Origin of the sequence: Gordonia sp. PvP123 (assembly GCF_040547295.1) — a bacterium.
GTDB classification, from domain to species: Bacteria; Actinomycetota; Actinomycetes; order Mycobacteriales; family Mycobacteriaceae; genus Gordonia; species Gordonia terrae.
On record NZ_JBEPPN010000001.1, the window covers coordinates 1 to 115,343 of the forward strand.

General features: G+C 67.9%; 102 protein-coding genes, 1 tRNA gene and 1 riboswitch (1 of these 104 running past the window's edge). Of the genes, 36 read left to right on the forward strand and 67 right to left on the reverse strand.

Going from position 1 to position 115,343, the window contains the following annotated elements:
* On the forward strand, window positions 1-181 hold a 181-nt coding region (locus ABIC25_RS00005), incomplete at its 5' end, for an integrase core domain-containing protein (protein WP_354559416.1).
* Between the two features lie 97 nt (window positions 182-278).
* Here the strand turns inward: ABIC25_RS00005 and ABIC25_RS00010 are convergent.
* The 5 genes from ABIC25_RS00010 to ABIC25_RS00030 all read right to left on the reverse strand — a co-directional run bounded on the left by ABIC25_RS00010 (window position 279) and on the right by ABIC25_RS00030 (window position 6,099).
* Window positions 279-677, reverse strand: a complete 399-nt coding sequence (locus tag ABIC25_RS00010; RefSeq protein WP_354559417.1) for a cytidine deaminase — start codon at window positions 675-677, stop codon at window positions 279-281.
* A complete protein-coding gene (locus ABIC25_RS00015; protein ID WP_354559418.1) occupies window positions 677-2,563 on the reverse strand; it encodes an NACHT domain-containing protein in 1,887 nt (628 codons plus the stop codon). Before ABIC25_RS00015 ends, ABIC25_RS00010 begins: the two co-directional genes overlap by 1 nt.
* On the reverse strand, window positions 2,560-3,444 hold the full coding sequence (locus ABIC25_RS00020) for a 5'-methylthioadenosine/S-adenosylhomocysteine nucleosidase family protein (RefSeq protein WP_354559419.1): 885 nt from the start codon (window positions 3,442-3,444) through the stop codon (window positions 2,560-2,562). The genes ABIC25_RS00015 and ABIC25_RS00020 overlap by 4 nt, the downstream gene beginning before the upstream one ends.
* Window positions 3,445-3,800: 356 nt before the next feature.
* A complete protein-coding gene (locus ABIC25_RS00025; protein WP_354559421.1) occupies window positions 3,801-4,829 on the reverse strand; it encodes a NaeI family type II restriction endonuclease in 1,029 nt (342 codons plus the stop codon).
* 178 nt (window positions 4,830-5,007) lie between these two features.
* Window positions 5,008-6,099, reverse strand: coding sequence for a DNA cytosine methyltransferase (locus ABIC25_RS00030; RefSeq protein ID WP_354559423.1), 1,092 nt, complete (start codon window positions 6,097-6,099; stop codon window positions 5,008-5,010).
* Window positions 6,100-6,210: 111 nt separating this feature from the next.
* On the opposite strand from ABIC25_RS00030, the gene ABIC25_RS00035 reads away from it, so the two are divergent.
* Complete coding sequence (locus ABIC25_RS00035) at window positions 6,211-6,639, forward strand: very short patch repair endonuclease (protein WP_354559827.1); 429 nt, start codon at window positions 6,211-6,213, stop codon at window positions 6,637-6,639.
* 539 nt (window positions 6,640-7,178) lie between these two features.
* On the opposite strand, the gene ABIC25_RS00040 is transcribed toward ABIC25_RS00035, so the two are convergent.
* The 4 genes from ABIC25_RS00040 to ABIC25_RS00055 all read right to left on the reverse strand — a co-directional run bounded on the left by ABIC25_RS00040 (window position 7,179) and on the right by ABIC25_RS00055 (window position 13,957).
* Window positions 7,179-8,078 carry an NgoMIV family type II restriction endonuclease gene (locus tag ABIC25_RS00040; RefSeq protein WP_354559424.1) on the reverse strand — a complete coding sequence of 300 codons (900 nt, stop codon included), beginning with the start codon at window positions 8,076-8,078 and terminating at the stop codon, window positions 7,179-7,181.
* Between the two features lie 76 nt (window positions 8,079-8,154).
* Window positions 8,155-11,499, reverse strand: a complete 3,345-nt coding sequence (locus ABIC25_RS00045; RefSeq protein WP_354559425.1) for an ATP-binding protein — start codon at window positions 11,497-11,499, stop codon at window positions 8,155-8,157.
* Window positions 11,496-12,446: a DUF4194 domain-containing protein gene (locus ABIC25_RS00050; protein WP_354559427.1), complete on the reverse strand. Its 951-nt coding sequence runs from the start codon at window positions 12,444-12,446 to the stop codon at window positions 11,496-11,498. The genes ABIC25_RS00045 and ABIC25_RS00050 overlap by 4 nt, the downstream gene beginning before the upstream one ends.
* A complete protein-coding gene (locus tag ABIC25_RS00055) occupies window positions 12,443-13,957 on the reverse strand; it encodes a DUF3375 domain-containing protein (protein ID WP_354559428.1) in 1,515 nt (504 codons plus the stop codon). Before ABIC25_RS00055 ends, ABIC25_RS00050 begins: the two co-directional genes overlap by 4 nt.
* A 124-nt stretch (window positions 13,958-14,081) precedes the next feature.
* Here ABIC25_RS00055 and ABIC25_RS00060 point away from each other — a divergent pair, with 124 nt between their 5' ends.
* Entirely contained in the window at window positions 14,082-15,197 is a 1,116-nt protein-coding gene (locus tag ABIC25_RS00060) for an alpha/beta hydrolase (protein ID WP_354559430.1), read from the forward strand.
* Window positions 15,198-15,267: 70 nt separating this feature from the next.
* Here ABIC25_RS00060 and ABIC25_RS00065 read toward each other — a convergent pair whose 3' ends face one another.
* Window positions 15,268-15,954, reverse strand: a complete 687-nt coding sequence (locus ABIC25_RS00065; protein WP_064570247.1) for a ZIP family metal transporter — start codon at window positions 15,952-15,954, stop codon at window positions 15,268-15,270.
* A gap of 551 nt (window positions 15,955-16,505) precedes the next feature.
* On the opposite strand from ABIC25_RS00065, the gene ABIC25_RS00070 reads away from it, so the two are divergent.
* The 13 genes from ABIC25_RS00070 to ABIC25_RS00130 all read left to right on the forward strand — a co-directional run bounded on the left by ABIC25_RS00070 (window position 16,506) and on the right by ABIC25_RS00130 (window position 28,391).
* A complete protein-coding gene (locus tag ABIC25_RS00070; protein WP_004019804.1) occupies window positions 16,506-17,030 on the forward strand; it encodes an MSMEG_0572/Sll0783 family nitrogen starvation response protein in 525 nt (174 codons plus the stop codon).
* A gap of 250 nt (window positions 17,031-17,280) precedes the next feature.
* A complete protein-coding gene (locus ABIC25_RS00075) occupies window positions 17,281-18,186 on the forward strand; it encodes a carbon-nitrogen hydrolase family protein (RefSeq protein WP_354559432.1) in 906 nt (301 codons plus the stop codon).
* Entirely contained in the window at window positions 18,179-18,700 is a 522-nt protein-coding gene (locus ABIC25_RS00080) for an MSMEG_0570 family nitrogen starvation response protein (protein WP_354559433.1), read from the forward strand. The genes ABIC25_RS00075 and ABIC25_RS00080 overlap by 8 nt, the downstream gene beginning before the upstream one ends.
* Complete coding sequence (locus tag ABIC25_RS00085; RefSeq protein WP_354559434.1) at window positions 18,697-19,968, forward strand: MSMEG_0569 family flavin-dependent oxidoreductase; 1,272 nt, start codon at window positions 18,697-18,699, stop codon at window positions 19,966-19,968. The genes ABIC25_RS00080 and ABIC25_RS00085 overlap by 4 nt, the downstream gene beginning before the upstream one ends.
* A 343-nt stretch (window positions 19,969-20,311) precedes the next feature.
* Window positions 20,312-21,367, forward strand: coding sequence for an MSMEG_0568 family radical SAM protein (locus tag ABIC25_RS00090; protein ID WP_354559436.1), 1,056 nt, complete (start codon window positions 20,312-20,314; stop codon window positions 21,365-21,367).
* Between the two features lies 1 nt (window position 21,368).
* Window positions 21,369-22,799, forward strand: coding sequence for an MSMEG_0567/sll0787 family protein (locus ABIC25_RS00095; RefSeq protein WP_354559438.1), 1,431 nt, complete (start codon window positions 21,369-21,371; stop codon window positions 22,797-22,799).
* 64 nt (window positions 22,800-22,863) lie between these two features.
* Window positions 22,864-23,712 (forward strand): carbon-nitrogen hydrolase family protein, encoded by an 849-nt coding sequence (locus tag ABIC25_RS00100; protein ID WP_354559440.1) that lies wholly within the window; start codon window positions 22,864-22,866, stop codon window positions 23,710-23,712.
* A 20-nt stretch (window positions 23,713-23,732) separates the two neighbouring features.
* A complete protein-coding gene (locus tag ABIC25_RS00105; RefSeq protein ID WP_354559828.1) occupies window positions 23,733-24,845 on the forward strand; it encodes an MSMEG_0565 family glycosyltransferase in 1,113 nt (370 codons plus the stop codon).
* Entirely contained in the window at window positions 24,842-25,882 is a 1,041-nt protein-coding gene (locus ABIC25_RS00110; protein WP_354559441.1) for a DMT family transporter, read from the forward strand. The genes ABIC25_RS00105 and ABIC25_RS00110 overlap by 4 nt, the downstream gene beginning before the upstream one ends.
* The gene (locus tag ABIC25_RS00115; RefSeq protein ID WP_248645449.1) at window positions 25,848-26,258 is read left to right on the forward strand and encodes a nuclear transport factor 2 family protein; all 411 of its coding nucleotides are present in this window, start codon (window positions 25,848-25,850) and stop codon (window positions 26,256-26,258) included. Before ABIC25_RS00110 ends, ABIC25_RS00115 begins: the two co-directional genes overlap by 35 nt.
* The gene (locus ABIC25_RS00120; protein WP_354559444.1) at window positions 26,255-27,289 is read left to right on the forward strand and encodes an LLM class F420-dependent oxidoreductase; all 1,035 of its coding nucleotides are present in this window, start codon (window positions 26,255-26,257) and stop codon (window positions 27,287-27,289) included. Before ABIC25_RS00115 ends, ABIC25_RS00120 begins: the two co-directional genes overlap by 4 nt.
* A complete protein-coding gene (locus tag ABIC25_RS00125; RefSeq protein WP_354559446.1) occupies window positions 27,289-27,753 on the forward strand; it encodes an SRPBCC family protein in 465 nt (154 codons plus the stop codon). The genes ABIC25_RS00120 and ABIC25_RS00125 overlap by 1 nt, the downstream gene beginning before the upstream one ends.
* A gap of 29 nt (window positions 27,754-27,782) precedes the next feature.
* On the forward strand, window positions 27,783-28,391 hold the full coding sequence (locus ABIC25_RS00130) for an FKBP-type peptidyl-prolyl cis-trans isomerase (RefSeq protein ID WP_354559448.1): 609 nt from the start codon (window positions 27,783-27,785) through the stop codon (window positions 28,389-28,391).
* Between the two features lie 227 nt (window positions 28,392-28,618).
* Here ABIC25_RS00130 and ABIC25_RS00135 read toward each other — a convergent pair whose 3' ends face one another.
* The 4 genes from ABIC25_RS00135 to ABIC25_RS00150 all read right to left on the reverse strand — a co-directional run bounded on the left by ABIC25_RS00135 (window position 28,619) and on the right by ABIC25_RS00150 (window position 33,291).
* Entirely contained in the window at window positions 28,619-30,034 is a 1,416-nt protein-coding gene (locus ABIC25_RS00135; RefSeq protein WP_239398789.1) for a cytochrome P450, read from the reverse strand.
* A gap of 100 nt (window positions 30,035-30,134) precedes the next feature.
* Window positions 30,135-31,409 (reverse strand): glycosyltransferase 87 family protein, encoded by a 1,275-nt coding sequence (locus ABIC25_RS00140; RefSeq protein WP_354559450.1) that lies wholly within the window; start codon window positions 31,407-31,409, stop codon window positions 30,135-30,137.
* A 50-nt stretch (window positions 31,410-31,459) separates the two neighbouring features.
* Complete coding sequence (locus ABIC25_RS00145; protein ID WP_354559451.1) at window positions 31,460-31,906, reverse strand: globin domain-containing protein; 447 nt, start codon at window positions 31,904-31,906, stop codon at window positions 31,460-31,462.
* 113 nt (window positions 31,907-32,019) lie between these two features.
* Window positions 32,020-33,291 (reverse strand): reverse transcriptase family protein, encoded by a 1,272-nt coding sequence (locus ABIC25_RS00150; RefSeq protein ID WP_354559453.1) that lies wholly within the window; start codon window positions 33,289-33,291, stop codon window positions 32,020-32,022.
* Window positions 33,292-33,750: 459 nt separating this feature from the next.
* Here ABIC25_RS00150 and ABIC25_RS00155 point away from each other — a divergent pair, with 459 nt between their 5' ends.
* Together ABIC25_RS00155 and ABIC25_RS00160 are read left to right on the forward strand one after the other, a co-directional pair.
* Window positions 33,751-34,284: a glyoxalase superfamily protein gene (locus ABIC25_RS00155; RefSeq protein WP_354559455.1), complete on the forward strand. Its 534-nt coding sequence runs from the start codon at window positions 33,751-33,753 to the stop codon at window positions 34,282-34,284.
* 424 nt (window positions 34,285-34,708) lie between these two features.
* The gene (locus ABIC25_RS00160) at window positions 34,709-35,971 is read left to right on the forward strand and encodes an HNH endonuclease (RefSeq protein WP_354559830.1); all 1,263 of its coding nucleotides are present in this window, start codon (window positions 34,709-34,711) and stop codon (window positions 35,969-35,971) included.
* Window positions 35,972-36,488: 517 nt separating this feature from the next.
* Here the strand turns inward: ABIC25_RS00160 and ABIC25_RS00165 are convergent.
* The 5 genes from ABIC25_RS00165 to ABIC25_RS00185 all read right to left on the reverse strand — a co-directional run bounded on the left by ABIC25_RS00165 (window position 36,489) and on the right by ABIC25_RS00185 (window position 42,887).
* Window positions 36,489-38,897 carry an ATP-binding cassette domain-containing protein gene (locus ABIC25_RS00165; protein ID WP_354559457.1) on the reverse strand — a complete coding sequence of 803 codons (2,409 nt, stop codon included), beginning with the start codon at window positions 38,895-38,897 and terminating at the stop codon, window positions 36,489-36,491.
* A gap of 206 nt (window positions 38,898-39,103) precedes the next feature.
* Window positions 39,104-39,514: a VOC family protein gene (locus ABIC25_RS00170; RefSeq protein WP_064572129.1), complete on the reverse strand. Its 411-nt coding sequence runs from the start codon at window positions 39,512-39,514 to the stop codon at window positions 39,104-39,106.
* A gap of 19 nt (window positions 39,515-39,533) precedes the next feature.
* Complete coding sequence (locus ABIC25_RS00175) at window positions 39,534-39,965, reverse strand: helix-turn-helix transcriptional regulator (protein WP_354559459.1); 432 nt, start codon at window positions 39,963-39,965, stop codon at window positions 39,534-39,536.
* A 25-nt stretch (window positions 39,966-39,990) separates the two neighbouring features.
* Window positions 39,991-41,661: a phospho-sugar mutase gene (locus ABIC25_RS00180; RefSeq protein WP_354559461.1), complete on the reverse strand. Its 1,671-nt coding sequence runs from the start codon at window positions 41,659-41,661 to the stop codon at window positions 39,991-39,993.
* A complete protein-coding gene (locus ABIC25_RS00185; RefSeq protein WP_354559463.1) occupies window positions 41,658-42,887 on the reverse strand; it encodes a glucose-1-phosphate adenylyltransferase family protein in 1,230 nt (409 codons plus the stop codon). Before ABIC25_RS00185 ends, ABIC25_RS00180 begins: the two co-directional genes overlap by 4 nt.
* Window positions 42,888-42,999: 112 nt before the next feature.
* On the opposite strand from ABIC25_RS00185, the gene ABIC25_RS00190 reads away from it, so the two are divergent.
* A complete protein-coding gene (locus ABIC25_RS00190; protein WP_354559465.1) occupies window positions 43,000-44,175 on the forward strand; it encodes an NAD(P)/FAD-dependent oxidoreductase in 1,176 nt (391 codons plus the stop codon).
* A 20-nt stretch (window positions 44,176-44,195) separates the two neighbouring features.
* On the opposite strand, the gene ABIC25_RS00195 is transcribed toward ABIC25_RS00190, so the two are convergent.
* The 6 genes from ABIC25_RS00195 to ABIC25_RS00220 all read right to left on the reverse strand — a co-directional run bounded on the left by ABIC25_RS00195 (window position 44,196) and on the right by ABIC25_RS00220 (window position 48,449).
* Window positions 44,196-45,203 carry an oxygenase MpaB family protein gene (locus ABIC25_RS00195; protein ID WP_354559467.1) on the reverse strand — a complete coding sequence of 336 codons (1,008 nt, stop codon included), beginning with the start codon at window positions 45,201-45,203 and terminating at the stop codon, window positions 44,196-44,198.
* 120 nt (window positions 45,204-45,323) lie between these two features.
* Entirely contained in the window at window positions 45,324-46,049 is a 726-nt protein-coding gene (locus ABIC25_RS00200) for a VOC family protein (RefSeq protein ID WP_354559469.1), read from the reverse strand.
* Window positions 46,046-46,369: a hypothetical protein gene (locus ABIC25_RS00205; RefSeq protein WP_064572134.1), complete on the reverse strand. Its 324-nt coding sequence runs from the start codon at window positions 46,367-46,369 to the stop codon at window positions 46,046-46,048. The genes ABIC25_RS00200 and ABIC25_RS00205 overlap by 4 nt, the downstream gene beginning before the upstream one ends.
* 96 nt (window positions 46,370-46,465) lie before the next feature.
* Window positions 46,466-46,687, reverse strand: a complete 222-nt coding sequence (locus ABIC25_RS00210; protein WP_004019024.1) for a DUF3263 domain-containing protein — start codon at window positions 46,685-46,687, stop codon at window positions 46,466-46,468.
* A gap of 218 nt (window positions 46,688-46,905) precedes the next feature.
* Window positions 46,906-48,087, reverse strand: a complete 1,182-nt coding sequence (locus tag ABIC25_RS00215) for a DUF475 domain-containing protein (protein ID WP_354559471.1) — start codon at window positions 48,085-48,087, stop codon at window positions 46,906-46,908.
* A complete protein-coding gene (locus tag ABIC25_RS00220; RefSeq protein ID WP_374206298.1) occupies window positions 48,084-48,449 on the reverse strand; it encodes a hypothetical protein in 366 nt (121 codons plus the stop codon). The genes ABIC25_RS00215 and ABIC25_RS00220 overlap by 4 nt, the downstream gene beginning before the upstream one ends.
* Window positions 48,450-48,781: 332 nt before the next feature.
* On the opposite strand from ABIC25_RS00220, the gene ABIC25_RS00225 reads away from it, so the two are divergent.
* On the forward strand, window positions 48,782-49,126 hold the full coding sequence (locus tag ABIC25_RS00225) for an RNA polymerase-binding protein RbpA (RefSeq protein ID WP_004019027.1): 345 nt from the start codon (window positions 48,782-48,784) through the stop codon (window positions 49,124-49,126).
* Window positions 49,127-49,203: 77 nt separating this feature from the next.
* Here ABIC25_RS00225 and ABIC25_RS00230 read toward each other — a convergent pair whose 3' ends face one another.
* The 5 genes from ABIC25_RS00230 to cobN form a co-directional block, all read right to left on the reverse strand.
* Window positions 49,204-50,022 (reverse strand): polyprenol monophosphomannose synthase, encoded by an 819-nt coding sequence (locus ABIC25_RS00230; RefSeq protein ID WP_004019028.1) that lies wholly within the window; start codon window positions 50,020-50,022, stop codon window positions 49,204-49,206.
* Window positions 50,006-51,700 (reverse strand): apolipoprotein N-acyltransferase, encoded by a 1,695-nt coding sequence (lnt, locus tag ABIC25_RS00235; protein ID WP_354559472.1) that lies wholly within the window; start codon window positions 51,698-51,700, stop codon window positions 50,006-50,008. Before lnt ends, ABIC25_RS00230 begins: the two co-directional genes overlap by 17 nt.
* Window positions 51,697-53,331, reverse strand: coding sequence for an amidohydrolase (locus ABIC25_RS00240; protein WP_354559474.1), 1,635 nt, complete (start codon window positions 53,329-53,331; stop codon window positions 51,697-51,699). The genes lnt and ABIC25_RS00240 overlap by 4 nt, the downstream gene beginning before the upstream one ends.
* Window positions 53,332-53,436: 105 nt before the next feature.
* Window positions 53,437-53,946, reverse strand: a complete 510-nt coding sequence (locus tag ABIC25_RS00245; RefSeq protein ID WP_101818895.1) for an FxsA family protein — start codon at window positions 53,944-53,946, stop codon at window positions 53,437-53,439.
* 125 nt (window positions 53,947-54,071) lie between these two features.
* Window positions 54,072-57,821 (reverse strand): cobaltochelatase subunit CobN, encoded by a 3,750-nt coding sequence (gene cobN / locus ABIC25_RS00250; protein ID WP_435529054.1) that lies wholly within the window; start codon window positions 57,819-57,821, stop codon window positions 54,072-54,074.
* Window positions 57,822-57,893: 72 nt separating this feature from the next.
* A riboswitch (cobalamin riboswitch) is annotated at window positions 57,894-58,029 on the reverse strand.
* A gap of 3 nt (window positions 58,030-58,032) precedes the next feature.
* Between cobN and cobG the strand changes: the two genes are divergently transcribed.
* From cobG to cobJ, 3 genes are read left to right on the forward strand one after another with little or no spacing between them, the layout of a single operon-like run.
* Window positions 58,033-59,193, forward strand: a complete 1,161-nt coding sequence (cobG, locus tag ABIC25_RS00255) for a precorrin-3B synthase (RefSeq protein WP_354559476.1) — start codon at window positions 58,033-58,035, stop codon at window positions 59,191-59,193.
* Between the two features lie 13 nt (window positions 59,194-59,206).
* A complete protein-coding gene (locus tag ABIC25_RS00260; protein ID WP_239398743.1) occupies window positions 59,207-59,830 on the forward strand; it encodes a precorrin-8X methylmutase in 624 nt (207 codons plus the stop codon).
* 2 nt (window positions 59,831-59,832) lie between these two features.
* Window positions 59,833-61,440, forward strand: coding sequence for a precorrin-3B C(17)-methyltransferase (gene cobJ / locus ABIC25_RS00265; RefSeq protein ID WP_354559477.1), 1,608 nt, complete (start codon window positions 59,833-59,835; stop codon window positions 61,438-61,440).
* On the opposite strand, the gene ABIC25_RS00270 is transcribed toward cobJ, so the two are convergent.
* From ABIC25_RS00270 to dprE2, 4 genes are read right to left on the reverse strand one after another with little or no spacing between them, the layout of a single operon-like run.
* Window positions 61,393-62,172 (reverse strand): cobalt-precorrin-6A reductase, encoded by a 780-nt coding sequence (locus ABIC25_RS00270; RefSeq protein WP_354559479.1) that lies wholly within the window; start codon window positions 62,170-62,172, stop codon window positions 61,393-61,395. The two genes, cobJ and ABIC25_RS00270, sit on opposite strands and share 48 nt — an antisense overlap.
* Window positions 62,169-62,945 carry a cobalt-precorrin-4/precorrin-4 C(11)-methyltransferase gene (locus ABIC25_RS00275; protein ID WP_248645429.1) on the reverse strand — a complete coding sequence of 259 codons (777 nt, stop codon included), beginning with the start codon at window positions 62,943-62,945 and terminating at the stop codon, window positions 62,169-62,171. The genes ABIC25_RS00270 and ABIC25_RS00275 overlap by 4 nt, the downstream gene beginning before the upstream one ends.
* Window positions 62,942-64,303, reverse strand: a complete 1,362-nt coding sequence (gene cbiE / locus ABIC25_RS00280; RefSeq protein ID WP_354559480.1) for a precorrin-6y C5,15-methyltransferase (decarboxylating) subunit CbiE — start codon at window positions 64,301-64,303, stop codon at window positions 62,942-62,944. The genes ABIC25_RS00275 and cbiE overlap by 4 nt, the downstream gene beginning before the upstream one ends.
* Window positions 64,300-65,097, reverse strand: coding sequence for a decaprenylphospho-beta-D-erythro-pentofuranosid-2-ulose 2-reductase (gene dprE2, locus ABIC25_RS00285; RefSeq protein ID WP_248645427.1), 798 nt, complete (start codon window positions 65,095-65,097; stop codon window positions 64,300-64,302). The genes cbiE and dprE2 overlap by 4 nt, the downstream gene beginning before the upstream one ends.
* Window positions 65,098-65,145: 48 nt before the next feature.
* Between dprE2 and ABIC25_RS00290 the strand changes: the two genes are divergently transcribed.
* Together ABIC25_RS00290 and ABIC25_RS00295 are read left to right on the forward strand one after the other, a co-directional pair.
* Window positions 65,146-65,547: a PPOX class F420-dependent oxidoreductase gene (locus ABIC25_RS00290; protein ID WP_004019041.1), complete on the forward strand. Its 402-nt coding sequence runs from the start codon at window positions 65,146-65,148 to the stop codon at window positions 65,545-65,547.
* A 213-nt stretch (window positions 65,548-65,760) separates the two neighbouring features.
* Window positions 65,761-67,401 (forward strand): HNH endonuclease signature motif containing protein, encoded by a 1,641-nt coding sequence (locus ABIC25_RS00295; protein ID WP_354559482.1) that lies wholly within the window; start codon window positions 65,761-65,763, stop codon window positions 67,399-67,401.
* A gap of 359 nt (window positions 67,402-67,760) precedes the next feature.
* On the opposite strand, the gene ABIC25_RS00300 is transcribed toward ABIC25_RS00295, so the two are convergent.
* Window positions 67,761-68,921 (reverse strand): M24 family metallopeptidase, encoded by a 1,161-nt coding sequence (locus tag ABIC25_RS00300; protein WP_354559484.1) that lies wholly within the window; start codon window positions 68,919-68,921, stop codon window positions 67,761-67,763.
* A gap of 54 nt (window positions 68,922-68,975) precedes the next feature.
* On the opposite strand from ABIC25_RS00300, the gene ABIC25_RS00305 reads away from it, so the two are divergent.
* Window positions 68,976-69,947: a 5'-3' exonuclease gene (locus tag ABIC25_RS00305; protein WP_101818974.1), complete on the forward strand. Its 972-nt coding sequence runs from the start codon at window positions 68,976-68,978 to the stop codon at window positions 69,945-69,947.
* A 55-nt stretch (window positions 69,948-70,002) separates the two neighbouring features.
* Here the strand turns inward: ABIC25_RS00305 and ABIC25_RS00310 are convergent, their stop codons facing one another.
* From ABIC25_RS00310 to dop, 11 genes are all read right to left on the reverse strand, one after another.
* Complete coding sequence (locus ABIC25_RS00310) at window positions 70,003-70,878, reverse strand: DUF4333 domain-containing protein (protein ID WP_354559486.1); 876 nt, start codon at window positions 70,876-70,878, stop codon at window positions 70,003-70,005.
* A gap of 238 nt (window positions 70,879-71,116) precedes the next feature.
* Complete coding sequence (locus ABIC25_RS00315) at window positions 71,117-73,927, reverse strand: DEAD/DEAH box helicase (protein WP_354559488.1); 2,811 nt, start codon at window positions 73,925-73,927, stop codon at window positions 71,117-71,119.
* On the reverse strand, window positions 73,924-74,844 hold the full coding sequence (gene tatC / locus ABIC25_RS00320; RefSeq protein ID WP_101818884.1) for a twin-arginine translocase subunit TatC: 921 nt from the start codon (window positions 74,842-74,844) through the stop codon (window positions 73,924-73,926). The genes ABIC25_RS00315 and tatC overlap by 4 nt, the downstream gene beginning before the upstream one ends.
* Window positions 74,845-74,937: 93 nt before the next feature.
* Window positions 74,938-75,210: a Sec-independent protein translocase subunit TatA gene (gene tatA / locus ABIC25_RS00325; RefSeq protein ID WP_004019049.1), complete on the reverse strand. Its 273-nt coding sequence runs from the start codon at window positions 75,208-75,210 to the stop codon at window positions 74,938-74,940.
* 107 nt (window positions 75,211-75,317) lie between these two features.
* Window positions 75,318-76,289, reverse strand: coding sequence for a helix-turn-helix transcriptional regulator (locus tag ABIC25_RS00330; protein WP_004019050.1), 972 nt, complete (start codon window positions 76,287-76,289; stop codon window positions 75,318-75,320).
* Window positions 76,289-77,281, reverse strand: a complete 993-nt coding sequence (locus ABIC25_RS00335; RefSeq protein ID WP_004019051.1) for a helix-turn-helix transcriptional regulator — start codon at window positions 77,279-77,281, stop codon at window positions 76,289-76,291. Before ABIC25_RS00335 ends, ABIC25_RS00330 begins: the two co-directional genes overlap by 1 nt.
* 68 nt (window positions 77,282-77,349) lie before the next feature.
* Window positions 77,350-78,708: a Pup--protein ligase gene (pafA, locus tag ABIC25_RS00340; protein WP_354559490.1), complete on the reverse strand. Its 1,359-nt coding sequence runs from the start codon at window positions 78,706-78,708 to the stop codon at window positions 77,350-77,352.
* Window positions 78,709-78,783: 75 nt separating this feature from the next.
* Window positions 78,784-79,620, reverse strand: a complete 837-nt coding sequence (gene prcA / locus ABIC25_RS00345) for a proteasome subunit alpha (protein WP_354559491.1) — start codon at window positions 79,618-79,620, stop codon at window positions 78,784-78,786.
* Window positions 79,617-80,498, reverse strand: a complete 882-nt coding sequence (gene prcB / locus ABIC25_RS00350; RefSeq protein WP_239398691.1) for a proteasome subunit beta — start codon at window positions 80,496-80,498, stop codon at window positions 79,617-79,619. The genes prcA and prcB overlap by 4 nt, the downstream gene beginning before the upstream one ends.
* The gene (locus ABIC25_RS00355; RefSeq protein ID WP_004019064.1) at window positions 80,495-80,686 is read right to left on the reverse strand and encodes a ubiquitin-like protein Pup; all 192 of its coding nucleotides are present in this window, start codon (window positions 80,684-80,686) and stop codon (window positions 80,495-80,497) included. The genes prcB and ABIC25_RS00355 overlap by 4 nt, the downstream gene beginning before the upstream one ends.
* Before the next feature lie 294 nt (window positions 80,687-80,980).
* Window positions 80,981-82,480 carry a depupylase/deamidase Dop gene (dop, locus tag ABIC25_RS00360; protein WP_004019065.1) on the reverse strand — a complete coding sequence of 500 codons (1,500 nt, stop codon included), beginning with the start codon at window positions 82,478-82,480 and terminating at the stop codon, window positions 80,981-80,983.
* 67 nt (window positions 82,481-82,547) lie between these two features.
* Here dop and glgP point away from each other — a divergent pair, with 67 nt between their 5' ends.
* On the forward strand, window positions 82,548-85,145 hold the full coding sequence (gene glgP / locus ABIC25_RS00365) for an alpha-glucan family phosphorylase (RefSeq protein WP_354559492.1): 2,598 nt from the start codon (window positions 82,548-82,550) through the stop codon (window positions 85,143-85,145).
* Window positions 85,146-85,232: 87 nt separating this feature from the next.
* Here the strand turns inward: glgP and ABIC25_RS00370 are convergent, their stop codons facing one another.
* The 3 genes from ABIC25_RS00370 to ABIC25_RS00380 all read right to left on the reverse strand — a co-directional run bounded on the left by ABIC25_RS00370 (window position 85,233) and on the right by ABIC25_RS00380 (window position 90,736).
* Window positions 85,233-87,791, reverse strand: a complete 2,559-nt coding sequence (locus tag ABIC25_RS00370; protein ID WP_354559834.1) for an FHA domain-containing protein — start codon at window positions 87,789-87,791, stop codon at window positions 85,233-85,235.
* Between the two features lie 117 nt (window positions 87,792-87,908).
* Window positions 87,909-89,726 (reverse strand): proteasome ATPase, encoded by a 1,818-nt coding sequence (gene arc / locus ABIC25_RS00375; protein WP_354559493.1) that lies wholly within the window; start codon window positions 89,724-89,726, stop codon window positions 87,909-87,911.
* A 179-nt stretch (window positions 89,727-89,905) separates the two neighbouring features.
* Window positions 89,906-90,736, reverse strand: coding sequence for a tRNA (adenine-N1)-methyltransferase (locus ABIC25_RS00380; RefSeq protein WP_354559495.1), 831 nt, complete (start codon window positions 90,734-90,736; stop codon window positions 89,906-89,908).
* A gap of 199 nt (window positions 90,737-90,935) precedes the next feature.
* On the opposite strand from ABIC25_RS00380, the gene ABIC25_RS00385 reads away from it, so the two are divergent.
* Entirely contained in the window at window positions 90,936-91,826 is an 891-nt protein-coding gene (locus tag ABIC25_RS00385) for a RecB family exonuclease (protein ID WP_004019072.1), read from the forward strand.
* Window positions 91,827-91,895: 69 nt separating this feature from the next.
* A complete protein-coding gene (locus ABIC25_RS00390; protein WP_354559496.1) occupies window positions 91,896-92,747 on the forward strand; it encodes a thioesterase family protein in 852 nt (283 codons plus the stop codon).
* A 1-nt stretch (window position 92,748) separates the two neighbouring features.
* On the opposite strand, the gene hisG is transcribed toward ABIC25_RS00390, so the two are convergent.
* The 5 genes from hisG to ABIC25_RS00415 form a co-directional block, all read right to left on the reverse strand.
* Window positions 92,749-93,594, reverse strand: coding sequence for an ATP phosphoribosyltransferase (hisG, locus tag ABIC25_RS00395; RefSeq protein WP_004019075.1), 846 nt, complete (start codon window positions 93,592-93,594; stop codon window positions 92,749-92,751).
* Window positions 93,595-93,681: 87 nt separating this feature from the next.
* Window positions 93,682-93,945, reverse strand: a complete 264-nt coding sequence (locus tag ABIC25_RS00400; RefSeq protein ID WP_004019076.1) for a phosphoribosyl-ATP diphosphatase — start codon at window positions 93,943-93,945, stop codon at window positions 93,682-93,684.
* Window positions 93,942-94,613 carry an HAD family hydrolase gene (locus ABIC25_RS00405; RefSeq protein ID WP_354559836.1) on the reverse strand — a complete coding sequence of 224 codons (672 nt, stop codon included), beginning with the start codon at window positions 94,611-94,613 and terminating at the stop codon, window positions 93,942-93,944. The genes ABIC25_RS00400 and ABIC25_RS00405 overlap by 4 nt, the downstream gene beginning before the upstream one ends.
* An 80-nt stretch (window positions 94,614-94,693) precedes the next feature.
* Window positions 94,694-95,494, reverse strand: a complete 801-nt coding sequence (locus ABIC25_RS00410) for a helix-turn-helix transcriptional regulator (protein ID WP_033203530.1) — start codon at window positions 95,492-95,494, stop codon at window positions 94,694-94,696.
* Window positions 95,495-95,565: 71 nt separating this feature from the next.
* Entirely contained in the window at window positions 95,566-96,036 is a 471-nt protein-coding gene (locus ABIC25_RS00415) for a CinA family protein (protein WP_239398683.1), read from the reverse strand.
* 119 nt (window positions 96,037-96,155) lie between these two features.
* On the opposite strand from ABIC25_RS00415, the gene ABIC25_RS00420 reads away from it, so the two are divergent.
* Window positions 96,156-96,974: an alpha/beta fold hydrolase gene (locus ABIC25_RS00420; RefSeq protein ID WP_354559498.1), complete on the forward strand. Its 819-nt coding sequence runs from the start codon at window positions 96,156-96,158 to the stop codon at window positions 96,972-96,974.
* A gap of 3 nt (window positions 96,975-96,977) precedes the next feature.
* Here the strand turns inward: ABIC25_RS00420 and ABIC25_RS00425 are convergent, their stop codons facing one another.
* Together ABIC25_RS00425 and ABIC25_RS00430 are read right to left on the reverse strand one after the other, a co-directional pair.
* Window positions 96,978-98,453, reverse strand: coding sequence for an MFS transporter (locus ABIC25_RS00425; RefSeq protein ID WP_354559500.1), 1,476 nt, complete (start codon window positions 98,451-98,453; stop codon window positions 96,978-96,980).
* Window positions 98,450-98,902, reverse strand: coding sequence for a MarR family winged helix-turn-helix transcriptional regulator (locus ABIC25_RS00430; RefSeq protein ID WP_354559502.1), 453 nt, complete (start codon window positions 98,900-98,902; stop codon window positions 98,450-98,452). Before ABIC25_RS00430 ends, ABIC25_RS00425 begins: the two co-directional genes overlap by 4 nt.
* Window positions 98,903-99,028: 126 nt before the next feature.
* Here ABIC25_RS00430 and ABIC25_RS00435 point away from each other — a divergent pair, with 126 nt between their 5' ends.
* Window positions 99,029-99,952, forward strand: a complete 924-nt coding sequence (locus ABIC25_RS00435; protein ID WP_064571358.1) for a manganese-dependent inorganic pyrophosphatase — start codon at window positions 99,029-99,031, stop codon at window positions 99,950-99,952.
* Here the strand turns inward: ABIC25_RS00435 and ABIC25_RS00440 are convergent.
* Both ABIC25_RS00440 and metH read right to left on the reverse strand, forming a co-directional pair.
* Window positions 99,949-100,716 (reverse strand): crotonase/enoyl-CoA hydratase family protein, encoded by a 768-nt coding sequence (locus tag ABIC25_RS00440; protein ID WP_354559503.1) that lies wholly within the window; start codon window positions 100,714-100,716, stop codon window positions 99,949-99,951. The genes ABIC25_RS00435 and ABIC25_RS00440 overlap by 4 nt on opposite strands.
* A 38-nt stretch (window positions 100,717-100,754) precedes the next feature.
* The gene (gene metH / locus ABIC25_RS00445) at window positions 100,755-104,345 is read right to left on the reverse strand and encodes a methionine synthase (protein ID WP_354559505.1); all 3,591 of its coding nucleotides are present in this window, start codon (window positions 104,343-104,345) and stop codon (window positions 100,755-100,757) included.
* A gap of 51 nt (window positions 104,346-104,396) precedes the next feature.
* On the opposite strand from metH, the gene ABIC25_RS00450 reads away from it, so the two are divergent.
* Window positions 104,397-105,275: a PAC2 family protein gene (locus ABIC25_RS00450; RefSeq protein ID WP_004019089.1), complete on the forward strand. Its 879-nt coding sequence runs from the start codon at window positions 104,397-104,399 to the stop codon at window positions 105,273-105,275.
* Window positions 105,276-105,291: 16 nt separating this feature from the next.
* On the opposite strand, the gene ABIC25_RS00455 is transcribed toward ABIC25_RS00450, so the two are convergent.
* The 6 genes from ABIC25_RS00455 to ABIC25_RS00480 form a co-directional block, all read right to left on the reverse strand.
* The gene (locus tag ABIC25_RS00455) at window positions 105,292-105,600 is read right to left on the reverse strand and encodes a hypothetical protein (RefSeq protein WP_004019090.1); all 309 of its coding nucleotides are present in this window, start codon (window positions 105,598-105,600) and stop codon (window positions 105,292-105,294) included.
* Between the two features lie 56 nt (window positions 105,601-105,656).
* Complete coding sequence (gene mshC / locus ABIC25_RS00460; protein ID WP_354559506.1) at window positions 105,657-106,907, reverse strand: cysteine--1-D-myo-inosityl 2-amino-2-deoxy-alpha-D-glucopyranoside ligase; 1,251 nt, start codon at window positions 106,905-106,907, stop codon at window positions 105,657-105,659.
* A gap of 84 nt (window positions 106,908-106,991) precedes the next feature.
* Window positions 106,992-107,855 carry an SCO1664 family protein gene (locus tag ABIC25_RS00465; RefSeq protein ID WP_354559507.1) on the reverse strand — a complete coding sequence of 288 codons (864 nt, stop codon included), beginning with the start codon at window positions 107,853-107,855 and terminating at the stop codon, window positions 106,992-106,994.
* Window positions 107,818-108,552, reverse strand: a complete 735-nt coding sequence (locus tag ABIC25_RS00470; protein ID WP_004019095.1) for a DUF3090 domain-containing protein — start codon at window positions 108,550-108,552, stop codon at window positions 107,818-107,820. The genes ABIC25_RS00465 and ABIC25_RS00470 overlap by 38 nt, the downstream gene beginning before the upstream one ends.
* A 25-nt stretch (window positions 108,553-108,577) precedes the next feature.
* On the reverse strand, window positions 108,578-109,339 hold the full coding sequence (locus tag ABIC25_RS00475; protein WP_004019097.1) for an MSMEG_4193 family putative phosphomutase: 762 nt from the start codon (window positions 109,337-109,339) through the stop codon (window positions 108,578-108,580).
* A 68-nt stretch (window positions 109,340-109,407) separates the two neighbouring features.
* A complete protein-coding gene (locus tag ABIC25_RS00480; protein ID WP_004019098.1) occupies window positions 109,408-110,250 on the reverse strand; it encodes an undecaprenyl-diphosphate phosphatase in 843 nt (280 codons plus the stop codon).
* Between the two features lie 100 nt (window positions 110,251-110,350).
* Between ABIC25_RS00480 and ABIC25_RS00485 the strand changes: the two genes are divergently transcribed.
* The 3 genes from ABIC25_RS00485 to ABIC25_RS00495 all read left to right on the forward strand — a co-directional run bounded on the left by ABIC25_RS00485 (window position 110,351) and on the right by ABIC25_RS00495 (window position 112,988).
* On the forward strand, window positions 110,351-111,427 hold the full coding sequence (locus ABIC25_RS00485) for a YncE family protein (protein ID WP_354559508.1): 1,077 nt from the start codon (window positions 110,351-110,353) through the stop codon (window positions 111,425-111,427).
* A gap of 95 nt (window positions 111,428-111,522) precedes the next feature.
* Complete coding sequence (locus ABIC25_RS00490) at window positions 111,523-111,858, forward strand: DUF5703 family protein (protein ID WP_239398667.1); 336 nt, start codon at window positions 111,523-111,525, stop codon at window positions 111,856-111,858.
* Window positions 111,852-112,988, forward strand: a complete 1,137-nt coding sequence (locus tag ABIC25_RS00495; RefSeq protein ID WP_354559510.1) for a quinone-dependent dihydroorotate dehydrogenase — start codon at window positions 111,852-111,854, stop codon at window positions 112,986-112,988. The genes ABIC25_RS00490 and ABIC25_RS00495 overlap by 7 nt, the downstream gene beginning before the upstream one ends.
* A gap of 66 nt (window positions 112,989-113,054) precedes the next feature.
* Here ABIC25_RS00495 and ABIC25_RS00500 read toward each other — a convergent pair whose 3' ends face one another.
* Together ABIC25_RS00500 and ABIC25_RS00505 are read right to left on the reverse strand one after the other, a co-directional pair.
* Window positions 113,055-113,600 (reverse strand): YbhB/YbcL family Raf kinase inhibitor-like protein, encoded by a 546-nt coding sequence (locus tag ABIC25_RS00500; protein ID WP_354559511.1) that lies wholly within the window; start codon window positions 113,598-113,600, stop codon window positions 113,055-113,057.
* A gap of 130 nt (window positions 113,601-113,730) precedes the next feature.
* Complete coding sequence (locus ABIC25_RS00505; protein WP_354559512.1) at window positions 113,731-115,065, reverse strand: M20/M25/M40 family metallo-hydrolase; 1,335 nt, start codon at window positions 115,063-115,065, stop codon at window positions 113,731-113,733.
* Window positions 115,066-115,173: 108 nt separating this feature from the next.
* Here ABIC25_RS00505 and ABIC25_RS00510 point away from each other — a divergent pair.
* Window positions 115,174-115,262 (forward strand) — tRNA-Leu (locus tag ABIC25_RS00510).
* Window positions 115,263-115,333: 71 nt separating this feature from the next.
* Here the strand turns inward: ABIC25_RS00510 and ABIC25_RS00515 are convergent.
* Window positions 115,334-115,343, reverse strand: partial view of a mechanosensitive ion channel family protein gene (locus tag ABIC25_RS00515; RefSeq protein ID WP_064570804.1) — the 3' portion only. Its footprint extends 920 nt past the window's final position; only the last 10 of its 930 coding nucleotides appear in the window; its start codon lies beyond the right edge, outside the window; it ends in the stop codon at window positions 115,334-115,336.

Sequence of the window (115,343 nt, forward strand, 5' to 3'; positions counted from 1 at the left end):
ACGCTTCAACCGCACCCTGCAGGAGGAATGGGCCTACGCCCGCCCCTACCTCAGCGAAACCGAACGCGTCGCAGCCTTCCCCGAGTTCCTTCGCATCTACAATCACGAACGCGGCCACACCGCACTGCGAGGCAACTCACCCGTCAGCCGCGTACCCAACCTGGCGGGTCAGTACAACTAGGGCGCGCCTATCGACTAAGTGTGGGTACCCGATGCCGTCCAGGCCGTTCCGGAGTACTCCCCGGTACCGGCGCGCCGACGTACGGGCGCCACAAAAGTCAAATTGGATAGTGGGGCATCAGTTCCTGCGCGAGTAACCATTCCACATGCTCATCAGGCGCGGCTTGAAATCCTACCCAACAAAACTCTCCTCCTATTTCGAAGATCCAATCCATGCAGCTGCCGCACGGTGTAAATCTCTTCCGCCTCGCGGCAATAAGAACCGCGACAGCTCGGTCGTCGCCACCCGATACAAGGTTACCAAGCGCATTTACCTCGGCATGGATATCGTGTGATCGGTATCGGTGCTCGACGTTGCAGCCCACAAAAAATCCTCCAGTCGAGGATAGGACCGCGCATCCGACCTTCGTGGTGCCTATTACTCGAGCGCTTCTCCGAACGCGCCATGCGTGCACCGACAGATCTGCAGCTCGACATTCAACCTCCGGGCGATCCATCAGCTTATAGCAGCCGACAAACGGAGTCGGTTAGCAAGCAGAACGACCTCGTCTCGATCGAGCCCATCTTTGGCGCTTGCCCATAAGAATTCCATAAAGTCTCCCGCGATAGCATGCCAGCCCGCAGGCATCGGAGAAACTTCTAGCGATCGAATTGCTTCCTTACGTAGTTGCGAGTCAGTCGCAATCTTGTAAGCCAGCCCGGGATCGGCCAGCGCCGACAATACTTCCCGGCGGAGAGGCTCACGCCCTGTCGCAGCGACCTCTAAAGCACTTCTCAGTGCTCCATACCGAACCCAAAGTTGTTCGTCGTCGTCATTAACCTGGGAGATCAGTTGAGCTGCAACAGACCGACTGGGCCACGCGCCGAGCGTGTGAACGCTGCGCCATCGCACTGTTGGACTGTCGTCGCGGGCCGCAAGCTTACGCACCTTCTTACGAAGTTTCTTAGGCACGTCCAGACGTTTGAGCATGTTGCTAGCGCTCCAGCCAACCATTCCAACGTTCGACCGAAGCGCGGCGATATCCGCACGGGTCGCCCGATCGTCAGACGAACGATTGAAGGCCGCGTGCCACTCACGGAACCACTCGGGTGACGACTGCGGCCAGTCCGCAGGCAGCGATGCATTGACAATCGCAACGACAGCATCCCGAGTAGTCGCGTTGAGCAACGCTTCCGCAACTGAATCTTCCTGCAGGCGCAGCGCGTCCTCCACTCGCTTCACGGTTACGACCATGGTGTCGAATCGTTTTTCGCCCAGTGTCGCTAGGACAGCGGTGCGCATAGCAAATCGAACCCTCTTAGAACTAGTTTGGTCTTCTTCGATCAGATAAGCAGCGCCATAATAATTCCAGTCGAATACCCGGTGTACAAAATCCTCGACAGATTCTGTTGGAACTAACGCCGATGCGAGGGCAAGTGCATCAAACGACGATGCCCTGAGAGTCGTTACATCGAAGCCCTCGGGCGTCCACAGGTCCCGGTTCGCACTCAGATATAGCGCCGCAAGGTAGTCCTGAGTAAGATGGTGATCGAACTGAACCGCAGTGTGCTGGATTCGAATGAGTCCTGAATCAACCATTCTACGAAGCGCGTCCTCGCCCACAGCTTCGACTAACAGACTCTCCGGGACACGACGATCCCTACGCAACCTATAACTGTCGAAAGTCACCCTTGCCAGATTGGACAGATCTGAATCGGCAACTCCTCCATGGCGAACTATCCCTTTATGCAAAACCTCCACTTGAGTAGAGGCATCATTGTGATTCAACCTCTGCTCAAGGTAGAAAGGAATCTTTAGGTACTCCGGAAAACTCCCCTCGTCAGCATCCGAGAGATCCGACACTCTACTCGCAGGGATGTCTCCTAGGGTTGCCAAGACCCAGTCGCGCTGGTCGATCTCGCGACGCGTCAAGCGGTCGGTCACTACGAACCGTATGAATGGATAGCGCGCAGCTAGGACAGGCAATGAACGGAGGATCGCGTCCGACTGGCGCTTAGGAATTTCATTAACGCCATCGATCACGACCAAGCCCTCACCACGGTCGCGCAGCAGTCTGGACCGCTCGACATCGGCGCCTGCCGTGATCAAGTCATCTAGGCCCACGGCGGGTGTGCCATCTGTTTCGACGATGGCGAGGTCGATCGCAGTTACGAACGCGACGCCATGCTTGCCCGGCTCGAGCTCAGCGAGGCGCCTAGCCGTGAATGTCTTCCCCGCTCCACCGCGAGCCTGAAGCAACATAAGCCCCAAGGGCCGCATCCGCTCCACAACATCGGTGAGCGCGCAGGGATCTCCCTTCCTGGTGAGCACGGTGTCAAAGTCCTTTGCGATGAGGAGGGGGTAGTCGAAGAGAACGTGCTGCTCATCCACGGTTGACTTCATGCTGGGAGACTACCTTCGAGGTCCGACAGACTCGATCCGGACCACAAGTCATAGCCGCTGATCGATCCATGGCCCGAGTGCGCTGGTTGGTCCTCCTTAACTAGTCGTGCAGTAAGCGCGACGGCCAACGCGGTCGCTGACGCAGCTGCGGCTGGCGACCAATCGTCTCGTTCTTCGGTTTTATCTGCATGCGCTCTAGGTAAGTCTTTACGCTTAAGATCGCGCTTCGGACCTCTCGCGTACACTAGGTCGCTGATTCCCCTCACCGCGAGGAAGCCGGGCGCATAGTGCACGGTATTGCGTGTCGCATGCAGACGCTGTCCCACTCCGGCAGATTCCATCTCAACTGCTCCTGCGCGATCAAAGTACCGCATCAGAAACTGCTGCATCGGGTCGGTTGGATTATCCTGGACGACTTCTCCAGAGAGCACCTCCTCGATGCTAGCGTTAGGGCAAGAGCTACCCTTTTGTTGCCAAAAGTCGCGAGAGAGTTCGGACCACTTGCCATCCTGAATTACTGCGCGGGCGTTCTCGAGAAGAAAAACAGAAGGCTGTTCGATCGGCATGTATCGCATCAGGTTTCCGCCGCTTGAGACCTTCTTGAACTCGGCGTAGTGGACGTACTCTGAGACAACTACGTCGCCGAGCGAGGGGCCTTTCCACTTGGTGTAGGGACGATCATTACTTGTCGGCCGATGAATTCCGCCAGCAGTTCCGACGACGAGAATATGCTGCGGCCTAAACAGGCGAATCCACTTCTCTACGGAACTCGCGGCATGAAGGTTCGCTCGAGCCGCAGATTGGACGAGGACGAAAGGAAGTTCAACCCTGTCGGTACAGTCCGCGAACGTGTAGGCGCCGGTTTGATCGACTTCTTTCATCGACCTCATTTTGTCCAACACCGCATACGCCACTGGGAATTCTTTGTCGGTAATTGTGAACAGTAGGACACGAGCGTGACGCCGCGTGGAGCCGATGAGCGTTGGGTGCTGTTCAGGTGAGGTCCCCATCACACGAGCGTATACGCTCGGCGAGATGGCAGGGCGCGGCGACTCTCCGACTACCGTTCACCGATGTCACGTAAGAGTCTGGGCACGGACGATACCCAAATCTGGACCGCCTGCGAGCCGTGCCCCCTGTGACACATCTGGCCCCGGTTCGCGAGACAAGAGTGCGATGTCTGATGTCGATCCAGCAGCTCGCGTCCACAACCTCCCGGTTTCCATCGCCCAGCCATTTACTTCGTGCCGAGGTATCGATAGTCCATCGATATGGGGGTCGCCGGGTCGTCGAGCCGCGCGATCGCCCAACGCTCGCCATACATATCGACGAAGGGCCGCGTGTCGGTCTCGGACACCGGAGTGAGACGGACTGAGATCCACTCCCCTTTTACTGGGACCGGCAGACCTAGCCCCGCCGCAATTGTTGGGTGCGCATCTTGATGCCCGAGGATTAGAATCCCATTCTTCCCCAGCGCTTTTCGCGCATCCCGGACACGCTTGGGAGCGTCGTCTTGTTGACCGACAGTCAGCACAACTTGGCGACTTACAATCTGCCGCTGAGCTTCGAGGAACAGTTGAGTGACCCGCTGCTGACCAGACAGCCCCTTGGTCAAGATTCGGCCGCGCGCCGCAGAATCCATCTGCAACAGAAGGTTTCGCGGCAGGTCCTTTTGCATACCGCCCCAAAGCCAATGGACGTCGGGGAGCGCCTCGGCCCTCAGTTTGCGCTTGTTGTCGCGGTTGTATCCGCGGACCATGCGGTCCGTCTGCGTGTCCATTCGCCACCAGAGACGCTGGTCAGTGACGGTGATCAGCCCAGCAAGCCACCGGTTGGTGGTGTCGTCGAACCACGTCAGCAAAGCCGGGTGGTTGGCCTTACCCTGACGCTCACCGTGATCTAGACAGAGATACATCTCCATCGGGATCTCCCACCCGCCTACGTCCTTGGAGAACTTGCAGTCGATGTCCCGCCCCGCAATCTTCCAATCGAGGTCGTCACCGTCGATGAAGCTAAACTCCTTCGTAAGATTCACCTCGACAGCAGTTCCGAGATATGTCTTCTCCGTCTTGGATAGATGCTGGTAGGCCCAGCGCCCCGTTCGTTGACCATCCAGCAACTCGTCAAGCGAGTCACGCAACGCCCAGCGAAAGCGTTCCCGTGCGTCGGGCTCAGTTTCGAACCAGTGAGCTATCTCGCGCAACTCGGGTGCGGGATCTGAATTCTGCGCATCACTGATCTGCCACGTCCCCGGCACCCTGCCCATGACAGCATCCTCAGGAGCAGGGTGAACGCGAAAGACGTTACGCCTACGCCTCAGCGCTGCGGCCCGAGAGTCCTGTAGGGGCGCTATACCCGGATGACTGAAGTCAAAGTCAGTGCGATTGAACACACGAACAGTCTCGCATCTCAGAAGTTGGGTTACTCCCCGGCTCCCTCGTCCATCACAGTCGCGGGCGAATATGTTCTGCGATGGCCGACGCGAGCCCGACCGGCACTGCGTTGCCAATCTGCCGTGCGATCTCGATCTTGCTGCCGCACCACTCGAAATCATCTGGAAAGCCCTGCAGTCTGGCTGCTTCAAGGTGGGTGATCGGCCTGTTCACCCGATTCCGGCCCCGTGCGTCCCATTGAGGATGTAGGTACGCACCCTTCTCAGGCTTGTAGAACTCGGTGCGGATCGTATGCGACGGGAAATCCCATCGCATCCGGCCCATTACGTCGGTGGTTCCAGATGGCTTTTCTCGCCAGCACCGCGGAAGCAGATGATCCGGTATGTCGAATCGGCCGCCGCCGGGAGGCACGTGATCATAACGTTCGAGAGATAGCTTCGTCGGGTTCCGACCTATATGCAGGTCCGCTGCCTTATAAACGCCGGGGACGATTTCCCCGAAGAACTCTGTCTTGCTCGACGGTAGACTGGTGGTTGCCGGGGTCGGCGGAAGCCCTTCGATCTGTGTTCTAGTGCCAGTCCAGGGCTGGAGCCCTGAACCAGGCTGGGGGTTCCGCGCGTGTGTCGCAGCCGGAAGCTCGATCTTTCCGACTCGAGAGCCGATCACGATCGTTCGGATACGTCGCTGTGAGACGCCGTAGTCTGCAGCGTTGAGATGGCCATAGGACAGCTGGAAATCCGCGAGAGTGCCGTCCTCTGCCTCTCTAAGGAGTAACTGGAACTCGCTCGACTTCATGAAGCGATCGACGTTCTCAATAACGAAGATCTTTGGCTTCGCGACGCCTACCACCCGGAGGTATTCCCTCCAAAGCTGGTTGCGCGGATCGTTGATGTCACGCGATCCCAGGTTCGAGAATCCTTGACAGGGCGGACCGCCAATAACAACGTCGGCGTGGGGGATCTGCTCCTCGTTGACGTCAGCGATGTCGCCGTAGAACGTGTGGTCCTCGCCGAAGTTCGCTGCGTACGTCGCTGCGGCGTGGAGGTTGAACTCGACCGACATCACGGGCCGGTAGTCACCCGCAGCTGAGAAGCCAGCAGTCATGCCACCACACCCCGCGAAGAGGTCGATTACGTCTACCATGCGCCAACCATACGAGAGAGGTCTGACAGACTCGAGCACCACGCCGGACGTAGCATGCCGGATGTGGCACGCAGCACCTCCTGGGCCTCTTCTTCCGCGGTTCGGGCCTCCATGCAGAGCAACCGCAGACGTGACACCAGCCCTGAGCTAGCGGTGCGCCAGCTCGTACACGCGGCTGGCCTGCGGTACCGCGTCGACTTCGCGCCGCTAGATGACCATCGCCGGCTCCGCGCTGATCTAGTCTTCACGCGGGCCCGCGTCGCCGTCTTCATCGACGGCTGTTTCTGGCATGGTTGTCAACAGCACCACACTGTGGCGAAGACCAACGCGGAGTATTGGGCGCGCAAGGTCCAAAGCAACATGGACCGCGACCAACGGTTCAACGCGCTCCTCGAGTCGGCTGGGTGGACGGTGCTTCGGTTCTGGGAGCATGATGACTCACGGGCTGTAGCCGATTCGATCGTTCAAGCAGTCCGTGCGGTTGCTGCCGGCCCAGACTCGCATGTGCGGCGTGGTTCTTCGCGAGGTTCTCGGCCCTAGCTGTCGCGTTCTCACGACCGCCCGGTCCAAATCGGGACATACCGTCGGAAGTCGGCGGGACATCCTTCCATTTGCGTGATGGCGGTAAGCAGGTGTACGACGCCGTCGCTTCGAGCACGGCTTCCTCGGGTGGCGCGTCTCATGAACTCGAGGGCGGGCATTGACAGAGCGCCAAGAGCGCGCCGCATAGTGCTAGCCGCTGCGCCCAGGAAGCTGGCTCGCGTTCTATCTCGGTTGGTCTGCGGCACGATGCACCGACGACGACTGCAAATCAGGCACAACGCCATTTGGCGCCCTTCTTGCGAAGTGAAGCCAACTCGACGTCACACCCGCTTTGGGTTGACTTTCCGAGCCTTAACGAACAGCTGATCTTTCTCTATCCTGTTGCTCGACGGTGCTCGCCTGCTAGGAGACCAGCACCCACTTGCTCGAAGGCGGCAAGGTGCCGCCGCTGTGCTGGTCGGTAGAGATCTAACAGACCCACAGCGGTTCATCCAGTGGCCTCAGATCGAAACGGGGCAACGATCAATTGCGGCGTTTCAGACAGTCGGAACACGCATAACCTCGTCGACTAGCTGATCGAAGTCTCTCATCCTATGTTGTCGACTTAGGCGCCTGAAGGTTGAACCCGGTGACCAAGTGCGCCCCTTAGCCTCCGTCAGGCCTTCAATCGTTTGCCCCAATGCGGCTAGATCAAGGTGGTAGACGTAGTCGACCGCACCGGATCCATCGGCGAGGATTTTCAGCATCGCAGGTCTGGTTTCCATCGTCAAAACCCCGAAGTGTGGCATCTTACCTCGCCGTTGGTTCACCAGTTTGTTTCCCTGCGCCACACAGTCTTGTGCACGATCGGTCCGCAGTGACCACTTCGCTGATATCGCAATAGCGAGCTCGTCCAGATCATCCCCCCGGGGAATCGCGACCGAAATGTCAATTTTCAAAAGCGACTCCTCGGGCATCTGTTCAGCGAGATCAGTTACCAATTTCGCCTGCAGATCTGCTTTTGAACTTAACTTTCGGAGTTCACGATTGATCGATGATCTCTGACTTCCCAGGTCAAGCGAACCAATCCGATTTGCGAGCTTGTCCAAAATTGGTCGTTGATCCCCAAAGTTCGCTTTGAAATCACGGAAAACACCGAGATGCGCGTACTGGATAAAATCTCTTGCGGGTCGTGACCTTTCAATCCGGAGGTCAGGGCGAAGAACACGGAGGTACTCAACGACCCGCCGTTCCATGTCCGTACCAGGATCCGGAGGAGCTACCTCGTCGCGCTGGACACCAAGTTGATCGAACAGGGTGGTACCCAGTACCACTGACAGATCATCATTTGCGTCCGACGTGTTCGGCTTCGTGGTTAGATTTCCGTCGCGATCTAGCCGGTAACCGCATAGATCACGGGCGAAGAGGGCAGGCACCCGCGATAGCTTGCCAGTCATCCCAGCTCCGTTCAACAAACGACACGGACACGGTCCAGACAACGGCAAGGATCGCGGTTGACGAACAAAGTAGTCCCTACACCACCAACTGACTCCCCGACCGCCGTAGCTCCGAGAACGCCTTGATCCCCGTGGACGTAGCTGTGGCAACCGGCCGCAGCTCCGGCCCAGCCTCGGTCTTCGACACCATCACAACGTTGTCCACGTACGGCTGGATCGTGCTGGTGTTCTGCACCGTGGCGACGATGATCAGCTGGAACCCGAACTTGCGGAACGCACTCAACGCCTGCTGAGCGAACTGCGGGTCGGACTTGGAGAACGCCTCGTCGAGCATCAGCTGGGCGAAGATCGGCCGGTTGTCGTTGCCGTGCGGGCTGGCGAGGTTGAAGCTCAACGCGCCCGCGAGGCAGAACGCCATCAGCTTTTCCTGCTCGCCGCCGGAGTTGTCGCCGGCGTTGGAGTAGGTGCGGATGGTCTCCCCCGACTCGGCGTCGTGCTCCTCGCAGTAGAAGTCGAACCGGTTGCGTACGTCCAGGGCGTCACGCGTCCACTGGCGGTCCTCCGGGGTGTTGCCGGCGAGGCGTTCGCGCAGCAGCAGGATGTCGGAGTACTGCTCGAGGATCGCCTGTTCGTCGCCGAAGCTGACCGCGGTAGCACGATTCGAGATCTGGCGGGCCTTCTCGGTCAGCTCCTCGACCGCGGCGAGCTTCTTGCGGCCCGGACGCAGCCGCAGACGGGTGCCGCGGTTGAACGCCACTGCACCGAGGCCGGTGTTGACACGCTCGATCTGCTCAACGATGCGTCGTTCCTCGGCGTCGGCGGCCATGTGCAGGCCCAGGATCGCGCCCGGCGCCTGCTCAGTGATGAGACGGCGCATCCGCTCGTAGGCAGCCGGCAGCTCACGCTCGTCGATGCGGCGGCAGACGGCGACGTAGTCGTGCAGACGTTCGTCGAAGTCGTCGCTGTCATTCGGGATGGCGTCCGGAAACTCCTCGTCGTAGGTGTCGAGGATGCGGGCCAGCTCGTCGCGGGACCGTCGAGCATCTGAACGCATCCGGTCGCGCTCACGGCTCGCGGCCTTGACGATCTCCTGGCGGTACGGCTCCGGGTTCAGCACGTCGAGCGTCGCGCTGAGGTCCTCGCGGAACCCGTCGAGCGTCTTCTCTGCCTGCGCGGGAACGTCTTCGGGCTTCAGCCGGTCGATGAGGTCGAGGAGCTGGGTGCGCCGGGAGTCCTGGCGGGCGATCTTGTCCTTGACCAGCGCGGCCTGCGAAATCGCGTTACGTACCTGCTCCCACAGGTCCTCGGCCTTGCGCTGCAGGGCTTCGACGTCGGGGTTCTCCTCGATCAGGAGGTCGTACTGATCGGTGAGCTGATCTACCCGATCATCGACGGAGTCGACGTCGATCTCGTTCCACTGCGTAAATTGCTCGCACACCCGGCGATACGCGTCGCGTCGCTTCTCCTTCGCGCTGCGCTCCCGATCGAGTTCGGCACAATCCTGGCGGGCGTCTTCGAACGCCCGCTCCTCGTGGTCGAGTTCGTCGCGCAGCGCGGCGATCTTCGACGCGACGTCGCCGACGAAGATGTACTGCGACCGGCGCAACTGCTGCCGGTCGTCCTTCACCGCGAGCTTCGCCGAATCCTTGCGCAGACCCTGGTCCGTGACGGCCTTCGCGTACTGGGAGAACTCGCCGGGGCTGTCGACGCACATGTGGTTGCCCAGCTTCGCCAGGACCGTCATCGCCTCGGCGGCGCACGGGTGCGAGGCGTCGACGGGACGCAGCTTCGAGGCCAGGGTCCCCGGCTCCAGAACGGGCATCGGGCGAGAATCGGCCTGGTGCAACTGGATTCGACCGCGCATGTCGTGCGAGTTCACGAAGCGCAAGGCGGCGCGGAAGTACTTGTCGGGCACCAGCAGACGCAGGCCGACGTTGCGCAGGACCTTTTCGACGGCCAGACGCCAGCGCTCCTCGTCGGGGTCGAGTTCGACGAGTTCGGCGACGTACTTCAGCTCGGACTCGTCGATCTGCAGTCCGTGTGCGATGGCGCGCCGCATCTCGTGTTCGGTACGCGGCAGTGCGGAGCCCGCATTCTCGACGCGGCCAAGCTCCTCCATCGCGGCGTCGCGGCGGGTACGCGCAGCGACCTCGCTCGCCAGGGCTTCGGCATAGTGCGCGCGACCGGCGTCGAGCTGGCCGTCGATCTTGGCGGCTTCCTCGGTGAGTTCCTCGCGGAGCAGCCAGAAGCCCTCGGCCCGAGTGGGCGGTGTAAAGCCGAGCGCGGAGACCTTGTCCTCGTACGCGTTGCGTCGGGCGGTGACCTCGGTGCTGAGTTTCTGTGCGCCGCCGAGCTGTTCGCGCAGCGGGGCGAGGTCGCCGGTGGAGGTGGCGATCCGGGACAGCAACAGGCTGTGGTCCTGGCGGAGCTGGTCGTGCTGGGTGGTCAGCGCGGCGAGATCACCGTCGAGGCGGGTGATCTGGTCGTCGAGGTCGGCGACCTCGGGCTGCGCGTTGCGGATCCGCAGGTTGTTGACGTAGCTGCGGATGGTGGTGTTGTCGATGGTGTCGAGGACGGAGAAGGTGGCTGCCTCCCCCGCGTACCGCTCGTGCACCTCCTCGATGTTGCCGAGGATGGTGCGCTTGCGGCGCGCGACGTCGAGCAGTTCACGCGCTTCGACGAGCGGGTCGATCTGGTCGAGGGCGTCGGCGATGCCGACGATGCTGGTCGGGGCGTCGAGCATGAACTCCCGCACGAACTGCGCGAGTCCGCCGACGCTCTTGAGCGACTTGGCCTTTCCGAGGAGCTGCTGGGCGGCGTCGGAGCCGCGAATGCCGATGAGCGAGTACAGCGTCGAGAGGTACTTGCCCTCACCGGGGCCGCCGCGCCAGCCGCGGTCGCGGAACTTGGCTGAGTTGTAGTTGTTGGCGGCCCACTCGTTGCAGGCCTCGACGATGTCGGCGTCGCCGTCGTAGATGAAGTACGAACTGTGCGCGTCGGTCATCTTGCCTGCGGCAAGCCATTTCAGGACGAGGCCAGTGATGGCCTCGCCGGAGCTGGAGGTGTAGGTGACCGAGATGGCCGCCCACGCCGGGCCGGTGCCGCGCATGTACATGATCTCGCGGTGGGCGTTGGTGCCGTCGCGCCGCTCACCCCAGGCGCCGCGCACGTACTTGCCGACCGTGCGCTTGCCGCTGGACGATCCGGCCGCCGTCGCATCGCCGGAGGCGTTGAAGTTGCGTCGATGATCCGGCAGGAACGCCAGCGAAATGGCGTCGAGCAACGACGACTTACCGCTACCCGACGAGCCGGTGATCAGAGAACCGTTGGGACTGAACGGGATCGAGTGATACCCGTCGAACACGCCCCAGTTGATCAGCTGCAACCGGGACAGGTGGTACTGGTCGACCTGCCCGCTCACCAGTCGTCTCCTTCGTCGTCTCCGTAGGCGTTGTCGAGGTCGGCCGCGTCGTCGTCGCGCTCGTCCGCGAGGTCCTCGGGCGGTATCTCGCCGGTGTCGCCGGAACCGATGAACTGCTCGAATTGCCGCTGTAGGTCGGTGATCACCGACGCCGTCATCACCGCGGAGATCACCGGGCTGACGACGAAGGTGTCGGCGTCGTCGCGCTGCTTGCGCAGGAACTCGAGCTCCTCCATCTTGTCGAGCGCGCGTTCGATGCGCTTGTCGAAGAGCGCAAGGTCGCGGTCGATGGTGTTGGTGACGCCGGCGAACAGCTCGTGGATCTCCTCGCGGGTGATCAGGACCGGTTCGTCACGAGCGGCGCGCGCATACTTGGCCAGGTGCAGCGCCAGGATGGCGTCGTAGGTGTGAATCGTCTCGCGCTTGAGTATCTTTCGGCCCCAGCGGGAGTCGTAACCGGCCTGCTCGACGAAGGCGACCTGCAGTTCGTCGACGATGCGCAGCCGGAGGTCGAGTTCGGACAGTCGGCCCCGCAATACGTCCTGGTACTCGGCCACCCACGACCACAGCTGCGGCTGCCGGTCACCGCTGATGTAGCGGCGGGTCAACAGGTTCTGCAGCGCCCAGCACGCGCGGTCCGGCAGCTCGCTGACGTCGCCGTCGAAGCGGGGGGCGCTCGGCGTGTGGGTCGCCGCGCGGTTCGCGACGGTGGGCAGGTCGTCGAATCCGGCGAATTCGTCGGGGGTTGGGGCGCCCTTCGTGGCTCGCTGCGCTCGCACCTCAGGGGGCAGAGAGTCGTCCGCTCGCTCCTCAGGGAGCGAAGAGTCGTCCGCTCGCACCTCAGGGTCGCCCTTCGTGGCTCGCTGCGCTCGCACCTCAGGGAGCGAAGGATCGGTGTCGCCCTTCGTGGCTCGCTTCGCTCGCACCTCAGGGGGCAAAGATGTCATTCGGCGTCGACCTCCGCAGTCGGAATCGGTTCGGTGAAGGTCAGGTCGGGTACTTCGATGGCGTGGTCGTCGCCGATGAGGGACCGGAAGCGGACGGTGGTCATCGGTACCTTCTCCCCTGCCGCTTGCTGTTTCGAGGCCCAGGACCAGAGGACGATGACGTGCGCGAGGTACGGCTCCTCGAGTCCTTCGATGACGTCGGCCAGGGCAACCGGCCCCGCGGCGACGGCGGCGTTCACGGTGTCGGTGAGTTCGGTCGTGTCGACCTGGCCGGACAGCGAGGCGAACGAGGTGAGGTCGGCGTCGACGGCGGCCGGGAGCGCGGGCGCGGGCGGTACGTGTTCGCGGATCTCGAAGGCGAGTCGACCGATCGAGTTCACCGTCGGCGCGGCCAGGGGTAGCTCGTAGCCGATGCGGCGGTCCGCGAGCGACGTCTTGAGCAGCTCGTTGGCGGTGGCCAGGGCGTCGTTGAGCTGACGGGCGAGGCCGCGGCTCTGCTCGAGGGTGCCCGACGCGACAAACCGTCGGATACGGCGCGCGCAGCGTTGCCTGGTACGCCCGACCTCGGCCATCTGCTGGGTGACGAGGCCGAAGAAGTTGTCCATCACCGACCGCAGGCCCGCGTCCATGCCCGGGAAGCTGTCGATGATCGTCTCGATGTCGGACTTCAGGCGCGCGCGACGCTCCGGATCCTGGATCAGGTGCGAGAACGCCTGGTACGACGCGGACTGCGGCGAGTCGAGGAGTGCCTCGTAGTCGTCGAAGAGCCGGCGCTGACGGTCGCGGTAGGCGAGGTCGGAGTCACCGGGGTCGTCGAGCAGCGCGGTGGTGATGCGGTCGAGCATCGTGCCGTACTGACCGATGTCGGAGACGATCTGCTCCATCTGGTACCCGATGGTGCGGGCGGCGTCCTCAGCGACGCGCAGGTCGACCGGGGGGCGTCGGCCGGCGTCGAGGTCGGCGAGCTCAGCGTCGAGATCGGACATCTGTGCCTCGATCTCCGAGCGGATCTGGTCGGGATCGTTGCTGACCTGACCGGCGACGCGTCGGAGTTCCGACGCGATACCGGTGATGGAGCCGCCGGTGGCGATCGAATCCTCACGCCGCTGACGCCGCACGAAGTCCAGAACCGACCGTGCCTCGCTGGTCAGATGGCACAGGTTGGGGGCGTGCGGGTCGGAAGTGTCGGTGACTCGGTGCAGCCAGCCCTGCCGGGCCCAGAGTTTGACCAGCTCGAGGCCGGTGGCCTGGTCGGTGAGGTCGAGGTCGGCGAGGTCGCGGTCCAGGCGCACCGTCAGCTCGGTCTCCGACAGTTTGGTGCCGTAGTCGAGGTGACGTTCCATCAAGGTGACGTAGAGAGCCGAGTTGGTGGCCGCGAACAGTCGTCCCACGGCGGACTTCTGGATCGAACGGTTCGATTCCCACGCGTCGACCAGCGTGACCTGCGCGGACTCGGAACCGCTCGACGTGCCGGGGGCCTCGACCGGAGCCGGGAAGGCTGAGAACTCCATCGCCGCCTCACGGGGATCTCGGGGACTAGAGGACCCGGGTAGTCTGCCACGCCTGGCGGCCGCCGCCCCACCCGGTGGGTCGCGTGTCCAGCCGGGCATCGACGCTCTCGTTACTCTGAGCGGCATGGTGATGGCTGATCGTCCGGAGGTCCAGACCGCGTCGGCGCCGGTGACCGCGCTGACTGTCGTCGGGCTCGCGCAGAGCATGGTCAACGGCCTCGCGCGGGTGCCGTTCCGCAAGCCGTGGTCGGGCCCGTCCGGACTGCTCGACAATCTCGGCCAGTCGGTCACCCGCCAGACCATCCGCGCGTTCATGGGCTACTCGATGGGACTGCCGATTGAGGAGTTCCGGTCGATGGAGAAGATCCTCGACGACGTGTGCCGCGTTGTGATGCCACCCTTCGTCGAGTTGACCGACGGCGTCGAACTCACCGACGACATCGTCGGCGGCGTGCCCGGGCTGTGGTGTCGCGCCAAGGCCAGCACCGACGCCTACGTCGACGACGATTGCGAGAAAGAAGAGATCGGCGCGACGATCCTCTACCTGCACGGCGGTGGATACATCGGAACTTCGCCGATGATGTACTCGGCGTTCGCGTCGTCGTTGGTACGGATCGCCGGGCACGAGGTGTTCATCGCCGACTACCGGATGGCTCCCGAATTTCCCTTTCCTGCAGGCGTTCACGACGCCGCGGATGTGTACCGCGGGCTGCTGGGACGCGGCGTCGACCCCGACCACATCATCGTTGCCGGCGATTCCGGTGGCGGTGGGCTCGCGGCGTCGCTCGTCGCCTACCTTCGCGATCACGACCTGCCGCGTCCGGGCGCGCTCGCGCTGTTCTCCCCCGAGATCGATCTCGAACTCGACCATCCGTCGATCACCGAGAACGCCCCCTACGACATCCTGCCGTGGAGCATCCCGGTCACGCCGTACCTGCACGGAGTGCAGCCGAACGATGCGCGGGTGTCGCCCATCAACGGCGAACCCGACCCGTCCTGGTTCCCGCCGACGTTCGTGTGCTGGGGCGGCAGCGAGATGTTCCGCGACGGCATACGCGACTTCGCGGCACGGCTCGAGGCGTCGGAGGTGCCGACGCACGCCATCGAAGAACCCGGCATGTTCCACGTCTTCCCCATCCTCATGCCGTGGGCCGAAGCGTCGAAGCGGGTGTTCCGGGCGTTGTCGGAGCTGGCTGACGGGCATGTCGAGAGTGACCCGGAGGCGGTTCAGACGCACTGAGGGTTCGCCCACTGTGGGCGGCGCCCACGCACCTCAGGGGGCAGTGGGGAGCGGAAGGCGGTGGGAGCGGTCAGCCGAGGACGAAGGCGAGCAGGAATCCTGCTGCGGTTGCCAGGCCGACCCACCACCCGCCTTCGCGGTAGGCCTCCGGCATCAGTGAATTGGCGAGAACACCGAGCGTCGCGCCGCCGGCGAACGCCTGGACGACGCTGATCGCGGTCGACGGGATGGCGTCGGCCATCGCGTAACCGCCCACCGTGACGGCAACCAGAACGACGGCGGTGAAGATCCACATCGCGAGCGCCGAGCGGCCCGAGGCGTCGTGCTCGCGGCGCATCAACGACGCGCCGCTCACCGCCTCCGGGACGTTGCCGACCGCGATCGCCACCACCAGCACGAGCGAGCCTCCCGCGGTCAGCGAGACGCCGAGCGCGGTGTTCTCCGGCACGCCGTCGAGGAAGACACCGATCATCAGTGCGGGACCGATCGCCGACGACCCGAGCTTGGTCTCGACGAGACGGTCGGCGACGACGTAGACCGCGGTCCCGGAAAAGAGCGCGACCGCCGCAACACCCGTACCGGCTTGGGTGAAGGCGGGTTCGAAGAGTTCGGTCGACACCGCCGCGATCATCGTGCCTGCGCCGAACGCCATCAGCGTCGCCAGGATCGGATTCGGCAGGTTCCAGCGCAGACCGATCGCAGCGCCGACCGCGATGGGTATGGCGGTCGCGAGCCCGTAGAGAACTGCAGTGAGCATGACGTCCAGGTTGCTCCGTGTCGCGGGCGATGGCGAGTGCGGCGCGCAGGAGCGATTTTGGGCGCCCTTCGAGGCTCGTCGACCTCGACGCGCTCCTTCGTCGTCGCTTGCTCGGCCCGGCGGCTTGCGCTCCTCACACCTCAGGGAACAAGACGCGATGAAGGATCTGCAATCCAAGAGGTCACAGAATTGCGGATACCTCGATGGACCGTGCTGCGGGGCGAGGGATACACTGGGTCTCGTCCGACGAACCGGTCAGACCCCCGACCCGACCGGTTCGTCGGATATTTTTATGACCGAGTTGCTCTACGCGTGTCGGTCGACCGACCAGGGTCGTGTTACGCGAATCCGCGGTTTCTTTATTCCGCCGGAAACCATTCGGTAATCGATGGCGAGTGAACTGAGTGTCGTAGCAAGCAATCGCTACTCGATGAGACCGGATCTCCGGTCGAACCACTCAGGGCAATGATGCCCGATCCACTCTCGCACGTCGAGCCGCCATGCGGCCCGACCATCAGACACTGTCTCGTCTCGCCATCCCAGGAGTTCTTGTGCCTTCTTTCGACGAAACCATCACCGAGAACATCGCCGCGTCGCTGGCGGAGATCCCGCACCCCTCACTTCCCAAGGGCTCCAACATCTACGGCGGCACCAAGATCTTCCCGGACTACCAGGCCGAGAACGGGGAGTCGTACTTCACGCTCGTGCACGGCATCGCGCACGAATCGTCGGTGTCGTTCGTCGCCGTCCTCCAGGCCACCCGTGCGCTGCGCAAGGGCTTTGAATCGGCCATGTACTTCTACGGCCCCGGGGCCATCAATTGCCTTGCCACACGCGGATTCCCGACGACCGGTGACTCCGGATTCCCGGGCGAGCAGAACATCAACAACTCGCTCGAGACCTTCATCTCCGAGGGCGGCACCGTGTTCTGCTGCCGCTTCGGCCTCGCCCTGCACGGCGGACGCGAGGAGGACCTGATCGAGGGCGTCATCCCAGCGCACCCGCTCGACGTCCAGGACGCACTCATCCACTACGCACGCAAGGGCGCCATCATCAACTCGACCTACATGGTCTGATACCGGTCCAGATCTGTTGGGCGAGAATGGTTTCGACACGGCTCGTCGCTGCGCTCCTCGCCTGCTCAACCAGCGGAAGGACCGGCCGTCGCTATCGCTCCTCGCCTGCTCAACCAGCGGAGGGCCAGGCCGTGGCCGCCGCTCCTCGCCTGCTCAACCAGCGGAGGGCCAGGCCGTGGCCACCGCTCCTCGCCTGCTCAACCAACAGGGTTGATCAACCAGTACAACCATCACCGACTTTGGGAAGCACATGACCACCATCGGAACCGTCGCGGCGAACTTCACCCGCGATCTCGAGCAGAATTACGCGACCATCGAACAGTACGTCGCCGAGGCACGAACGCGGGGCGTCGACTTCCTGGTGTTCCCGGAGGCGGCGATCGGCGGATACCTGTCGTCGCTGGGCAACCACGGCGACACCCAGAAGAACAGCACACGGTCGTTGCCGCCGGCGATCTCCCTCGACGGGCCCGAGATCGCTCGAGTGCAGTCCATCGTCGGAGACCTGGTGGTGACGATCGGATTCTGCGAGCTCGGCGAGGACGGCGAGACCCGGTACAACGCGGCCGCCGTCCTCGACGGGACCCGCATCTACGGCAGCTACCGCAAGGTCCACCAGCCCCTGGGCGAGAACATGTCCTACTCGTCGGGCACCGGGTACGACGTCTTCGACACTCCCGTCGGCCGGATCGGTCTCCAGATCTGTTACGACAAAGCATTTCCCGAGGCGGCCCGCATCATGGCGCTCAAGGGCGCCGAGATCATCGCGAGCCTGTCCGCCTGGCCGGCAGCGCGCACCGCGACCGCAGAGAACCTGCAAGACGACCGCTGGACCTACCGATTCAACCTGTTCGACACCGCGCGTGCACTGGAGAATCAGGTGTTCTGGGTCGCCGCCAACCAGAGCGGCACCTTCGGGTCGCTGCGCTACGTGGGCAACGCCAAGATCGTCGACCCCGGCGGGAACATCCTCGACACAACGCTTCTCGGTAGTGGCCTCGCCGTCGCCGACGTGGACATCGCGGAGAGCTTCACCGCCATGCGAGCCGGCATGTTCCATCTGAGGGACAGGCGTCCCGAGGTGTACGGGTTGCTCGTCGAGGCTGAGTCCGACGCAGACACTGACTTCGCATGGCGGGACCTCGCCCATGCCTGAGATGACCGTCCAGGTGCGCTGGCCCGACGGCCTGTTCCGCCAGTACTACTCCCCCAGCCTCGTCCTGCACGACCACCTCGCGCCCGGCACGTATCGCGTCGACGACTTCCGGTCGCGGGCGACCACCGCACTCGACGAGGCCAGCGCTCGGGTCCGCGCCAAGTATGGATTCGCTTGCACCTCGGCCGCGGCGTCGGCGGAGGAGATCGCTGTCGACGCCGGAAGGCATGCGGATTCCGCTGAGGTCGAAGTGGTGTCGATGTACCCGCCGTTGCCGGGTGCGGAGGTGGCTTCGACTCGGGGCGTCGCTCCGCTCCGGCCCGGCTCAATCAGCGGTGAGAGCTCAAGCAGCGGTGGTGGCTCGGGCGTCGATGGTGCGGAGGTGGCTTCGACTCGGGGCGTCGCTTCGCTCCGACCCGGCTCAACCAGCGGTTATAGGTCAGGCTCAACTAGCAGTAAAGGCTCAATCAGCGGTGAAGGGTCAACCAGCGGCAAACTCGAGGAGCAGTCATGAACGCACATGTGCCGGTCGTCGTCATCGGCGGCGGACAAGCCGGCCTCTCGGTCAGCTGGTATCTCGGGCAGGCGGGCGTCGACCATCTCGTCGTCGAAGCCGACACCGCGGTTCATGCGTGGGCCGACAAGCGCTGGGACAACTTCACCCTCGTAACACCCAACTGGCACTGCAAGCTCCCCGGATACACCTACGACGGTCCGGACCCTGATGGGTTCATGACGCGCGACGAGGTCGTGGAGTGGCTGCGCGGATGGCTGGAGACCTTTGAACCGCCGCTCGTCGAGCACACGAAGGTCACTCGCCTGCAGCGACTGTCCGGTGATCGGTTCGAGCTGACTCTCGACGGCCCCGACGGAATACGGTCGCTCACGTGCGACCAGGCCGTCATCGCGACCGGTGGATATCCACTGCCGGTGGTGCCGCCGTTCGCGTCGTCGCTGGATCCGGCTGTGCACCAGGTGCACTCCGAGGAATACTTCAACCCCGAGCAACTGCCCGACGGTGCCGTGCTGGTCGTCGGATCCGGACAGTCGGGCACGCAGATCGCCGAGGACCTCCACCTCGCGGGTCGGCAGGTGCACCTCGCGATCGGAAACGCGCCGAGAGTCGCCCGGTTCTATCGCGGGCGCGACTGCATGACGTGGCTGTCGGACATGGGTCTCTATGACACTCCGACCCAGGAGTACCCCGGCGGCCGGGCCGCGCAGGAGAAGACCAATCACTACGTCACCGGCCGCGACGGAGGCCGCGATATCGACCTCCGACGATTCGCGGTCGAGGGAATGAAGCTGTACGGCGTGCTCAGTGACGGCAAGGACTCGACGCTACGGTTCGCGCCGACGCTCACGGCCGCGCTCGACCGGGCCGACGCCGTGTACAACTCCATCTGCGGTGACATCGACCGGCATATCGAGAAGCTAGGAATCGACGCGCCGGAAGCGACGCGGTATGAACCGGTGTGGGCGCCTGAGGTCGATCCTGCGGAACTCGACCTCGCGGAAGAAGGCGTCACCTCCATCATCTGGGCGATCGGCTACCGACCCGACTACCGATGGATCGAGGCCAGCGCGTTCGACGGCGGTGGCCGGCCCATGCAAACCCGCGGCATCACCGAAGTGCCCGGGCTCAGCTTCGTCGGGTTGCCGTGGATGCATACGTGGGGGTCGGGGCGGTTCCTCGGTATCGATCGTGATGCTCGGTTTGTGGCGGAGCGTGTTGTTGGATCGGTACGCGGTGGGTGCGCGCGATTGGTTGTGGCGCAGTAGGTTTCGGGATTGTGGTCCGTAGTGGGTTGCGTTGGCGGGGTCGGGTCACCGGGTGGCTTCGACACGACGCCTCGCTGCGCTCGGAGTCGGCTCAACCAGCAGAGGGCCAGCAAGCGCCGGGGTTGCGCTGTCGAGGCCGGGTCACCGGGTGGCTTCGACACGACGCCTCGCTGCGCTCGGTGTCGGCTCAACCAGCAGGGGGGGGGCGGCGCCCTTCGAGGCTCGTCGCTAGCGCTCCTCGCACCTCAGGGAGCAGGGGCCCGTCGCAACGTAACTCACGAGCCCTTCGAGGCTCGTCGCTAACGCTCCTCACACCTCAGGGAGCAAAGGATAAGGAGTACCCATGACGGTATCGACACGAGTTGACCTGGCGTTGCTCGGGATTCGCGGGGACCCGCCGTTGCAGCGCAGCGGCGGAGCGGGGCCCAGCGACGATGGACACCTGATGGTCGACGGGCTGCATGCCGCGATACCGCGGAACCCGCGGAGTCCGTTCGTCTTCGACGGCGATCGTGTGCTGTACGACGGGGTCGACATCGGTGTCGAGGTCAGCGCGATCGGGCGGCCCCGGTTCTACGACCTGCAGACCGCGGACGGGGTGAGCTACGAGAAGATCGCCCGCTTGCACGGCCGGAATGTGCTGGCGACGACCGTTCTACAGACCTGCATCCGCTACGCCGAAGACCAGCGGTGCCGATTCTGTTCGATCGAGGAGTCGTTGAAGTCCGGCTCGACGATTGCGGTGAAGAAGCCCGAGCAGCTCGCCGAAGTCGCCCGTGCGGCCGTCGATCTCGACGGCGTCACGAACATGGTCATGACCACCGGCACCAGCGGTGGACGCGACCGCGGGGCCCGCCACCTCGCCCGGTGCGTCCGGGCCATCAAGGCGGCGGTGCCCGAACTGCCCATCCAAGTCCAGTGCGAGCCACCTGCTGACCTCGCCGTCCTGACCGAACTGCGCGAGGCCGGTGCGGACGCCATCGGCATCCACGTCGAATCACTCGACGACGACGTGCGGCGCCGCTGGATGCCCGGCAAGTCGACGGTACCGATGTCGGAGTATCGCGCGGCCTGGGCCGAGGCGGTCCGGGTCTTCGGTCGCAACCAGGTGTCGACCTATCTGCTGGTCGGACTCGGCGAGGACACCGACGAGATGATCGCCGGCGCCAAGGAACTGGCTGACATGGGTGTGTACCCATTCATCGTGCCGTTCCGGCGTCACGCGGGGACCCTCGCCGTCGACGTCGACAACGCTCCCGCACCCGACCCGACGATCGTCGAGAAGATCAGCCGCGAGGTCGCCGGTCATCTGAGCTTCATCGGGATGTCCGGGTCGGACCAACGTGCGGGCTGCGCGGCCTGTGGTGCCTGCAGCGTGTTGCCGACGGTCGGAGGCTGACGTGTTGTCACGGGGCGAACTGTCGATCCTGTCCGGGCTTCCGCGAACGACGCCACGGTCGGAGTTCCTGATCACCGTCGCCGACAGCCCGCGGGAACATGCGGCGTATCGCGCGCTGCGGCACCGCGAATTCGTCGAGCGGCAAGCACTTTTCGAGCGCACCGATCTTGACGACACCGACGAGGACCCGCACACCACCGTCCTCGTCGCGACCCTGGCCGACGGAACGATCGCGGGTGGAGTGCGGATCGCCCCCACCCCCTGGGCGGGATCGGTGCACGCCGACATCGGATGGTGGTTCGGCTCGCGGCTCGTTGTCGCCGATCCGGGACTGGCGGCCGGGATCGGCGCCGCACTCGTACGAGCGGCCTGCGCACACGTCGAACAACTCGGTGCCCTGCGGTTCGACGCGACAGTGCAGGATCGGTACGCACCGATGTTCGCCCGGCTCGGCTGGCTGGATCACGGTCCCGGCCCGCGGATCGAAGGCCGGTCGCACCGCGAGATGCGCTACCCACTCGACAGAATTCAACGCACGGTCGACGGGACGAAAGCGGTTCTCGCCGATGCGCTCGCGCCGTTCGCGAACATGCCCGGCGGCCTCGGAGCCGCCGGGTTCCGCGGCGACGACGGCGTTCCGCTGCCCGGCACCGACGTGATCGCCGCCTGCGATGCCATCATCCCGTCGATGATCGAACGCGATCCCGAATGGGCCGGTTGGTGTTCGGTGCTCGTCAACATCAACGACCTCAGCGCGATGGGTGCCCGCCCACTCGGCTTACTCGACGCCGTGGGGGCGCCGACGACGTCGCACCTGACACGGATCATCCGCGGGATCTCCTCCGCGGCCGCCGCGTGGCGCACGCCAGTTCTTGGTGGCCACACCCAGGTCGGCGTGCCGTCGGCGTTGTCGGTCACCGCGCTGGGCACGACCAGTACCCCTCTCCGCGCCGGCGGCGGAGCGGTCGGCGACACCGTGACCCTCCACGCCGACCTCGGCGGCTCATGGCGGCCCGGCTATCACGATCGTCAGTGGGACTCGACGAGTTCGCGCAGCAGCGACGAACTCTGCGCCATGGCGTCGCATCTCGCGACGGTGCGTCCGGCGTCGGCGAAGGACGTCAGCATGGCCGGGATCGTCGGAACGCTCGGCATGCTCGCCGAAGCGTCGGGAACGGGCGCCGAACTCGATGTGACGGCAGTACCGCGCCCCGGCGACGCATCGATGGGTGGGTGGCTCACGTGCTTCCCCGGCTACGCGATGCTCAGCACCAATCGCGCCGGCGCCCGACGCGCAGTCCCCACACCTGCTCCGGTGACGACCGCCGACTGCGGCCGGCTGACCGCGGAACCCGGCGTGCGATTACGGTGGCCCGACGGCGAGACAACCGTTGCAGTGGCATCGACGGTCACCGGGCTGGGGGCCGCATGAACCCCGTGGGCATGACTCTCCAGCGACCGACGTCGACGACGGTCTCGACCGGTACAGTTCGCCCATGAGGACGGTCACCCTCGGGGCCCTCGCCGCGCACTTCGGACGCGACGTGGAACGCGGTGTTGCGAAGGCGGTCGGCATCGTCGAATCCGCCGCGACCGACGGCGTCGACCTTCTCGTCTTCCCCGATGCCTCGCTCGGCGGCTATCTCGGCGATCTCCGTGAACCCGATCCGACCGAGCTGCCACCCGCTCTCCAACCCGACGGTCCAGAACTCGCCGCGATCGCCGCCGCCGCCGGCGACATGACCGTCTGCATCGGCTACACCGAAGCGGTCGGCGAGCAGCGATTCAACACCGCCGTCTGTCTCTCGGGGGACGGCATCCTCGGCACGCACCGCAAGGTCCATCAGCCCGCCGGCGAGGCACTCGCCTACGCGGCCGGTGACTCCTTCGGTGCCTTCGACACCCCGGTCGGCCGCGTCGGCATGCTGATCGACTACGACAAGACCTTCCCGGAGTCGGCACGCACGCTGGCGCTCGACGGCGCACGGATCATCGCGGCGCTGTCCGCGTGGCCGGCCAGCGTCACCGACCGCGCCGCACGCCTACCAGCGGACCGCCAGTCCCGGTTGTTCGATCTCTACGACAGCGCCCGAGCTGCCGAGAATCAGGTGTTCGTCGTGTCGTCGAACCAGACCGGGGTGATGGGGTCACTGCGCTTCCTCGGACAGGCGAAGGTCGTCGGACCAGGTGGCGACATCCTGGCAACCACTCGTTCGAAAGGCGGGATGGCCACGGTGACCGTCGATGTCGACGCCGAGGTCGACCGGGCGCGGCGCGTCCTGAGTCACCTCGCCGAACTCCGGCCGGACACGTACCGGTCGACGATGCCGGCGGAGCAGCGGTGACCGGTACGCAGAATCTCCGCATCGCTCTCCTGACCTATTCGACGAAACCCCGCGGCGGCGTGGTGCATACGCTTAACCTCGCCGAGGCGATGGCGCGGCTCGGCGCCGACGTCACGGTGTGGTCACTCGCCCGCGGCGGCGACGAGGGTTTCTTCCGCGCTGTGGATCCGGCTGTGCGGGTGCGGCTCGTCCCGTTCCCCGACCGGGAGAACGAGACGATCACCGAACGTATCGTGCGGTCCATCGACACCCTGCGTGCCGCCTTCGACCCGGCCGACTTCGACATCGTTCATGCGCAGGACTGCATCAGCGCCAACGCCGTCGGGACGTGCATCCGCACGATCCACCATCTCGATCAGTTCACGACGCCGATCCTCGTCGCCTGCCACGAGAAGGCGGTGGTCAACCCGTATGCGCGGATTTGTGTGTCGCGTGCCGTTGCCGACGAAGTCGAACACGGCTGGGGTTTCACTCCGACGGTGATCCCGAATGGCGTTGCGTATGAACGTTTCGCCGGAGCGGCGTCGGACTCCCCCACGTCCGTCGAAGCTCGACGACGCTGGTCGGATCGGTTGGGCGACTATGTGCTCGCCGTCGGCGGCATCGAACCGCGCAAGGGCAGTATCGACCTCCTGGAGGCGTATGCCGTGCTGCGCGAGAGGCACCCAGTACTGAAGCTCGTCTTCGCGGGTGGCGAGACCCTCTTCGACTACCGCGACTACCGTGCCGACTTCGACCGTCGGCGAGCCGAACTCGACGTCGAACCGGTCGTGCTCGGGAACGTGCCCGATGACGACCTGCCGTCACTGGTCGCGGCCTGCCGCGTGTTCGCGTTCCCGTCGGTGAAAGAGGGCTTCGGTCTGGCGGCGATGGAGGCACTCGCCGCGGGGCGGCCGGTCGTCGCACGAGACCTCCCCATCCTGCGCGAGGTGTTCGGTGACACCGTCGCCTACGCTTCGACCGTCGCGGAACTCGCCGAGGCCCTCGACGCGTCGCTCACGGCCGACTCCGAACGCATCACGACCGGCCGTGCCCTGGCCGCGTCGCTGACGTGGGACGACGCGGCCCGTCGGCACTTGGAGTTCTATGCGCGGAATCCGCATCCGGTGTCACCGGTCGGCACCCGCGGATGACCGAGTCCCGCCGGACCGAACGCGCCGGGATGCTCGCGGTGGCGCTCACCGCGATCCTGTGGGGCACATCGGGCACCGCGGCGGCGATGGCGCCCGAACTCAGCGCGGTGACCATCGGTGCGATCGCCATGTGCGGCGGTGGCCTTCTGCAGGCTGCGGTCAACGCCCGCGGGATTCGAACCGCATGGACTGCGCCGGGAGCGGAGCGAGCGGGCCGAATGACACCGTCCCAGGTGACCGCACAGTGGCCGGTCGCGCTGCTCGGCGGCATCTGCGTGATGATCTACCCGCTCTGTTTCTTCGGGTCGATGCGCGTCGGCGGCGTCGCGCTCGGGACCGTCGTGTCGTTGGCGTCGGCGCCGCTGTTCTCGGCGGTGATCGAGCGGGTCGCCGACGGCCGCAGGCTGACGACGCGCTGGTCGGTCGCCTGCCTGCTCGGCATCGTCGGCAGTGTGGCCCTGGCGGTGTCGCGGAGCGAGTCGTCGCACGGAGATGCACTGTCCGGCAGCCACTCCGCTGCGCTGGGTGTGGGGCTCGGCGTACTCGCGGGCGTCACCTATGCCGGGTTGTCGTGGGCGATGCGTCGACTGATGAGCCGGTCGGTGCCGCGCGGCGCGGCGGCCGGAACCGTCATGGGTCTGGGCGGAGTGCTCCTGCTGCCGATCGTCGCGGTCGGCATACCCGCGGTGATCGAGCACCCCGACACCCTGGGCGTTCTCGCCTACCTCGTCCTGGTGCCGCAGTTCCTCGGCTACGTCCTGTTCAGCCGCGGACTCGGCCGGATCGACAGCAGCACCGCCACCACGATCACCCTGATCGAGCCCGCCGTGGCGACCGCGCTGGCCGTCGGGGTGCTCGCGGAACCGATCACGGCGATCGGGTGGGTGGGCATGACCCTGCTCGCGACGGCGTTGCTCGTACTCCTGGCCCCTCGCCTGCCTTCATCAACCGGCCCGGCATCCATTAGCGTCGAAGCAGAATCACCGACAGGGAGGTCGACGCATGAAGCAGTTCCGAGAGGCCGTCGAGGCGCGTGACGAGCAGGCGATGAGGGCGCTGCTCGCCGACGATGTGGTCTTCACCAGTCCGGTCGCGTTCAAGCCGTACCCGGGCAAGGCGATCACATCGGCCATCCTGCGTGGCGTGCTGCGGGTCTTCGAGGACTTCCGCTACATCCGCGAGATCAACGACGCCGGCGGACACGACTCGGCGCTCGTCTTCGAAGCGGTGGTCGGCGGCAAGAAGATCACCGGCTGCGACTTCATCCACGTCGACGACGACGGCAAGATCGACGACCTCATGGTCATGGTCCGCCCGCTGTCGGGCGCACAGGCCGTCGCCGCGGCGATGGGCGCACAGTTCGACCAGATCGCCGCGGAAGCCGCCGCCGAGTCAGAAGGAGTCAACCAGTGAAACTCGGTCTGCAACTGGGCTACTGGGGTGCGCAACCGCCCACCCATCACGCCGAGATCGTCGCCGCGGCCGAGGCCTCCGGCTTCGACAGCATCTTCACCGCCGAGGCCTGGGGATCCGACGCCTACACCCCGCTCGCCTGGCTCGGGTCGTCGACCGAACGTGTCCGGCTCGGGACGTCGGTGCTGCAACTCTCGGCCCGTACACCGACCGCCTGCGCGATGGCCGCGCTGACCCTCGATCACCTGTCCGGCGGTCGCCACATCGTCGGGCTCGGCGTCTCGGGGCCGCAGGTCGTCGAAGGCTGGTACGGGCAGAAGTTCGCCAAACCCCTCGCCCGGACCCGCGAGTACATCGACATCATGCGCCAGGTGTGGGCCCGCGAGGCCCCGGTCAGCAGCGCCGGACCCCACTACCCGCTGCCGTTCGACGGTGACGGTGCGTCCGGATTGGGCAAGACACTCAAGCCGATCACGCATCCGCTGCGCAGCGACATCCCGGTCATGCTCGGTGCCGAGGGACCGAAGAACGTCGCCCTGGCCGCCGAGATCGCCGACGGGTGGCTGCCGCTCTTCTACACGCCGCGGATGGCCGACACGTACAACGAATGGCTCGACGAGGGATTCGCGCGCCCGGGTGCACGACGCAGCCGCGAGGACTTCGAGGTGTGCGCGACCGCCCAGATCGTCGTCACCGACGATCGCGAGGGCACCTACGCGGCGATCAAACCGTTCCTGGCGCTGTACATGGGCGGAATGGGCAGCGAGGACACCAACTTCCACGCCGAGGTCTACCGGCGGATGGGCTACTCCGACGTCGTCGACGAGGTGACCGCACTCTTCCGCAACAACCGCAAAGACGAAGCAGCACAGATCATCCCCGATGCCGTCGTCGACGACTCGGCGATCGTCGGCGACCTCGACCACGTGCGTGAACAGATCAAGGTCTGGGAAGCGTGCGGCGTGACGATGATGCTCGTGTCGCCGGGCAGCGTCGCCGAGGTCGAGCAGCTCGCCGAGCTCATCCGCTGATGCTCTCCCCCGCCCGCGTCACCGTCATCGACACCGTGGTGCCGTTCGACGCGCCGCTCGACGTCACCTTCGACTACCTCGCCGACCCGGCGAACCGTCCGGAATGGCAGTCGAGTCTGCGTCGGGTCGACGACCTGCGGCCCATCGGTGACCGGGCGGGTGACGTCGGCACCAGCTGGACCGACGTCACCGTCGTCCCCGGGGTGTCCCCGCTGATGGAGGTGACCGCCTGTGAGCCTCGCCGGACATGGCAGGAGATCGGACGGTGGCGGTCGGTCGACGCGGTGCTGACATTGACGTTCGCCGAACGCGAGGCCGGCACCGACGTACATGCCGAGGCGGTGCTGACGGTGCCCGCGGTCGGTGGGTTGGTACTGGCCGCGACGCGATGGCCGGCCGCGCGAGCCGTGCGGGCCGATCTCGAGCGGGCCGCACGTGTGCTGGGTGGTCGCGACGCTCGGTGAGCGGTCCCTCCTCGGGTAGCGTTCCCTGGGTGAACATCAAGAACGCGACACTCGTCCTCGGCACCGCTCTCGTCCTGGCCGTCGCCGGTTGCAGCTCCGACTCCGATTCCGGTTCGGGCACAACCGAACCCACTGCGACCGCGGCGACCGGCGGCGCCGAGACCCCGGCAGCGGGAGCAGAGAGCTGCCCGAGCGCACCCGCGAACGCCGACGCCACCCCGCAGTGGACCGAGAAGGGCACCACCGGCGGTCTGCAGATGGTCGCGTCCACCGCGACCGAGGCCCCGGACATCACCGTCGAGAACCCGTTCAGCGTCGATGCCACCCAGGTCAAGGTGCTCGTCGAAGGTGACGGCGCGGTGGTGCCGGAGACCGCATCGGTGTCGGTCTGCTACGTCGGCGTCAACGGCCGCACCGGCGAGACCTTCGACAGCGCCTACGCAAGCGGCTCCCCCGCGAACTTCCCGCTCGATGGCGTCATCCCGGGCTTCAGCAAGGCCATCGCGAATCAGAAGGTCGGGTCGAAGGTGGGCGTCGCCATGACGTCGGCCGACGGCTACGCTTCCGGAAATCCCCAGGCGGGCATCGAGGTCGGCGACACCCTCGTCTTCGAGATCAGCATTCTCGCGGCGTCGTAGGGGTTGGTGGCACGCGGAATCACTTGGTGACTTCGGGTCGCCGGGTGATTTCGACTCGGCTCCTCGCTCCGCTCGGTGCCGGCTCAATCAGCAGAGGGACTCGGCTCCTCGCTGCGCTCGGTGCCGGCTCAATCAGCGGAGGGACGAGGCTCAATCAGCAGAGGGTCACAGAGTTGAAACAGAAGCGCCACTTCCGTTTGTCGGAAGTGGCGCTTCTGGTCACCAGGTCAGATCTTGCGGTGCCGCAGGTTGATCGGCAGGCCGTCGGCGGGGGTCGGGCCGGTTCCGTAGGTCAGTTCCGGGCGGTAGTCGGCCGGGACGTCCCACTCGAAGCGCAGCAGCATCTGGTGCAGGATCGACTTCACTTCCATCCCACCGAAATACAGGCCGATGCACTTGTGTGCGCCACCGCCGAAGGGCGCCCACGCGAAGCGGTGGACCTTGTCCTCGCGGCGCTCGGCGGAGAAGCGTTCGGGGTCGAAGTGGGTGGGGTTGGGCCACCACTCCTTACGGAGCATCGTCGCCCACGGGTGGATGCCGAGCAGTGTGCCCTTCGGGATGTAGTGCCCACAGACCTCGGTGTCCTCGATCGCCATCCGGAAGAGCATGCCGACCGGGGCGTTGAGCCGCAGCGTCTCCTTGAAGGCGAGCTCCATGCTGGGGAGTTTGTCGACGTCGTCGTAGTCGATCGTCGGCTTGTCGAGGGCCAGGGACTCCTCGCGCAGGCGCTGCTGCCATTCGGGATGGCGGCCGAGGAAGTAAGTCATCATCGACAGCGCGATGGTGCTGGTGTCGTGCGCGGCCATCATCACGAAGATCATGTGATTGACGATGTCCTCGTCGGAGAACGTCTCGCCCTCGTCGCTCTCGGCGTTGCAGAGCACGCTGAACAGGTCGTCGGCGTCGTTGCCGCGACGCAACGGGATCTCGGAGCGGAAGTACTCCTGCAGCACCTCGCGGCCTCGGAGTCCCTTGGCCCAGGTCCAGTTGCCGACATCCTTACGCACGATCGCCTGACCGCCACGCACGGCCGCCTCGAAGGCGTGCTCGAGGCGGTGGGCCTCGGACTCGCTGACGTGGGCGCCCATGAAGACCTCGGTCGCGAGCGACAGCGTGAGGTCCTTGGTGCGGGAGTACATCTTGAAGCCGTTGCCCACCTCCCAGTTGGCAAGGGTCTTCTCGATGTGCGGGGTCATGATGTCGAGGTAGCCGGTGAGCCGGGGCTTGCTGAAGGCCTGCTGCATGATGCGGCGGTGCTGCATGTGCTCGTCGAAGTCCATCAGCATGACACCCCGGCGGAAGAACGGGCCGATCATCGGCTCCCAGCCAAGTTCGCTGGAGAACGCCTTCTTGCGGTTCATCCAGACCGCCTCGATCGCTTCCGGGCCGACGAGCGTGACCATGTTCATGCCCAGCGCACCCGACCACGAGACCTGCCCGTAGCGATCGAACCGCTCCATCGCCGACTTGAGGGGGTCGACGAGCGCTTCGAGCGTGTTGCCGAGCCACGGGATCCCCGGGTCACCCATGACCGGCTTGAGGTCGGACCCGGCGGGCGGCTCGGCCAGCGGGCGTTCCGAGCTCGGGTACATGCTGCTCGCCTTCGCCAGCACGCTCTGGATCTGCTTCTTCCGACTCGTCATGAACCTGCCACTCCCCGTTGATCCGATGTGCGTTACATCACTATGCACCATTGGAACGGATTTTAGCGCTTGTTTCAAGGGGCTGATGCGGACGGGGTGCTCAAGCAGGTTGGGCGAGCGTGTCGGCCGCTCTCCGCGAAGCGAGCACGCGCGGCGCCGAGACGCCCAGAGCGATCAGCACGGCGAGGGCCCAGAGCAGGTACGACGACCCGACGAGGTGCTGCCACCAGGCCCAGGACAGCTCGGCGTCGTACCGCTGCGGGATGCGCTGGTGTGGTGCGACGGCGAAGATGACCACTCCCAGGCCGAGGAGCCACCACCAGATCGCACCCGCGGCGGGGCGGGTCGCGAGGTAGGTCAGCAGGAGCAGCAGCGGGACCACCCAGACCCAGCTGTGGTCCCAGGCGACCGGCGAGCAGTACAGCGCGGCGGAGGCGACCGCGATGAGGGCGGCAACGTCGTGCGGTGTCGTCGTCGGCGGGTCCGCCGGTGCCGGCGACAGCAGGCGCCATGCCACCCACGCGATGAACAACCCGACGACGAGCGAGACCAGGAACCACGCCGCGTCGGACTCGGTGCCCAGGCGCCCGAGTTCACCCTTGATCGACTGGTTGTTCGCGAAGTGCGGGCTCCCGATGCGGTCGGTGTCGAAGAGGGTCGAGGTCCAGTAGGTGGTCGAGTCGCTCGGTGTCAGCAGGTGGCCGAGAGCGGCGTAGCCGATCGCTGACACCGCGGCGACGGCAAGTGCGCGCCAGTCCCGGCGGACGAAGAAATACAGCAGGAAGACCGCGGGGGTGAGCTTGATCGAGATGGCGAGGCCGACGAGCAGACCGTTCCACCATTTGCCCCGGCCCAGTAGGGCGTCGACGACGACGAGCGTCATCAGCACGATGTTGATCTGACCGAAGTTCAGGGTGTCGCGGACGGGTTCGAGCCAGAGGGCGACTGTCGTGGCCGCCGTTGCGAGCCACCAGAGGTCTTTCACCGGCCGGTCGAGGAGGCCGGACAGGACGATCCGGCACACCACGAGCAGGCAGCCGATGGAGATCGCGGTGAACAGTGCCTGGCCCAGGCCGAGCGGTACGACGGTGAACGCAGAGAACAGTGCGGCGGCGAGCGGTGGGTAGGTGAACGGCAGATAGGAGCCCTCGGCGAGCTGCGGCAGCATGCCGTACAGGTCGCCGCCGTCGAGCAGAACCCGGCCACCCATGCGGTAGACGTCGAAGTCGATGCGATACGGGGTGGGCGGTTCATTCGGCAGGACGACGATCGCGACCGCCGAACTGAGGACGAAGGCGGCGAGTGTCGCCCATCGGGCCCACGGCGTTCCCAGGTAGCGATCCAGCGCATGTCGGATGGTTCCAGCAGCAGTCACGAGCCCTCACTTCCGAGCGGGATCGTATCGCGGGCGACTCTCGGGACCGGTCAGGCCGCCCCTGCGCTTCGACGTCGGGCGCGCGGTGCAGTTGCCGACTGGTCGGGGTAGCCGTCGAGCATGATCGTCGCGATCGCGCCGAGGGCACGGTCCCACGCCTGCGTCATCGCCGGAGTCCACGCGTCGCCGCCGATCTCGCTCATTGCGGCGATCATGCATTCCGCCAACGCGCAGTACATCGGCCGGGTGACGCCGAACCCGGCGTGCCGCCGCCCCAGCGCGTGGAGTGTCGTCCTCAGCCACTCGGCGTCGTCGACATGCTCCACGACCGACACGATCGCGCTCCGCAGCCTGCGTGCCTGCACGCGGGTGTCACCGTCGAACATCGCGCGGACCGTGGGATAGCGCTCGAAGAGGACCTCGTAAAAACGGACGGTGAGACCCGAGTCGGGCAGGTCGACGAGAGCCAGACTGTCGACGAGCAGTTGCTTGTCCATGGAGGGACTCTGATGGTCGTGCGTTGCCGCTGGACTGGCGGTCCGGAAGCCAGAGGTAACAGTGACCGCACACCGAAGTGCACTCCGTGTGAGGTTCGGGATGGTTCGGACTCTCATGTGTCCCAGTCGACTGTTGCCGCCAGGTCCAGCAACCGGCGTCGACGGGTCTCCCCCGTCGCCCCCATCCATGCGATGAGTCCGTAGACGTGTGCGCGGAAGTCCGGGTGATCGTCGCGATTCTGCGACGACGCACCGTGACGGCGGGCGTTGTGGAGCAGCGCTCTCAAGTTGTCGTAGTCGGATCTGGCGACCTGGGGTCGGTCGTTGACGACGAGTCCGGCGAGGCGTTGGCGCTGATGGCGGTGCATGATGCGGACCTTGTCCGGGTGGACGGTGAAGCGCTCGGCTTCCACAATGCGAAGCATCGTCCACAGCGCCCGGTCGGCGTCGATCGCGTCGCCCGAGATCGCGAGGTCGTCGCCGTACCGGGTGTACCGGAGACCGTTGCGGCGGGCATAGCCGTCGAGCCGCCGATCCAGCGACCGCATCACGAGGTTGGCGAGATGGGGCGACGTCGGTGCGCCCTGCGGGAGATGACGTTCGCGAAGTAGAGCTGCGTGCGTGCGGTCGATTCCCCGGAGCTCGTCGACGGGGGTTGCTGTGGTACACAATTCGGCCAGCAGGCGGGCGATGTGCGATGGGTACCCGACGTCGCGGAACACCGCACGAACACGTTCAACTGTGATGGTCTCGAAGCAGTGCCGGAGGTCGACGCGCACCACCGCCGGCCGGTCGGTGTGCGGCCAGGCGAACGCGGCCGGCGACGACCCGGGCACGAACCCGCGAGCCGCCGAATGTGCCGGGATGCGTTCGACCAGACGTCTGAGCAGGCGCCGTTGGGTTTCACGCATCCGCGGCTTCGGGGCTTCGATGACGCGCACACCGTCGCGTTTGTCGCGCCGCCAGATTCGGTAGTGCCGCAACGGAGGACGTGCCGTTCGCAGCCACTGTCCACGGTCGGCGAACCACTCGAGTTCCGGGACGGTGAAGTCGAGCCAGTGCGCGAACTGCTCCACGTCGTAGAGATCGGGCAGATCGTCGGGCACCGTTCCCGTCGATTTCGGTTCGTGCAGAAGGAGGGGCCGGCGCGGTTCGGGCGTCGGGTGGGTCCACGGAAGCAATGCCTCGAGGAGCACGGATGCGGGGTGTCTCGGTTCGTGCGGTGAGAGGTCGAAGAGGCGGTCGGCCACGTCGGTGATGGCTTCGGCAGGCAGAACGGTACGCAGCGCGTCGACGACCTCCGGCCACGTCCATGCCGAGTACGTCCGCGAAAACGCCGCAGCGACTTCGGCGGCCTCGTGTGCGTGGAGGAACGGGTCGGTCACGGCGTCGTCGCCTGTGTGCGGGTCGACGGTCGGTGATGAACGACGGGTGTGGTGACCAGAGCTGTGGTGCAGCGGCGCCGGGTGGCACGTGGAGCGTGCGCGCCGGCGTCGGACGCAGGAACCAACTGTGAAATGCACCCAGGGGTTACCCCTGAGACGGATCGCAACGATCCCCTCTCACCTCGCCCGTCGTTCATCAACCGACATGGTGCCACGGTGGTGTGACAACCGAGCGGATGCCCAACGGTCGGCGAGCGGCCGCGCCGACGCCATTGTGCGCAGTCCTGCCTGCAGAGAACCCTGCCAGACTCATGTAGACAGACTCCATGGTCGGCCGATCCCTCGCCAAGGCGTGAACGAATCGGGTGTGCGGTTGCGCTTCGAAGCGTCTGGGTTGAGGCACAGTGTCGACAGAGATGCGAGCGCCGGCCGTGGCCGGCAGCCCCCGAAGGAGACCGAATGATGACGCCGTCGAATGTCGCGGACGCCAGACGAGCCGCACAAGCGTTGCGCAACTCGCTTGCACTGAATGGCTTTCCCGAGCCGACTGATCCGCAAGCACTGGAGATCCTGTCCCACACCGCCGGGTACCCCGACTGGACCTCGTACAGCGCAGCACTGACCGCGGCCCGCCCTCTGTTCGCGGTCCCGGTCCTACGGATCTTCGACGTCGCGGCGGCACGGCGCTTCTATTGTGAGTACCTGGGTTGTGAAGTGCTGTTCGAGCATCGATTCGCCGACGATCTACCTCTGTATCTGAGGGTCGGCCGAGGCGAGATCGAACTGGACCTCTCCGAACACCATGGCGATGGTACTCCAGGCAGCGTTGTGTGGATCGACGCGACAGGGCTCGATGCGCTGCACGCCGAGCTACGCTCGCGCGACCACCTGACGTCGATACGACCGGGGATCGATCGATCCGCCCCGGGTGGGCCCACCATGGAGCTCATCGACCCGTTCCACAACGTCTTGCGAATCTGCGAATCGCGGTAGGTTTCGGCCTGGTTCCGCACCGCACCGCCCACGTCGTCCGATCGCGCGAGGGGTCGTCGGGTGGTGGCGACCCAGCGCTCTGGCCGAGATCTGTTGGCACGCCGGGGGTGACACATGTGGTGTTGTCGATCGGCAGGTCCCGGTGAGGCAGATTCTCGCGAGTTGCCTTCATCCGGTCCCCCTCATGAATTCTCAGGCGGTGGCCGCCGCTACAGATTCGCCGATTGTCGGCAGAGGCGCTGTTCTTGGTCGCGAATCCTAATACTGGTGTGACTGGAGTTTCCTAATACTGGTGTGACTGGAGTTCACCACTGTTGACGATCAACGCACAGTCAACGCAGGGAGACGCACAGTCGACGAAATACCCTGCACAGTCGCCAAATTCGTCGATTTGAGCCTGTGGATAGTCCTCGAGAACGAACGATTGTTCCCGTACAGTGGGGTCATGCCAGAGCTCGCCACACTCCTCGATCAGCTCATCGAGACCAGCCCGCCCGTCGATGACCCCACGGGTGCAGCAACATTCGACGCGTTGAACACACTGCGGTTGATCCGCAATACCGTCGATACTCAGATCGTCACCCACACAGCACAACTCGACGAACTCGGCGTCGCACAGAAGGCCGGTGGCACCACCAAGCAGATGCTGATCGAATCAGGACATGCGCCCGCAGCAGCCCTACGCATCATGCGAAGCGTCGACGGCCTACCTGCGCTGCCCTCCGTGGCTCGCCACGCCGCCGACGGACGACTCTCTGCGGAAATCGTCGACGCGATCATCCGCGGCATGAATTGCATCGAGAAACGCTGCCGCGAGACACTTTCCGAGGACGACAACAACGGGCATGAGATCGAGCTTCTCGCCCAGGCGTTGTCGGGTGCGTCGCCAACTCAAGTCCTCGCACGCGCACGCGCGCTTGCGAACACTCTGTCAGACGCCACCGACAGCGGAATCCCCGCCGCGGATGATCCGTCTCTGAACACCGTCAATGCGCACACCACCGACGACGGCCGCGTCGACATCCGCGCCGACCTCACCCAGACCGTCGGCGAGAAGTTTCTGTCGATGATCGACGAACGGTCCTGCCCAAGGCCCGAACCCGACGGAGCCAACGACCGACGCACCGCTGAGCAACGCCGCGCGGACGCATTCGAGTTGATCCTCGACCAGGCCACACTGGGTGCCAGTATCGACAGCGTCGGCAGTCCACGGACCCAACTCGTGCTGACCATCCCCGCCACCGGCGTCGATCCGGCAACACTGCCATGGACCGGATCCGTCAGCCAGGCAACTACCCGACAGATCTCGTGCGACGGGAGCCTGACCGAGATCGTCCTCGACGACGGAGGTGTACCCCTGCAGATGGGACACACCCACCGGCTGTTCCCGCCGCATCTGCGCAAAGCAGTGATCGTCCGAGATGGCTGTTGTATCAAATGTGGTGCACCACCGTCACATACCCAGGTGCACCATGTGCGCCACTGGGCCGACGGCGGCCCCACCGACCTCGAGAACGGATGCCTGCTCTGCCAACGATGCCACACCCAGGTCCACCACCACGGCTGGGACGTCGTCATGGGCTTCGACCGACGCCCCTGGCTCGTCCCGCCCGCCACCATCGATCCGCAACGCAGGCCGCTGCCGGCCTACAACCGACGCACCATGCGACTCGACGACGCCGCGTGACCTGAGCACAGTCTCACGCGTAGCACTTCTGCACCCGGGCTTCCCGGGACCGCATCTGTACCTTGACAACTCCATAGTGGGATCTGACTGAGCCCGCGGGTGTATGGGCGGAAAACTGTTGCCGCCCTTCGTGGCTCGTCGACCTCGACGCGCTCCTTCGTCGCTTGCTCGGCCCGGCGGCTATCGCTCCTCGCACCTCAGGGGGCAGTGGGCCGGCTTGCGCTCCTCGCACCTCAGGGGGCAGTGGGGCCGGCTTGCGCGTCCAACTCTGGTCCCTGAGGAGCGAGCTTGCGAGCGTCACGAAGGGTTTCGCAACCTCGGTCGCCAGACCCTTCGTGACGCGCCCTCCGCAAGCTCCGGACGCTCCTCAGGGATCAGAGGGGTGACGCGCCCTCCGCAAGCTCCGGACGCTCCTCAGGGAGCAGAGGGGCCGGCCAGCGCTCCTCGCACCCCAGGGAGCAGTGGACCCTGGCCTGAGGTTCACCACCCCGGAGTGCGATTCCGCGGCTACCTCCGGTCAGGCGCCCACGTACTCGGCCAGGTGCTCGCCGGTGAGTGTGGATCGGTCGGCGACGATGTCGGCCGGTGTGCCCTCGAAGACGATCTGACCGCCGTCGTGGCCGGCGCCCGGGCCCAGGTCGATGATCCAGTCGGCGTGCGCCATGACGGCCTGATGATGCTCGATGACGATCACCGACTTCCCGGAGTCGACGAGACGGTCGAGCAGCCCGAGGAGTTGTTCGACGTCGGCGAGGTGGAGGCCGGTGGTCGGCTCGTCGAGGATGTAGACGTCGCCCTTCTCCCCCATGTGGCTCGCCAGCTTCAGTCGCTGGCGTTCGCCACCGGACAGCGTGGTCAGCGGCTGGCCGACCTTGATGTAGCCGAGGCCGACGTCGACCATCCGATGCAGGATCTTGTGCGCTGCCGGGAGTTTGGCGTCGCCGTCGGCGAAGAAGCCCTCGGCCTGGGCCACCGACATCTCGAGCACTTCGCTGATGTTGCGGCCGCCGAAGGTGTAGTCGAGCACCTCGGCCTGGAATCGCTTGCCCTCGCACACCTCGCAGGGCGCGGCGACGCCGGCCATCATCGCGAGGTCCGAGTAGACGACACCAGCACCGTTGCAGTTGGGGCAGGCACCCTCGGAGTTGGCGCTGAACAGCGCCGGTTTGACGCCGTTGGCCTTGGCGAACGCCTTGCGTATCGGTTCGAGCAGCCCGGTGTAGGTCGCCGGGTTGGAGCGCCTCGACCCCTTGATCGCGCTCTGGTCGATGGAGACGACCCCGTCTTCCTTCGCCACCGTCGAGTTGATCAGCGAGCTCTTGCCGGAGCCGGCGACCCCGGTCAGCACGACGAGCACGCCGAGGGGGATGTCGACATCGACGTCGCGCAGGTTGTTCGCGTCGGCCCCGCGGACCTCGAGATGTCCACTGGGCGTGCGGACCTCGTCCTTGACGGCGGCCCGATCCTCGAGGTGGCGTCCGGTGAGTGTGTCGGCGACACGCAGTTCGTCGACGGTGCCCTCGAAGACGATATCGCCGCCGTCGGTGCCCGCGCCCGGGCCGATGTCGACCACGCGGTCGGCGATCGCGATCACCTCCGGCTTGTGCTCGACGACGAGCACGGTGTTGCCCTTGTCCCGCAACGCACGGAGCAGATCGTTCATCCGGGTGATGTCGTGCGGGTGCAGGCCGATCGACGGCTCGTCGAACACATAGGTCACGTCGGTCAGCGACGAACCCAGATGACGGATCAGCTTGGTGCGCTGGGCCTCGCCACCGGAGAGTGTGCCGGCCGGACGTTCCAGCGACAGGTAGCCCAGACCGATGTCGACGAACGCGTCGAGATGATCGCGCAGCGCGGCGATCAGCGGCGCCACCGATGGGTCGTCGAGTTCGGCGACCCACTGGGCGAGATCACTGATCTGCATCGCGCAGGCGTCGGCAATGCTGATGCCCTTGATCTTCGACGACCGGGTCTCGGCCGTGAGGCGGGTGCCCTCACAGTCCGGGCATTTTGCGAAGGTGATCGCGCGGTCGACGAAGGCGCGGATGTGCGGCTGCATCGCCTCCCGGTCCTTGCTCAGCATCGACTTCTGGATCTTCGGGATCAGACCCTCGAAGGTGACGTTGATGCCCTCGACCTTGATCTTCGTGGGCTCCTTGTAGAGCAGGTCGTTGAGTTGCTTCTTGGTGTACTTCGCGATCGGCTTGTCCGGGTCGAAGAAGCCGCAACCGCGGTAGATCCGGCCGTACCAGCCGTCCATCGAGTAGCCGGGAATGGTCAGCGCGCCCTCGTTGATCGACTTCGACGAGTCGTAGAGCGCGGTGAGGTCGAAGTCCGAGACGTCCCCGCGCCCCTCGCATCGCGGGCACATGCCGCCGGTGATGGAGAAACTCCGCCGCTCCTTGACCTTCTGGCCGCCCTTCTCGATCGTCACCGCACCCGCCCCACTGATCGAGGCGACATTGAACGAGAAGGCCTGCGGTGAACCGATGTGCGGAGTTCCCAAGCGACTGAACAGGATACGCAGCATCGCGTTGGCGTCGGTGGCCGTACCCACCGTCGACCGGACGTTGGCTCCCATGCGTTCCTGGTCGACGATGATCGCGGTCGTCAGACCTTCCAGGATGTCGACGTCCGGCCGCGCCATCGACGGCATGAAGCCCTGGACGAACGCGCTGTACGTCTCGTTGATGAGGCGTTGCGACTCCGCGGCGATGGTGCTGAAGACCAGCGAGCTCTTCCCGGAACCCGACACACCGGTGAACACGGTCAGCCGACGCTTGGGCAGATCGACGTTGACGTCCTTGAGGTTGTTCTCCCGTGCGCCGTGGACGCGGATGAGGTCGTGTGTGTCGGCGGGGTGGACGCCGTCGGCCCGCACGGCGTCGACCTTTGTCTCGGAACGGGTCGCGGTTCGGCTCATCGTCTCTCCATCAATGCGGCGACCGCACGTGGGCGGTCGCCGGGATTTGGGGTGCTCGTGTCATCTCGGAGGGTCGGTTCCGCCAGATCGGTGCGCGGACTCCCGGTCGATCTAACCAGTCCGGAGGGCACGGTCGCGGCAGGTTCTCCATCGACGCCCGCGACGAGTGCTTCCGGGGGCGGGAATCGACCGGGTCCGCACATCTCTCAGCCGGCCTGGTCGATGCGGATGAGGTTGCCTGCGGGATCTCGGACGGCGGCGTCGCGCACCCCGTACGGCTGATCCATCGGCTCTTGCACGATGTCGACACCGCTGCCCTGCAGCTTCTCGAACAGGCCGTCGAGGTCGTCGGTCGCCAGCGTGAGAGCGCCGTAGCTTCCCTTCGCGATCAGTTCGAGAATCGTCTGGCGTTCCTCATCGGAGATGCCGGGGTCCGCGGCCGGCGGATGCAGGACGATCGACGTGCCCGGCTGACCGGGCGGGCCGACGGTCAGCCACCGCATGCCCTCGTAGCCGACGTCCTTGCGGAGCTCGAAGCCGAGGAGGTCGCGGTAGAAGCCGAGGGCGGCGTCGCCGTCGGTGTGCGGGAGGAAGGTGTACTGGATCGTGATGTTCATGCGATCAGGCTAGGCAGTCTCACCCACGCTGTGCTTCTCGATTCCTGATCGGTCTGGTGATGTTCTTCGCCAGGCACGCCGGTATCCCGTCCGTCGCGTCGGCCGACTGTTCGCGGTAGACCGTCGGCGGCACCCCGACGAGTTCGGTGAACCGGGTGCTGAACGTGCCCAACGAGGAGCATCCGACCTCGAAGCACACCTCCGTCACGCTCAGATCGCCGCGCCGGAGGAGGGTCATCGCGCGTTCGATACGACGAGTCATCAAGTACGAGTAGGGCGATTCACCGTAGGTCTGGCGGAACTTGCGACTCAGGTGACCGGCCGACATGTTCACCCCGCGAGCGAGTGCCTCGACGTCGAGCGGTTGCGCGTGCTCGCGGTCGATGCGGTCGCGGACCTGACGCAGCAGGGTCAGGTCGCGCACGCGCTGATCGGAATCGGTTCGCGGCACGAATCGATGGTAGTGCACCGACGGTTCACAGCTGGAGCAATGCGGCGATGTCGGCGCCGAGTGCGTCGAGACGACGCGAGGCCTCGGCGTGGGGTACGACGCCGTCGGGACAGTCCAACACGACCTCGAGGTAGCACTTCAGCTTCGGTTCGGTGCCCGAGGGGCGGACGACGACCCGGTCGTCGGCGGCGGTCCGCAGCAAGATGCCGTCGGTGGGCGGCAGATCGGCGGATCCGTGTGCGAGGTCGCGGTTCTCGACCACCGGCGAGCCGGCGAGACGATCGATCGGTGTGGACCGAAGACGCTCCATCATCTCGCCGATGAGCGCGGTGTCCTCGACGCGGATGGTCAACGGCGCGGTCGCGTGCAGACCGTGGCGGCGGGCCAGGTGGTCGAGTTCGTCGGTGAGCGTGCGGCCGTCGCGGGCCAGTTCCTCGACCAGGGAGATCACCCGGACCATCGCACCGATGCCGTCTTTGTCGCGGACGGTGTCGGGGTCGGTGCAATAGCCGATCGCCTCCTCGTAGCCGAAACGCAGGCCGGGCGTGCGGGCGATCCATTTGAAGCCGGTGAGCGTCGCCGCAAACCGGAGCCCGTGGTGCGCGGCGATCCGGCCCAGCAATCGGCTCGACACGATCGAACACGCCAGGGTGTCGCCGGGTCGCGCCAGGTCACGCGCGGCCTGCTCCCCCAACAATCCGCCGATCTCGTCACCGGTCAACTGCCGCCATCGGCCGTCGGCACCGGGCGTGGCGACCGAGCAACGGTCGGCGTCGGGGTCGAGTGCGATCACGACATCCGCGTCGACGTCGCGCGCGACATCCAGCGCGAGGTCGAGGGCCCCGGGTTCCTCCGGGTTGGGAAACGGCACGGTCGGGAAGTCGGGGTCGGGAGCGGACTGCGCCGCCACGACATGGACGTCGCCGATCCCCGCGGCGCACAACACATCTCGGGCAACACCGCCGCCGACACCGTGCAGGGGCGTCAGGACGACACGAACCGGTGAGGGACCGGAGTCGGGTCGTAGCCCCGCGGTTCGCTGCACGTAGGTGCGGACGATCGCGTCGTCGAGGTGGATCACGGCCGCGGAGTCACGAGGCACCTGGTCGGCGGGTGGCGCCTGCGCGATCCGGTCGGCGATGTCGCCGTCGGCGGGCGAGATGATCTGGACTCCCCTGCCCCCATCATCGGTGGCGCGGCCGCCCAGGTAGACCTTGTAGCCGTTGTCGGCCGGCGGATTGTGCGAGGCCGTGATCATCACCCCGGCGTCGCAACCCAGTGACCGTGTGGCGTGAGCGGTCACCGGGGTCGGCAGCCTCGGCGGCAGCGCGAACACGGTGAGCCCTTGTGCGGCAAGAACTTCGGTCGCAGCGTCGAAGAACTCCGCGGAGCCGTGCCGGGCGTCGCAACCGACCACGACGCGGGCATCGGGACCGACCGTGTCGAGCAGATATCGGGCGAGACCCACCGTGGCCCGGGTGACGACGGCGACGTTCATCCGCGACTCACCGGCACCGACCTCACCGCGCAGGCCCGCGGTACCGAAGGCCAGCGGGCCGTCGAAGCGGGACGCGAGATCGCCGGCTGCCGCGTCGTCGCCGTTCTCGGCGGCGTCGATCAGTGCGGTGAGCGCGGCCCGGGTCGACGGATCGGGATCGTGGTCTCGCCAGCGGCGTGCGGTCTCGATCGTCGTCACCGGATACGACGGCCCGGGTCGACACGGTCACCGAGGGTGACGCGGGCACCTCGCAGGATCTGTGTGTCCATGCCGACGAGCGTGATCTTCTCCGTGGGCACCGGCCGGGTGCGAGGATGCCCGCCGATCACCGCGTTCGGACCGACGCGAACGCGTTCGTCGAGCACGGACCACGCAACCGACGCGCCGGCGCCGATGACGGCATCGCCGAAGACCACCGAATCGGCCACCACCGCACCCTTCTCGACGACCACGCCCGGTCCGAGCACGCTTCGCCGAACCGTGCCGAGCACATGGGCACCGCCGCTGACCAGACTGTCCTCGACAACCGCCCCGGTCTCGATGCGCGCGGCCGGACGTTGCGGCTGATTGGTGAGGATCGGGCGGTCGCCGCGGAAGACGTCGAGCGCCCCGGAGATCAGGTCGCGGTGCGCCTGCAGGTACGTCTCGGGACGACCGGCGTCGATCCAGTACCCCGGCATCGCGTGGGCGACGGTCTTGCCGCGATCGACGAACCACGGCAGCAGGTGCTCGCCGAAGTCACCCAGGCCGGTGTCGTCCTTCGGTGAACTCTCCGTCGTCCGGCTCTCGAGGTACTCCAAGCCCTCGATGAGGACGGCAGGGTCGTAGACGAAGATCTCGGTGGCGATCGTGCGCGTGGTGGCGCGCTCGGGTTTGTAGCGGAACTCGCGGACCGTCCCGTCGCGGCGGGCCTTGACTGTGGCATGCTGCGTGGCCTCGTCCAGCGGACACGTCGTGGTGACGACGGTGCATTCGGCCCCATGACGGCGGTGGGTTTCGATGGCGTCGCGGAAGTCGAAGTCGTACACGTGGTCGGCGCTCATCACGATGACCTCGGCCGGGGCGTGGGCGGCGATGCGGCCGCGGATGCGGTACAGCAGGTCGGCGTTGCCGGTGGCGAAGCCGTCTTCGGTCTCCGCATCGTCGGTCTGCTCGGGCATCACGACGCGCAGACCGCCGCTCGTGCGGTCGAGGTCCCAGGGCCGACCGCCGGCCACGATCTGCGTGATGGTCTCGGCCTCGTACTGCACGCAGAGCCACACATCGTCGATGTGGCTGTGGTGCAGGTTGGACAGCGGAAAGTCGATGAGCTGATAGTTGCCCGCGAACGGCAACGCCGGTTTCGCACGCCGATCGGTCAGCACCTCCATCCGCGAACCACGTCCACCGGCCTGCACGATCGCGAGAACCTCCGAATGCCGCATCACCCCAGTCTGCCGCACTCCGCCGGGTTTGCCCGGATGGCGGGGCCACGGAGCGCTGGGTGGCATGCTCGACCACAGATCGGTCGGTCCGGTCTGACGAGGAGGTACATCGGTGGCGCGCATCCGACGGGCCGAGCACGCGACGACGGAGCGTGTCGAGGTCGACTGTCTGGTCATCGGCGGCGGGATCGTGGGTCTGGCCGTGGCCCGCGCGTTCGCGCTGCAGGGGCGCGAGGTCGTCGTCCTGGAGGCCACGGATTCCGTTGGCGCGCAGACGACGTCGCGGAGTTCGGAGGTGATCCACGCCGGTCTCTACTATCCCGAGGGCAGCCTGAAGGCCAGGTTGTGCGTCGGCGGCCGACGGCTGCTGACACGCTTCTGCGACGAACACGACGTGTCGTGGGCGCAACCGGGCAAGCTCATCGTCGCCACCGACGACACCCAGCGGGAACGACTGGACGAGATACACCGGCGCGGCCTGGCCAACGGTGTCACCGACCTGCGCCGGATCGGTGCAGCCGAACTGCGCGACCGCGAACCCGAGATCGACGGCGTCGCGGCGCTGTTCTCGCCGTCGACCGGGATCGTCGACGTCGACGGCGTGGTCCGTGCACTCCGTCGGGACCTCGAGGCCTCGGGCGGCGGAATCGCTCTGCGCAGCAGAGTGATCGGCGGGCACATCGACCGCGACGGGATCACCGTGCACACCGATGACGGCGAGTCGGCCACCACGCGAACACTCGTCAACTGCGCCGGGATCGGCGCATGGCAGGTGGCCCGGAGCCTGACCGGGTTCGACGTGCCGCTACCGCCTCGGTTTCTCGCGAAGGGCAACTACTTCGGGCTGTCCGGCGTCCGCGCACCGTTCCGGCACCTCGTGTACCCGGTACCCGCCGACGGCGGGCTGGGCGTGCACTTCACGATGGATCTCGCCGGCGCCGCACGATTCGGACCCGACGTGGAGTGGCTCGACGTGACCGCGGGTGAGACAGCCGCCGAGGACGAGCTCGACTACGCCGTCGACGATGCGCGCGCCGCGGCGTTCGAACGCGCGATCCGCACCTACTGGCCCGGACTGCCCACGGCGGCCTTGGTTCCCGCCTACGCGGGTATTCGGCCGAAGGTCACCGGGCCGGGGGTTGCGGCAGGCGATTTCGAGATCCACGGCCCCGCGACGCACGGGATCGCCGGGGTGGTCAACCTGTTCGGTATCGAATCGCCGGGCATCACGTCGTCGCTGGCGATCGCCGAACATGTCGTCGGTCTGGTCACGCCCCCGACGACGTGACCAGACCGACCGGAGAGAGCTCAGCTCTGCGGTGAGTCACCCGGCTTCGGGTGGTACTGGTAGGCGGCACTGGCCTTCTCGCGAACCTTCATGGCCTGGATCGCGTCGTGGTGGCGCCGCGCGTGATAGGCCAGCGGGAAATACGTGAGCCGCTCGGGCAGGGTGCGGTAGGCGAATCGCAGATTGCGATGGATGCGCTCGAGGTGCCGCTGCTCGGCGTCGGTCCAGGTGAGCCCCAAAATCTCGCGGACCCGCGGGTCCATCACACCGACGGTGGTGAGGTAGTTGAAGTTCTGGAACGGCACCGACGCGGTGGCGGCCGCCTTCTTGGCGGCGGGCCGCAGAGCTTTCGGTACCGACTTCGGGATGACCGGTGCGGCACGCATCTGATCGATCAGCTCCAGGGCGACCGGGTGCCGGACCAGTTTGTTCTCGATGAAGTCGTCGAAGTACTCGTCGAACTCCTCGAGGGTTTCGGGATAGTTGTTCATCGGCACCTGGACGATCTTCGCGATCCGACGGTTGTCCCGCAGGAGTTCCCGGCGCTCCTCGAGGGTGAAGTGTCGGCCCAGAACCAGCGGCGCGGCGGTCTCGATCGTGGGTAGCGCGGTGGCGATCACCCAGGCGTACGCTTCCGGGTTCAGCGCGCTGATGTGCTTTCCTTCGGCATTGCGCATCTGCAGCGGCTGATGCAGCTTGCGGAGTCGTTTGCCCTCTTCCAGGGCCTCCTGCCCCCCGTAGGTCCAGCGCAGCACGGAGTCGGCCGACCGGATCGCACGGCCGACCGGATCGGTACGGAACACGGAGTATTTGCCGACGACGTCGCCGATGACCGGGTGCATGACCTGCATCACGAACGCCGCCCCGTTGATCGGGAGGAAGGTGTACATCCCTGTGAGCTTGGCGGTCAGCGAGTCCGGCGGGATCAGCTCGATCTCGTCATCGCGGTGGTTCAGCAGAGGCTCGGCCGCCACGGAATCTCCGGCTTCGGATTCGGTTGCTGTCCGTTCGTCATGTACCGCGGTCATGGTGCCCCCAACGATGGTCTCGGAAACTGCTAATTCGACAACATTCGTAGTCAGATTAGCGCAGCCGTTCCCGAAAACCCACCGTTTGCCGGATTTCAGGTGCTTGGAGGCGAGCCGGACTCAGGCCTCGGGGCCGATGACCACGGTCCGCGTGGCGAGTTCGCGATGACGGACCGTGAAGATCCGTGTGCCCTTCTTGCGGCCGACCCGGATCTCGCTGAGATCGAGCCCGGCGGCCGTCAGGCGTGCGTGGGTGGCATCGACATCGATCGAGCGCCACGCGGCGCCCCACAGTGTGACCGGCGATGACGGCACCGGATCGGCCGGCGGTCGTGGCGCCGCGACGACTTCGACGATCAGGTCGCCCCGCCGGAAGAACAACTGGCGGGCGTCCTGCCCGATCGGCTGATCGAGCCGGAAGTCGAGGTCGAAGGTCCCCGCGAACAGCGCGACGGCGACATCCCGGTTGTCGCAGGTGAAGACCAGATGGTCGAGCCCGGTGAGGTCGCTGTCGGGGCCGGCCACCGGATCGGGGCGCGCCGCCATCCCGATCGGAGACGTCTCGCCGAGCGCGCCGAGCACGGAGTCGGTGAGTGGGTAACCGCGCCGACCGAGCAGGCGTCGGGCCGCCGGGACGTCGTCGACGGTGAAGTAGACGCCATGGGAGTCGGACCCGCCGGACGGCGCCCGCAGCGAGAGCACGACATTGCCGACGGTCAGCGTCCGGCGGCCGTCGGTGTCGGTACCGACCTTCCGTCCGAGCAGTCGCTCATAGGTCGCGGCGGTCGACGAGGGATCGTCGCTCGCGAGGTCGACGAGGGCGTGCGGTCCGGGCAGTATCGTCACCGCTTCTTCTTACCTTTTCGACGACGGGCCGCCGGCGGCGGCACCCGTCGGTGGATCAATTGCGCGGAACTGGTGATATGCCAAGCGCCGCAGGAGCACTCGTAGTACCGCAGCTCCGAGGATGTGCCGATGAGGTGGCGGCGCAGCCGATCGATCCCTTCGCGCGCGTCCGCGGGTGAGGCGAACGGCAACTTGTCGGGCGTCGGGCACGCCGGATAGTCGACGCCACCGCGGCGGGCGCGACGAGGCTGATCGCGAAATGCGGTGCGTGCCTCGACGTCGCGATAGAACGCCTCGAGATCGTCGTCGGAGAAGGGCACCGGTCGATTATCCCCTGAGCCAGGCGTTCCTCGCGCCGGGCGGGCCTGGTTCTGCGCAAGCGGATCGAGAGCTGACGGATCGAGAGCAGCGGAGGATCAGCGCGCCATCCAGAGTCGGCGGCGGATGACCTCACGCATACGACGTAGCTCCGACGCTGTGAGTGCCGACGGCGGATCGGTGTCGACGAGACGATCGACCTCGGAGAAGAAGTCCCGATCCGTGAGACCGAACTCCTCGCCGATCTGCCGTGACGAACCCCCGCCCAAGGGGTACCAGTTCGTCTCGAACTGGATCATCTGCTGCTGCTTGCTGTCCATGGAAGCCACCGAATTCTGCGTTTTCGACCTAGAACCTGAACGTGCGTCGCGGAGCCCGTGCGGCAGTTACCTCTACCTGTGGGCCTACGCGTGATGCACGTCACCGACGACGTCATTTGTACACCTGTCGACCGACAGAAGACAGCGGGTGGCCCAGGCTGATTCCAAAGGTGCCGCAAACGTTCATCACACGTTCGAGGAGGGCGCGGGACCGACCCTCAGACGGCCAGCCGGTCGGGGCTCGCCGCCCGTGCCTCGCGTCTGTTCGCACGAATGCTGCTCGCCAGCGACGCCCCGATGAACGCCACCCCGACGAGCCCGGTGACCACCTCGTTGATCTCGAACTCGATGCTGATGAGCAGGATCGCGGCGAGGGCTCCGATCGCCCAGTGCGCGCCGTGCTCGAGGTAGCGATACTCCCCCAGCGTCCCCTTGCGGACGAGATAGATCGTGATGGACCGCACGAACATCGCGCCGATGAAACCGAGCCCGAGCGCGATGATGATCGGGTCCGAGGTGATGGCGAACGCGCCGATCACCCCATCGAAGGAGAACGAGGCGTCCAGCAGCTCGAGGTAGAGGAAGAGGAAGAACCCGGCCTTGCCGGTGGCCACGGTGACCGGGTGCGGGCCGGATCGTCCCCGGTCGGCCTGCTCGGCCCCAGCCCCGTCTGCTCCAGTCCCGTCTGCTCCGTCCCCGTCTGAATCTGCGTCGTCCTCAGTCGCCGGGTCAGCGTCGGGTTCGGCCATGAACAGCGAACTCAGTCCGTCGACGGTGATGTAGGTGACCATGCCGAGGATCCCGGCGATCAGCACCGTCGCGCGGACCTCATCGGGTGCGAGGAACTCGGCGGTGAGCACCAGCGCGAGTGAGGCGATGACCACCGCCAACTGGTCGAGCTTGCCGAGTGTCGCGAGCGGCCGCTCGAGCCACGTGAGCCACGTCTGCGGGCGCTCGGTGAGCACGAAGTTGAGGAACAGCAACAGCAGGAACATCCCACCGAACGCCGCGATCTGTGGGTGCGCCTCGGTGAGGATCGTCTCGTAGCTGGGCTGACCGTCGGCGAAGTGCGTCTGGCCCTCGGGCGGCGGGTTCATGGCCAGGTCGAGCGCCTCGACGGGGTTCAGGTTGCCGGTGATCCAGACGATCACGAGCGGGAACAGCAGACGCATGCCGAACACCGCGATGAGGACGCCGACGGTGAGGAACATGCGCTGCCAGAACGCGCTCATCCGTTCCAGGATGGTCGCGTTGATGACCGCGTTGTCGAAGGACAGCGACACCTCGAGGACGCCGAGGATGGCGCAGAGCGCGAGTCCGGTCCAGCCGAGATAGAGGTAGGCGACGACCAGCGCCACGAGGGTGACGACGAGCGACGGTGCGAAGATGCGCCCGATCACCGCAACTTCTCGGCTTCCCGCGCGAGCTCGAGCAGGGTCTCGGTGAGGCCGGCGAGAACGTCATGGTCGGCGCGTTCGGCGACCGCGGTGCCGAGGTCCTCGGCCGCACACCGCAGTGCGAACATCCGGTCACCGAAGTCGGCGGCCTCGGCCGAGGACAGGATCACCGCGTCGTCGGGAATGGATGTGCCCTCGAGCAACGTTCTCTGCTCGTAGGCACGCTGCCTGCACGAACGTTTGCAGTACTTCCGACGACGCCCCAACTCGGAGTCCACCATCGTGCGACCGCACCAGGCGCATGAGTAGGGCCGGCGCCGGCGCGCGGCGCCGAGTCGGTCACCGCCTGGGGCGCCGGTCTCCACACGGTGCGAAGTGCCTGGATCCACACCGAGACCGTACCGCTGTAGCCAGTCGCCCCGCTCGCTGCGCTCCCGGCGGCGGCCAGCCAGTCGCCCCGCTCGCTGCGCTCCCGGCGGCGGCCAGCCAGTCACCCGCTCGCTGCGCTCCCGGCGGCGGCCGTGCTGACCGCGTCGGGCAACACGGGGCGTCGCCGATGAGGAACCTGCGCGCGGATGCGCGTAGAATGTTCCTGTTGACGACCCGAAAGTCGTGCGCAGCGCTGCGTGCGAAGCAGGAATGCAACAGAGATCACCCGGCAGACCGGGAGATCCGACGAAGTTGAGAGGAACCCTTCATGGCAGATCGAGTACTTCGGGGTAGCCGCCTCGGCGCGGTGAGCTACGAGACCGATCGAGACCACGACCTCGCGCCACGACGCATCGTCCAGTACCGCACCGACAACGGCGAGATCTTCGACGTGCCGTTCGCCGACGACGCGGAGGTCCCGTCGAAGTGGCCGTGCAAGAACGGCATGGAAGGCACCATCCTCGAGGGCGCCGAGCCCGAGGAGAAGAAGGGCAAGCCGCCGCGCACCCACTGGGACATGCTCCTGGAACGTCGCAGCGAGGAAGAACTCGAAGTGCTGCTCAACGAGCGCCTCGACCTCCTCAAGCAGCGACGCAAGGGCATCACCAACTGACAAAGCGGGCGCTCGACGCCCCGAACCGAACAGACCCGGCAGGATCACCTGCCGGGTCTGTTCGTCTGTTCAGCGGCTCATCGCGTCCGGAGGAGTCCCCAGCGTTCGAGCCTGCTCTGGACACCCCAGCGGGCGACCATCGTGAATGCCTCGGACATCACGCCACCGCTCATCTTCGAGACGCCGATCTCACGTTCGGTGAAGGTGATCGGCACCTCCCGGACGTCGAACCCGGCGCGCACGGTCCGCCACGCGAGATCGATCTGGAAGCAGTATCCGGCGGACTCGACGGTGTCGAGCTGGATCTTCTCCAGCACGATGCGGCGGTACGCGCGGAAGCCGGCGGTGATGTCGTGGACACCCGCGCCGAGGGCGAGCCGGGCGTAGGTGTTGGCCCCGCGCGAGAGGAACTCGCGGCGCTTGGGCCAGTTCACGAGCTTGCCGCCGGGGACGTAGCGAGACCCGATCACCAGATCCGCACCGTCGTTGACGGCGTCGAAGAGCCGGTTCAGCTGTTCGGGTGCGTGACTGCCGTCGGCGTCCATCTCGACGATGACGGCGTAGTCGCGGTCGAGTCCCCACGCGAAACCGGCGAGGTAGGCCTTGCCCAGGCCGTCCTTCTCGACGCGGTGCATCACGTGCACGCGTTCGGCATCGTCGGCCCGCGCGAGTTCGTCGGCGACGTCGCCCGTACCGTCCGGGCTCGAGTCGTCGACGACGAGCACGTGCGCCCCCGGCAGCACGTCCTGCAGTCGTCCGATGATGAGCGGCAGATTGTCGCGTTCGTTGAACGTCGGCACGACGACCAATGCGCCCGTGCCGTCGGCGCCGACCACGCGTTGCGGCGCGTCGTCGGGCCGCCGCTGCCCTGCCGTGGCGTCAATCCCCGATGCCATCGAGCTCCTTCGTGTCACCGGTCGCCCGTGCGGCGACCCTGCGTGGCCTGAGTGAGAACCTAGTACGCGAGCGCAGCGCAAACAAAAGCCCGACCACTGCGGCGATGATCGCCAGGACCTCAGGCCACGGGCCCAGCCGGGTCGCGAGGGTCATCTCGTCGTGCAGCGGAAGACGTCCGGTCAGCACATCCGAGGTGAAGATGCCCGACTGCCGACTGATGGAGCCGTCGGGCTCGATGACGGCGCTCACACCGCTGGTGGCCGCGACGACGACGGCCCGCCCGTGTTCGACCGCGCGGACCTGTGACATGGCCAACTGCTGGTAGGTCATCTCGGTACGGCCGAAGGTCGCGTTGTTGGTGGGGACGAAGAGCATCTGCGCGCCCTCCCGCACGGACTGTCGCGCGGCCCGGTCGAAGGCGACCTCCCAGCAGGTGGCGACCCCGACGGTCACCGTCCCGGAACGACCGGGCACGTCGACGACGGTGGGTCCGGTGCCGGGGCGGAAGTCTCCGGCCATGTCGGCGTAGGACGAGAACAGGCGGAAGAACGGCCGCCACGGGAGATACTCCCCGAACGGCTGGACGATGTGCTTGTCGTAGCGGGCGACCGAACCCTTCGCCCCGTCCCACACCAGGACCGAGTTGGTGGGCCGGCCGTCGGGGTTGCGGATGAGGGTGCCCACCAGGATCGGTGCGTCGACGGCCTCGGAGGCGGCGGTGATCTCGGCGGCGGCGTCGGCGTTGTCCAGCGGTGAGATGTCCGAGGCGTTCTCGGGCCAGAGGACGAAGTCGGGTTGCTCGGTCTGCCCCGTGTCGATCGCCCGGCCGTAGGCCATCGTGGTGCGCACGTGATTGTCGAGGACGGCACGGCGCTGGGCGTTGAAGTCCAGCCCGAGACGCGGCACGTTCCCCTGCACGGCGCCGATGCGGGCCGAGGACGTGGCGATGTTCCGGTCGAGGCTGGCAGGGGTCGCCGCGATCGCGGCGATCGGCGCGAGCAGCGCGATGGCGACCGCCGTGGTGGCGATGCGCACGACACCCGAGGAACGTTCGGCGACCGGAACCGGGCCATCGGTGACCGGTGCCGGGGCCGGCGTCGGACCGCCATTCGAGCGGGTGCGTCGGTAGGCGCGGACGAGGACCACGAGCAGCCAGGCGACCGAGGAGCCGAAGAGCGCGACACCCGCCGACAACCCCGGTGCGCCGAGCACCGAGGCCAGCGGCAGCAGCGGACCATCGACCTGACTGAAAGCCGTTCGCCCCCAGGGAAATCCGCCGAACGGGAACGCGGAGCGCAGCGCCTCGACGAGCACCCAGCACAACGTGAACCACACCGGTGGCACGGGTAGCCGCATCGTCACGGTGGCGATCGCGCCGAAGAGCGCGAGATATCCGGCGAGTATCGCTGCCAGGGCGAGCCACGGCAGCGGGCCGACGTAGACGCCGATCCACGGGAGCAGCGGCACGAAGAACGCCAGGCCGAAGACGAAACCGATCCAGGCGCCGGTGCGCACCCGGGGCGTCCCGATGTACAGCGCGGCGAACAGGAGGCCGAGTCCGAGGACGGCGAGGAACCACCAGTTGCGCGGCGGGAAGGCCGCCCACATCGCGACGCCCGCGGCCACGGCGGTTCCGGTCTGTGTGAGCCAGGACCGGGAGACCCGCGGCGGACTCATCCGGCGTCCCGGTCGTACAGGGTCCGGCCCCGGTGCACGGTGCGTACGCAGCGCGGTAGTTCGGCCCCCGGCGAGACGTCCGGCAGCGCCGGGACCCGCGACCGCGGATCCGTCGACCATCGCTGGACCTTCTCGTGGGATCCCGCGACGACGAGGTCGTCGATTTCCCAGACCGCGTAGCTGGCGGGGGCACCGGGCGTGAGGGTGCCGGTCACGCCGTCGTTGACTCCCCCGGCCCGCCAGCCGCCGCGCGTCGTCGCGGCGAAGGCGCCGCGTGCCGAGATCGCGTTGGCCGGCTGATGGTGATGCACGGCAGCACGGATCGTCGACCACGGGTCGATCGCGGTGACCGGTGCGTCCGATGAGAACGACAGGGCGACTCCCGTTTTGGCCAGCATCGCGAAATCGTTGAGAGTTGCCGCACGGGGTGCGCCCAGACGGGCGTCGTACAGGTCGCCCGGTCCGCCCCATTCGGCGTCGAACAGCGGTTGCATGCTGGCGATGACGCCGCAGCGCGCGAGGACCTCCGCGTCGGCGGCGGTGACCATCTCGGCGTGTTCGAGTCGGTGCGCGCACCGTGCCAGTGCGGGCGTGCCGAGTTCGTCGGCGAGGTCGGCGAGGGCGCCGACGACCACACCGGTCGCGGCGTCGCCGATGACGTGGAAGCCTGCCTGGATGCCCGCGATCGTGCAGGCCCGCAGGTGGTCGCGGATCGCCTCGGCGTCGAGATAGCTGATGCCGTGGGTGTGCGGATCGTCGGTGTAGGGCTCGGAGAGCCACGCGGTGTGCGAGCCGATGGCGCCGTCGATGAACAGGTCGCCGCCCAGGGCGTCGGCCCGCGTGATCGACATCAGTTCGCGGGCGTGGTCGGCGTCGGTGACAGCCTGTCCCCAGTAACGCCGGACCTCGACGGGGTGGTCGAGTTCGGCCAGCGCCAAGAAGTCGTCCATACCGCTGATGTCGGGTCCACCGTTCTCGTGGACCGCGACCACACCGTGGGCCGCGGCCCCGTCCAGCGCACGACGCTGGGCACGCTCACGGTGCGCGGCGGTCACGAGGAGCCGGGCAGCGCCCCGCACAAGGTGGTGCGCCTCGGCGACCAGCGGTTCCTCCGGGTGGTACCCGACGGCGTCGGCCAGGTCCGGGATGAGGCGTCGAAGCGCGGTGGACGCCACCGCCGAGTGCTCGTCGATCCGGGCGAGATAGACCGGTCTCGTCCCCACGACGGCGTCGAGCTCGGTGGTCGTCGGGAACCTGCCGTCGTCGGGTTCGGCACCCGCCCAGGTCGAGTCGTCCCAGCCGAGACCCCAGATGAGGTCGCCTCCCTCGTGCGCGGATTCGGCGGCCACCGCCTTCTCCACGAGCCGCAGACAATGCGTGCGGCTCGACGCCTCGTTCAGGGTCAATCCATCGAGCCCGAGTCCGGTGGAGGTCAGGTGCACATGGGAATCGACGAAGCCCGGACTGACGAAGAGTCCGCCCAGGTCGATGATCTCGGCGTCGGGGTGAAGCGCACGTCCGACGTCGTCGGTCCCGACCCAGACGACGATTCCGTCGGTGACGGCCATCGCGGTCGCGTCGGGGGCGGCCGGCGAGTACACGGCGCCGCCGAGAAGCAGTTGGGTTGCCACGATCGTTCAGTGTGCCTTGCCGTCGGTGAAGGGTGGCGAGGGGTCCGGTTGCCGGGCGTCGGGATCCCGGGCGGTGTCGCCAGTCCGACGCAATACAGAACGGGCTCAGCGGCCCTGTGGCAGGCCCCGGGTCCCGAACGGCGTGGTGGCCGACCCCGGCTCGGGCGTGTCGGATTCCACGACGGAGCCCTCGACGACGGTTGCGCCACGTCCCGCGCCGTAGACGCCGGTGGCGTAGACCCCGGCCCGGTCCATGGCGGTCGCGACCCGGCGCGCACCGACGGCCACGACGACCGGACGCATCACCCGACGGGTGGGCGGGAACAGCAGGAGGGTCCCGGCCACGGTCGACACGACACCCGGGATGACCAGCAGCAGGGTCGACACGGCGACGAGCGCGGTGTCGGCCAGCGGTGCACGGGCGTCGACCTCGTTCCGGGACGCCCGCTGCAGCTCGCCGAAGACCTTGCGGCCCTGCCAGCGCAGGACCACGACCCCGAGGACGACGGCGGCGAGGCTGATCAGCACCGCCCAGCCGAACCCGAGGGTCATGACCATCGCGACGAATGCGGCGATCTCCAGTACGGCGTAGGCCGCGAACCAGCGGAGAGCCATGATGCTTCACCTGTCCTTCGGTGCCCTTCGGCACCCGTTGACGTCAGGGTCTGCATCGGTAACGAACGAGTGCCCGATTTTGCTCCCGAGGGGTGGTTTCGACAAGCTCAACCAGCGGTGGGCGGTCAGTCCTCGCCGCGGCCTTCGATGTCGCCCTCGGTCTGCAGGTAGACGTTGCGCAGGGCGTCGAGCAGCTCGGCCGGCGGCTCGCGCCACATGTCGCGTTCGACGGCCTCGAGCAGACGTTCGGCGATCCCGTGCAGCGCCCAGGGGTTGGACTGCTGCATGAACTGCTGGTTGGTCTCGTCGAGGACGTAGGACTCGGTGAGCTTCTCGTACATCCAGTCGGCGACGACGTCGGTGGTCGCGTCGTAACCGAAGAGGTAGTCGACCGTGGCGGCCATCTCGAAGGCGCCCTTGTAGCCGTGGCGCTGCATCGCCGAGATCCACCGCGGGTTGACCACGCGGGCGCGGAACACTCGGCTGGTCTCCTCCGACAGCGTCCGGGTGCGGACGGAGTCGGGCCGGGTGCTGTCGCCGATGTAGGCCTCGGGCGAGGACCCGGTCAGCGCGCGGACGGTCGCGACCATGCCGCCGTGGTACTGGAAGTAGTCGTCGGAGTCGGCGATGTCGTGCTCGCGGGTGTCGGTGTTCTTCGCCGCCACGGCGATCCGCTTGTACGCGGAGCGCATGTCGTCGACCGCGGGCACACCGTCGAGGTCGCGTCCGTAGGCGTAGCCGCCCCATTCGGTGTAGACCCGCGCGAGATCCTCGTCGCTGCGCCAGTCCCGCGAGTCGATGAGTTGCAGGATCCCGGCGCCGTAGGTGCCGGGCTTGGACCCGAAGACGCGCATCGCGGCACGACGCCGGTCGCCGTGTTCGGCCATCGCCGCACGCACGTGGGCGGCGACGAAGTTCTGCTCGTCGGTTTCGTCGTCGGCACCCGCGGCGAGCGCGACCGCATCGTCGAGCATCGTGACCACGTGCGGGAACGCGTCCCGGAAGAAGCCGGAGATGCGCACGGTGACGTCGATGCGGGGACGGCCGAGTTCCTCGAGCCCGATGAGCTCCAGCGAGGAGACGCGCCGGGACATCTCGTCCCACACGGGCATGACACCGAGCAACGCGAGGACCTCGGCGACGTCGTCACCCGACGTGCGCATCGCGCTGGTCCCCCACACCGACAGTCCCACCGACGGGGGGTATTCGCCGTGATCGGCCAGGTAGCGCTCGAGCAGCGAGTCGGCCATCGCCCGACCGGTTTCCCACGCCAGCCGCGAGGGCACCGCCTTCGGGTCGACGGAGTAGAAGTTGCGTCCGGTGGGCAGCACGTTGATCAGGCCGCGCAGCGGCGACCCGCTCGGCCCGGCCGGGATGAACCCGCCGTTCAGAGCGTGCAGCACACGCGGGACCTCACCGGTCGTCTGGCGCAGGCGCGGGACGACCTCGGTGGCGGCGAAGGTGAGCACGTCCCCGACCGCTGTCGGCAGTCCCGCGGTCGCCGCGGTGACGGCCTCGGCCGACCAGTCGTCCTTGGCGCAGGCGGCCACGAGTTCGCGGGCCTGGGCCTCGACGGCATCGACGGAACCCCGCTCGGCCGAGCCGTCCTCGACGAGTCCGAGAGCCTCGCGGAGGCCGGGCAGAGCCGATGTGCCGCCCCAGAGTTGGCGGGCGCGCAGCATGGCGAGGACCAGGTCGACCTCGGCGTCGTCGCGCGGGGGCTCGCCGAGGACGTGCAGGCCGTCGCGGATCTGGACGTCCTTGATCTCGCAGAGCCAGCCGTCGACGTGCAGCAGCATGTCGTCGAAGACCTCTTCGTCGGGACGTTCGGTCAGACCGAGGTCGGAATCCATCTTCGCCGCGGTGAGGAGCGTCCAGATCTGCTGGCGGATCGCGGGCAGCTTCGCCGGGTCGAGCGCGGAGATGTTGGCGTGCTCGTCGAGCAGCTGCTCCAGGCGGGCGATGTCGCCGTAGGACTCGGCGCGTGCCATCGGCGGGATCAGATGGTCGACGAGGACCGCATGAGCGCGCCGCTTGGCCTGTGTCCCCTCCCCCGGGTCGTTGACCAGGAACGGGTAGACGAGCGGGAGGTCGCCGAGGGCGGCGTCGGTACCGCAGTCCGCCGACATGCCGAGGTTCTTGCCGGGCAGCCATTCCAGGTTGCCGTGCTTGCCGACGTGCACGATCGCGTCGGCACCGAAGCCGGTGTCGTGCGCGGCAACCCACCGGTACGACGCGAGGTAGTGATGCGACGGCGGGAGGTCGGGGTCGTGGTAGATCGCGACCGGGTTCTCGCCGAAGCCGCGCGGCGGCTGCACCATGATCGCGATGTTGCCGAAGGTCAGTGCCGCGATGACGATGTCGCCGTCGGGATTGTGCGTGCGGTCGACGAACAGGTCGCCCGGAGCCGGACCCCAGTGCTCGGTGACCGCCGAACGCAGTCCCTCGGGCAGGGTGTCGAACCACGCTCGGTAATCGCCCGCCGAGAGGCGGATCGGGTTTGCGGCGAGGGTCTCCTCGGTGAGCCAGTCGGCATCCTGGCCGCCGGTGGCGATGATCTCGTGGATCAGTTTGTCCGAATCATCCTCGGCGAGACCGGGAACCGATCCCGGACCGGACTCCGGTCCGATGTCGTACCCGGCCGCGCGCATCGCATCGAGCAGGCGCAGGAGGCTGCGCGGGGTGTCGAGTCCGACGGCGTTGCCGATCCGGGCGTGCTTGGTCGGGTAGGCCGATAGCATGACCGCGATCCGCTTGTCCGCGGCCGGTGTCCGACGCAGCCGGGCGTGCGCGGTGGCGATGCCTGCCACCCGGGCGCAGCGCTCGAGATCCGGCTGGTACCACGGCAATCCGTCGTCGTCGAACTCCTTGAAAGAGAACGGCACGGTGATGATCCGACCGTCGAACTCGGGCACCGCCACCTGGGTGGCGACGTCGAGCGGTGACAGTCCGTCGTCGCTGTCCTCCCAGTCCGCGCGGGAACCGGTGAGGCAGAGACCCTGGAGGATCGGGACGTCGAGTGCGGCGAGTCGCTCGATGTTCCACGCCTCGTCGTCGCCACCGGCCGACGCGGTGGCCGGGGTGGCGCCGCCGGCGGCCAGCACGGTGACCACCAGGGCGTCGGCGGTACCGAGCAATTCGAGGAGGTCGTCGGGCGCGGTCCGCAGCGACGCACAGAAGATCGGCAGCGCTCGCGCGCCCTTCGCCTCGATGGCATCGCAGAGCGCGGCGATGTAGCGGGTGTTGCCTGCCAGGTGCTGGGCGCGGTAGTAGAGCACGGCGATCGTGGGGGCGTCGGGACCTTCGTGGCTCGTCGCTTGCGCTCCTCGCACCTCAGGGAGCGGAGAAGGCTCGGCGTGCGCTCCTCGCACCTCAGGGAGCACAGAAGGTTCCGGCCGCGGAGAAGGCGTCCGTTCCAGCACACCCCACGCGGGCGTCTGCTGCGGGAGTTCGAAACCGTTGCCGGTCAGCAGGACGGTGTCGGACAAGAAGTGGTGCAGGTTGACGAGGTTCGCGACGCCGCCGGCCGCGAGGTAGTCGTGGGCCTGCGCGGCGACACCGGACGGCACGGTGGAGTGCGCCATCAGGTCGGGGTCGGGCTGCTGCTCGCCGGAACACACCACGAGCGGCTTGCCGGTCGCCTCGACCGCCGCGAGCCCGTCCTCCCACGCGCGCACTCCGCCCAGGATGCGTACGACGATGAGATCGGCGTCGGCGGCGAGTCGCGGGATGTCCTCGACCAGGATGCGAGAGGGGTTTGCGCCGCGGTAGGACACCGACGCCTCCGTCGGAGCACTGCCCGACGGTGTGTTCTCCTCATGGGCCGCCGAGGCCGTGAGCAGATCGGTGTCCGAGGTCGAGAGCAGCAGGATCATCGTGTCTCCTCGCCGGGTTGTCGCGCCCGGGTGCGTGTCGGTGCCGTGGGTGGCGGGTGCAGTGCGAGGGACTGGTCTGACTCCCGGATGGCCGGTCGATCCCGGCTCCCCGATCACAGTGGCGCGACCGCGCCGGAATCGCACCGGCTTCAGCCCGCTCGCGGTGCGTTCAGCCTACGGCCACCGCACCCGCCGGTCGTAGGCTGGTGGGATGAACCAGCCAGCCCGGGCCGCCGCCGACCGTTGCCCAGGGGTCTTCGACACGCATCCGGCGGCCGACGGCGCACTGGCCCGGGTCCGGCTGCCGGGCGGGCGGATCCGTCCGGATCAGCTTGAGGTGCTCGCCCGGGCGGCCGCCGACCATGCCGACGGGCACCTGGAGTTGACGGTGCGCGGCAACCTCCAGCTGCGCGGGATCACCGACGTCGAGGCCGTCGCCGAGGCGGTCGTCGCGGCCGGGCTCGCGCCGAGCAGCACCCACGACAAGGTGCGCAACATCGAGCTGAGCCCACTGACCGGGCGTATCGGCGGGGTCGCCGACGCGCGTCCGCTCGCCGCGGCCCTCGACGACGCGCTGCGTGCCGACCCGGCCGCGGCCTCCTTGTCCGGCCGGTTCCTGTTCGGGATCGACGACGGCCGCGGGGACATCGCCGCCCGACGCCCGGATGCGTGCGCGGTGATCCGGGCCGACACGCCGTTCGCGGCGGACATCAGCATCGCCGGGGTCGCCGTCGGGTCGGCCACCGGTCCGGAATCCATCGTGAGCGCGCTGATCGCGGTGGCTGCCGGTCTGGGCGAGGTCTCGCCCGGCGCGTGGCGGGTCCGCGACCTCGACACCGACGCCCGGCGTCGACTCACCGACCTCGTCGCGTCGGGTCTCGACCCGGTGATCGACGACGACCCGGACACCACGCCGAGCGCCCCCGGCGAGCCGATCGTCGGCTGGTTCGACCAGGACGACGGCGCGGTCCTGCTCGGCGCGGTCGTCGAACTCGGTCGGTTGCCGGCCCGGCTGGCGGAGTTCATCGCGGCGGTCCAGGCGCCGATCGTGTTCACGCCCGACCGCGAGATCCTGCTCTGCGATCTCGGCGAGGGCGTGGCCGAGACCGTCGTCCGCGTGCTCGCCCCGATGGGCCTGATCTTCGATGCCGCGTCGCCCTGGGCGTCCGTCAGCTGCTGCGTCGGAGCGCCGGGGTGCGCGTCCGCCCACGCCCCGGTCCGGGACGACCTGATGGCCCGTGTGCAGGCCGGCGACCCCGTCGACGAACGCGAGCACTGGGTCGGTTGCGCCCGTGGTTGCGGATCGCCGGCCGAATCCCACCTCTCGGTGGAGGCCACGCCCGACGGCGGATACGAACGGCGGCGCCGTTAGGCTCGTCAGCACCATGACCGAGTACCTACGAGACGGCGCCGCGATCTACCGTCAGTCCTTCGCCACGATCCGCGCCGAGTCCGACCTCTCCGCGTTCGCGCCCGACGTCGCGACCGTGGTCGTCCGGATGATCCATGCATGCGGCCAGACCGACCTGACGCGCGACGTGATCGCGACGCCCGGTGTCGTGGCGGCCGCGCGCGGCGCGCTGGAGGCCGGCGCCCCGATCCTCTGCGACGCCAACATGGTGGCCTCCGGCATCACCCGCAAACGCCTCCCCGCGGACAACGAGGTGCTCTGCCACCTGTCCGAACCCACTCTCCCGACTCTTGCCGAGCAGCTGGGGACCACGAGAACCGCTGCCGCACTGGAGTTCTGGTTGCCCCGCCTGGAAGGTGCGGTGGTCGCGATCGGCAACGCGCCGACCGCACTGTTCGCGCTGCTCGACATGATAGACGACGGTGCGCCCCGTCCCGCCGCGATCGTCGGCGCACCCGTCGGTTTCGTCGGCGCGGTCGAATCCTGCGCGGCCCTGGCCGAGCGCGACGACCTCGAGTTCATCACGGTCACGGGCCGGCGTGGCGGGTCGGCGATCACCGCGGCCGCGGTCAACGCGCTCGCGACCCCGAAGGAATGACGATGGCCCCCATGCACTCGGACAGCTCGGCCGCCGGACAGACGTCGGGTCAGGGCACGCTCTACGGCATCGGGCTCGGCCCGGGCGACAGCGAACTGATGACGGTCAAGGCCGCCCGCCTCATCACCACCGCGGATGTGATCGCGTATCACTCTGCGCGGCACGGCAACAGCATCGCGAGGTCGGTCGCGGAGCCGTACCTGCGCGAGGGCCAGACCGAGGAACGTCTGATGTACCCGGTCACCACCGAGACGACTGACCACCCCGGCGGCTACCAGGGCGCACTCGACGACTTCTACACCGAGAGCGCCGAACGCCTCGCGGTCCACCTGCGGGCCGGGCGTGACGTCGTCCTCCTCGCCGAGGGCGATCCGCTCTTCTACAGCTCGTACATGCACATGCACAAGCGGCTGTCGCCGCACTTCGACGCCGAGATCGTGCCCGGCGTGACCTCGGTGAGCGCGGCGGCGGCGGCCACCGGAGTCCCGCTCGTCGAGGGCGAGGAGACCCTCACGGTGGTTCCGGGTACGGCGTCGACGTCGGAGCTGCTCTTCCGTTTCCGTTCCGGGGACGCGATCGTCGTGATGAAACTCGGCCGGACCTTCGAGCGGGTGCGCGACGCGCTCCGCGAGGCCGGGCGTCTCGACGAGGCGTTCTACGTCGAGCGGGCCTCCACGACGGTCGAACGGGTGCTCCCGGCCGCCGACGTGAATCCCGCGGAGGTGCCCTACTTCTCGATCCTCGTCGTCCCGGGACGCCGCAACAATCCGAGGTTCGAGCCGGAACCCGTGCCCGGTGAGCTCGTCGTCGTCGGGCTCGGCCCGGGCCACGACAGCTGGACCACCCCGGAGGTGCGCACCGAGCTGGCCACGGCCACCGACCTCGTCGGGTACACCACCTACCTCAAGCGCGTCACCCCTCGCCCGGGCCAGCGCGTGCATGCCAGCGACAACCGGGTGGAGGCCGAACGCGCCGAATTCGCCCTCGACCTCGCCCGACGCGGCGCGCGTGTCGCCGTCGTCTCCTCCGGTGATCCCGGCGTGTTCGCGATGGCCGCCGCAGTCGCCGAGGTTGCCGCACAACCGCGGTGGCACGAGGTGCCCGTCCGCGTGGTGCCCGGCGTCACCGCGGCCACCGCGGTCGCCGCAGCGGTCGGCGCGCCCCTCGGACACGACTTCGCGGTCATCTCGCTCTCCGACCGGCTCAAGCCGTGGTCGGTCATCGAACGACGCATCCGTGCCGCGCTCGGCGCCGATCTGGTCATCGCCATCTACAACCCGGGGTCGGCGAGCCGCACCTGGCAGGTCGGCGCCCTGCAGCACACGCTCACCCAGACGGTGTCGCCCGACCGCGTCGTGGTGCTCGGGCGAGATGTCGGCGGTCCGGAGCAGCAGCTCACCATCACCACGGTCGCGGACTTCGACCCTGCCGTCGTGGACATGCGCACGATGATCATCATCGGATCGTCGGCGACCCGGGTCGTGCAGCGCGCAGCGGGCCCGCTCGTGTTCACGCCACGCAGCCACCGTCCGGTGGACACCACCGATCAGACTGCCGACGAGTCAGCCGAGCAGCGCCTCGAGCCAGTCCCGGGCGGCCCCGACCTCTGAGACGACCGGCGAGTCGGGCTCGTCGGGCCGGTCGACCATGATGACCTCGATCCCGAGTTCGGCGGCGGCCGCCAGCTTCGCCGACGTCAGCGGCCCGCCGCTGTTCTTGGTGACCAGCATGTCGATGTCGTTGTCGCGCAACAGCCTCGACTCCGACGCGTGGTCGTAGGGCCCGCGCGAGCGCACCACCTCGTGGTGAGGCGGGAGCGCTCCGGTCGGGGCGTCGACGACCCGGATCAGGAACCACACCGACTCGATCCCCGCGAAGACCCCGACGTCCTGACGTCCGGTGGTCAGGAAGACCCGCCCGCCCCGGGCGGCCACTTCTCGTGCGGCAGAGGGCAGGTCGGGCACACGGATCCAGGTGTCGGAGTCGCCGGGCACCCACGGATCGCGGCGCAGACGCAGCAGCGGTAGCCCCGCGTCGGCCGTGGCTCGCGCCGCATTGCGGGTGATGGTCGCGGCGAACGGGTGGGTGGCATCGACCACGGCCTGAATCCGGTTGCTCTGCAACCAGTCGCGGAGACCATCGGATCCACCGAATCCGCCGATGCGCACCGGGCCGACCGGCAGACGGGGGTCGTTCACCCGACCCGCAAGGGAACTGATGAATTCGATGCCGGACTCGCTCAGGGCCGAGGCCAACGCCCGCGCCTCCCCCGTCCCGCCCAGGATCAGGATGCGCCGAGCGTCATCCGGCGGGCTCGAATCGGTTGTGTCGGGACCGGTCACCGCGTCGACTCACGGTCGGTGCGGAGCTTGGTCATGCGCGCGTGCGAGTACAGGTAGCTGTCGGTGGCCTCGGACCTCGCCGGGTCCAGCACACGACCGACGAAGATGACCGCGGTCCTGCGGATGTCGGCGGCGTCCAGTGTCTCGGGCAACCGGCGCAGCGGGCACCGTACGATCTGCTCGTTCGCGCGACTCGCGAACGCCACTGTCGCGGTAGGACATTCACTGCCGTAGTGCGGGGCGAGCGCCGCCACGATCTCCTCGGCGCGGTGTGCCGCGAGATGAAGTGCGAGCGTCACCCCGGTCGCGGCGAGACTCGCGAGGTCCTCCCCCGGCGGCATGTCGGTCGACAGTGTCGACACCCGCGAGATCAACAGGCTCTGGCCGACGCCCGGGACGGTCAGTTCGGTGCCCAGAGCGGCCGCGGCCGCCGCGAACGCCGGGACACCCGGCACGGTCCGGTGATCGATACCGCGTGCGGTCAGTTCGCGCTGCTGCTCGGCCAGCGCCGAGTAGAGGCTGAGGTCACCCGAGTGCAGGCGCGCCACGTCATGACCCCGCGCGTCGGCGGCGGCGATGACATCGATGATGTCCGGCAACGGCATCCGTGCGGTGTCGACGAGTTCGACCCCGTCGGGACACAGCGCCAGGAGTTCCGGCGGCACCAGCGATCCCGCGTAGACACAGGTGCCGCATTCCCCCAGCAGGCGCGCACCCCGGAGGGTGATGAGGTCGGCCGCGCCGGGACCGGCCCCGATGAAGTAGACGGTCATCGGACTGCCTCCGCGGGTTCGGGCCCGGGGTCGGGCGTCGACGGCGCCGGTTTGTCGACCGCCCACTGCACGATCGGCAGTGCCGGACGCCAGGTGCTCATCGTGCCGAGGGGCGCCACGGTCTCGACCGACAGTCGGCGCAACGTGCCCCCGAGTTCGCCGTGCCGCCGGGTCACGAGGGCCTGGTTCTCGACCGTCACCGCGTTGACGACGAGCCGGCCGCGGTCGGCGAGCGCCGCCCAGGCGAGCGACAGGATCTCCTCGTCGAGTCCGCCGCCGATGAAGACCGCGTCGGGACGGGGTGCGTCGGCGAGTTCGTCGGGAGCCGGCCCCCGCACCGTGAGCCGGTGCGCCACCCCGTGGCGGGCTGCGTTGCGGCGCAGCCGCTCAGCACGTTCGGAGTCGCGTTCGAAGGCGACGACCGTCCCACGGTCGTCGGCACGCAACCATTCGATCGCCACGCTGCCGGAACCGGACCCGATGTCCCACAGGGTCTGCGCCCCGGCCGGGCCGAGCGCGCACACGGTCAGGGCGCGAATCGTCGACTTGGTGATCTGGCCGTCGTGCTCATAGGCATCGTCCGGCCGGCCGGGGAGGCGGGACCGGCGGGGCCCAACGCAGTCGACGGCGACAATGTTCAGCGGGTCCCCGGCCCGACGGCGCCACGACTCCGCGGTGTCGGTGGCGATCTGTTCGGCAGGGCCACCGAGTTGCTCGAGAACGGTCATCGTCGAAGACCCGAAACCGGCATCGACGAGCAGCGTCGCAACGGCCGCGGGGGTGGTCTCGTCGCGGCTCAGTATCAGCACGCGAGCCCCGTCGGTGACCTCGCCGAGCACGACGCTCGGCTCGGCCCGCACCGCGCTGACGATCCGGGTGGTCGCGAGATCCCAGCCGAGGCGCGCACAGGCCAGACTTGCGCTGGACACCGCCGGATACACCCGCACCCGGTCCGCGCCGACGCGGCCGATGATGCTGGCGCCGACCCCGTGGAACATCGGGTCGCCGCTGGCCAGGATGTGGACGATGCCCGCGTGCGCGGTGCCGTCCTCGATGGGCCCGGTCGCTGCGGTCCCAGTGCCCGCCTCGATGGGCCCGCTCGCTGCGCTCCCGGCGCCCGCCACGACCTCGGCCAGGTGTTCCGACATCGGTGACCGCCACGGTCGCAGTTGCGCGCCGAGTTCGGATGCAGCGCCGTCGAGGAGCGCCAATTGTCGTGCGGCACCGTAGATCACCTGCGCACGACGCAACTCGTCACGCACCGTCTCGCCGAGTCCGGGCCAACCATCGGCACCGATTCCGATCACGACGAACTCGGATGCGGGTGGCGACCCGTGAGTTGTATCCGGGGCCGTCATCGGGGAAGTCTCCGCCACACGGCGCGTGGCAGCAGGCGCATCCCGAAGAACACGGGGCGGAGCACACCCGGGATCCAGACCTCGCCGCGTCCCTTGTGGAAGGCGCGCGCCACCGCGTCGGCCACCTGCTCGGGATTGCGCGACAGCGGTGCGGGTTTCACTCCGGACTCCATCAGGTCGCGGGTCATCGCGCCGACCACGAACCCGGGACGGGCCAACAGCAGGCGGGCGCCGGTGCCGTGCAACGCATCTGCGAGACCGCTCGCGAACCCGTCGAGTCCGGCCTTCGTCGAGCCGTAGACGTAGTTGGCACGGCGCACCCGGATACCCGCGACCGACGAGAAGACGATGATCGTGCCTGAGCGCTGAGCGCGCAGGACGGACGCGAGCGGTGTGAGCACGCTGATGTGGGCGTAGTAGTCGGTGTGGGCGATCTGAAGCGCATGTGCCACATCGGTTTCGGCGCGGGCCTGGTCCCCCAGGATGCCGAACGCGACGATCGCGATCCCGATCGGCCCGTACCGCTGCGCCAGTGACTCGACGAGTGCGGGGTGGGAGTCGGTGTCGTTCGCGTCGAATGCGACGGTGTGCACCGCCACCGCCCCGGCGTCGAGGAGGCGAGCCGTCTCGTCGGCCAGGTCGTCGGGGCGACGAGCCGCCAGCACGACGGTCCGCCCGTGAGCGAGACGCGCGGCGGTGGCCACGCCGATCTCACTGCGGCCGCCGAACAGCACGAGGGTGCCGGCCGGGTCGGCGTCCGGACGCGCCGATGCCCCGTTGCTGCGTGATGACATGACCACCAGTATCGCACCGGCCCCGAGACCGACCTCTATCGTGGGGTCATGCCTCGCACCGCCGCCGACCTAGGATCCGATGCGCTCGCGTTCCTCACCGAACGCCACCTCGGGACCCTCACCACGCTGCGCGCCGACGGCACGCCACACGCCGTCGCCGTCGGCTTCACGTGGGATCCCGAGGCCGGACTGGCACGGGTCATCACCTCGGACGGCAATCAGAAGGTCCGCAACGCCGAGCGTGGCGCCTACGCGGCCGTCACGAATGTCGACGGCCCGCGGTGGTTGACCCTGGAGGGACCCGCGACGGTCCGCCGCGAACCCGACCACGTGCGCGAGGCCGAGCAGCGCTACGCGCAGCGATACCGGGAACCCAGGCCGAATCCGCGCCGCGTGGTGATCGAGATCAGTGTGAGCCGAGTCCTGGGGTCCGCGTCGTTGTTCAGCTAGCGCCGCTAGCATGTGAGGTCGGATTCTGCTCGCCGTGGGCGTGGATGTCGTCGACGGGGTTCCCGCCTCTATCACACGTCACCGACAACCTTACTGCGCCATGCGGCCGTCAGATCAGTAGCCAGACAACACTTTTCGCCTGTCCTGATCCTCCGATCGCGTGTACACTCGAACGTACATTCGTAGCAACGGGTCTCGGGGGAGGTGACCGTCATGGCCGACACCACACCCGTCGGAGGCGATTCGGCAGCGCCCAAGACGCGTGCCGTCGAGCTGGTGACCGAGCTGCATACGATCCTCGATGAGTTGCAGACTGTGGACTTGTCGCCGTGTACCGATACCGAGTTGGCCGACGTGGCAGCCGATACCGAACGTGCCATCGCACGCCTGACCGTTGCCGGTGACCGGCAGATCGATCAGGTCGAGGCTCGTGACCTACCCCGCAAGACCGGCTGCAGGACACTCATGCAGTTCATGACCCACCGGCTGCGGGTCTCCAACCCGGTGCGGCGGCGTAAGCAGATGGACGCCACCGCCACCCGCACCAGCCTCGGCGGCGAAGTGCTTACGCCCGAACACCCGTCCCTCGCCGAGGCATTCGCACAAGGTTCCGTCGGAACCGCCCACCTCCAGGCAGCCCTCGACGTCCTCGACCAGATCCCCCACGCTGTCGACCACGATGTGAAGGTCGCGGCCGAACGACAAATGGCCGAGATCGCCGCCGATCACACGCCCGCCGACATCACCCAACTCGGCGCGCGACTCCTCGCGCACCTCGACCCGGACGGCACCCTGGCCGACGACACCGACCAGAAACGACGCCGCGGCGTGTGGATCGGGCGGCAACGCGCCGACGGCACCGCCACCATCTCCGGCACCCTCAGTCCTGAACTGAATGCCCGACTGACGATGATGTTCGCCGTCTGGGGTAGACCCGGACTCAACAACCCCGACGACCCGAACTCGCCCAGCGGACCCGCCGGCACCGCCGACCCCGACGCCCTGGCCACCGCAGCCGACCGTGATCAACGCACCCCCGCCCAGACGAATCACGATGCGCTCGACGCCGCACTCACCGCTGGCTTTTCAGACGGGATTCTCGGAAAGTCGCACCGCGGCCTGCCCGCCCATCTGATCATCAAAGCCGATCTCAATGATCTGATCCGCGAAGCCGGGCTCGCCACCACCGCCACCGGCACCCTGCTGCCCATCCCCGACCTGCTCGCGATGGGCGCCGACGTGCAGCCGTGGTTGGCGATCTTCAAAGATTCGACCGCCGTGCCGCTGTACTTCGGTAGGGGGAAACGTTTGGCCACCCGCGAACAACGCCTCGTGTCCTTCGCCCGCCCGGACGGTGAAGTGTGCTCGGCACCCGGATGCGACCAGCCCGCCACCCACGTCGAACTCCATCACGCCCAGAAAGACTGGGCCAAAGGTGGTTCCACCGACATCGACGACCTCGCCCCGGCCTGCCCGCGGCACAACCGCATGGTCGGCGACCAGCCCGGCCAGTACACCACCCGCATCGAACGCTCCGGACCCGACGAAGGCCGCTGCCTCTGGCGGTTGAACGCCGAACCCGGCGCACCACCCAACCCCGAACGCATCAACCGCCGACCGGACATACCCCGGCAGTTCGCCGCACACCTACGCGACATACGCGCCGAGATCCACGGACCGCCAACGCAGCCCGGCGATCAAGCACGCCCCGAGACGCCACACCCCCACGACGCGCGCCGCTCATGGCTGACCACCAGCCACGTCATCGACGTCCGCCCACCACGGCCCGGACCACCGATGCCCCGCCCGTCGCTCGTGGAGGCGCATCTGATGACGCTTCTCGCCGACCTCTGACCTGCACCCGGAGCGACACCCATCACACCAACGAACCTCAAGTCGACCGACTGACCTGGACCGAAGTCCGGCAGCCGAAACGGCATTCGCCAGTGTCTTCAACAGCAATGGGGTGGTTGTGGCGCGTGGCTTCGACTCGGCTCCTCGACCTCGACCCGTTCCTTCGTCGCTTGCTCGGCCCGGCGGCTGCGCTCGGTCCGGCTCGACCAGCGATGAGGCGGTACCCCTGGCCACACGACGAGTCCACGACTCAACCGCACGACCATCGTCGTCGGAATTCGGCGCCGAACTGGTCAAACACCCCTATCGCACTGGTCAGGGTGCAGATGAGTCGATGTCGCGTGACACCAGCCCGCGACTTACAGCCGGACGAGTTCGTGTGGGCGGTTGTTGAGGGACTCGCAGCCGTCCTCCGTGACGACGACGATGTCCTCGATCCGGGCACCCCATCGGCCGGAGACGTAGACGCCCGGCTCCACGCTGAATGCCATGCCGGCCCGCAGCGGGATGTCGTTGCCGCCGACGATGTAGGGCTCCTCGTGCACCGACAGCCCGATGCCGTGCCCGGTGCGGTGGATGAACCGCTCGGCCAGGCCGCGCTCGGCGAGCAGATCGCGCGCCGCGGCATCGATCGACGACGCGGTCACCCCGGGCCGGACAGCGGCCACGGCCGCGCGCTGCGCCTCGAGCAGTGCGGCGTAAGCATCGGCGATGTCGGCGGGCGGATCGTCGAAGCAGTACGTGCGCGTGGAGTCGGAGTTGTAGCCCGGCTCGACCGGACCACCGATGTCGACCACGACGATGTCGGACCGCTCGATGACCCGGTCGGAGAACTCATGGTGGGGATCGGCGCCGTTGGGGCCGGACCCGACGATGATGAACGCCGCCTCGGTGTGCCCCTCCTCGATGATCGCGGCGGCGATGTCGGCGGCGACCTCCCGCTCGGTGCGTCCGGGGACCAACCAGTCGCCCATGCGCGCGTGCACGCGGTCGATCGCGGCGCCGGCGCGGCGGAGAGCGTCGATCTCCGCGGCGTCCTTGATCATCCGGAGTTCGCGTAGGACGTCGGTCGCCAATTGCGGTGTGGCGCCGGTGTGCCGGGCGAGCGGGATCACATGCAGGGCGGGCATGGAATCGGAGACGGCGATGCGCGGTTGCGACGGCAACCCCGCCAGCGCCAGCGCGTGGGCGTCGTCACCGTCGACCCAGTCGGCCACCTCGATGTCGAGATCGCCCACCGCCGAAGCCGACAGCGACGGGACCTCGAGCCGCGCGATCACCAGTCGCGGGTCACCGGCCGCGGGGATCACGAGCGCCGTGAGCCGTTCGAAGGTCTCCGCCCGCGATCCCACCAGATAGCGCAGGTCCGGTCCGGGTGCGACGACGAGCGCGTCGAGATCTGCGGCGCGGGTGAGGTCGGCGGCACGGCGGACCCGGTCCCGGTACACCTCCGCGCCGAAGAGCGGTTCGGCCCCCACTCCCGACGTCGCGACCCGTGCTGCTCCGTTCCCAGATGCCATGCGACGAACACTACCGCCGACTCATGACAGAGTGTGGGGGTGACGGATTCGTTGATGCTGCTCGACGGCGCGAGCCTGTGGTTCCGATCGTTCTTCGCCCTCCCGGAGAAGATGACGAGTCCGGACGGACGCCCGGTCAACGCGGTCCGGGGTTTCGTCGACACCATCGCCAATCTCGTGGTGCGCGAACGGCCGTCGCGCCTGGTGGTGTGTCTGGACCTCGACTGGCGCCCGGAGTTCCGCACCGACCTGATCCCCACCTACAAGGCCCATCGCGTCGCGGTCCCCGACGGTGACACCGAGGCCGGGGGCACCGATGTCGAGGGCCGGGAGGTCGACGTCGAAGAGGTGCCCGACACGCTCACCCCGCAGGTCGACATGATCATGGCCGTTCTCGCAGCTGCGGGCATCGCGACCTCGGGCGCTGTCGGATGTGAAGCCGACGATGTGATCGGCACCCTTGCCTACGACGAGGCGAACGATCCGGTGATCGTCGTCAGTGGGGATCGGGACCTGCTGCAGGTGGTCGCCGACGATCCGGTACCGGTGCGCGTCCTCTACGTCGGCCGAGGGTTGGCGAAAGCCGAGATGATGGGTCCGGTGGAAGTTGCCGAGAAGTACGGCGTGCCGGTCGACCGCGCCGGGATCGGCTACGCGGAGATGTCGATGTTGCGCGGTGACCCCTCGGACGGGTTGCCGGGTGTGGCCGGTATCGGTGAGAAGACCGCGGCGAAGCTGATCACCGAGTACGGCAGCCTCGACGCCCTGGAGGCGGCCGCCGCCGACCCGTCGTCGTCGGTGCCCACCCGGAGCCGGAAGTCACTGCTCGCGTCGGTCGACTACCTGCAGGCGGCACGCATCGTCGTCTCGGTGCGTACCGACGCCGACACCATCGACAGCGGCTCGGACGTCCTGCCGGCCGAACCCGCCGATCCCGCGGCGCTCGCCGAGCTCGTCGAGGAACTCGGCATCGGGGCGTCGGTCGGGCGGTTGGCGAAGGCCCTCGGATGGCCGCAGGCCGGCTGAGGCCTCTACGTGCCAGCCGGCTGAGGCCTTGGTGTGACAGCCGGCTCAGGTTCGATCAGCTGGGGCGCGAGACCTCGTAGCGTCCGTCGTCGTCGATGAACGTGACGGTGACCTGCTGTTGCTGTCCGCCCACGGTGACCGAGCAGGTGAACGACGCACCGGTCTCGACCCGCTGGCCGGACGGGCACTGCACGTCGGAGACCTCGCTGGCCTGGTAGTCCTCGGTGAGGATCTTCTGCACACCGTCTTGGGCGGCCTGCTGGTCGAGGTTCTTCGGTGCCCAGCCGGGGAACAGGAACGCGGTGATCAGCACGATCGCGGCGATGAGGATCAGCGCACCGCCGCCGACGAACATCAGTGTCCGGGCGGTCTTGTTCGACTTCCCGGTCGCCATCCCGCTGAACTGGTCGCCGCCCCCGTACTGATTCTGACCGTACTGATTCTGGCCGTACTGGTTCTGGCCGTAGGGGTTCTGGGCGTTCGGTCCCGCGACGCCCTGCGGATTCTGGCCGTAGGGCTGCTGGCCGTACTGACCCTGCCCGGGCGCCCCGTACTGGCCCGGTGCCCCGTACTGGGCAGCCGGCTGGCCGTACTGCTGCTGTGCGCCCGGTTGACCGTACTGACCGGGATTGCCCACCTGCGTCGGCTGCGACTGGGCCGGGCCCGAATACGGTGGTTGACCCGGTGCTCTGTAAGGCTGCTGGTACGGGTTCTGCTGGTACGGATCCGGTTGCGGCTGACCATGACCCGGGTTCTGCGCGGCCGGGTTGGGGGCCATGGTGGTCGGATCCGCCTGCGGCGCGCCGGACTGCCCGCCGCCGGGAAGGTTCACGATCTCGGTCTTGCCGTCCGTACCGGACTGATCGCCGGAAGGGCCCGGGTTCGCTTGCGGATTCGGGTGAGACGGATTGGGGTTGTACGGGTCGGTCATGAATCCCTCCCACTCGGCCGTCCACCCGCTGACGGGTGCCGGCGAACTGTGACGTCGCGGCGATGTCGGGGCAGAGCACGCCGACACCGAATGCGGGATGAACGTTACCTCAGCTGCCTGGGACTATCAGCAAACATCGCACGTGCCCCGCGGACGCGTCGTCCGGTGAACCGACACCCGCGGACCGGCCTCCTCGACTCAGCCGGGTGCGCGGCGGCTCAGCCGGGTGCGCGGCGGCTCAGCCGAGTTCGGCGGCGACCACGCCGCGGCGGATCGCCTTGACCGCTGCCCGCGCCGTCCCGCCGAGGCGGGTGTCCGACCCCACCCCGAGCCGGATCTGTTCGAGAAGATCCACGACCTGCCGGTTCCACCGCACGAAGTCGCCCGGCGAGAGCAGCTGCCCGCGTTCACCCGCCAGGAGCAGAGCCTCCCCGAGCGAGCGTCCCGAGGCCCAGGTCGCCACGGCGACCGAGAATCCGGTGTCGGGTTCGCGTGTCGGACTCACCCGATGACGCTGCTCGATCGCCGTGACCCGCGACCAGATCTCCACCGTCGCCGCCATCGCGGCACGCATCGAGCTGCTGCCCGGCAGCGCGTCGACTCCGCTGTAACTGTCACGCCGGCTCTCGTAGACGAGCGCCGCGACCACCGCGGCGAGGTCGGCCGCGGAGAGGTCGTCCCAGACGCCGGCCCGGATGCACTCGGTCACCACCAGGTCGCTCTCGCTGTAGATGCGGCCGAGAAGCTTGCCCGAGTCCGTCACGGCCATCGTGTGGCCGGTGGACTCGGTCGATTCGGCGACGCGTTCGAGGTATCCCAGTTCGCGGAGGACGCCGACGATGTGATCGAACGTGACGCCGAGCGTCGACGTCCGCTCCCCGATACTGCGCTCGGCGTCGACGATGTCGCGCACCAGCCGGTTACGGCGTTCGGCGAGCCGGAACAGGTCGTCGCCGTTCGGCAGCTGATGCGCCGGATGCGCGCGCAAGGTGCGCCGAAGGTGCGCGAGCTCGGTGTCGTCGGCGGCGTCGGCGCGCTTCTTCTGGCGTCCGCGCGGCATCTCGATGCCGGTCGAGCGCAGCGCCGACGCCAGATCGCGCCGCCCGCGGCCGGTGCGTCGGTCCGCGTTCTTCGGCAGCCGCATGTTGCCCAGCACCTCGGGCGGGTTGACGAAGTCGCGGGTGCCGACGCGTCCGCACCAGGCGTCCTCGGTCAGCACGAGCGGCTTGGGATCCTGTGCCTGAGTGGCCGGTTCGATGATGACCGCCAGACCACGGTGCCGGCCGACCGGAACGCCGATGACATGCCCGCGTTTGAGTGCCGCCAGGTCGGCGGTGATGGCGTCGTGCGTGTCGACCCGCTTGCGGTACTTGAGATCTCGCTCGCGACGCCGGATGTCTTCGCGCAGGGTGACGTAACCGAGGAACCCGGCGTAGGGCTCGTCCTCCGAATCCGACTGAGCCTCAGCAGGTTCCAGACCGCGTGCCTGCGCCGCGCGAGCGAGCTCGCCGTCGAGTTTACGGAGCGCCCGCTGCGCCTCGTCCAGTTTCCGCGCCTGCCCGACGACCGAACGGTCGGCCTGGAACTGCGCGAACGATCGGTGCAGCAGCTCGCGGGCGCCGTCGAGGCCCAACCGCCCGAGCAGGTTGACCGCCATGTTGTACTCCGGCGAGAACGAGCTGCGCAGCGGGAAGGTCCGGGCACCGGCGAGGCCGGCCACCTCCTCCGGGACCACCTCGGGTGTCCACACGACGACCGCGTGGCCCTCGACGTCGATCCCGCGACGACCGGCGCGTCCGGTCAGCTGCGTGAACTCGCCGGGGGTCAGATCGACGTGGGCTTCGCCGTTGTACTTGACGAGTCGCTCGAGAACCACCGAGCGGGCGGGCATGTTGATGCCGAGCGCGAGGGTTTCGGTGGCGAACACCATGCGCACCAGTCCGCGCACGAACAGTTCTTCGACGGTGTGCCGGAATGTCGGGAGCATGCCCGCGTGGTGGGAAGCGAGGCCGCGGCGCAGGCCCTCCCGCCATTCGTGCACCCCCAGCACATCGAGGTCGGTCGGCGACAACTCGGTGAGGTGGCGGTCGACGATCGCGTCGACCTCACCGATCTCCGCCGGTGTGAGGAGCGAGAGACCCGACCGCAGACACTGCGCCAGGGCGGCGTCGCATCCGGCACGCGAGAAGATGAAGCCGATGGCCGGGAGCAGGGCCTCCCGGTCGAGTCGCGTGACGAGGTTCGGGCGGGACAATGCCGGTCCCCGTCCGTCCCGCCTGCGGGGTCCGCTGCCGCGCCCTCGGCCGCGGCCGCGCGCCGACTCCCGCTCGTCGTCGGCCATCAGGATTCGGTGCCGGATCTGACGTTTCAGCTCCGGATTGACCCGCGGGCGCGTTCCGGCCTTGCGCGCCGGTCCGGTGTCGGCCGGGTCGAACAGGTCGAACAACCGCTGGCCGACGAGCATGTGCTGCGACAGCGGGACCGGCCGGTGCTCGTCGACGATCACCGAGGTGTCCCCGCGGACCGTCTGGATCCAGTCGCCGAACTCCTCGGCATTGCTCACCGTCGCCGACAGACTCACCACCCGCACCGACGGTTCGAGGTGCAGGATCACCTCTTCCCACACGGCCCCGCGGAACCGATCGGCCAGGAAGTGCACCTCGTCCATGACGACGTGCGACAGCCCGTCCAGCGCCCGCGATTCGGCATAGATCATGTTGCGTACGACCTCGGTCGTCATCACGACGACCGGCGCATCCGAGTTGATGGAGCTGTCGCCGGTCAGCAGCCCGACCGACTCGGACCCGTGAACGGCCACCAGGTCGTTGTACTTCTGGTTGCTGAGGGCCTTGATCGGCGTGGTGTAGAAGCACTTCGTGCCCCCGGCCAGCGCGAGATGCACGGCGAACTCGCCGACGATGGTCTTGCCCGCGCCGGTCGGCGCGCACACCAGCACGCCGTGCCCGCCTTCGAGTGCCTCGCACGCCCGGAGCTGGAAGGCGTCGAGCCGGAAAGCGAGTCTCGACGTGAACGAGTCGAGTTGTGTCACAGGACGTCGTCGAAGGTTGCGCGTTCGCGGGCCGACGCACGGCTCGTACCGGCGCCGACACGACTCGCGGGAGCCGGGATCGGCGACGCCGGAGCGATGGGCTTCGTCGGCGGCAGCGGGCTGGCCTCGTCATCGGAGAGATCGGCCCAGGCCGACGCCTTCTTGGCCTTGCGCTTGTCCACGATGCGTGCGAACTGGATCGCGAACTCGAGCAGCACGGTGAGCGCGAGCGCCAAGGCCAGCATCGTGAAGGGGTCCTGTCCCGGTGTCGCGATGGCTGCGAAGACGAAGACCGCGAAGATGAGGCCACGCCGCCAGCTCTTCAGCCGGGCGTACGTCAGCACGCCCACCACGTTCAGCGCGATGATCAGCAGCGGGAGTTCGAAACTCACGCCGAAGATCACGAGCACGTTGAGCATGAAGCCGAAGTACTGGTCACCGGCCAGAGCCGTGACCTGGACCTCGTTGCCCACGGTCAACAGGAAGTCGAAGGCCTTGGCGACCACCAGGTAGGCCAGCACGGCGCCGCTGACGAAGAGGGTCGTCGCCATCGCGACGAACATGATGCCGTAGCGACGTTCGTGGGAGTGGAGACCCGGAGTGATGAACTGCCAGACCTGATAGATCCAGACCGGGCAGGCGAGCACGACACCCGCGGTCAGCGCGACCTTCAGACGAAGCATGAACTGGTCGAACGGACCGGTCGCGAGAAGTCGGCACGAATCGTCCGGGGTCAACGTCGCGCGCGACGACGCGGGCAGATCGCAGTACGGTCCGCGCAGCACGTCGCCGAGCGACGAGATACCCAGGAAGCCGTGGCTGTACCAGACGAACCCGAAGATCGTGGTGACGATGATGGCGAGCAGCGAGATGACCATACGAGTGCGCAACTCGTACAGGTGCTCGACCAACGACATGGTGCCGTCGGGATTGAGCTTTCGCTTACGTTGCCGGGGGTCGAGTCGTCGGGGAATCGGAAGAGAGCGCACTGGCGATGCTCCGACGCGCCCCTAAGCCGATTTCTTGACGTCGGCGTCGCGCTGCGTGGTGGGCTGGGTGGAGTCACCCGCGGGCAGCTCACGCCGCGACGGATCGGCCGGCGTCGCGTCGGCGGTGGCCTGCGAGTCCTTGTCGTCGTCCTTCTGCATCTCCTTGACCTCGCTCTTGAAGATGCGCAGCGACTGTCCCAGACCTCGGGCGGCGTCCGGCAGCTTCTTCGAGCCGAACAGGATCAGCAGCACAATGGCGACGATCGCCCAGTGCCACCATGACGTGAAGCCCATGAGATCACCCTTCAGATCGGATCAGACAGTGCCCAATGCTACCCGACATGCGGCCGGCCGGGAGGGGGCCAGGCGGGATGATCCCCCCAGCCCAGCGGCGGTGACCCTCAGCGATAGCGCGCGCGTGCGGCTGCCGCGGAGTCGGCGACCGCAGCGGCGACCGTCGGTTCGTCGACGACCCGCACGGCACCGGCGAATCCGAGCAGGAAGCGGGTGAGCCACTCCGGCGACCCGTAGACCAGTCGGGCGCGGACGGGCAAGTCGGCGTCGGGTCGGTCCTCGACGTTCTCGACGGGGTCGAGCGGGTAGTAGTCGAGAACCCACAGATGGTCGGCGTCGATCTCGATCTCGACGGCCGGGAGGTCGGGGTTCTCGGCCACCAGCACCGACTGATTCGACGCCGCGGCCTCGGCCGGCGGGCGGCTCGGCTCGTCCAGGGCCGACGCGGTGTCGACCCGGTCGAACCGGAACAGTCGCACCCCCTCGGCCATCCGGCACCAGGCCTCCAGATAGGTGTGCTGGTCCATGACCTGGAGACGGATCGGGTCGACCACCCGGTCGGTGACGCTGTCGCGCCCGGCCGAGTAGTAGCGCAGTCGCAGTGCCCGCGCCTGTTTGGTGGCCTCGCGGATCGTCGAATACGTCGGGTTCTCCCCCGACGGATCGGGTGCCGCGTCGGACGCCCCCGCGACCCCGGGCACCGTCGCACCCACCGCCTGCTCGATCTTCGCGATCGCCCGGCGCGCCGCGGCCACGTCGACGACACCCGGCGTCTCGACCAGCGCCCGTAATGCGACGAGGAGCGTGCTGGCCTCGACGGTCGTCAGCCGCAACGGCCGGTCCATGCCGGCGGTGAAGCCGACCGTCACGAAGCCCTCGCTGAACTCGAGCTCGATGAGGTCATCGGGGTAGTAGCCGGGCAGCCCGCAGACGAAGAGCAGCTCGAGATCTTTGGTGAGCTGTGCCTGGGTGACCCCGAGTTCGGCCGCGGCCTGCACGATCGAGATGCCGCGGCGGGCCTGGAAGTACGGGACCATCGCCAGCAGCCGGTTGAGGCGCGACGGTGCTGCGGCGGCCATCAGGCGCTCACCCCGCTCAGGCGGTCGAGGCTCGCGACGACGAGTTCGCGCAGCTCCGGCGGATCCAGGACGACCGCGTCCCGGCCCACACCCAGGACCATGCGGGCAACCGCGGTCAGCGAGTGGATCTCGAGGGTGACGATGTCGCCGGGTTCGCCGTCGAAGTCGGCGGGCTCGGTTGCCGTCGCAGCGCGACGCACGCCGAACGCCCGGTCGGCCGCCACCCAGATCCGCGCGGTCCGGCCGTCGGACCCGGACGCGGAATCGACGGCGGCGGAGACGATCTGCTGGAGATCGGTGCCGGCCGGGACCACCACCGCGTCAGCGGCGCCGACCGCGGAAACCGCCGCGATGCGCGACAGCCGGAAGGTCCGGGTGGCGTCGCGATCCCGGTCGTGCCCGACGAGGTACCACCGACCCCGATGGGACACCACTCCCCACGGTTCGACGCGCCGCGTGGTCGGCGCGGCGGCCGCCGACGACCGATGCCGGAACTCGACGGCACGCCCGTCCTGGACCGCGGCGAGCAGACCCGCGATGACTTCTTCGGACCCGAGTGATCGCGACGACCCGCCCGTGGTGATCCCCAGATCGTCCTCGGAACGGACATCCAGCCCCGCGGCCCGCAACTTGAGGATCGCCGTCTGGGACAGCGTCGAGACCTCCGGCGTGTCCCACAGCGCGGCGGCCATGGCGATGGCCGCCGCCTCGTCGGACTCCAGGGAGATCTCGGGCAGCTCGTAGGAATCGCGGTCGATGCGGTATCCCTCGGCGCCGGCGGCCATCGGCGACCGGCCGGTGACGAGCGGGATCCCGAGGTCGCGCAACTCGTTCTTGTCCCGCTCGAACATCCGGTTGAACGCCTCGTCGGACTGCCCGTCATCCGAGTAGCCCGCGACGTTGCGGCGGATGTAGTCGGCGGTGACGTACTGCCGCGTCCACAGCAGGCAGATGACGAGGTTGAGCAGACGCTCGACTTTGGGGGTTGCCACCGAGTCAGGTTAGAACGTGGCCGTTCGCCGCGTACGGAGGCACGCGGCGTCGGCCGGTATACCGGTGCTCACATCGAGGCGATGAGGCGGTCGACGCGCTCGTCGACGCTGCGGAACGGGTCCTTGCACAACACCGTCCGCTGAGCCTGGTCGTTGAGTTTGAGGTGCACCCAGTCGACGGTGAAGTCGCGGCCGGCCTTCTGCGCGGCCGAGATGAAATCGCCACGGAGCTTGGCGCGGGTCGTCTGGGGCGGCTCGTTGACCGCGGTCTTGATGGCCTCGTCCGTGGTCGCCCGGGCGACCAGGCCCTTGCGCATCAGGACGTCGAAGACGCCGCGTCCGCGTTTGATGTCGTGGAAGGCCAGATCGAGTTGCGCGATCTTCGGATCCGACAGTTCCATCGAGTACCGGTCCTGGTAGCGCTCGAAGAGCTTGCGCTTGATGACCCAGTCGACCTCGGTGTCGACCTTGGCGAAGTCGTCGCTCTCCACGGCATCGAGCATGCGACCCCACAGGTCCACGACCATGTCCATCTCGGGGTCGGGACGTCGGTTGGTGAGGTGTTCGACGGCGCGGGCGTGATACTCGCGCTGGATGTCGAGAGCACTGGCCTGCCGACCACCGGCGAGGCGAACCGGACGTCGGCCGGTCGGGTCGTGGCTGACCTCCCGGATCGCGCGGATCGGGTTGTCGAGCGCGAAGTCCCGGAATGCAACGCCTGCCTCGATCATCTCCAGTACGAGTGCCGCCGAGCCGACCTTGAGGAGGGTCGTCATCTCGGACATGTTCGAGTCACCGACGATGACGTGCAGCCTGCGGTACTTCTCGGCGTCGGCGTGCGGCTCGTCGCGTGTGTTGATGATCGGGCGCGAGCGGGTGGTCGCCGAGGAGACGCCCTCCCAGATGTGCTCGGCGCGCTGCGACAGGCAGAAGGTCGCCGCCTTGGGGGTCTGCAGCACCTTTCCTGCGCCACAGATCAGCTGGCGCGTGACGAGGAACGGCAGCAGGACGTCGGAGATGCGGGAGAACTCCCCCGCCCGGACGACGAGGTAGTTCTCGTGGCATCCATAGGAGTTGCCTGCCGAGTCGGTGTTGTTCTTGAACAGGTAGATGTCGCCGCCGATGCCCTCGTCGGCGAGGCGCTGTTCGGCGTCGACGAGCAGGTCCTCGAGAACGAGCTCGCCGGCCCGGTCGTGATTGATCAGCTGGATGAGACTGTCGCACTCCGCCGTCGCGTATTCGGGGTGCGAGCCCACGTCCAGATAGAGGCGGGCGCCGTTCTGCAAGAAGACGTTCGACGACCGGCCCCAGGACACGACCCGGCGGAAGAGATAGCGCGCGACCTCGTCCGGGCTCAGCCGGCGGTGGCCGTGGAAGGTGCACGTGACACCGAACTCGGTCTCGATGCCCATGATTCGTCGCTGCACTTGACCAACCCTACTCGCGCGGACCGCGGCGGACCGGTCGACACGCACCGGTCGCCGCGACCCGCGGCGTTCTCGTCACTGTTCGGGAGACGGCTTCTCACCAGGGGCTTCGTCGGAACCGGACTGTGTATCCGAGTCCTGGGTATCCGAGGCCTGGGTATCCGAGGCCTGGGTATCCGAGGCCTGGGCCCCGGCGACCGTCGGGAGCAGGCCCTCGACCGCAGACGTCGTCAGGCGCCGGAACGCGCGCCGCGGACGGTTGTGGTCGAGGACGGCGACCTCGAGGTCGCCCGCGGCCAGCACCCGCCGTTCGGCCGGGGCCCCGTTGCCGCTGTCGGCCGGGGCCGTCAGTGCGGTCACCGCGACGCCGATGGCGCGGCCGAGTTCCATGTCGGGTTCGTAGCTCTCCTTGAGGGCCGCCGCGATCGGTTCGGTCGCACCGCCCATCACGAGGAAGCGGGTCTCGTCCGTGATCGACCCGTCGTAGGAGATCCGGTACAGCTGCGAACGCTTCGGTTTGCCCGGGCGGGCGACCTCGGCGACGCAGAGTTCCACCTCGAACGGCTTGGCCTGCTCGGTGAAGACGCTGCCCAGCGCGTTGGCGTAGGTGTTGGCCAGTGACAGCCCGGACACGTCGGCCCGGTCGTAGCTGTAGCCACGCATGTCCGCGATCTGGATGCCGGCCTTGCGCAGGCTCTCGAACTCGTTGTACTTGCCCACCGCCGCGAAACCGATCCGGTCGTAGATCTCGCTGGTCTTGCGAAGTGTGTTCGACGGGTTCTCGGCGACGAACAGGACGCCGTCGGCGAAGGTCAGGATCACGACGCTCCGCCCCCGGGCGATGCCCTTGCGGGCGAGCTCGGAGCGATCGCGCATGATCTGCTCGGCGCTGGCGTAATACGGGAATGTCATCGGGCACCCCCCTCGTGCTCGGCACCACGGCGTTCGATGACGGCGCGTGCCGCCGCCTCGATGTCGGTCGCGTCCACCTCCCGGGCTCCGTCGGCTCCGACGATCGCGGCCATCGGGAAGATCTTGCGGACCAGATCGGGTCCACCGGTGGCCGAGTCGTCGTCGGCGGCGTCGTAGAGCGACTCGACGGCGATCGCGAGCGCCTCGTCGGCGGTCAGGTCGGGCCGGTACAGCTTCTTGAGCGAGGACTTGGCGAACACCGACCCCGAGCCGATGGCCGTGTAACCGCCGAACTCCTCGTGCCGGTCGCCCGCGACGTCGAAGCTGAAGATGCGTCCGCGTTCGGTCGGATCGTCGTGATCGATGTCGTAGCCGACGAGCAGCGGGATGGCTGCGAGACCCTGCAGGGCGGCGCCGAGGTTGCCCCGAACCATCGACGCCAGACGGCTGACCTTGCCGTCCAGCGTCAGGGGGACGCCCTCGATCTTCTCGTAGTGCTCGAGTTCGACGGTGAACAGGCGCACCATCTCGATCGCGATCCCGGCGGTGCCGGCGATACCGGCCGCCGAGTACTCGTCGGTGATGTAGACCTTCTTGACGTCCCGCGTAGCGATGAGATTGCCCATCGTCGCCCGGCGGTCGCCCGCGAGGATCACCCCACCCGGGTACGACACCGCGACGATCGTGGTGCCGTGCGGGATGTCACCGGCCCCGTCGGTGCCGCCGGCGAACGACCCCACGCGGTCTACCTGGGCCTGCGGCAGCTGGTCGGGTGCATGGGTCCGGAGGAACTCGGTGAACGACGAGATGTCGGCGCCGAACGAGGAACCGGAACGGGATGAGGACAGCGGGGGCAGTGAACCGAACCTGTCGCTCACTGGCCGCCCTTCTGGACGTAGGCGCGCACGAAGTCCTCGGCGTTCTCCTCCAGCACGTCGTCGATCTCGTCGAGCAGGTCGTCGGTGTCCTCGGCCAGCTTCTCGCGACGCTCTTGCCCGGCGCCGGAATCGGGGCCCACGCCCTCGTCGTCGCCGCCGCCACCACGCTTGGTCTGTTCCTGCGCCATCTGCTGCCTCCTTGAAACCGATCGCCCCTTGGCGGGCTACCGCGGTCGAGGAGTCGGGATCGGGTGTCGCTGTCGCGGCAGCCATCCGGTGTCGCTGCCGCGACGGTAATCCGGGTGTCGCTGCCGCGACGGTGATCCCTCGTGTCTCGACCCTGCGGAATCGTGTGCTCCCACACTACCTGTGGGGGCGACAAGTGTGGCGGAACGAAGCACAAGCACGCCGGAGATAGGCGCGGGGCGCGGCCGAGATGGGCGCGGGGCGCCGCGGAGATGGGCGCGGGGCGCCGCGGCATGTCAGGTGGTGAGCTGATCCACCAGTTCGGCGGCCGAGTCCACCGAGTCGAGGAGCTTGCCGACGTGTGCCGCGGTGCCGCGCAGCGGCTCGAGGGTCGGGATGCGGACCAGCGAGTCCCCACCGAGGTCGAAGATGACCGAATCCCAGCTCGCGGCCGCGACGTCGGCGCCGAACCGGCGCAGGCACTCGCCACGGAAATAGGCCCGCGTGTCGCGCGGCGGTTCGCTGATCGCGGCGAGGACGTCGTTCTCGTCGACCAGTCGCTTCATCGACCCGCGCGCGACGAGCCGGTTGTACAGCCCCTTGTCGAGCCGGACGTCGGAGTACTGCAGGTCGATGAGCTGCAGACGGGGCGCCGACCACGACAGGTTCTCGCGCTGGCGGAAGCCCTCGAGGATGCGCAGCTTCGCGGGCCAGTCGAGGATGTCGGCGCACTCCATCGGATCGCGCTCCAGGCGGTCCAGCACGTCCGCCCAGGTCTGCAGGACGTGGGCGGCGCGCTCGTCGTCGGAATGCTCCTGCTCGTGGAACTTCTGGCAGCGCTCCAGGTACTCCCGCTGCAGGGCCAGTCCGGTCAGTTCGCGACCGTTGGTCAGGGCGACCGTGGCCGTGAGCGACGGGTCGTGACTGATGGTGTGCACGGCCTGCACCGGACGCGCGAGTTCGATGTCGGAGAAGTCGACGCCGGCCTCGATGAGATCGAGGACGAGCGCGGTCGTCCCGACCTTGAGGTAGGTCGAGGTCTCGGCGAGGTTGGCGTCGCCGATGATGACGTGCAGCCGCCGGTAACGCTCGGGGTCGGCGTGCGGTTCGTCCCGGGTGTTGATGATGCCGCGCTTGAGGGTGGTCTCGAGGCCGACCTCGACCTCGATGTAGTCCGACCGCTGCGACAGCTGGTAGCCGGCCTCGTCGCCGGACTGGCCGATGCCCACGCGTCCCGAGCCGGTGATCACCTGGCGCGACGCGAAGAAGGTGGTCAGCCCCGCGATGACTGCGGTGAACGGTGTCTCCCGCGCCATGAGGTAGTTCTCGTGGGTGCCGTAGGACGCGCCCTTGCCGTCGATGTTGTTCTTGTACAACTGCAGCTTCGGGGCGCCGGGGACGCTCGCGACGTGACGGGCCGCGGCCTCCATCACGCGCTCGCCTGCCTTGTCCCAGATGACCGCATCCATCGGGTCCGTGACCTCAGGCGCGGAGTACTCGGGATGGGCGTGGTCGACGTAGAGCCGAGCGCCGTTGGTGAGGATCATGTTGGCCGCGCCGATCTCGTCGGCGTCGATGATCGGGGCCGGCCCGGAGCCGCGGCCGAGGTCGAAGCCACGGGCATCGCGCAGCGGCGACTCCACCTCGTAATCCCAGCGTGTGCGCTTCGCGCGCGGCACACCGGCGGCCGCCGCGTAGGCGAGAACGGCCTGGGTGGACGTCATGATCGGGTTCGCGGTCGGGTCGCCGGGCGCGGAGATTCCGTACTCGACCTCGGTCCCGATGATTCGCTGCATCCTTCGAGGGTAGATGTTCACTTGCCACCGGTCGCAACCACCGCAGGTGCTGAGTACGGTCGACGCCGTGAAAGCATTCCGCCGGTTCACCGTTCGAGTCCCGCTGCCCGACCGGATCGCCGACCTCGCGCCGCTGGCCTCCAACCTGCGTTGGGCGTGGCATCTCCCCACCCAGGAACTGTTCGCGACGATCGACCCGGCGCTGTGGTCCTCGACCGGCGACCCGCTGCGGGTCCTCGCCGACGCCGACCCGGCGCGACTGACCGAACTGGCTTCCGACGAGGACTTCGTCGCGCGGGTGGCCGACGCGTCTGCCGACCTCCGGCAGTATCTCGACGCCCCGCAGTGGTTTCAGCGGTACGCGGCGGAATCACCGGCGCGCGACGATGCGGGCACCGACCGGGTGGTGCCGCCGGGAATCGCGTACTTCTCCATGGAGTTCGGCGTCTCCGAGGTCCTGCCGATCTACTCGGGCGGCCTCGGCATCCTCGCCGGCGATCACCTCAAGGCGGCCTCCGACCTCGGGCTGCCACTGATCGGCGTCGGATTGCTGTACCGCTCCGGGTACTTCCGCCAGGGCCTCGACCACGACGGCTGGCAGATCGAGCGGTATCCGGTCAACGATCCCGACGAACTCCCGCTCACGCTTCTCGGGGACGCGGGCAGCGACGCCGACCCCGTGATCATCGAGGTGGCGATGCCCGGTGGCGCCACGTTGTCGGCACAGGTGTGGATCGCGACCGTGGGGCGAATCCCGTTGCTGCTCCTCGACTCCGACATCGCCCACAACGACGACCAGCCCGACGGCGCCGTCCTGCGCGCGGTGACCGACCGGCTCTACGGCGGCGACCAGGAACACCGCATCGCGCAGGAGATCCTGCTGGGCATCGGCGGTGTCCGCGCACTCCGCGAGTACGTGCGGCTCACAGGCCGGGCCGAGCCGACGGTGTTTCACATGAACGAGGGACACGCGGGCTTCCTCGGTGTGGAACGCATCCGGGAACTCGTGGCGGGCGGGCTCGACTTCGACACCGCGGAGGCGGTGGTCCGGGCGTCGAACGTGTTCACGACCCACACCCCGGTCCCGGCCGGTATCGACCGGTTCCCCGCCGACCTCGTCGCCCGATACCTCGACGCCGACGCGGACGGTCGGTCCCGGCTGCTGCCGGGGCTGAGCGCGGCGACGGTCGCCGAACTCGGCGACGAGGCGGACCCCGGGGTGTTCAACATGGCACACATGGGCTTTCGGCTCGGACAGCGCAGCAACGGGGTCTCGCAACTGCACGGCGAGGTGAGTCGCGAGATGTTCGCCGACCTCTGGCCGGGGTTCGACGCCGCCGACGTCCCCATCGGGGCGGTCACCAACGGTGTGCACGGACCGACCTGGGTGGCCCCGGAGTGGCGCGACTTCGCCGGCGGGGACGAGGATTCCGCGCCTGAGGTGTACGCGGGCCTGTCCGATGACACCATCTGGCGTACACACGAGGAGTTGCGCTCGAGGCTCGTCGGCGAGGTGCGCCGCCGTGCGCTCGCGAGCGGCCTCGAACGGGGCTTCACCCACGCCGAACTGGGCTGGACCGCCGACCTGTTCGACCCGCGTGTGCTGACGATCGGATTCGCGCGGCGCGCGGCGACCTACAAGCGCCTCACCCTGATGCTCCGCGATCCCGAGCGCATGCGCGCCATCCTCACCGACCCCGATCGTCCGGTACAGCTCGTCATCGCGGGCAAGGCGCATCCCGCCGACGACGGCGGCAAGTCGCTGATCCAGCAGGTCGTGCGGTTCACCGAGGACCCGGAACTGCGCGACCGGATCGTGTTCCTCCCCGACTACGACATCGCGATGGCGCGCGCGATCTACGCGGGTTGTGATGTGTGGCTGAACAATCCGGTACGGCCGATGGAGGCCTGCGGGACGTCGGGGATGAAGTCGGCGCTCAACGGCGGACTCAACCTGTCGATCCTCGACGGCTGGTGGGACGAGATGGCCGACGGCGAGAACGGCTGGGCCATCCCGTCGGCGGAGGGGATCGCCGACGAGCACCGCCGCGACGATCTCGAGGCGCAGGCGTTGTACACGCTCTTGGAGGAGACGGTGATCCCGCTGTTCTACCGCCGCGACGGCGACGGTGTACCCCGCCGGTGGGTGGAGATGATGCGGCACACACTCACCCGACTCGGGCCACGGGTGTTGGCGTCACGAATGGTCCGCGACTACACCACCGAGCTCTACTGCCCGGCCGCCCGGTCCTACGAGTCCGCGTGCGCCGACTCCAACGCGGGGGCACGCGACCTCGCGGCCTACCGCCGAGCATTGGAGACGGGGTGGTCCTCGGTCCTCGTCGCCGGTGTCGAGGACGAGAGGCGCGCGGATGGTCTGCACGTCACGGCTCATGTCGCACTCGGCGACCTGGCTCCCGAGTCGGTGACGGTACAGGTCGTGCTCGGCAGGGTCGGCGATGACGGCGACATCCTCGATCCGACGTTCACGGCCATGACGCCCGAAGCCGACCGCGACGCGTCGGACCGGGTGGTGTTCACCGCACTCGTGCCGCCGTCGGCGTCCGGCCATCTCGGTTACACCGTCCGAGTTCTGCCGCGTCATCCGCAGCTGTCGTCCGAGTCCGAACTCGGCTTCGTACGGTTCCCGACGACGACCGGGTGAGCGTGTCCGCAGATGTAGTGCGTCGTTGTGTCAGGCGCAACGACGCACTACACCTGCCGGGGTTCGCCTCGCTCGACCTCTCGCGCGTCAGCGCTTCTTGAGTCGCACACGCGAATAGGTGAAGGCGAGCAAGAGCGCGCTGATCACCGCGAGGACGCCGTAGGCCAGCGCGGTGTGCGCGACCGAGGTCTCCCACAGCGTGATCCGCTGCGGGGCGGCGACGTTGATGGTGTACAGATCGACGCTGCCGGCTGCGGCCACGTAACCCCAGAACGACGGGAAGATCCACGACAGCTGCTCGAGTCCGATGCCGTCGAGCTTGAACAGACCGCCGCAGAACACCAGCTGGACCATGACGACGATGACCAGTGGCGGCATGACCTGCTCGTTGGACTTGACCGCCGAGGAGATGGCGAGTCCGACGAGGGTGCTCACACAGGCCAGCACGGACACCGCGACGAGCAACGCGAGCGGCGGCGGCAGGATCGGGCCGCCGAAGTCGGGCAGCCCACGGCCGGCGAAGGTGATGCCGACCATGATGATCGTCTGCAGCACGGCGGCGACGAAGAACACGGCGATCTTCGCGAACAGGTATGCGCCGGGGCGCAATCCGACGGCACGCTCACGTTCGAAGATGTCGCGCTCACCGACCAGATCGCGCACGGTCAGCGCGGCTCCCATGAACGCGGCGCCGACGACCAGCACGACCAGGATCTGGATCGCCTCCGCACCGTCCTTCGGTGGCGGCGCGTTGGGGATCACCTCGAGGCGCGCGAATCCGCTCGAACCCGGGATCACCAGGGTGAGCAACCCCAGCACCACGGGCAGCAACACGAGGAAGACCAGGTACCCGACGTCGGCGAAGATCAGCCGCACCTGCCGTCGGGCGATGGTCGACGACTGGCGGGTGAAACTCGTGTGCGGCACCGGGATCGGCGGCCCCGGCGGACGCTGCGGCGGTGGCGGATTCGGTGCACGGCGATGCCGGTCCAGATACCGCATGTGCGCCGTGTCCGGCTGGTCGGCGACGAAGGCGAAGATCTCGGCCCAGTCGGAAGTTCCCATCTCGCCCTGCACCTGCGCGGGTGGGCCGCAGAACGAGGTCTTGCCGCCGGGTGCGAGCAGCAACACCTGGTCGCACATGGACAGGTAGGTCAGCGAGTGGGTGACCACGAGAACGACGCGTCCGGCGTCGGCGAGCCGCCGGAGTGTTGCCATCACCTGACGATCGAGCGCGGGATCGAGACCGGAGGTCGGCTCGTCGAGGATCAGCAGCGACGGGCCGGTCAGCAACTCCATCGCCACCGACGCCCGCTTCTGCTGGCCGCCGGACAACTTCTCCACCCGGGTGTCGACGTGTTCGGTCAGCTGGAGTTCGCTGAGCACCCCGTCGATGACCCGGTCCCGGTCGGCCTTCGAGAGGTCGGGCGGCAGACGCAGCTCGGCGGCGTAGCGCAACGCCTGCCGGAGCGTGAGCTTGTGGTGCAGCACGTCTTTCTGCGGCACCATCCCGATGCGGGTGCGCAGCGCGTCGTACTCGGCATGGACGTTGCGGCTCTCGAAGGTGACCAGACCGCTTGTCGGGGAATTGAGTCCGGCCGCGATCTTCGACACCGTCGACTTGCCCGCGCCCGAGGGACCGATCACCGCGGTCAACGTGCCGGGACTGGCACTGAAGTCGACATCGGCCAGCAGGCGCTTGCCGCCGTCGACGACGAGGCTCACCCCGTGGACGTGCAGGCCGTCGGCGACCGCGGCACTTTCCTGCCCGCGCATCAGGGTGCCGCCGGACACCACGAAGTCGCTGTTGCCGATCGTGACGACGTCACCGTCGGTCAGGGGCGCGCTCGACACCCGCCGGCCGTTGACGAAGGTCCCGTTGACGCTGCCGAGATCCTCGATCACGAGGGCGGACCCGCGGCTCGACACCTGGGCGTGGTGCCGAGACGCGAGCACGTCGCTGACCACGATGTCGTTGTCGGGGGTGCGTCCGATGCGCTGGACCCCGCGCAGTGAGATCGACTCGCGCTCCGGCGGAGTCGGCGCACCGGGCAACCGGTACACCGCGGACACGTTCTGCTGCAGCGCCTGCAGGTGCGGCGCGTTCAGCACTTCCTGCGGCATCGGATCCAGGCCGCCGAACTGCCGCCCGCTTCCGGCGCGATCGTAACCCCCGGGTGCGCGCGCCGGCATCTGGCCGGAGGCCGGCACCCCGGTCCCCGGGAAGCCCGCCGAGCGCGGACCCGACGGCGGCTGACCCGAGGGCATCGGGCGCGAGCCCGGCGGAACCGGCCGGGACGGCATGCCCGGATTGGGCCCACTCGAGGGGGCCCGCCCACCGGGTACGGGCACGTCGACCACGAGATCGACCACCGGACCGGTGTTCACGTCTCCGAGGCGCACCTGCATCGAGCCCGGCACCATGAACTCGGCCATCCGCTGACCGTTGACGAAGAAGCCGTTCGTGCTGCCGATGTCCACCAGAAACCAGGCCGCCCCGCGCCACTCGATGGCGAGATGTCGACGCGACACCGTCGGATGGTTGATCACGATGTCGTTGTCGGGTTCCCGGCCCAGGGTGACGCGGCGGGACCCGCCCAGTGGGTGCGGTGCCCCACCGTCGACGATCACCCGTCCACGCGTCATCGATGTGCTGTTCATCGCCGACAACTCTAGTGCGTGAAGAGGCTGTTCACGCCGTTCTGTCGAGCAGACAGCCGACCCCGTGGGAGTCGGCTGTCTGCTCGGCGGAGTCGTCTGTCGCTACAGGTACTGGCCTGTGTTGGTCTCGGTGTCGATGGCCCGGCTCGCGCCCGCGCTCTTGCCCGTGACCAGCGTGCGGATGTAGACGATCCGCTCACCCTTCTTGCCCGAGATCCGGGCCCAGTCGTCGGGGTTGGTCGTGTTGGGCAGGTCCTCGTTCTCTGCGAACTCGTCGAGGATGGAATCGAAGAGATGCTGGACGCGCAGACCCGGTGCACCCGTGTCGAGTTGGGACTTGATCGCGTACTTCTTGGCGCGGTCGACGACGTTCTGGATCATCGCGCCGGAGTTGAAGTCCTTGAAGTACATGATCTCTTTGTCGCCGTTGGCGTACGTCACCTCGAGGAACCGGTTGTCCTCGCTCTCGGCGTACATCCGCTCGACGACCTTCTCGATCATCGCGTTGACGCAGGCCGTGCGGTCACCGCCGAACTCGCCGATGTCGTCGGCGTGGATGGGCAGCTCCTCGGTGAGGTACTTGGAGAAGATGTCGATCGCCGACTCGGCGTCGGGACGCTCGATCTTGATCTTCACGTCGAGACGGCCCGGGCGCAGGATGGCCGGGTCGATCATGTCCTCGCGGTTCGACGCACCGATCACGATGACGTTCTCGAGACCCTCGACGCCGTCGATCTCGCTGAGCAGCTGCGGGACGACGGTCGTCTCCACATCGGAGGAGACACCCGACCCGCGCGTGCGGAAGATCGAGTCCATCTCGTCGAAGAAGACGATGACCGGAGTGCCCTCCGAGGCCTTCTCACGCGCCCGCTGGAAGATCAGCCGGATGTGGCGTTCGGTCTCACCGACGAACTTGTTGAGCAGTTCGGGGCCCTTGATGTTGAGGAAGTACGACTTCGCCTCCTTGGCGTCGTCGCCGCGCACCTGCGCGATCTTCTTCGCCAGGGAGTTGGCCACGGCCTTGGCGATGAGCGTCTTGCCACACCCGGGCGGACCGTAGAGCAGCACACCCTTCGGCGGACGCAGCTGGTAGTCGCGGAACAGGTCCTTGTGCAGGAACGGCAGTTCGACGGCGTCGCGGATCTGCTCGATCTGACGACCCAGACCACCGATGTCCTCGTATCCGACGTCGGGGACCTCTTCGAGGACGAGGTCCTCGACCTCGGCCTTGGGCACCCGCTCGAACGCGAAACCGGCCTTGGTGTCGATGAGCAGCGAGTCACCGGGACGCAGCTTGCGGCGCAGGCCGTCCTCTCCGTCGACCTCGCCCAGGAGCGGCTCGGCCAGCCAGACCACCCGCTCCTCGTCGGCGTGACCGACGACCAGGGCGCGCTTGCCGTCGCCGAGCACCTCGCGCAGCGTGCTGATCTCGCCGACGGTGTCGAACTCGCAGGCCTCGACGATGGTCAGCGCCTCGTTCAGGCGCAGGGTCTGGCCCTTGGTCAGCGTCTCGGTGTCGATGTTCGGCGAACAGGTGAGCCGCATCTTGCGGCCGGAGGTGAACACGTCGACGGTGGCGTCTGGATGCACGTCCAGCAGTACGCCGTAGCCGCTCGGCGGCTGACCGAGCCGGTCGACCTCTTCGCGAAGGGCGATGAGTTGCTGTCGGGCTTCCTTGAGAGTGTCGAGCAGCTTCGCGTTGCGTGCGGTGAGACTGTCCACTCGCTCCTGGAGGTCCCCGGCCGGCCGGCCGGCTGCGCCGCGCGCAGACGAGTCCGAGCCGCTCCGCGACAGCGGCGACTCGGAGCCGCTCCGCGGCGGGGGCGGAGTGTAGGCGGGGACGAAGCCCTCGTCGGATGCACTGGCGCTCTCGGGAACCCCGCGGTCCCCCAGTGCGTCGTGGCGGTCAGATTCGGTCATTGCTGACTCCTCTCGCCGGCAATCACCCGATCCCTCGATCGGAATGCTCGCGCCGTATCCCTACGCTACCGGCCGCGACGCGGAATCGCCGTCTGCCGCGCAATCGCCGGTGTTGACGGTGTGTTAAATGTGCGTCTTCGCAACGTATTCGCGATGTTTCACCGCGACCTCGGACGGGGTCAGCCCTTGCTGGGTCGACGCTGCGGGCGCAACGTGGTGGTCCCGTCGGCCAGCCGCCGGGCGGTGATCAGAAAGGCGGTGTGGCCTTGCATTTTGTGTTCGGGCCGCACCGCGAGGCCCACCGCACTCCACTCGCGCAGCAGAGTCTCCCAGGCCCGGGGCTCGGTCCAGCACTCCTGTTCGCGCAGGGCCTCCATCACCCGGGACAGCTGGGTGACGGTTGCCACGTACACCGTCAAGACCCCGCCTGGTTTCAACACCGTGCGGACCACGTCGAGGGGTTCCCACGGCGCGAGCATGTCCAGGATGACCCGGTCGAACCGTTCGTCGGAATCCACGTTGGCCAGGTCGTCGACCGTCAGGTGCCAGTTGTCCGGGCGTCCGCCGAAGAAGGTCTCGACGTTGCGGGTCGCGTACTCGGCGTGGTCATCCCGGATCTCGTAGGAGACGACCTCGCCGTCGGCACCGACCGCCCGCAGCAGCGAACACGTCAGCGCACCCGACCCGGCACCGGCCTCGAGCACCCGCGCACCCGGGAAGATATCGCCCTCGAGCACGATCTGCGCCGCGTCCTTGGGGTAGATGACCTGGGCTCCGCGCGGCATCGACAGCACGTAGTCGACCAGCAGCGGCCGCAACGCGAGATATTGGGTCCCGCTGGTCGCGGAGACGATGCTGCCTTCGGGCGAGCCGATCAGATCGTCGTGGGAGATCGCCCCGCGGTGGGTGTGGAACTGCTTTCCCTCGTCGAGCAGCACCGTGAACTTGCGCCCCTTGGCATCGGTCAGCTGAACCCGGTCGCCGACGGCGAACGGTCCGGTGGTGGGCACTGGTGCTTCCTCTCGTGAACGATCCGAACCCGCGCGCCTGCGCGCAGCGGTTCGTGGGCCGTGTGGACGTTACCCGACCAGGTGGGTCCGACCCGCCTCGTGTCACCCGTCGCGCGGTCGGAGACGCGGTCCCGTGCGACCCGAGTGTCGGGGCGCCGGCCTGTCGGGGCCGGCGCCTACCCTGCGAAGGGTGAGCACGATGACCGGTGTCGGGGACACCTCGACCAGCACGACCCCAGCCGGGGTGCCCGGCCCGGATTCCCAGGGCACCGGCGGGCGCGGCATCGTCGGGCGGCCGCTGGCGCTGTCCCCGTCCCGCGCCGCGGACTTCAAGCAGTGCCCCCTGCTCTATCGGTACCGCGCGATCGACCGGTTCCCGGAGACACCCACGGCCGCGCAGACCCGGGGCACCGTCGTGCACGCGGCGCTGGAGAACCTGTTCGACCTCCCGGCCGAACTCCGCACCCAGGACTCCGCCGAGCTCCTGGTCGAGGGCGCCTGGGCCGCGCTGTGCGAGGGCGACCCGGACCTGGCGAAGGTGATCGGTGAGGGCGGGCAGGAGGCCTTCCTCGCCGACGCGTACAAGCTGATCGCCACCTACTACACGATGGAGAACCCCACCGCGTTCGACGCCGACGCGGTGGAGGAACACGTCGAGATCGACGCCGACGACATGCTGATGCGCGGCTTCATCGATCGCATCGACGTCGCGCCGACCGGCGAGATCCGGGTCGTCGACTACAAGACCGGACGATCCCCGGGCGAGGCCTACGAGGCCAAGGCGCTGTTCCAGATGAAGTTCTATGCGCTCGCGATCCTGCGCACCCGCGGGGTGGTGCCGGCCCGCCTGCAACTGATGTACCTCTCCGACGGGCAGCAGCTGATCTATCGCCCGGACCACGACGAACTGCTCCGCTTCGAGCGCACCCTGCGCGCGATCTGGCAGGCGATCCGCGCGGCCGTGACGTCCGGCGATTTCCGACCGAAGAAGTCCTGGCTGTGCAAGTTCTGCGAGCACCACGCCCGCTGTCCCGAGTTCGGCGGTGAGGTCCCGCCGTACCCGGGCCCGCCGCCGGGATTCGCGGCCTGATCCCGCGCCGGCAGCCCGTCGGCGTGCCCCCGCACCGGACGACTATGTCGATGGTCATAGAGTGGCCGGGTGGAGAACTCGTACTACGAACCCATCGACGCCCCGTCGGATGCTGCGAGGTCTGACTCCGAGCACGACTTCGAGTACTTCCGCCCGACCGACGCCACGCTGAGCGTGTGGTCGCCGACCATGCAGCACGGCGGTCCCCCGTCGGCCCTCCTGATGCGGTCGCTGCTGCGGTGCGAGCCCGATCCGGCCCAGCACTTCACGAGGGTGACCACCGAGATCCTCGGCCCGGTGGGGTTGGGCGTCAACCGGGTGTCCGCCCGGGTCGTACGACCCGGCCGCCAGATCAGCCTCGTGGAGGCCGAACTGCAGGTTCAGCAGGCCGACGGGACGTTCCGCGCCGCCGCACGATCGGTGGGTTGGCGTCTGCGCGTCGCCGACACCGCCGAGATCGCCGACGGTCCCGCTCCCCTGACCCCCGAACCGGACGAGTCGAAGGCGTTGATCGGTTTCTCCGACGACAGCGGCGAGGCGGTCGACTGGGGCACGCTGGGATTCATCGGGACCGTCGAGTCGATCCGGGTCGAGGGACGCAACGGGACGACTCCCGCGGTGTGGCTACGGCCGGCGATCCCGCTCGTCGCCGACGAGAAGATCGCGGACCTCGAGTCGATGTTCACCGTCATCGACGTCGCCAACGGGCTGGGAACCCGGCTTCGGCCGAACCGGTGGACCTGGATGAACACCGACACCACCGTGCACCTGACGCGCGTCCCGAGCGGACCGTGGGTCGGCATCGACGCCCACATGATCACCGGCCCGGACGGATTCGGCAGCACCTTCGCCGACCTCTACGACGCCTCCGGGCACATCGGCCGGTCGGCCCAGACGGTGATGCTCAGCGCGGTGCCGTAGCTCAGAACCGGCAGGAGCGGATGTCGGTCGCCAGGATTGCCTTCGCGCCCAGCTCGGACAGCTCGTCCATGAGGTTCTGGTGATCCTTGCGGGGCACCATCGCGCGGACGGCGACCCAGTCCGGGTCGGCCATCGGTGCCACGGTCGGCGACTCGAGACCCGGGGTGAGCAGCGATGCCCGGTCGAGAAGTGAACGGGGGCAGTCGTAGTCGATCATCACGTACTGCTGTCCGAACACGACGCCCTGCACCCGGGCGACGAACTGGCGTTCGGCCTTGGTGAGGTCGGCGTCGCGACGGGAGATCAGCACCGCCTCGGAATCGCACAGCGACTCCCCGAACGCGGCCAGATCGTGCTGACGCAGCGTACGGCCGGAGCCGACGACATCGGCGATCGCGTCGGCGACACCGAGTTGGATCGAGATCTCGACCGCACCGTCGAGCCGGATGATGTCGGCGGTGATGCCGTGTCCGGCCAGATCCGCACGCACGAGGTTCGGGTAGGACGTGGCGATGCGTTTGCCCGCGAGATCGGCCACGCTCCACTGCTGGTCGGCGGGCGCCGCGTAGCGGAAGGTCGACGAGCCGAAGCCCATCGCCAGCTGCTCGGAGACCTCGGCGCCCGAGTCCCGGGCGAGGTCGCGCCCGGTGATGCCCAGATCCAGGCGGCCGGATGCGACGTAGATCGCGATGTCCTTGGGGCGGAGGAAGAAGAACTCGACGTCGTTGTTGTTGTCGAGGACCGTCAGGTCCTTGGCGTCGGTCCGGCGGCGGTATCCGGCCTCGGAGAGGATGGCCGACGCGGATTCGGAGAGCGCACCCTTGTTGGGTACGGCCACTCGCAGCATCTCGATGTCCTTTTCGTGGGGGTCGCGCCCGTCGGGGGCGCGGTGACAGTGGGGTCGTGCGGGATCGATCTGGACCGGGTCAGCCGGTCACAGATGTCGGTACACGTCCGGCAGCGTCAGTCCCCGCTTGATCATCATCACCTGCAGCCAATAGACGAGTTGCGAGATCTCCTCGCCGAGCGACTCGTCGGACTCGTGTTCGGCGGCGAGCCAGACCTCACCGGCCTCCTCGATGATCTTCTTGCCCAGCGTGTGCACACCGGAGTCGAGGGCGGCGACGGTACCCGAACCCTCGGGACGGGTCTGCGCCTTGTCGCTGAGTTCGGCGAACAGCTCCTCGAAAGTCTTCACGATTCCTCATTTTTGCATGTCGAGATGCGCGCGAGACCGCCGGTCCATGCGTCGGCGACATCGTCGAGGTCCAGCCCGACGAGGGAGGTCCGGAAGACTCGCAGCCGACCCGGCTCGACCGGTGCTGCGGACTCGACGACGAGCGTCGGACAACCGGCCGCCGACGCCGCCGCGGCACCGGTCGGCGAGTCCTCGACGGCCAGGCAGTCGGCTGCCGGGACATCGAGGAGCTCCGCGGCGCGCACGTAGGGGTCGGGAGCCGGTTTGCCCACGGCGACCTCGTCGCCGCAGACCGTCGTGGTGAAGCGTTCTCGCCCGATGGTCTCGAGGGCCACCTCGGTGAGCTCCCGCACGGTGTTCGTCACGAGCACCATCGGGATCCCCGCCGCGGCCACCAGGTCCAGCGCTTCGGGTGCGCCGGGACGCCACGGCAGGTCGTCGGCGAACAGTTCGGCGACCCGGTCGAGGGTCCAGCGTCCGTCGGCATCTGGATCGCGGTCCGCGGCGGACAGACCGGCCGCGTCGTGCACCTTCGCCAGCGCGTCGGGCAGCGAGTTCCCGAGGGTGGATTCGCGGAGTTCCGGCGACATGACGAGGCCGTGCCGCGCGGCCAGCTCGGCCATCGCGACATCCCAGATCGGTTCGGAGTCGAGCAGCGTGCCGTCCATGTCCCACAGGACCGCGGCGGGCAAACGAGTCCCCGAGGGCGTGATCGAGGTGGTGGACGTGCGGGCGGAGGCGGTGTCTGTCACCCCTGCATCATCGCAACCCACTGCTCGGTGGGCTCGTCGGCGGGGTAGAACAGCTCGATGGTCAGCTCGTCGAGAGTGACATCGCGCGGCGAACCGAACGTGGTGAGGGTGCTGAAGAAGGACAGGACCTGATCGCCGAGTTCGAGTTGGAAGGGCACCAGCAACTCCGTCTTGTCCGGAGGGCCGGCACGGTCGCGCGCCAGGCGACCGTCGAGGTCGGCGACGGACGGATACGCCGACACCTCCCGTTCGAGATCGGCGAGGCGGGGGTCGCCGGTGATCCGCGCCATCCGCCGGAGCAGGTCGAGGAGGTAGGTCGCCCAGTCGTCGAAGTTGTGCGTCCGTTGTGCGAAGCCGTCCGGATGCAGCGAGACCCGGAACAGGTTGACCGGGACCGAGTGCAGTTCGCGGGGCAGCATCTCCAGGAGCGTGAGCGCGGTGTCGTTGGCCAGGACGACGTTCCAGGCGCGATCGAGGGCCACGCCCATGTTCGGGTTGTGGGCGTCGAGCAACCGCTGGACGGACGACCGTACACGCACCATGGTGTCCGCATCGAGCGGTTCCTCGCTGTATCGAGGCGCGTGCCCTGCCGCGAGGAGGAGCGAGTTGCGCTCCCGCAGAGGCACATCGAGCCGCTCGGACAGGGCCTCGAGGAGCGCGGGACTCGGTCGGGACCGGCCGGTCTCGACGAAGCTGAGGTGGCGTGGTGAGACACCGACCTCGTAGGCGAGGTCCAGCTGACTCAGCGAGCGACGAGAGCGCCACTGCCGCAGCATGCTCCCCACCTCGACCGTCATGAGGGCCATGCTAGGTCCCGGACGGTGCCGCCACGACTACCTCGCGGGTAACGGCCACCAAGTCCGGGACATCAGGACTTCAAGCAGGACTCGATCAGCTCCAGCGAATGGCCGATGGTCTTGGCCAACACTTCCTCGGGCTCACCGTCGAACACCTCTCGGGACGCGCTGACCCGGCCCCGGTGATCCAGTCCGAACCACACCGTGCCCGGCGCCGCCTCATCCGGTTCGGGCCCGGCTTCGCCGGTCACCGCGACGACCAGGTCGGCGTCGAAGAGGCGCGCGGTCGTCGCCACCATTGCGCGCGCCGCCGTCTCGCTCACCACCGGCCCCTCGGGCACCTCGAGCAGGCTGTACTTCACGTCCTTGTGGTACGCGACGACGCCTCCGCGGAACCACGTCCCGGCATCGGGCGCCTTGCTCAGCTCCGTCGCGAGATTCCCACCGGTCAGCGACTCCGCGACCGCAATCCGTACACCGGCCTCCATCGCGGCGTCGGCCACGCGTCGGCAGGTCTCCGAGAAATCACTCACGTCCGACATGTGTCGCTCCCTTCGAGTCGGCGTCGGTCATCGCTGGTTCGTATCCATTCGACCGCACCCTGAAACGACTACCTGGTAGGTAGTGGTGCCGGCGGAACCGGGTGCGAGAGGTTGGGGACATGACCCGCATCGAGAGCCACCCGGTTTCCGCACTGCACACGACGGTGCTCGTCGCGCCGGCGATGGGAGTGCCCGCGCGTGTGTACCGTCGCCTGACCGAGGCGCTGACGAGGACCGGATTCGACGCCCGGATCGTCCCGCGCCGCGGGATCGAGGAGGGCAGCGACCCACCATCTCGACGTTCCGACTGGTCCTATGCCGACGAGGCGGCTGATCTGGCCGACGCCGTGGCCGCGGCCCGGGCGGACGACACCGAGACGAGGGTTCTCGTGCTCGGTCACAGCCTGGGTGCGCAACTGGCCGCGATGGTGGCCCGGCGGGAGGAGGATGCCCCCGACGGGATCGTGGCGATCGGCGCGTCGGTCCCCCACTGTCGCCACTACGGCGTGCGCGGGGTCCCGCTCGCCGCACTGGCCGCGTCGGTCGCCCCGATCGCGGGGATCACCGGCCGGTGGCCACGACGCGGCTTCGGCGGTCCGACGCCGCGCACGCTGATGCGGGAGTGGGCACGCATGGTGCTGACCGGGCGGGCGCCGTTCCCACTCGACTCCCGAATCGCGGTGCCGGTGTTGTCGATCCGGCTACACGACGACGAGGTCGTCACCGACCGTGCGGCCTCGGCGTTCGACGCCGCGTTCGCAGCGGAGGCGATCACCCACTGGCGCTACGACGACGCGCACTGCCCGGCGGGCGGGACCACCACTCACATCGGATGGGCCCGCACGCCCGACCCCGTCGCGCAGCGAATCGCGGACTGGTGGGATTCGCACACGATCGTGACGCCGGCGACCACCGAGTCCGACGCCGTCCGGCAGTGATGGTCAGGGCGCCCAGGTCCCCGACGTGGACTCGATCCGTTCACGGGTACGGGCGGCGGTGCCACGAGCCCACGCACCGGTCGAGACGATGGCGAGTACGAGGACTGCGACACCACACAGGGCCATGATCAGCCACACCGGGCGGGCGGCCGCGGCGAGATCGTCGGCGACCGCCCCCTCGATCCCGGCGAATGCCACCGCTCCGAACGCCGCGACGCCGAGGGCAGTGCCGACCTGTCGACCGGTCGAGGCCATCGCCGACGCCAGCCCCGCCTGTGTGCGCGGCATCCCGGACACCGCACCGTTGGTGATCGGTGCGTTGAGGAACCCGAAACCCAGTCCGAAGACCAGGTACGACGCACCGACGTAGACGAGAGCGGTGTCGTTGCCCAGGCCGGTGAGCATCAGTGCGCCCGCCACCATCGCCACTCCCCCGATCACCATCGGCGTCCGGGCTCCCCGGTCGCCCACGAGCCGACCGGCGATCGGTGCGCAGACCACCGAAGCCGCCGCCATCGGCAACATCATGAGTCCGGCGCTCAGCGGCGACATCCCGCGAACCTCCTGTAGATACAGCGTGTTGAGAAACAGGAAGCCACCGGTGGCGGCGAAAGCGAGGACCGCACATGCCACCGAGCTCGAGAACGGCGCGCTTCGGAAGAACCGCGGGTCGAGAAGTGGTTCCGTGCGGCGACTTTCGTATGCGATCAGCGCGACGAGCGCACCGGCGGAGACGACGAAACACGCGACCACGGCCGGGGACGTCCAGCCCAGGGGACGCCCCTCGATGATGGCGAAGGTGAGGGTGGCGAGGAAGGTCAGGATCAGGACCTGGCCGACCGGGTCCGCCCGACGGGCTCGGTCGGCCTTGGACTCCGGGACGAAACGCACCGTCAGAGCGACGGCCAGCAAGCAGACCGGGACATTGAGCCAGAAGATCGCCTCCCAACCGATTCCGGTGACGAGCGCGCCACCGACGACCGGCCCGAATGCCAGACTCATGCCGAATGCGGTGCCCCACAATCCGATTGCCTGGGCGCGTTCTCGTGGATCGACGAAGACGTTGGTGACGATCGACAGCGCGACCGGGTTGAGCATCGCCCCGCCGACGGCTTGCAGCATGCGCGCCCCGATGAGCGCCTCGGGTGTGGGCGCCAGCGAGCACAGCACGGAGGCGACACCGAAGGTCACCAGACCCACCTGGAAGACCCTCTTGCGGCCCAGACGATCTCCGAGTGATCCACCGAAGATCAGCAGGCTCGCGATCACCAGCGCGTACGAGTCGAGGACCCATTGCAGCTGTGCAGGCGTCGCACCCAGGTCCGAGCTGATCGACGGCAGTGCGACGTTCACCGCGGAGACGTCCAGGCCGACGATGAAGAGACTGAGACAGCAGGTGGCGAGGATGACGAGCCGATCCCTACGCGTGAGGACGCCGTCGGCCGAGCGGGCGCGCAACGCTGCACGTGCAGCGTTCACGACTCGGCCGCCTCGCGGAGGAGGCCGAGCAGGTCCGCGAGCTGCCGGAGCTGTTCCTCGTCGAGCGCGGCGAACATGCCGGGGGCCGTGGCCGGGTTCGCGGCGACCTCGTCCACCACACGACGTCCGACGTCGGTGATCGTGACGCGTTTGAATCGGCCGTCGTCGGCGTCGGGCTCCCTGGTCACGAGCCCGCGGATGACGAGATCGTTGACGATGCCGCTCATCGCCGACGCGTCCACGCCCATCCGTTCCGCGAGGTCCCGCTGGGTCATCGGCCGTACCGCGACGCGGCGGAGTGCCCGGAACCGGCTGAAGGGGATGTCGATGACTTCGCTGATGCGGTCGCGCGATTGCTTGGCCTGATCGCGGACCAGGCTGTTCATCGTGAACCACACCTCGGTCGCGGTCTGCGAGTGTGCGCCGAACGCGTCATCAGTTGTAGACATACAACAATTGTATATTTACAACTACCTTCTGGCAATGACCGTCGAGATGGAGCCGTGTTCCGGGGGTTCACGATGTACGGCGCCGTAGGCTGGGATTCAGCAACGTCGAGCGAAAGCTGAGTCGCCATGTCGAAGATCTTGGTCATCGGACACCGCAACCCCGACACCGATGCCATCGGGGCCGCGATCGGCCTCGCCTCCCTCGAAGCCGCGCTGGGCAGTGACGTCGAGGCCGTCGCCCTGGGCCGGCCGAGTCTCGAAACCGCCTTTGCGCTAGAGCATTTCGGCCTCGACGCGCCCCGCGTGATCGAGACCGCAGCCCCGTCGGACGTGATGCTCGTCGACCACAACGAACGGCAGCAGAGCGTCGCCGACATCACCGATGTCACCGTGCTGAAGGTCATCGACCACCACCGGATCGCGAATTTCGAGACCGCGGCGCCGCTCTACGTCCGGGTCGAGCCCGTCGGGTGCACATGCACGATCCTCACCCGCATGTATGCGGAGAACGGGGTCGACATCCCGCGCGCCGAGGCGGGGATCATGCTCTCGGCGATCATCTCTGACACCCTGCTCTTCAACTCGCCGACCTGCACCGACGCCGACCGCGCGGCCGCCGCGGAGCTCGCCGCGATCGCCGGCGTCGACGTGGACGAGTACGGTGACGCACTGCTCCGCGCGGGCACCGCCCTCGGCGACGATCCGGCGTCGACGATCATCGGCCGGGACTCCAAGAGCTTCGCGATGGGACCGAAGACGGTGCGGGTCTCCCAACTCACCACGGTCGACTCCGCCGAGGTGCTCGACCGCCGCGACGAGTTCTTCGCCGCGATGACCGCCGAGAAGGACGCCGCAGGCTACGACCTCTACCTCCTGCTGATCACCGACGTGATCGCCTGCGACTCGGACCTCCTGGTGGTCGGCGAACCCGTTACGGCCGTCGAGCAGGCCCTGGGGGTCACCGTCGCCGACGGCCACGCCTTCGGCAAGGGCGTCGTGTCCCGCAAGAAGCAGATCGTGCCGCAGCTGACCGAGGTACTGGACGTCTAGCTGCCGACGCCCTCACCGTGCCGGCCCGCTCCCCCGGCGAATCGGGTTGCCCCGGCGAGTGTGTCGGTCGCCAGGGAGACCATGCCGTGCCGCAACTCGTTGCCGATCGCCGCATCGGTGTCCAGGCCGTCCTGTTCGAGGACCGACAGTCGGTCCTCGCGCATGCAGGTCTGCGGAAACCCGGCGATCTCGGTGGCCAGGGTGATCGCGGCCGGCAGCGACGTCCCCGACGGTACGACGCGATTGGCGAGCCCCATCGACAACGCCTCCGCCGCCGGGACCGCCCGGCCGGTCAGCACGAGATCCATGGCCCGGCTCTCGCCGATCAGGCGCGGCAGACGGACGGTGCCGCCGTCGATCAGCGGGACGCCCCAACGGCGACAGAACACCCCGAACACGGCGTCGTCGTCGGCGACACGGAGGTCCGCCCACAGGGCCAGCTCCAGTCCGCCGGCCACGGCGTGCCCCGAGATCGCCGCGATCACCGGTTTCGACAACGTCATCCGCGTCGGACCCATCGGCCCGTCGCCGTCGGGCGCCACCCGGTTCGGCACGCCGTCCGAGATCGCCTTGAGATCGGCCCCGGCACAGAACGTCCCGCCCTCGCCGTAGAGCACCGCGACGGACACCGAGTCGTCGGCGTCGAACCGGCGGAACGCATCCGCCAGCGCGTCGGCCGTCGCCCGGTCGACGGCATTGCGCCGATCCGGCCGGTCGATCCCGATGATCCGCACCGGCCCCTCGGTCCGCTCCAGAACCGTCATCGCCTGTCCCCCGTCCCTCGATCCGCTGCGGACGTACCTCAGGTGTTGAAGTACTTCGCCTCCGGATGGTGCAGCACGAACGCATCGGTCGACTGCTCGGGATGCAGCTGCAACTCCTCCGACAGCTCGACACCGATCCGACCGGGCTCGAGCAGCTCGATCATCTTCGCCCGGTCCTCGAGGTCGGGGCAGGCCCCGTAGCCGAACGAGAAACGCGCGCCGCGGTACTCGAGATCGAAGAAGCCCTGCGCGTTCTCCGGGTCCTCGCTGTCCATCGTGCGGTCGCCGAACGTCAGCTCGCTGCGCACGCGCTGATGCCAGTACTCGGCGAGCGCCTCGGTCAGCTGGACGCCGATGCCGTGCACCTCGAGATAGTCGCGGTAGGCGTCCTCGGCGAACAGCGTGTTGGCGAAGTCGGCGATCGGCTGACCCATGGTGACGAGCTGGAAGGGCAGCACGTCGACCTTGCCCGCGGCCTTCGCGTCGTCGCGCGACCGGATGAAGTCCGCGATGCACAGGAACCGCGACCGCTGCTGACGCGGGAACGCGAAGCTGAACCGCACCGGCGCATCCGGTTCCGGCTCGGTGAGCACGTGGACGGTGTCGCCGTCGCTGACCGCCGGGAAGTACCCGTAGACGACCGCGGCGTGCTGCAGGATGTTCTCGGTCGACAGGCGATCGATCCAATAGCGCAGGCGCGGCCGGCCCTCGGTCTCGACGAGCTCCTCATACGACGGTCCGTCACCACCGCGGGCGCCGCGAAGACCCCACTGGCCCAGGAACAGCGCGCGCTCGTCGAGGAGCTGCATGTAATCCGCGATCGGGACGCCCTTGACGATCCGCGACCCCCAGAACGGCGGCGTCGGGATCTCGTTGTCGGCGGCCACATCCGAGCGGGCCGGCACCTCCACGGGCTCCTCGGCGGCCTTGCGTTTCGCGGCGATGCGCTTCGACCGGTCGTGCCGGGCCTTGCGTTCGGCGGCCTTCTCCGCCGCCGCCTTCGCCTCGGCGCTGTCCGGATCGGGCCCCCCGCCGCGCTTCGTCGCCATGATGTCGTCCATCAGGCGCAGTCCCTCGAAAGCGTCACGCGCATAATGCACGTCGCCCTCGTAGGTCTCGGAGAGGTCGTTCTCGACGTAGGAGCGGGTGAGCGCGGCGCCACCCAGCAGCACCGGGTACTCGTCGGCGAGACCGCGGGAGTTGATCTCCTCGAGGTTCTCCTTCATCACCACGGTCGACTTCACCAGCAGCCCGGACATGCCGATGACGTCGGCCCGTTTGTCCGCCGCGACGTCGAGAATGGTCGCGATCGGCTGCTTGATGCCGATGTTGACGACCTCGTAGCCGTTGTTGGACAGGATGATGTCGACCAGGTTCTTGCCGATGTCGTGCACGTCGCCCTTGACGGTGGCGAGCACGATGCGACCCTTGCCGTCCTCGCCGGTGGCCTCCATGTGCGGCTCGAGATGCGCCACCGCGGTTTTCATCACCTCGGCGGACTGCAGCACGAACGGCAGCTGCATCTGACCCGAACCGAAGAGCTCGCCGACGGTCTTCATCCCCGACAGCAGAGTGTCGTTGATGATCGACAGCGGCGGCACCTGGGTCATCGCCTCGTCGAGATCGTCGGTGAGCCCGTTGCGCTCGCCGTCGACGATCCGGCGCTCCAGCCGCTCGAACAGCGGCAGCTTCGCCAGTTCCTGGGCCCGCGACTCGCGCGCCGAGGCCGCGGAGACACCTTCGAAGAGCTCCATCAACTTCTGCAGCGGGTCGTAGCCCTCGCGACGACGGTCGTAGACGAGATCGAGGGCGACCTCGCGGTGCTCCTCCGGGATCCGGGCCATCGGCAGGATCTTCGACGCGTGCACGATGGCCGTGTCGAGGCCGGCCTGCACGCACTCGTGCAGGAAGACCGAGTTGAGCACCTGTCGCGCAGCGGAATTGAGCCCGAACGAGATGTTCGAGATGCCCAGCGTGAAGTGCACGTCGGGGTGGGCCTCGTGCAGGCGGCGGATGGCCTCGATGGTCTCGATGCCGTCGCGCCGGACCTCCTCCTGACCCGTCGAGATCGGGAAGGTCAGCGTGTCGAGGATGATGTCCTCTTCGGCGAGGCCCCAGTTGCCGGTGATGTCGGCGATCAGCCGCTCGGCCACCCGGACCTTCCAGTCGGCGGTGCGCGCCTGCCCCTCTTCGTCGATGGTCAGCGCGACGACCGCCGCGCCGTGCTCGACGACGAGCTGCATGATCTTGGTGAACCGGGAGTCCGGTCCGTCGCCGTCCTCGTAGTTCACCGAGTTCACCGCGCAACGCCCGCCCAGGGACTCCAGACCGGCACGGATGACCTCCGGCTCGGTGGAGTCGAGCATGATCGGCAGCGTCGACGAGGTCGCGAATCGGCTGGCGAGGGCGGTCATGTCGGCGGCACCGTCGCGGCCGACGTAGTCGACGTTGAGGTCGAGCATGTGGGCGCCGTCGCGGGTCTGGTCCTTCGCGATGTCGAGGCACTTCTGGTAGTCCTCGGCGATCATCGCCTCGCGGAAAGCCTTGGAGCCGTTGGTGTTCGTGCGCTCACCGATGACCAGGAAGCTGGCGTCCTGGTCGAAGGGCACCGCGGAGTACAGCGACGACGTCTCCGACTCGTGCTCCGGGGTGCGGGTCGCCGGGGTCACCTCGGCGACCGCCGCCGCGACCTGCCGGATGTGTTCGGGCGTCGTCCCGCAGCAGCCGCCGACGAACTCCAGTCCGAACTCGCCGACGAACTGCGCCATGGCCTGCGCCAGTTCCTCGGGTGTCAGCGGGTACTCGGCACCGTTGGCGCCCAGGACCGGCAGACCGGCGTTCGGCATGACCGACACCGGGATGCGGGCGTGCTTGGACAGGTATCGCAGATGCTCGCTCATCTCCGCCGGACCGGTGGCGCAGTTGAGGCCGATGAGGTCGATCCCGAGGGGTTCCAGCGCCGTCAGTGCGGCCCCGATCTCCGACCCGAGGAGCATCGTGCCGGTCGTCTCGACCGTGACGTGGGAGATGATCGGGATCCTGCGACCCACCCGCTCCATCGCGCGGTGCGCGGCGACCACTGCCGATTTGACCTGCAGCAGGTCCTGGGAGGTCTCGATCAGGACCGCGTCGGCGCCGCCCTCGAGCATGCCGATCACGCACTCGAGGTAGGCGTCGCGGATGGCCGCATAGGTGGTGTGGCCGAGGCTGGGCAGCTTGGTGCCCGGCCCGATCGATCCGAGGACGAACCGGGCGGTGCCGTCGGCCGAGGGACCCATCTCGTCGGCGACGCCGCGCGCGATGGCCGTGCCCTTGTACGACAGCTCCCGGATGCGGTCGGCGATGTCGTAATCGCCGAGATTGGAGAGGTTGCAGCCGAAGGTGTTGGTCTCGACGGCATCGGCGCCGGCCTCGAAATAGGCACGATGGATGCCCTCGAGGACGTCGGGCCGGGTGTCGTTGAGGATCTCGTTGCAACCCTCGAGGCCACGGAAGTCGTCGAGCGTCAGATCCGCGGCCTGCAGCATGGTGCCCATCGCCCCGTCGCCGATCAGCACCCGGCGCGACATCGACGACAGGAAGGTCGTGTCGAAATCGCGAGGATCGGTTCCGGAGAAATCAGGGGACATGGTTGACAGCGTAGTTCGCCCTCTCTGCGTGTTCGGTCGTAGGCTGGATCGGTGAACGCTGAGCAGACGTCGAACCTTCCCCAGCTGCGCAGACCCATTCTGCTCGCGGCCTTCGAGGGGTGGAACGACGCCGGGGACGCCGCCAGCAGCGCTGTCGAGCACCTGGCACTCGAATGGGACGCCCGACCCCTCGCCGACATCGACTCCGATGAATACTACGACTTCCAGGTCAATCGCCCCACTGTGAATCAGATCGACGGTGTCACGCGCCGGATCGACTGGCCGACCACCTCCATCTCGTACTGCAGTCCGCGTGGCGCCGACCGCGACATCGTGCTGGTCCGCGGCATCGAACCGAACATGCGGTGGCGGGCGTTCTGCGCCGAGATCGTCGACCTCGCGCAGGAGCTCGGGGTCGAGACCACGGTGATGCTGGGCGCGCTGCTCGCCGACACCCCGCACACCCGGCCGGTGCCGGTCACCGGCGCGGCCTACAGCAGCGAGTCCGCGGCCCGGTACAACCTCGCCGAGAGCCGCTACGAGGGCCCGACCGGAATCACCGGGGTTCTGCAGGACCTCTTCGTCCAGGCGGGCCTGCCGGCCGTGTCGTTCTGGGCGGCGGTCCCCCACTATGTGTCGACGCCGCCGAACCCGAAGGCGACCGTCGCACTGCTGACGCGGGTCGAGGAGGTCCTCGACATCGAGGTACCGCTCGGCACGCTCCCCGAGCAGGCCGAGGAATGGGAACGCGCGGTCACCGAGATGACCGAGGACGACGAGGAGATCGCGGACTACGTGCGCGGGCTCGAGGAGCGCGGGGACGCCGAGGTCGATCCGGACGAGGTGATGGCGAAGATCGACGGCGACGCACTCGCCGCCGAGTTCGAGCGCTACCTCAAGCGCCGCGGCCAGGGGCCGTTCGGTTCCTGAACCGGGCGACCGGGCGTCAGCCGATCTTCTCGATCGAGACCACGGGGGTGGTGATCCGCCACGTGCGGACGTCCGGGTCGTCGGCGGCCCGGACCCAGAACTGTGCGGATTCGCCCAGGCGACACGACTTCACGCCGAGCAGCGGGATGTCCTCGGAGTCACGCCGGAGCCGGCTGACCGTCCAGTCCTCGTTGTCGGTGCCACCGACCCCGGGAGCCCGGAGAAGCGTCATCTCGGTGAAATCCAGCAGGTAGGTCGACGTCCGGGTGACGACGGTGTACACCCCGGCGTCGGTCTCGGGTCGGATCTCTTGCACGCGCGCCACGTCAGCACTCTACCCAGACGCCGGCGAGCCGACATCTCGGTGTGGGACGACGCCGCTCAGGCGCCGGGGACGAGCGGAATTCCCAGCAGGGCGTCGACCGCGTCGGCGAGCGCGGCCGGCGCCGTCGTCGACGAACCGATGCCGGTGCGCACGTCCGCGCACCAACCGTCGACTGCGGCAAGCGCTTTCGGGGTGTCGAGATCGTCGGCGAGGTGCTGGCGGATGCGGGCGATGACCGGCTCGGCGTCGGGACCGGTGCTCGCGCCGAGCGCCGCACGCCACCGGGCGAGGCGTTCGACGGCCGTGTCGAGGACCTCCGCGGTCCACATCCGGTCACCTCGGTAGTGGTCGGCGAGCAGGGCGAGGCGGATCGCCGCCGGGTCCACGCCGTCGCGACGCAGCACCGAGACGAACACCAGGTTGCCGCGACTCTTGGACATCTTCTCGCCGTCGAGGCCGACCATCCCGGTGTGCACGTAGTGCCGGGCGAACCGTCGCGAACCGGTGAGGGCCTCGCCGTGGGCGGCCGAATACTCGTGGTGCGGGTAGATGAGATCGTTGCCGCCGCCCTGGATGTCGAACTCGATGCCGAGGCGGTTCAACGCGATCGCCGAACACTCGATGTGCCAGCCCGGCCGGCCCGGACCGAACGGTGAGTCCCACGACGGCTCGCCGGGCCGCACGGCACGCCACAGCAGGGCATCGAGCGGGTCGCGCTTGCCGGGACGATCGGGGTCGCCGCCGCGTTCGGCGAAGAACCGCGCCATGGTCTCGCGGTCGTACCCCGACTCGTAGCCGAACTGTTCGGTGGCGTCGGTACGGAAGTACACATCCGGGAACTCGGCGTCGTCGACGGTGTAGGCGGCACCGGAGGCGAGCAGCTTGTCGACGACCTCGACGACCTCGTCGACCGACTCGACCGCGCCGATGTAGTCGCGCGGCGGCAGGACCCGCAGGGCGGTCATGTCGTCGCGGAACAGCTGCGTCTCCCGGGCCCCGAGGTCGCGCCAGTCGACGCCGTCGCGATCCGCCCGCTCGAACAGCGGGTCGTCGACGTCGGTCACGTTCTGGACGTAGTGGACCTCGTGGCCTTGATCGCGCAGCACCCGATTGACCTGGTCGAAGGTCACATAGGTGGCCGCGTGCCCCAGGTGGGTGGCGTCGTACGGGGTGATACCGCAGACGTAGATGGTCGCGGTGGCGCCGGGGGCGACGGGTCGGACCGCGCGATCGGCGGTGTCATAGAGACGGAGGGCGGGTCCACTACCCGGAACGGCGGGGAGTTCGAGATCGGGCCACGACTGCATGCGTCCACTGTATTGCCCGCCGGCCGTGTATCGCGTTCGGGGCCGAGCAGTTCGGTCCCCTCGTGCCGAGTGCGCCGGACTCCCTCAGAACGGCGGCCACGGTATCGGCCGATGACCCGGCGGATGCGGCATGGTCGCGCTCTCGGCGACCACGATCGCCCGGATCGCCAGCGACTCGATCTCGTCGGCGGTGATGTGCTCGGCGAGCTGCGTGCGCAGCGTCGACCCGTCCGTCTCGAGCCGCTCGGCGAGTTCGGCGACGTCGGCGACGAGGTGCCCGGGCACCGGCTCCCCCGCCCAACCCCACAGCACTGTCCGCAGTTTGTCCTCGCCGTGCAGGCAGATGCCGTGGTCGATCCCGTAGACGACACCGTCCAGACCCTCGAGCACGTGTCCGCCCTTGCGGTCGGCGTTGTTGAGGATGACGTCGAGCACCGACATCCGCTGCAGCCGCGGGTCGTCGGCGTGTACCAGGACGACGGGGTCGCCGTACGGGTCGTAGGCCTGGAGCACGGCGAGGTACCCGGCGGGCACGGCCCCGACCGGGCAGAGGTCGACGAGGTCGATCCGCGGCTCGGTCTCCGGGATCGGATGGTCGGTGTTGTCGGGTGTCTCGACCCAGCGCTGCACCATCCCCGGCCCGAGCGGGCCGTCGCGATGCACCGTCGTGGGAATCGTGTCCCAGCCCAGTGCCTCGGAGATCAGATACGACGCCACCTCTCGCCCGGCGAGGGTGCCGTCGGGGAAGTCCCACAGCGGGACCTCGCCGCGGACCGGCTTGTAGACACAGCGCACCGACGTCTGGCCGTCGAGCACCGCGTCGCACACGAGGGTCGCGTTGCTGGCCGAGGGGATCCGGCCGAGGATCGTGAGTTCGCCTTCGCGGAGGACGTGGTCGACCGCGGGCTCGTCAGTCACGTGCGGAGGGGCCGGTGTCGCCGGGCTCATCGGGTTCGTCCGGGTCACCGGGCTGAGGTGCGTCCCCCGCCTGGTCGAACGGCTCCTCGTCGGCCGTCAGGCCCGGATCACTCTGTGCGGCAAGGCTGTTGAAGACCTCGGGATCGATGAAGTCGAGGGACTTGCTCAACTCCGCGTCCCGCTTGTAGCCGTTGGTCCGGATACACAGGTGCCCCTCGGGATCGAGCGGTTCGCTGCACAGCGGGCACGGCTGCCGGCCGGCCGAGATCACCTTCGACGACCGTGCGGCGAACTCGCGGGCGGCGGCGGTGGTGAGAAAGACGCGCACGGCGTCCGGACCCTCGTCGGTGTCGTCGAGAACGACACTCTCGTCGAACTCCCCCTCGGTGATGGCGAGCAACTCGACCACCACGGCCTCGGACTCCGCGTCCCACCCCAGACCCATCGTGCCGACGCGGAACTCGGCGTCGACGGGCATCACCAGCGGGCTCAGGTCGCCGACCCGGTCGGTCTCCGGCGGGATCGGCGTGCCGAAGCGGCGGTGGATCTCGTCGAGCAGCGCACCGATCCGATCGGCCAGGATCTGGACCTGCTGCTTCTCGAGCATCACGCTGATGATGCGGGCCTCGTGGACCGCCTGGAGGTAGAACGTACGGTCGCCGGGCTGCCCGATCGTGCCCGCCACGAAGCGGTCCGGGCTGCGGAACACATGGATGGCTCGAGACATCACACCTCCTTCGTCGTCTGGTTCATTATCCCGATGTCGCCGGGATCGTCGCGGCGCCGTTCGCCGACGGCGTGACATCCGCCCCGGTGTCCCCGCCGACGACCGCGTCATCGGCCGGGCGCTGCCCGTCCTGCGCCGGCGGCGGGGGCTTCGGTATCGACAGCGTCTCGGTCGTGTTCACGGTGTGCACGTACGGCCGCGACGAGGCGTACCTGATCACGCTGATCGACGCCGGTTCGACGACGATGCGTTGGAAGGCGTCCAGGTGGGTGCCCATGGCGTCGGCGATGATCGCCTTGATCACGTCGCCGTGCGAGCAGGCGATCCACACCCCGGAACCGTCGGGCCCGCCGTGGATCCGGTCCAGTTCACGGATCGCGCGCACCGCCCGCGCCTGGACGTCGGCCAGCCCCTCCCCGTCCGGGAACACCGCGGCCGACGGTTGTTGCTGCACGACCTTCCACAGCGGTTCCTTGAGCAGTTCGGAGATCGACCGCCCGGTCCACCCGCCGTAGTCGACCTCCGCGAGGTCGTCGACCACGATCTCGGGCGGGGCCTGCCCGTCCGCGCCCAGCGCGGCCAGCAGCGGCGCGACCGTCTCGGCACATCGGTCCAGCGGCGAACGTGCCACCGCCCGGATGGAGCCGAGATGGTCGCCGAGGCGTCGAACCAGATCATCGGCCTGGGCGCGCCCGCGGTCGTCGAGATGGACGCCGGCGCTGCGACCGGCGAGCACCCCCGAGGTGTTCGCCGTCGAACGGCCGTGCCGGAGAAGGATCACGGTCATCCCACAACCATAGGCACCGGCCCCGCGGGGCCGCACAGCGCGCGGAGTCCGGCGCGGCGGGCGGGGCGTCAGGTCGCCGAGATCACGCCCGTCGACAGCAACACGATCAGGGTCACGCCGAGCACGACGCGGTAGGCACCGAACCAGTTCATCGAGTGCGCGCTGACGAACTTCAGCAACCACGCGATCGCGGCATAGCCGACGACGAACGCGATCAGCGTCGCGACGAGCAACTGGGACCCACTGGCCTCCATGCCCTCGCCGCTCGGGTTGAAGGCGTCCGGCAGGCTGAACAGACCGGACGCGGTGACCGCCGGGATGGCCAGCAGGAACGAGAAACGGAAGGCGGCTTCCCGTTCGAGCCCCAGGAACAGGCCCGCACTGGCCGTCGCGCCGGAACGGGACACCCCCGGGATCAGCGCGAGGCACTGGGCACCGCCCATGACGAGACCGTCGCGGAGGGTGAGCTGCTCGAGGTTCCGCTGCTTCTGCCCGTACCGCTCGGCGAGCCAGAACACCCCCGCGAACACGATGAGCATGATCGCGACGAGCCACAGGTTGCGCCCCGTGGTGCGGATCTCGTCTTTGAACAGGTAGCCGATCAGGCCGATCGGGATGGTCGCGAAGATCACATACCAACCGATCCGGTAGTCGAGGTTCCGCTCGTCGGCATGCCGGAGACCACGGAACCAGGCCGTGATGATGCGGACGATGTCCCGGGCGAAGAAGACGAGGACGGCGGCCTCGGTGCCGAGCTGGGTGACCGCGGTGAACGAGGCGCCGGCGTCCTCGCCGAACATCAGCTCGGAGGCGATCCGGAGATGCCCGGAGGAGGAGATCGGCAGGAACTCGGTGAGGCCCTGCAACGCCCCGAGGACGATCGACTGGGTCCACGTCATGGTGTCGGTCACGGCGCCCGATGCTACTTGGGACCGCGGCGCCCGACCCGACACGGCACGCGCCCTCGACCCGCCTGAGTGCCGCGCGGACGCGGTCACGCAAGATGGGGTCATGTCCTCGCCGCGACCATCCCGCACCCCTCACCAGTCCCGCACGGGCATGTCGCGCCTGCGGGGTCCGGTCGCCGCAGCGGCGGCCCTGGTGATCGGTGTGGGCATGATCACCGCGTGCGGCTCCGACGACAGCACCCCCGACGTACCGACCGTGACGCCGGCGACCGCGCCGGAGGCCCCGGCGAGTTCGGCGACGGCGCCCGCGGGCACCGTCGTCCCGGCGCCTGCCGGAGCGCGCGCCCTCGCGACGTCGGGTGGCAGCGTCGCGGTGCTCTCCGCCGACGGCAACCAGATCCTCCGGTACGACACCGGCAGGGTGACCTCGCCACCGCAGACCATCACCGTGCCCGGCCTCACCGCCCTGGCCGCGGGTGACGACGGCGCATACGTCGGCGCCGGCCCGGGTGCCCTCGTCGTCGTCGATGCGGAGGGCCGGGTCCAGACCGGCGACCTCGAATCCGACCAACCGACCGCGGTGGCGCGGACCACGTCCGGCTTTCTCGTCGTCGGCACTGTGGACGGACGAGTTATCGTGTACGACAACAACTTCGCGAAGAAGCACGATCTCGATCGGTTCGTGCGGGTGGACTCGCTGACCGCTGCGCCGGACTCCGCGGAGGGGCTCGGCGGGCAGGTCGTCGTCCTCGACCGCGCACAGTCGTCGGTGACCCCCGTCGACCCGGAGTCCGGCGACCTGGGGCCGGCGCTGCGAGCGGGCAACGGGGCCACCAACTCCACCGTGGACGAGTTCGGACGGGTGCTGGTCGCCAACACCCGCGACGGCGAGATCCTCGGGTTCTTCGGATCGCCGCTGGTGATGCGGTTTCGCTATCCGGTGGCGGACGGACCGTACGCCGTAGACTACGACGACACCCGGGACCGGCTCTGGGTGTCGACGACCGGCAACAACGAGGTGGTGGCATATGACCTGGCAGACGGTGAACCCACCGAGATCCAGCGGTTCGCGTCGGTCGTGCAGCCCGACCGGATCGCCGTCGACTCGTCGGGCACCGTCTATGTGCTCTCCGCACGGGACGGCGGGCTGCAGGTCGTCCCGGATGGGCGGGCCGGATGACTCCCGAAGCGAGCGGGCCGCATGACTCCCGGCGCCGGGAGCGAAGCGAGCGGGCCGCATGACTCCCGGCGCCGGGAGCGAAGCGAGCGGGCCGAATGACTTCTGACCGTTCGACCACGCGATCCACGCGTACCTCGGCACGGCACGGTTCTCGTTATCCGGACGGGTGGGAGGTCACCACCGAGGATGTCGAGTGCGTACTGCTCCGTCTGCCGCCCGACGTGACCCGCGTGACCGCCTCGATGCGGTTGGCCCTCGAAGCCGAGTTCGGCGGTTGGGAACTGTCGCGGGTGCGGCTCTACTCCGACGGCACCCGCAAGGTATTGCTGAAGCGGCGCCGACCGCCGCGGGGATCCCGCGGCCCCGACTCGACCCATGAGCAGTCCCCTGACCAGAACGGCCACGATCCCCGGAGCGCACGCGCATGCTGATGTCCCGCGGCACCACCGGAGCGCTCGTCGTGCTCAACCGGTGGTGCTATCCCCTGCTGCGTTCGACGATGTTCCGTGTCGATCCGGAGCGGATCCACCACATAGTCTTCGCGGTCCTGCGGGTCGTCGGACGGTTTCCGCTCCTGGCGTTCCTGACCGCCAAATTGCTGGCCCGGCACGATCCGGTCCTGCGCACGCGGGTCTTCGGTGTCGACTTCCCCGCCCCGATCGGTCTGGCGGCCGGGTTCGACAAGACCGCGGGCGCGGTGAACACCTGGGGTCAGATCGGGTTCGGTTTCGCCGAGATCGGCACGATCACCGGTCAGGGGCAACCCGGCAATCCGACGCCGCGGCTGTTCCGGCTTCCCGCCGACCGCGCGCTCGTCAACCGCATGGGTTTCAACAATCCGGGCGCGGAGGTGGCCGCGCAGCATCTGACCGGCGTGCGACGGGGCCCGGTGTCGGTGCCCATCGGCGCCAACATCGGCAAGACCAAGGTCGTTCCGGTCGATGACGCGATCGACGATTACCGGCGCTCGGCCGAGTTGTTGGGTCCGCTGTCGGATTTCGTCGTCGTGAACGTGAGCTCGCCCAACACCCCGGGGCTGCGTGATCTGCAGGCCGTGGATTCACTTCGGCCCATCTTGGCCGCGGTGCTCGCCGCGGTGCATGTACCGGTGCTGGTCAAGATCGCGCCGGATCTCGTCGACGACGACGTCGACGCCGTGGCGGACCTGGCCGTCGAGCTCGGCTTGGCCGGGATCGTCGCCACCAACACCACGATCGGCCGCGAGGGTTTGCGCACCGCATCCGACGAGGTCCGGGAGATCGGTGCGGGTGGACTCTCCGGGCCACCGGTCACCGCGCGGTCGCTGACCGTGCTGCGGCGCCTCTACAACCGGGTCGGCGGACGGATCGCGCTCGTCAGCGTCGGTGGCATCGAGACCGTCGACCAGGCCTGGGAACGCATCTGCGCCGGCGCCGACCTGCTGCAGGTCTACACCGGCTTCATCTACGGCGGCCCGGTGTGGCTCGCCGAGTTGCACGCCGGCCTCGCGCAGCGGGTGCGTGCCGGTGGCTTCGCCTCGATCTCCGACGCGGTGGGGTCCGCGGCTCGCAACCAGCCCTGAAAGACACCGATCGCCCGGCACGACTCGTACCGGGCGATCGGCGACAGAGGGCGCCGGAGGGAGGACTCAGACGTTCTCGCCCGGCTGTTCGTAGGTGCCGATGAGGGTCGCGCGCGCGATCGCGTGGGAGAACAGGTTGAAGCCCAGGTACGCGGGTGTCGCGTTCTCCGGTAGGCCCAGGGACTCGGTGTCCACGGCGTGGACGACGACGAAGTACCGGTGCGGTCCGTGTCCAGGCGGCGGCGCCGCACCGATGTAGCGGCGCAGCGAGGCGTCGTTGGTGAGCGTGACCGCACCATCGGGCAGCCCGGCCCCCTCCTCGTCACCTGCGCCTTCGGGCAGGCTCGTGACCGAGACGGGGATGTCGGCGACCGCCCAGTGCCAGAATCCGGCGGCGGTCGGAGCGTCGGGGTCGTACACGGTGACGGCGAAACTCTTGGCCTCGGCGGGGAACCCGGACCAGCTGAGCTGCGGCGAGAGGTCCTCCCCACCCGCGCCCATGATCCCGCTCACCTGCCCGTTGGCCAGCGCGGCCCCGTCGGTGAGGCTCTCCGAGGTCAGGGTGAAGCCGGGCAGGCTCGGTAGCGGGGAGTACGGGTCGAATGACGACATGTGTTCACCTTTCTCACGTTTCGCGCGTCGGAAGAGTGCCGGGCATTCTCCGACGCGGGTGGTCCCGGTCGGGAGGAAGGCCGTGCCGCCCACTGTAGTGGTGTGTCTCAGTGGTGTGTCTCGGATGCGTTCAGCTGTGCCGCAGAAAGTGCTCGAAGACCTTGGTGCCGAACAGAACCGAGTCGACGGGAACGCGCTCGTCGACGCCGTGGAACAGTGCCGCGAAGTCGAGTTCGGGCGGCAGCTGCAGCGGCGCGAAGCCGAAGCAGCGGATCCCGAGTTTCGCGAACGCCTTGGCGTCGGTGCCGCCGGAGAGCATGTACGGCACCGTCTTTCCCTGTGGATCGTGCTCGAGGATGGCGGCGTTCATCGCCTCGACGAGGTCACCGTCGAACGTGGTCTCGTAGGAATCGAGATGAGTGATCCACTCGCGGCGCACGTTGGGCCCGATGAGTTCGTCGATCTCCTTCTCGAAGGCGGCCTGGCGTCCGGGCAGGACGCGGCAGTCGATGACCGCCTCGGCCTTCTGCGGGATGACGTTGGCCTTGTAGCCGGCCTTGAGCATCGTGGGGTTGGCGGTGTCGCGCAGTGTCGCACCGATGATCCGCGCGAGATTGCCCAGTTTGAACAGCGACGTCTCCAGGTCGGGGGCCTCCGGGCTCAGGTCGAGACCCGTCTCCGCGCTGACCTCGGCCAGGAACTGGCTCACCGATTCCGTCATCACCAGGGGAAACGTGTGCCGTCCGATCCGGGCGACTGCGTCGGCGACCTCGGTGACCGCGTTCTCGTCGTGCAGAAACGACCCGTGTCCGGCCCGCGCCTCGGCGGTCAGGCGCATCCAGGCCAGACCCTTCTCCGCGGTCTCCACGAGATAGAGACGCTTCTGGGTTCCGTCCGGCCGGTCGACGGTGAGCGAGAAGCCACCGACCTCGCCGACCGCCTCGGTGATGCCCTCGAACAGGTCCGGACGGTGCTCCACCAGCCAGTGCGAACCCCAGGCACCACCGGCCTCCTCGTCGGCGAGGAACGCGAACACGATCTCCCGGGGCGGAACCGTGCCGTCGCGCTTGAACTGCCGGGCGAGCGCGAGCGCCATCCCGGCCATGTCTTTCATGTCGACGGCGCCGCGGCCCCAGATGTAGCCGTCCTTGATGGCGCCGGAGAACGGATGCACGCTCCAGTCGGCCGGCTCGGCCGGGACGACGTCGAGGTGCGCATGCACGAGCAGCGCGCCGCGGTCGGAATCCGCCGGTCCGGCCAGCCGCGCGAAGACGTTCCCGCGGCCGGGACGTCCCGACTCGACGTACTGGGTGGTGTAGCCCACCTCCTCGAGTTGCTGGGCCACCCACTTGGCGCAATCCTCTTCGCCTTTGGTGGTCTCGGGTTCACCCGTGTTGGAGGTGTCGAACCGGATCAGCTGGCTGACCAGATCGACGACTTCGTCGGTCGCAGACTGTGAAGACACCCCTCACTCCTACGGGATTTGGGATACGCGGGCAACCTCGGTTAGGGTTATCCCGCTGCAGCGAGATGACGGCGGGACACCGCCGGAAACACTCACCGCGGCATGCAGGTCCGAGTGGCGGAATGGCAGACGCGCTAGCTTGAGGTGCTAGTGTCCTATTAACGGACGTGGGGGTTCAAGTCCCCCCTCGGACACCAGAACAACGAGAAGAACCCCGGCTCTGAGCCGGGGTTCTTCTCGTTGTGTCAGCAGTCGTCTGCGCAGCCCGTCACGGCGCG

Bases quoted from the DNA above. Each gene is read 5' to 3' on its own strand.
- ABIC25_RS00035 (WP_354559827.1), top strand. From the start codon at position 6,211: ATGCAGAGCAACCGCAGACGTGACACCAGCCCTGAGCTAGCGGTGCGC.
- ABIC25_RS00115 (WP_248645449.1), top strand. From the start codon at position 25,848: ATGAAGCAGTTCCGAGAGGCCGTCGAGGCGCGTGACGAGCAGGCGATG.
- hisG (WP_004019075.1), bottom strand. From the start codon at position 93,594: ATGCTGCGAGTGGCCGTACCCAACAAGGGTGCGCTCTCCGAATCCGCG.
- ABIC25_RS00110 (WP_354559441.1), top strand. From the start codon at position 24,842: ATGACCGAGTCCCGCCGGACCGAACGCGCCGGGATGCTCGCGGTGGCG.
- ABIC25_RS00230 (WP_004019028.1), bottom strand. From the start codon at position 50,022: ATGGCATCGGGGATTGACGCCACGGCAGGGCAGCGGCGGCCCGACGAC.
- ABIC25_RS00170 (WP_064572129.1), bottom strand. From the start codon at position 39,514: ATGAACATCACGATCCAGTACACCTTCCTCCCGCACACCGACGGCGAC.
- metH (WP_354559505.1), bottom strand. From the start codon at position 104,345: ATGTCCCCTGATTTCTCCGGAACCGATCCTCGCGATTTCGACACGACC.
- ABIC25_RS00055 (WP_354559428.1), bottom strand. From the start codon at position 13,957: ATGGAGTTCTCAGCCTTCCCGGCTCCGGTCGAGGCCCCCGGCACGTCG.
- ABIC25_RS00470 (WP_004019095.1), bottom strand. From the start codon at position 108,552: ATGTCTCGAGCCATCCATGTGTTCCGCAGCCCGGACCGCTTCGTGGCG.
- tatA (WP_004019049.1), bottom strand. From the start codon at position 75,210: ATGGGCTTCACGTCATGGTGGCACTGGGCGATCGTCGCCATTGTGCTG.
- ABIC25_RS00275 (WP_248645429.1), bottom strand. From the start codon at position 62,945: ATGACCGTCTACTTCATCGGGGCCGGTCCCGGCGCGGCCGACCTCATC.
- ABIC25_RS00405 (WP_354559836.1), bottom strand. From the start codon at position 94,613: ATGGACGGCACGCTGCTCGACTCCGAACCGATCTGGGATGTCGCGATG.
- ABIC25_RS00420 (WP_354559498.1), top strand. From the start codon at position 96,156: ATGACCCGCATCGAGAGCCACCCGGTTTCCGCACTGCACACGACGGTG.
- cbiE (WP_354559480.1), bottom strand. From the start codon at position 64,303: ATGACGGCCCCGGATACAACTCACGGGTCGCCACCCGCATCCGAGTTC.
- ABIC25_RS00290 (WP_004019041.1), top strand. From the start codon at position 65,146: ATGCCTCGCACCGCCGCCGACCTAGGATCCGATGCGCTCGCGTTCCTC.
- ABIC25_RS00305 (WP_101818974.1), top strand. From the start codon at position 68,976: ATGCTGCTCGACGGCGCGAGCCTGTGGTTCCGATCGTTCTTCGCCCTC.
- ABIC25_RS00385 (WP_004019072.1), top strand. From the start codon at position 90,936: ATGACCGGTGTCGGGGACACCTCGACCAGCACGACCCCAGCCGGGGTG.
- ABIC25_RS00025 (WP_354559421.1), bottom strand. From the start codon at position 4,829: ATGGGCAGGGTGCCGGGGACGTGGCAGATCAGTGATGCGCAGAATTCA.
- ABIC25_RS00060 (WP_354559430.1), top strand. From the start codon at position 14,082: ATGGTGATGGCTGATCGTCCGGAGGTCCAGACCGCGTCGGCGCCGGTG.
- ABIC25_RS00495 (WP_354559510.1), top strand. From the start codon at position 111,852: ATGCTGATGTCCCGCGGCACCACCGGAGCGCTCGTCGTGCTCAACCGG.
- ABIC25_RS00465 (WP_354559507.1), bottom strand. From the start codon at position 107,855: ATGAGCCCGGCGACACCGGCCCCTCCGCACGTGACTGACGAGCCCGCG.
- ABIC25_RS00185 (WP_354559463.1), bottom strand. From the start codon at position 42,887: ATGCGGCATTCGGAGGTTCTCGCGATCGTGCAGGCCGGTGGACGTGGT.
- ABIC25_RS00065 (WP_064570247.1), bottom strand. From the start codon at position 15,954: ATGCTCACTGCAGTTCTCTACGGGCTCGCGACCGCCATACCCATCGCG.
- ABIC25_RS00100 (WP_354559440.1), top strand. From the start codon at position 22,864: ATGAGGACGGTCACCCTCGGGGCCCTCGCCGCGCACTTCGGACGCGAC.
- ABIC25_RS00050 (WP_354559427.1), bottom strand. From the start codon at position 12,446: ATGACATCTTTGCCCCCTGAGGTGCGAGCGAAGCGAGCCACGAAGGGC.
- dprE2 (WP_248645427.1), bottom strand. From the start codon at position 65,097: ATGTCATCACGCAGCAACGGGGCATCGGCGCGTCCGGACGCCGACCCG.
- ABIC25_RS00435 (WP_064571358.1), top strand. From the start codon at position 99,029: ATGTCGAAGATCTTGGTCATCGGACACCGCAACCCCGACACCGATGCC.
- ABIC25_RS00410 (WP_033203530.1), bottom strand. From the start codon at position 95,494: ATGACGGTCGAGGTGGGGAGCATGCTGCGGCAGTGGCGCTCTCGTCGC.
- mshC (WP_354559506.1), bottom strand. From the start codon at position 106,907: ATGCAGTCGTGGCCCGATCTCGAACTCCCCGCCGTTCCGGGTAGTGGA.
- dop (WP_004019065.1), bottom strand. From the start codon at position 82,480: ATGCAGCGAATCATCGGGACCGAGGTCGAGTACGGAATCTCCGCGCCC.
- ABIC25_RS00245 (WP_101818895.1), bottom strand. From the start codon at position 53,946: ATGGCTCTCCGCTGGTTCGCGGCCTACGCCGTACTGGAGATCGCCGCA.
- ABIC25_RS00430 (WP_354559502.1), bottom strand. From the start codon at position 98,902: ATGTCTACAACTGATGACGCGTTCGGCGCACACTCGCAGACCGCGACC.
- ABIC25_RS00080 (WP_354559433.1), top strand. From the start codon at position 18,179: ATGCCTGAGATGACCGTCCAGGTGCGCTGGCCCGACGGCCTGTTCCGC.
- ABIC25_RS00135 (WP_239398789.1), bottom strand. From the start codon at position 30,034: ATGACGAGTCGGAAGAAGCAGATCCAGAGCGTGCTGGCGAAGGCGAGC.
- ABIC25_RS00500 (WP_354559511.1), bottom strand. From the start codon at position 113,600: ATGTCGTCATTCGACCCGTACTCCCCGCTACCGAGCCTGCCCGGCTTC.
- ABIC25_RS00310 (WP_354559486.1), bottom strand. From the start codon at position 70,878: ATGACCGACCCGTACAACCCCAATCCGTCTCACCCGAATCCGCAAGCG.
- ABIC25_RS00210 (WP_004019024.1), bottom strand. From the start codon at position 46,687: ATGGACAGCAAGCAGCAGCAGATGATCCAGTTCGAGACGAACTGGTAC.
- ABIC25_RS00145 (WP_354559451.1), bottom strand. From the start codon at position 31,906: ATGGACAAGCAACTGCTCGTCGACAGTCTGGCTCTCGTCGACCTGCCC.
- ABIC25_RS00355 (WP_004019064.1), bottom strand. From the start codon at position 80,686: ATGGCGCAGGAACAGACCAAGCGTGGTGGCGGCGGCGACGACGAGGGC.
- tatC (WP_101818884.1), bottom strand. From the start codon at position 74,844: ATGTCGTTGGTCGAGCACCTGTACGAGTTGCGCACTCGTATGGTCATC.
- ABIC25_RS00370 (WP_354559834.1), bottom strand. From the start codon at position 87,791: ATGACGCGTGGACGGGTGATCGTCGACGGTGGGGCACCGCACCCACTG.
- ABIC25_RS00085 (WP_354559434.1), top strand. From the start codon at position 18,697: ATGAACGCACATGTGCCGGTCGTCGTCATCGGCGGCGGACAAGCCGGC.
- ABIC25_RS00300 (WP_354559484.1), bottom strand. From the start codon at position 68,921: ATGGCATCTGGGAACGGAGCAGCACGGGTCGCGACGTCGGGAGTGGGG.
- ABIC25_RS00490 (WP_239398667.1), top strand. From the start codon at position 111,523: ATGACTTCTGACCGTTCGACCACGCGATCCACGCGTACCTCGGCACGG.
- ABIC25_RS00155 (WP_354559455.1), top strand. From the start codon at position 33,751: ATGATGACGCCGTCGAATGTCGCGGACGCCAGACGAGCCGCACAAGCG.
- ABIC25_RS00195 (WP_354559467.1), bottom strand. From the start codon at position 45,203: ATGACCGCGGTACATGACGAACGGACAGCAACCGAATCCGAAGCCGGA.
- cobN (WP_435529054.1), bottom strand. From the start codon at position 57,821: ATGATCCTGCTGCTCTCGACCTCGGACACCGATCTGCTCACGGCCTCG.
- ABIC25_RS00485 (WP_354559508.1), top strand. From the start codon at position 110,351: ATGTCCTCGCCGCGACCATCCCGCACCCCTCACCAGTCCCGCACGGGC.
- ABIC25_RS00165 (WP_354559457.1), bottom strand. From the start codon at position 38,897: ATGAGCCGAACCGCGACCCGTTCCGAGACAAAGGTCGACGCCGTGCGG.
- arc (WP_354559493.1), bottom strand. From the start codon at position 89,726: ATGACCGAATCTGACCGCCACGACGCACTGGGGGACCGCGGGGTTCCC.
- ABIC25_RS00260 (WP_239398743.1), top strand. From the start codon at position 59,207: ATGACCGAGTACCTACGAGACGGCGCCGCGATCTACCGTCAGTCCTTC.
- ABIC25_RS00030 (WP_354559423.1), bottom strand. From the start codon at position 6,099: ATGGTAGACGTAATCGACCTCTTCGCGGGGTGTGGTGGCATGACTGCT.
- ABIC25_RS00075 (WP_354559432.1), top strand. From the start codon at position 17,281: ATGACCACCATCGGAACCGTCGCGGCGAACTTCACCCGCGATCTCGAG.
- cobJ (WP_354559477.1), top strand. From the start codon at position 59,833: ATGGCCCCCATGCACTCGGACAGCTCGGCCGCCGGACAGACGTCGGGT.
- ABIC25_RS00010 (WP_354559417.1), bottom strand. From the start codon at position 677: ATGGATCGCCCGGAGGTTGAATGTCGAGCTGCAGATCTGTCGGTGCAC.
- ABIC25_RS00295 (WP_354559482.1), top strand. From the start codon at position 65,761: ATGGCCGACACCACACCCGTCGGAGGCGATTCGGCAGCGCCCAAGACG.
- ABIC25_RS00015 (WP_354559418.1), bottom strand. From the start codon at position 2,563: ATGAAGTCAACCGTGGATGAGCAGCACGTTCTCTTCGACTACCCCCTC.
- ABIC25_RS00330 (WP_004019050.1), bottom strand. From the start codon at position 76,289: ATGGCCGCCGCAGCACCGTCGCGCCTCAACCGGCTGCTGGCGATGGTC.
- ABIC25_RS00415 (WP_239398683.1), bottom strand. From the start codon at position 96,036: ATGTCGGACGTGAGTGATTTCTCGGAGACCTGCCGACGCGTGGCCGAC.
- ABIC25_RS00225 (WP_004019027.1), top strand. From the start codon at position 48,782: ATGGCAGATCGAGTACTTCGGGGTAGCCGCCTCGGCGCGGTGAGCTAC.
- cobG (WP_354559476.1), top strand. From the start codon at position 58,033: ATGAACCAGCCAGCCCGGGCCGCCGCCGACCGTTGCCCAGGGGTCTTC.
- prcA (WP_354559491.1), bottom strand. From the start codon at position 79,620: ATGACATTCCCGTATTACGCCAGCGCCGAGCAGATCATGCGCGATCGC.
- ABIC25_RS00090 (WP_354559436.1), top strand. From the start codon at position 20,312: ATGACGGTATCGACACGAGTTGACCTGGCGTTGCTCGGGATTCGCGGG.
- ABIC25_RS00475 (WP_004019097.1), bottom strand. From the start codon at position 109,339: ATGACCGTGATCCTTCTCCGGCACGGCCGTTCGACGGCGAACACCTCG.
- ABIC25_RS00440 (WP_354559503.1), bottom strand. From the start codon at position 100,716: ATGACGGTTCTGGAGCGGACCGAGGGGCCGGTGCGGATCATCGGGATC.
- ABIC25_RS00020 (WP_354559419.1), bottom strand. From the start codon at position 3,444: ATGAAAGAAGTCGATCAAACCGGCGCCTACACGTTCGCGGACTGTACC.
- ABIC25_RS00125 (WP_354559446.1), top strand. From the start codon at position 27,289: ATGCTCTCCCCCGCCCGCGTCACCGTCATCGACACCGTGGTGCCGTTC.
- ABIC25_RS00040 (WP_354559424.1), bottom strand. From the start codon at position 8,078: ATGACTGGCAAGCTATCGCGGGTGCCTGCCCTCTTCGCCCGTGATCTA.
- lnt (WP_354559472.1), bottom strand. From the start codon at position 51,700: ATGAGTCCGCCGCGGGTCTCCCGGTCCTGGCTCACACAGACCGGAACC.